This window comes from Polynucleobacter sp. UK-Kesae-W10 (genome assembly GCF_018881575.1).
Classification (GTDB): Bacteria; Pseudomonadota; Gammaproteobacteria; order Burkholderiales; family Burkholderiaceae; genus Polynucleobacter.
The window spans coordinates 48,986-162,351 of record NZ_JACVQB010000001.1; the positions used below are offsets into that span (position 1 = coordinate 48,986).

A 113,366-nucleotide genomic window follows, 5' to 3' on the forward strand; every position below is an offset into this window, starting at 1 on the left:
TCGCTCCTGCTGGGTATAACTTGAAAGCAACGATGCCTTCTGCTTTTGCTTTGCGCACCTCTTCTGCTGAAGTGTTATCGGTCAGATACAAAGTCATCAAGGGTGTAAAACTTGAAATACCCAATGAATGAAGATTCTGTTGAATACGTGCTTGATATGCTTTTGCCAAATCTACAGTAGTCACTGGAGGCTTCAAATTGGGCATGATGATGGCGCGCGCAAACTGACGTGCAGTATCTGCCAAGACATCCTTCATGACTTCGCCGTCACGAATATGGAGATGCCAATCGTCTGGCTGAATGAGTTCAATTTTAGTGAGGCTGTTGGACATATTATTTATTAAGCAAGATGATGCGGAAGTCATTTACATTCGTTAGTGTAGGGCCAGTTTCCACTAAAGCTCCTAATTCTGCAAAGAAGCCATAACAATCGTGTGCAGCCAAGAATGTTTGTGGCGCAAGCTTTTCGGATTGGCCAGCTTTGCGAATGACACCATCGAACCAAGCGCCCGCATTCTTTTCGCTGCCATCAATTCCATCAGTATCGGCAGCTAAAGCTGCCAGGTTTGGCATGTCTGCGCTAGCAGCTAGCAGCGACAGTAAATACTCACTACAACGACCACCACGCCCCTTGATGCCAGCGGGAATCGTAACGGTGCACTCACCCCCAGAAATCAAGGCCAAGGGCTTATCGGCCTTAGAAAAATGCTCGCGCGCCAATTGCGCATGTGCAATACCCACCTCTTGAGCCTCACCTGTGATTGTGTCGCCCAGAACTATTGGCTCATAACCCATAGCAAGTACATAGTTTGCAGCCGCTTCTAAGCTTTTATATGCCGTTGCAATGACATGATTAGAGACTTGTGCATCTACTAAATCAATATCTTTCAATGTCTCAGGCTTTTCGCCTGCCAAACCTTGCTTGAGATGGTTTAAAACGGAGGCAGGAATTACCTCCTGATTTAAACCATGGCTTTCTAAAATATTGAGCGCATCCAAGTAAGTTGAATAGTCAGCAGCACAAGGACCGCTAGCAATATCTGCTGGCGAATCTCCCGTCACATCTGAAATCAAGAGCGCTTCCACTCTTGCGCCACGAGCGCTTGCAACCCGCGCTAAATTACCCCCTAAGATTGCAGATAAATGCTTACGGACAACATTCATCTCTTCAATAGGGGCACCACTGCGCAGCAATGCTTCAGTGGTTTTGCGCATATCCTCAATCGAGATGCCTTCAACCGGCAAGGTGAGAAGGCTAGAGCCTCCGCCAGAGACCAAGGCAATGAGAACATCTCCTACTTGTAACTGCGTTGCCAGATTTAAGATCGCCTTAGCGCCATCCATACCGGCTTGATCTGGGACTGGGTGCCCGGCTTCCACAATCTGGATATGCGTAGTTGGAGAGCTGTGTCCATAGCGCGTTAGAACGACTCCCTCGATACTTGCTTGAGGCCAATGTGCTTTTGCATAGGTCTCGAGTGCGCTTGCCATGGAAGCGCTAGCTTTACCGGCACCTACTACCAAGCACTTTCCTTTGGGCTCTTGTCCAGCCGGAAATATCTTTGCTAAATATTGCGGAACAATGATTTGCGGATCCGCCACCGCTACAGCAGCCGCAAAGGCATTTTTAAGAATGTCTTCTATGGTAATGGATGGATTATTTAGCTGCGTCATCAAGTTATTCTAATCAAGTGCAGCACGCTCTTGCATTTGCCACATTTCTGAATATCTTCCTTTGGCTGCCAGTAGTTCAAGATGAGTACCGCGCTCAACAATCTGTCCATGCTCCATCACCAAAATTTGGTCAGCATGAACAATAGTGGAGAGTCGATGCGCAATGATGAGGGTTGTACGGTTTTTAGCCAAACTCAGCAACTCTTCCTGAAATGCCCTTTCGGTTTTCGAATCTAAAGCAGAGGTAGCCTCATCAAAAATCAACATAGCTGGCTTTTTGAGCAAGGTTCTGGCAATGGCAACACGCTGCTTCTCACCGCCCGATAATTTCAAGCCTCGCTCACCAACCTGAGTGTCATAACCCTCTGGCAAGCGCTTAATGAAGCCATCAATCTGTGCAGCCCTAGCGGCCTCTTGCACCTCTTCAATTGAGGCCGAAGGATTGCCGTAAGCAATGTTGTAGCCAATCGTGTCATTAAACAAAACGGTGTCTTGGGGAACAATGCCAATTGCTTTGCGCAAACTTGCCTGGGTCACATCTTGAATATTTTGACCATCAATCACAATTTTTCCTGACTGAACATCGTAGAAACGAAAGAGCAGCCTTGCCAAGGTACTCTTACCAGCACCACTTTGTCCTACCACTGCGGTAATCGTACCAGCAGGAATATTAAAGCTGATATCACGCAAAATTTCACGTTTAGCATCGTAATGAAAAGAGACATTCTCAAAACGAACATCAGGGCCATGACCATAATTGTCAATTTTTAGAGGGTGTGCATTGGGTGAGTCTGCAATCTCTTTATCAGTATTGAGTAAAGAGAACATGCGATCCATATCTGTTAATGATTGCTTAATCTCCCGATAGATCACACCCAAAAAGTTCAGTGGGATATACAACTGAATCATTAAGGTATTCACTAGAACCAAATCGCCCAGCGTCATCGTGCCATTAACCACGCCAAGCGTAGCGCGCCACAGAATCAACATCAAACCGATTGCAATAATGATTTGCTGACCAAGATTTAAGAAAGCCAAGGTCTTTTGCGACTTCACCGCAGCGGATTGATAACGCAATAGATTTTCATCATAGCGACTGGCCTCAAAGGCTTCGTTACCAAAATACTTCACTGTCTCAAAATTCAATAAAGAATCAATCGCTTTTTGGTTCGCCTTGGAATCCATATCATTCATGGTGCGGCGATAGTGGGTACGCCACTCTGTGACAACGATGGTAAAAATAATATAAAGGACTAACGCAACTAAAGTGATCGCAGCAAACCAAATATCGTAGGAGTACGCAAAGTAACCCAACACCAAACAGAATTCTATGAGTGTTGGGAGAATGCTATATAGCGAATATGAGATTAGCGATTGAATGCCGCGTGTACCACGTTCTATATCGCGACTTACTCCACCCGTTTGGCGGGCCAAATGAAAACTCAGGGCTAGGGAGTGTAGATGCTCAAACACTTGCAAGGCTACTTTACGCACTGCATTTTGGGTAACGCGTGCAAATAATGCTTCGCGCAATTCAGCAAACAAAGAGGCTGATATTCGTAACAAACCATACGCAATAATGATGCCCACAGGCACAACCAACAAAGCCTGGGGAGAGTCCGCTTTTACATCCAAAGAGTCAATTAACTCTTTCATTAAGATTGGAATACCTAAGTTCGCAAACTTCGCCGCAATGAGGCAGCTCAGCGCCAAAACTACCCGAATACGATATTCCAATAGGTAAGGCAGGAGATCGCGAATCACACGCCAATCACCCCGTTGAGGTGTTTTTGAATCTGCGTTACTACGATGGTGTCCCGATGAATGTCTCATCGTTCTATCTTATTCGCTTCTAGTGGAGTTCGCTGAGAACAATTTCAGAATCGCGTCACCATTGCTAGGCGAAAAACATTTCTTTGCAGCCTGCTCAAATGGCAACCACTCATAAGCTACATGCTCCCGGGGAGCTAGCTTAACGAGGGTATTGTCGGGAACCTGAAGTGCAAACCAATACTCAGTATTACGTGTCACACCGGGCGCATAGCGAAAGCGCCATTCTGGATAAATTTCATACTCGATGTGGTGATGCATATTACGCAGGGCACCAGCCGGCAATTGATCGACAGCAATACCTGTCTCCTCAAAAACCTCACGAGCAGCTGCGAATGCTAAATCTTCGTCAGGCGCATCTAAGCTACCGGTAACCGATTGCCAAAAATCTTTTCGATCTGCACGCTCTATCAATAAAACATCCCCATTCGATTTATAGATGACAACTAAAACCGAAATAGGGATTTTCAAGGTAGCTTGAGGCGCCGCTTAAATAGTTTTAAGCAGCTGGTGTTGCTTGACGCAAACGAATATGTAGCTCACGTAACTGACGCTCATCCACTGGACTAGGAGCTTGGGTCAGCAAGCACTGCGCGCGCTGTGTTTTAGGGAAAGCAATCACATCACGGATGGATTCAGCACCAGTCATCATCGTCACGATGCGATCTAAACCAAACGCAATACCACCGTGAGGAGGTGCACCGTACTGGAGAGCATCCAATAAGAATCCAAATTTTGCTTGCGCCTCTTCAGCGCCAATCTTCAGAGCACGGAATACTTGGCTTTGTACTGCCTCTTGGTGAATACGAACCGATCCGCCACCAATCTCGCTACCGTTAAGTACCATGTCATAGGCTTTCGCCAAGCACTTGCCTGGATCAGATTCCAGATATTGCATATGCTCATCCTTAGGACTGGTGAATGGATGATGGCAAGCAACCCAACGTGCTTCACCTTCATCGTAATCAAACATCGGGAAATCAACGACCCATAACGGCTTCCAGCCTTCAGTAAAGAGACCATGTGCTTTACCCCAAGCAGAATGGCCAATACGCAAACGTAAATTACCAATCGCGTCGTTGACTACCTTTTCTTTATCCGCACCAAAGAAAATAATATCGCCATCTTTAGCACCAGTGCGCTTCAAAATTCCTTCGATAGCAGCATCATGCAAATTCTTCACAATCGGTGATTGCAAACCATTGCGGCCTTCAGCAACCGAATTCACCTTGATCCACGCCAAACCTTTGGCGCCATAGATGCTGACAAACTGAGTGTAGTCATCGATCTCACTACGGCTAATCTCAGCACCACCTGGTACGCATAAGCCCACTACACGGCCGCCAACCTGATTTGCAGCGCCTGAGAACACCTTGAAATCCACGTCTTTCATTAAATCGGTTAATTCGGTGAATTCAAAGTTCACACGTAAATCTGGCTTATCGGAACCAAAGCGCGCCATACCCTCTGAGTAAGGCATGGTCGGGAATGGATTAGGCAATTCCACATTCATCGTTTTCTTGAAAATATGACGAATCATGTTTTCAAATAAATCACGGATTTCCAGTTCGCTCAAGAAAGCCGTTTCACAGTCAATCTGCGTAAATTCAGGCTGACGGTCTGCGCGCAAATCTTCATCGCGGAAGCATTTGGTAATTTGGTAGTAGCGATCAAAACCAGCAACCATCAACAACTGCTTAAACAACTGCGGCGATTGAGGTAACGCAAAGAAATGGCCGTCATGCACACGTGATGGAACCAAATAGTCACGAGCGCCTTCAGGTGTACTCTTAGTGAGCATTGGCGTTTCAATATCAATAAAACCCATATCATCCAAATAGCGACGGCACTCCATAGCGACGTTGTAACGTAAACGCAAATTCTTTTGCATTTGCGGACGACGCAAATCGAGCACACGATGCGTCAAGCGAGTCGTCTCCGATAAATTCTCATCATCCAATTGGAATGGAGGCGTAATAGAAGCATTGAGAATTGCCAAGCTATGGCAAAGAATCTCTACTTTTCCACTGACTAAATCTGTGTTTTCAGTACCGGCAGGACGCGCACGCACAAGGCCTTCAATCTGAATACAGAACTCATTACGCACTTGCTCAGCCAGCGCAAACATTTCTGGACGATCTGGATCGCAGACGACTTGCACAAATCCTTCACGGTCACGCAGGTCAATAAAAATCACGCCTCCATGGTCACGACGGCGATTAACCCATCCGGAGAGAGTAACCTCTTGACCAATCAGTGAATCGGTTACTTGGCCACAAGTATGACTACGCATTGACATAACAATTTCCTATAAATCAAAAATGGTGTGGCGTCTGGCTTGAAGCTAGGCCACTAGAATTATTTGGCGGAACAGAGCCCATTGAAACAATATGTTTCAGAGCCTCTTCTACACTCATCTCCAGCTCAATCGTTTGTGCACGAGGCACGATCATGAAAAAGCCAGAGGTCGGATTAGGGGTGGTTGGCAGAAATACATTCACGTATCCATCGCCTAACTTAGCGGTCACCTCTTTAGCAGGTGTACCCGTCTGAAATGCAATCACCCATGAGTCTGCATGAGGATAACGAATTAATAGCGCTTTACTAAACGCCTGACCACTGCCAGAAAATAAAGTAGAGGAAACTTGCTGAACGCTGGAATAAATAGAGCGAACTACGGGGATGCGATTGACAAATTTGTCCCACACCTTTAGCCACCATTGACCAGCAAAATTAATTGCCAATAATCCGGTTGCCAAAATAACCGCAACTACGATCAAAATGCCAACGCCCGGTAATTCGCGGAAATGCTGCAGGTCAGCAGCAAACTGATGCGGGAAAATGGCGATGATGGCTTGCATCACAGAACCAAAAACACCGTCGAGCAAACCTAAGCCCCAGGTAATCACCCAAATGGTGACCGCCATGGGAGCCCATACGAGAATGCCAGCGATAAAGTATTTTTTCATGTGTTCTGCCTAACCCGCTATTTTAGCGGTTTAGCAGCCAGTCAGCGAGAGACTAATAAATGCGTAGGCCGATGATCAAAATACCGGCCAAAAACCCACCCGCGAATAACAAAGAGCCTACCAAGAGGCGATGTGTGCGTCTTTCCTGCAATAAAAGGGCCTTTAAGACCTCTAATTCACCATTTTGGTCCTGAATTTGGTGTCGCCCTTGCGCCAGGCTATCGGCAATCAAACGCGGTAAAGTCGGCAGGATTTTGGCCCAGGTGGGAGCCTCCTCCTTGATGCCATCCAGTAAACCCCTCCAACCCAGCTGTTTACTGACCCATTTTTCTAGGATCGGCTTGGCGGTCTTCCATAAATCCAAATCGGGGTCTAGCTGACGGGCCAAACCCTCAACATTCAATAGGGTTTTTTGCAATAAGGTGAGTTGCGGCTGAATCTCCACCTTAAATCGACGAGAGGTCTGGAATAAGCGCATCAACACAATACCCAGCGAGATCTCTTTCAAGGGTCTATCAAAATAAGGCTCACAAACTGAACGGACTGCCCCTTCTAATTCTTCAACGCGCGTATTTGCCGGAACCCAACCCGATTCAATATGCAACTCTGCAACCCGGCGGTAATCGCGATTGAAAAATGCTAAAAAGTTCAACGCTAAATAATTTTTATCTAACTCACTCAGCGCACCCACAATACCAAAATCGAGTGAGATGAAGCGGCCAAAAGTTTCAGGCTCTAAGCTGATCATGATATTTCCTGGATGCATATCTGCATGGAAAAATCCATACTCAAACACCTGGGTAAAAAAGATCTCTACGCCATCTGCTGCTAATTTTTTAAAGTCCACACCCGCTGCGCGTAATTCCGCGGTGCGGCCAATCGATATGCCATGCATTCTCTCCATGACAATCACATTGGTATGGCATAAATCCCAATACATCTCTGGAATCATGAGCTTTTTGGAATCGACAAAATAGCGACGCAACTGGCTGGCATTTGCCGCCTCGCGCATCAGATCCAACTCATCATGCAAGTACGTATCGAATTCTGCGACATTCTCACGCGGTTTTAAGCGGCGTCCGTCTTCAGAACTCTTTTCGATGATTTTTGCCAAGTCATACATCAAGGCAAGATCACCCTCAATGACCGGCAAGATGCCAGGGCGCAAGACCTTGATTGCTACAGCTTTATCAGCCCACTCTGGATGTTTTTCGGTCGCCCGCAAGACTCCAAAATGCACTTGGGCAACCGAAGCACTGGCTACTGGTGTGGCATCAAAACTAATAAAGATCTCTTCAATTGACTGACCTAAGGCTTCTTCAATCAAACGACGGGATTCTGCATTTGAAAAAGGTGGGACCTGATCTTGCAACTTAGCCAACTCATTAGAAATATCTTCTGGCAGTAGGTCACGACGCGTTGAGAGCACCTGACCAAACTTCACAAAAATTGGGCCTAGTGCCTCGAGTGTTAAACGGATACGTTCGCCTCTAGGTAAGTTGGTACCTGGAGATGTCCAGCACACAACCGTTAAAAAGCTACGGCTAATTCCAGGCTTGAGTACATCGCGTAATAAGGGCAATAAGCCATAACGCCATGCGGTAAAAAAAATGAAAGACAGACGAGCAAGTCGACGCACGATTTATTTAGCCTTTTGCTCTAAAAATTGAATGCGCTTTTCCAAGCGATCCACAGAATCTCGTAATTCATTTAAAGCAGATTTACGAACCATAAAATCTCGTTTATTCAAAAGCACTTTCTTCTCTTCGCTGACATACTCAAGGACATTGTCCAGCAAGTCTGTTGCTGCAGATTTAGTAGCTGTGACAAAACGCTTACCCTGCTGGACAGCAAAATGCGCCGGCGCATCTCCAACCAAGCGTGCCAAGTCCTCTTCATACTCCCAGCGCAGCTGGCCAGCCAAACGTCCAATCAATTGTGCCAAGTCGGCATCGCCAGTAATTTTGACGGCCTTAAACGCCTGTTCTTTTAAATTGCCAGGACTAGCCATTAAATCACTCAGGGCTTTTGCAGACACCTCCAGCGCAAGTGATGGAGCTTCTAAGTCCTTTAGAACACCCAAGGATCCGCTCGGCTTAATTTCAAAGCATAGCTTACCAACTGGGATCTGGAGCAGCACTGTTTTGCCTTGATGCTTGGCTAACTCGGCACAAGCCCAAGGTTCATTCTTCAATACATGATTAATCCCCCGGCAAGCAGCGCTGGCAGCAATCGTATGGGAGGAAGACAAAGTGTTCATTAGTGTAAAAAACCCGCACGAAGGCGGGTTTTCCTGCGGAAAGTACCTAAAGCTTAAACCAACTGAGAGATACCCGCTAGTACCCAGCCTCCAGGGCCTTCTACCGGCTTGCTTAAATTCCAGATTTCCGAAAAGTCCGTTGCAGGAGCGCCTGGTTGTTCACAAATCACGCCGCTGAACTGAACGCTACAGAAATAATGCGCTTCACTTGTTTCAATACCCAATAAACGGGCATTAATCGTGATGACGTCTGTCTGGTTCACGCTATCAGAGCGTCCTGCCAAATCCTGACGAATGGTGGCAAACATCTCGGGCGTCGTGAATTCTTGTAATGAAGGAAGATCGCCCAAATCCCAGGCTTTTTGTAATGTCACAAAGTACTGCTTCGCATTTTCTAAAAAGGTGCGCTCGTCAAAGCCAGGGGGTAAGGTGGATTGAAAATCTTTTGGATCGGCACTCACGCCTGCAAAGGCATTGGCTGCCGGAGTAAATCCAGGCTCTTGTCTTGGCACTTGATCCAGATTTGCTCTTTGCATGCCTGAGCTTGGGATTTGGCCAGGCTGAACGGCACTAGACATTGCAGGCAACAATTTACGAATGAGAAACATGATTACAAAACCTACCAACATTGCAATCAGCAAGCCAGTAATCAGGGATGAAGCAGCCTCACCCAAACCAAAATGGGATAGGAGATAACCAATCCCCAAACCCGCAGCCAACCCGCCCAAAATTCCGCCCATACCGCCAAAGCGACTGGGTGGAGGTGTCTGTGGAACAGCTGGTGCCGGATTTGTAGCTTGTGCTGGCTGGGCCGGCTTTTGCACAGGTGCAGCCTGTTTTTGTATAGGGGCACTGGGTGCGCGACCAAAACTTCTACCGCCACCAAGACGCGCTGCATCGACTGAACTAATAGATGCAAATACTAGCGTTAAGCTTAAAAAAATTGCTTTGAAAAAATGTTTATTCATTTTTTGTAACCCCTCTGATAACTGCTGTACTTCTTTAGCTTTTAAGAGTTTAAAAACTATATGACTTTCAGTATTTAATACCAATATGTAAGGCAACGATACCCCCAGTCATTCTGTGGGTTTCAACTTCATTAAAGCCAACACCCAGCATCATGTCTTTTAAGGTTTCGGCATCCGGGTGCATCCGAATCGACTCCGCTAAATAGCGATAGCTTTCAGAGTCTTGTGCAATCTTCTCGCCAAGCCAAGGCAATACTTTGAATGAATAGGCGTCATACACAGGCTGCAAGAATGCATCGGGCTTGGAAAACTCTAAAACTAAAACTCGACCACCTGGTTTGATGACTCGACACATCTCACCCAAGGCAACATCTTTGTGAGTCATGTTACGCAAACCAAAGGCAACAGTGACGACGTCAAAATGATTATTCGGGAAAGGAATTTTTTCTGCATCAAACTGAACACAAGGCAAGGCCATGCCGCGATCGAGCAGACGATCACGCCCAACACCCAACATCGATGCATTGATATCACTAAGCCAAACCTGTGCTTCTGGGTTTTTTCCCCAGTCAGTCGCTTTTGCAAATGCAGCAGCCAAATCACCAGTACCGCCGGCAATATCTAACACTTTTTGACCAGGACGAACATTAGCCCTGGCAATCGTAATTTTTTTCCAAACACGGTGTAAACCAAAGGACATCAAGTCATTCATCACGTCATATTTACTAGCGACTGAGTGAAATACCTCGGCGACTTTTCCGGCCTTCTCAGCCTCATCAACGCTTTGATATCCGAAGTGGGTTTTACTCATTAGTGACTTCCACAAGAATGGCCATGTGTATGACCGGTCTGCGCCATTGGTGCATCTCGATCAAGACCTGCTGCTGCTAATTTAGCTAAATGCTCTTTCCATACCTGCTCTTGGTTTTCGCACAAGTAATGCAAGAACTCCCAGGAATACAAGCCTGAATCGTGCCCGTCAGAAAAAGTAGGCTTCAAGGCATAACGACCTACCGGCTCAAGGCTCGAAATCAATACGTCGCGCTTGCCAGTTTGCAGCGTTTCCTGACCGGGTCCATGCCCTTGCACTTCAGCAGAGGGTGAAACCACACGCAGCAACTCAAAAGGCAAGCGATAGGAAGCGCCCTCGTAAGAAAGCTCTAAAACCTTTGACTGTTGATGCACAACAATATTATTTGGAATCATTAGACCAAGACCCTTTCAATACCGCCTTGATTGGCTTTAGCAACATAGTCTTGCATCCAGTTTTCACCCAGAAGTTTCTGGGCCATTTCGACTACGATGTAATCGGCAGTGGTATCACTATCTGCATCAAAACGGGTTAAGCCTTGCAAGCAGGAAGGACAACTAGTGAGCACCTTAACATCGCCAGTGAAATTGTCCTTGCGCAAATCATTCGCGCCTTTTTCCATTTCAATCTGCTTACGGAAACGTACTTGAGTCGAAATATCAGGACGTGTCACGGCCAAGGTGCCAGACTCACCGCAGCAACGGTCATTCTTTCCAATGGCTTTGCCATCTTCTAACTGAATGAGTTCATTTACTGTCTTCAAAGGATCTTGCAACTTCATCGGGGAGTGGCAAGGATCGTGATACATATACTTCACACCAGTTACTCCAGAAAGCTTAACGCCCTTCTCGGCCAAGAATTCGTGGATGTCGATAATGCGGCACCCAGGGAATATTTGCTCAAACTGATAACCCGCTAGCTGGTCATAACAAGTGCCGCAAGAAACGACTACGGTTTTGATATCCAAATAGTTCAAGGTGTTAGCCACTCGGTGAAAAAGGACGCGGTTATCCGTAATCATCTTCTCCGCTTTATCAAAATCACCATTGCCACGCTGTGGATAGCCGCAACATAAGTAGCCAGGAGGCAGGACCGTTTGCACGCCGACATTCCACAACATCGCTTGAGTAGCCAAGCCCACTTGAGAGAACAAGCGCTCCGATCCACATCCAGGGAAATAGAAGACCGCCTCAGTATCGGCAGAAGTAGTCTTCGGATCGCGAATAATCGGTACGTAATTGGCATCCTCAATATCCAAGAGCGCACGGGCTGTTTTCTTCGGCAAATTACCCGGCATCTTCTTATTTACAAAGAAAATAACCTGCTCTTTAATGCTTGGCTTACCTACGGTTGCCGGAGGATGCGCAGTTTGTTTTTTTGCAAACTTACGTAATACGTCATTGCCTAAGCGCTGCAATTTATAGCCCCAGCCAATCATTGCCTTGCGCGCCAAATGAATAGTCTCAGGACTAGTGGCATTTAAGAAGAACATGGAAGCTGCAGTACCCGGATTGAAACGTTGCTGCCCCATCTTGCGCAAGAGATTGCGCATATTCATAGTGACATCACCAAAGTCAATTTTCACTGGACACGGGGTCAAGCACTTGTGGCAAACCGTGCAGTGAGCTGCAACGTCATCAAACATTTCCCAATGACGAATCGAAACGCCACGACGGGTTTGCTCTTCGTATAAAAATGCTTCGATCAACAAGGAAGTAGCCAAAATTTTGTCACGCGGGCTATACAGCAAGTTTGCACGTGGCACATGCGTTGAGCAAACTGGCTTGCACTTCCCGCAACGTAAACAATCTTTCACGCTATCAGCAATCGCGCCAATATCACTCTGCTGCATGATGATAGATTCATGTCCCATCAACCCAAAGCTAGGCGTATAGGCCATGCTGAGGTCAGCATGCGGCATCAACTTGCCTTTATTAAAGCGACCTTCAGGGTCAACGCGGTTCTTGTAACTGCGGAAGTCTTTTAATTCTGCTTCAGTCAAGTACTCCAACTTAGTAATACCAATGCCGTGTTCACCAGAAATCACGCCATCTAATGAGCGAGCCAACCTCATGATGCGGTCAACTGCGCGATGGGCATCTTGCAACATCTCATAGTCATCCGAGTTCACTGGAATATTGGTATGTACGTTTCCATCTCCTGCGTGCATATGCAATGCAACAAAGACACGTTTACGCAAAATATTTTTATGAATCGCCTCTAACTCGGCCAGGATTGGTTCAAAAGCCAAGCCGCCGAAAATGATACGCAACTCTGAACGAACTTCTTCTTTCCATGAAGCGCGCAAACTGTAATTCTGTAGTTGCGGAAAATAATGATCCATCTGCGTGAGCCAGTCAGCCCAGCGAGTACGTACCTTGGCTATGAGCTCTAAAGCCTGTTGAACGCGGTCACCTAAGATTTCCGCTGTTGGGATTTCATAGTCATCCTCACTCTTACCCAATGGCAAGGCGCTTTTTTTCAAAAAGGCTTCGAGGCCATCCAGAACTTGTAATTTGTTCTTTAGAGACAGTTCGATATTGATGCGATCGATGCCATCGGTGTATTCACCCATCCGCGGCAAAGGAATCACCACATCCTCATTGATCTTAAAGGCATTAGTGTGGCGTGCAATCGCTGCTGTGCGAGCACGATCCAACCAGAACTTCTTACGGGCCTCAGCACTAACTGCCACAAAACCTTCACCCACACGTAAGTTCGCCATGCGCACTACTTCACTGGTTGCAGCAGCAACAGCCTCTTCGTCATCACCAGCAATATCACCAATCAATACCATCTTCGGCAAGCTATTGCGCTTAGATTTAGTGGAATAACCCACCGCTCTCAAGTAGCGATCATCTAAGTGCTCAAGGCCAGCCAAAATAGGGCCGCCTTGCTTGCTTAAACCATCCAAGTAAGCCTTGATCTCCACAATACTTGGAATAGCTTCGCGCGCTTGACCAAAGAACTCTAAGCAAACAGTGCGCATAAATTTAGGCATGCGATGCAATACCCAAGTTGCGCTGGTGATCAAACCATCACAACCTTCTTTTTGTACGCCTGGTAAGCCAGACAAAAATTTGTCGGTAACGTCTTTACCCAAGCCTTCTTTGCGGAATCGTTTACCTTCAACTTCTAATATTTCAGTTTTCAAAATGCGTTGGCCAGGCTCACTATTGCCATCAGACCAAATCAATTCAAAACGAACTAACTCTGCATCATGAATCTTACCGAGGTTGTGATCAAGACGAATAACATCCAACCAATTACCTTCAGGATCCACCATGCGCCAGCTGGCTAAGTTATCCAGAGCAGTGCCCCAAAGAACAGCTTTCTTACCGCCCGCATTCATGGCGATATTGCCGCCGATGCAACTTGCATCAGCAGAAGTAGGATCAACCGCAAACACAAGGCCAGCATGCTCTGCAGCATCTGATACGCGACGCGTGACAACGCCAGCACCAGTAAAGATGGTGGAGACTGCGTGATCTACACCCGGTAGATGTTTACTCTTCACGCCATCGATTTGTTGCAGCTTCTCAGTGTTGATGACTGCAGACATTGCATACAAGGGGATCGCACCGCCTGTATATCCAGTGCCTCCTCCACGAGGAATAATCGTGAGACCCAAATCCACGCACGCTTTTACCAAGCCAGGAATTTCAGATTCGTAATCCGGCTTAAGTACGACTAGCGGAAACTCAACACGCCAGTCAGTTGCATCGGTTACGTGTGCAGCGCGTGATACGCCATCAAAACAAATATTGTCACTAGCGGTGTGACGACCGAGTTCTTTACGAGCACGCTTACGAATTTGCTCAACTTCTTTGAAGCCGTTCTCAAAACTCTCGATTGCGCGATAGGCAGCGCTTAATAAAATTTCGACCTGCTCTGCAGAGTCTCCGTTATTACGCTTCTTTACTTCGCCTAGGCGATGCCAGAGGGCATCGATCAATTGTTTACGACGCTCGGGGCTGTCTAGTAAATCATCTTGTAAGAATGGGTTGCGTTGAACCACCCAAATATCACCCAGAATTTCAAACAACATGCGAGCGGAGCGACCGGTGCGACGAACACCACGCAGCTCATTCAGAACGCGCCAAGACTCCTCGCCCAATAAGCGAATAACGATCTCTCGGTCAGAAAAAGAGGTGTAGTTGTAGGGAATTTCACGAAGACGGGGGGAACCTGCCTCAGCATCCAACAACTGGTTCAAAGCTAGTGGTGCGTTCATAGCGACATATTTGATAAATAAGCATTTTAATTGAGTGAACCTGATAGTGGCAGGAAACCAAGAAAGTTGCTGCCGGAATCCATAAACCCTTGCAAATCTAAGGGCTTAGGGGTCATCCGTGGTACGCTCATTGGATGGCAACGAACTATTTAAAGAAAATTTTATCGGCTCGCGTCTATGACGTGGCCAGGGAAACTGAGCTACAGCTCGCCCCAGAACTTACCAAGCGCTTAGGTAACAGGGTCTTACTCAAAAGAGAGGACAACCAGCCGGTTTTCTCCTTCAAACTGCGGGGCGCCTATAACAAAATGGCCCATTTACCCCCAGAAGCCTTAAAACGTGGGGTTATTGCTGCTTCTGCAGGTAATCACGCTCAGGGCGTGGCCCTCTCAGCAGCCAAAATGAAGTGCAAGGCCGTCATCGTGATGCCGGTAACAACTCCCAGCGTCAAAATTGATGCGGTCAAGGCTCGGGGTGGCTCTTGGACAGAAATCATCCTGCACGGGGAATCCTATAGCGATGCCTTCCAGCATTCCGAGGCAATTGCTAAAAAACGGGGTCTCACCTTTGTGCACCCATTTGATGATCCAGACGTCATCGCTGGGCAAGGCACTATCGCCCAAGAAATTTTTGCGCAACATCCAGAACCGATTGATGCCGTATTTGTCGCTATTGGGGGTGGTGGCCTGATTGCTGGTATTGGTGAGTATGTCAAGGCGGTTAGCCCAAAAACAAAAGTGATCGGGGTGCAAGCTTCCGACTCTGATGCTATGAATCAATCCCTCAAAGCAGGTAAGCGCATTGAGATGAAAGATGTCGGACTGTTTTCTGACGGTACGGCAGTTAAATTAGTTGGTAAAGAAACTTTTCGTATTTGCAAAAAAGTGGTTGATGAAATTATCACCGTCGACACTGATGAAATCTGTGCGGCTATTAACGATGTATTTACGGATACCCGCAGCATCCTTGAACCCGCTGGCGCTCTAGCCATTGCAGGCATGAAGAAGTATGTTGAGAAAAAGCGCATTCAGAAAAAAACTTTAGTGGCCGTGGCTTGCGGCGCCAATATGAACTTCAGCCGCCTGCGCTTTGTGGCAGAACGTGCAGACGTTGGTGAGTTCCGTGAAGCAGTATTCGCAGTAACGATTCCTGAAGAGCGCGGGTCTTTCAAACGATTCTGTGAATTACTTGGCAAACGTAATGTCACCGAATTTAACTATCGCATTGGCGATCAAAGTGAAGCGCATATTTTTGTCGGCATCAGTACGCAAAAGGCGGGTGATAGTGAGGCCATTGCAAAACATTTCCGTAAAGCAAAGTTTGCAACGATCGATCTTACGCACGATGAGTTGGCAAAATCGCATTTACGCCACATGGTCGGTGGGCACTCGGCACTTGCTAAAGATGAATTGCTCTATCGCTTTGAATTCCCAGAGCGCCCTGGTGCTTTAATGAAATTCCTCACTAGCATGGCGCCAAACTGGAACATCAGCCTATTCCACTACCGCAACCATGGCGCGGACTACGGCCGTATCTTGGTTGGCATACAGGTTCCCAAGAACGAGCAAAAGAAATTCCAAAAATTCTTAACTACTTTGGGCTACCCACATTGGGATGAAAGCAACAACCCAGCTTATCGCCTATTTCTGAAATAAGGCAAATCAACGATGTCATACACACTCACCGGAAAACTTGTCGTAGCGATCTCTTCGCGCGCCCTGTTCGACTTTGAAGAAGAAAATCGCATCTTCGAATCGACCGATGACAGTGCCTATATGAAATTACAGCTAGAGCGCCTGAGTGAAGCAGCTCAAAAAGGGGTGGCCTTCCCTTTAGTCAAAAAATTACTCGCTTTTAATGAAGAAGGTGAACAGCGAGTGGAAGTGGTTATTCTCTCGCGCAACGATCCCGTTAGTGGCTTGCGCGTCTTCCGCTCTGCCGAGCACCATGGCTTACATCTGGAGCGCGGCGTATTTACCAGAGGCAGACCTCCATACCATTACCTGCGCTCACTCCACGCAAACCTCTTCTTATCTGCAAATGAAGATGATGTGCGCGCAACTATTGATGCAGGCTTTCCAGCTGCACGGGTGTATCCAGAGTCGAGCAAAACGGCAGAGTCTCATCCCAATGAAATCCGCATCGCTTTTGACGGAGACGCAGTGCTCTTCTCTGATGAGGCTGAGCAAGTGTTTCAGAAAAAAGGGTTAGAGGCTTTTGTGGATCACGAAAGCAAGAAGGTCGATATTCCCTTGCCACCGGGACCCTTTAAGCCACTCTTAGAAGCGCTCCATAGACTACAGCGCTCTACCAGTGAGAATGGCATGCGCATTCGGACAGCTTTAGTGACTGCGCGCTCTGCACCTGCACATGAACGGGCAATCCGCACACTCATGGCCTGGGGTATTGATGTTGATGAAGCGATGTTCTTAGGCGGCCTTTCTAAGAGCGAGTTCTTAAGAGAGTTTGAGCCCGACTTTTTCTTTGATGATCAAACTGGGCATTGCCAATCAGCAGCCTCTGTTGCCCCGACAGGCCACGTTGTGTCCGGCGTCTCAAACAAACCTAAGCAGTAAGTAAGCAAAGTAAGTTATGGCAACCATTCCACTTGGACAATCAACCCAATATCCAGATCAATACGATCCAGGTCTGTTATTTCCGATTCCCAGAATGGAGAATCGCAAGAAACTGGGCTTGAGAGAGGGTCAAGCATTACCCTTTGTGGGAGTGGATATTTGGAATGCCTTTGAACTCAGTTGGCTCAATCCAAAAGGAAAGCCTCAAATTGCATTAGCAGAGTTTCAAATTCCAGCCGACTCTCCCAATATGATTGAGTCTAAATCTTTCAAACTCTTTCTCAATAGTCTCAATAGCGCACGCTTTGAAAATGAGAACGAAGTTAAGGCAAGGCTCATTACAGATTTATCGGCAGTGGCTGGTAGCAAAATCACTACACGTATACACTCAAGTGAAGCAGTCGCCAAAAAAGGGATGCAAGAAATGGGCGGCATCTTAATGGACAGACTTGATATTGAGATCGACCCCAGCTTGCCTGCCGATCCAAGCCTACTTAGCGTGAATGAGTCCTTTGGCCCCATCGAACAATGCTTGGTATCTCACTTACTGAAGTCCAACTGCCCCGTAACCGGTCAACCAGACTGGGCTAGCGTACAGATTCGTTATCAAGGCCGCCCTATTTTGGAAGAAGGCTTGTTGCGCTATCTGATTGGCTTTAGACAGCTCGGTGAATTTCATGAGCACTGCGTTGAAACGATCTTTACGGATATCAAACGTCAGTGCAAACCAGAAAAGCTTTCTGTGTATGCGCGATATACGCGCCGTGGCGGTTTAGATATCAACCCATTCCGCACCGATCACAATGCAGCATGGCCTGAAAATATCCGGCATGCACGCCAATAAATACTTTTAATGTAGGCAAATAAAAAACCCCTTGTAGGAAGTCCTAAAAGGGGTTTTTGCTATTACGGTAAGGACCGCACTAGTCGGCGTTACTTAAAACGGAATATCGTCATCCATTGCGCCAAGCGATGCCGCGTTCGATGAAGCTGGCGCAGACTGCTCAGCCGGCTTTGAGCGGCTATAACTTTCGCCACCATCACCACTGCCGCCTACTGGCTTGCCACCAAGCATTTGCATCGTTTCTGCAACGATCTCAGTGGAATACTTTTCTTGGCCACTGGCATCAGTCCATTTACGCGTGCGCAAACGACCTTCAACATAAACTTGCGAACCTTTTTTGAGGTACTGACCAGCGATTTCAGCAAGCTTGCCAAAGAATGCAACGCGATGCCATTCTGTGGTTTCTTTCATTTCGCCAGTTTGTTTGTCTTTGTAGCGATCAGATGTTGCTACTGAAATATTTGTAACGGCGTCGCCGCTTGGCATGTAACGCGTTTCTGGATCACGTCCTACGTTACCTACGATGATGACCTTATTTACCGAAGCCATGTTGTCTCCCGAAGAAAAATACTGCTGTTATTACTGCTAAAAATAAACTGCTCGCTTAAATTCAATTAATGAAGCTGCGGTTATGTCTTTGTGGCTACATCCTTGGATTCTGTTGCTCTCGTTGGCATTTCACCCATCGACCAGGCAATTATAAGCCAGCAAACTAAGAGCACCGCACCCATTACAAAGACCGATAACTGGCCATGGCTATCCATCAAGTAACCGCCCAAAGCAGCACCTGTAAACAGGCCAATTGACTGCGTCGTGTTGTATACGCCTAAGGCGGTGCCCTTGGATTCTTTTGCAAAACGCGAGACCAAAGATGGCTGCAAGGCTTCTAGTAAGTTAAAGCCTACGAAATAAACCAATAATGCAATTGCAATCGAGCTAATAGAAGCGGTATTCGTAAACAGAATTTCTGCAATCAATAACAACACAATTGCAAATAACAAAATAGAGCGTAACTGTTGCTTCTTCTCACCAAAAATCAAAATCGGTGCCATGAAAAAAAATGACAGTAAAACAACTGGCAAGTAAATTTCCCAATGTGAAGAAAGGGGTAAGCCAGCTTGAACGAGTAAACGGGGCACAACCAAAAACATCGCTACTTGGGTGGCATGCAAGACAAACACGCCAATATTCAGTCGGACCAATTCAGGGCGAAAAAACACTTCTTTCAAAGAAGCCTGCTGTACTTTTACTTCTGGCTTGTTTGATGGCAAAACGTAGTAAGTCACAAATATCGCCATCACACCCAAAATCGCGAGAACCATAAAAATGCCACTCAAACTAATGACGCGATAAATCGGCGCAGCAATCACTAAAGATAATGCAAATGACAAGGCAATACTGCCGCCAACCAGAGCCATTGCCCGCGTTCTCACCTGTTCTCGGGTAAGGTCGGCCACCCAAGCGGAGATAGCGGCTGAGACAGCGCCCGCGCCCATTACTCCACGCCCGATGGCGATCCAGAGCAAATCATCCTTGGCAGCGCAAATGAGGGCACCAGCCACAAACAAGGATAGGCCCCATAAAACAACGGGTTTGCGGCCGATCCGATCAGATAAGCGCCCCAAAGGGATGTAAAAGCAGGCCTGAACAATATTGAAAATCCCCAGCGTCAAACCAACCCAAAGGGCATGCTCGCCACCGGGCAAGCCCCGTGCATGAAGACTAAAGACGGGCAAAAGCAAAAACAGGCCCAGCATACGGAGCCCGAAGATGCCTGCTAAGGCCAGAGTGGAGCGAAGTTCAGAAGGATTCATGGGAAAGGGCTATATTAACAAGTTACGCTAAAAAATCATGAATAACGAAATCAAAATCCGCGGTGCCCGCACCCATAACCTCAAAAACATCAATCTAGACATTCCTAGAGAGAAATTAGTCGTCTTGACTGGCCTATCCGGTTCCGGCAAAAGCTCGCTTGCTTTTGACACCCTATATGCTGAAGGTCAACGTCGTTACGTCGAGTCTCTCTCTGCATATGCGCGCCAATTTTTGCAGCTCATGGAAAAGCCAGATGTCGATACGATTGAAGGGCTCTCTCCTGCCATCTCGATTGAGCAAAAAGCGACTAGCCATAACCCGCGCTCTACTGTCGGTACGGTTACTGAAATTCATGATTACCTGCGCCTCTTGTTTGCTCGTGCTGGTACCCCACATTGCCCAGAACATGATCTGCCGTTAGAAGCACAAAGCGTTTCACAAATGGTCGACACCGTGTTGTCCATGCCGGAAGATACGAAGCTCATGATTTTGGCTCCTGTGGTCAGTGAGCGCAAAGGTGAGTTTGTGGATCTCTTTCAGGACCTGCAGGCACAAGGCTTTGTGCGCTTTCGCGTGCGCTCTGGTGGCGGTACTGCCAATGTTGCTAAAGCAGAAATTTTTGAAGTAGATCAATTACCAGCATTGAAGAAGAATGATAAGCACTCCATTGAAGTGGTGGTAGATCGCATTAAAGTTCGCCCTGATATTCAACAACGTCTTGCTGAATCATTTGAAACAGCACTGCGTCTAGCGGATGGCAAGGCCATGATTGTGGATATGGATACGGGCAAAGAGATGATTTTCTCGAGCAAGTTTGCTTGTCCAGTATGTTCGTATTCCCTACAAGAACTTGAACCACGCCTGTTTTCATTTAACAATCCGATGGGCGCCTGCCCCTCCTGCGATGGTCTTGGCCATCAATCATTCTTTGATCCTAAGCGCATCGTGGCGCATCCTGATCTTTCTTTGGCCTCAGGAGCAATCAAAGGCTGGGATCGCCGTAATCAGTTTTATTTCAAATTGCTACAGACCCTGGCCAAGCATGGCGGTTTTGATGTCGAGAAGCCATTTGAATCACTTTCCAAGAAACAACAAGACCTGATTCTCTTGGGGTCCGGAGACATCACTATTCCATTTGAATACATTAATGAGCGCGGTAAAAATAGCATTCGCGAACATGCATTTGAAGGTATTGTTGCCAATTTTGAGCGTCGTTATCGAGAGACCGATTCCGTAACGGTGCGTGAAGAGCTTTCTCGCTATCAAAACGTCCAAACCTGCCCCGAATGTAATGGCAGTCGTTTGCGTAAGGAAGCACGCTTTGTTAAAGTCGGCGATAAAAAACAATCCCGCGCCATCTATGAGATCAGTGCACTGCCACTCAAAGAAGCAAAAGAATATTTTGAGTCCCTTGAACTCAAAGGGGCAAAGCGTGAAATCGCCGATAAGATCGTTAAAGAAATTAGTGCGCGTTTGCGCTTCTTAAATGACGTTGGCTTAGATTACCTCTCTCTAGAGCGCAGCGCCGACACCTTGTCTGGTGGCGAAGCCCAGCGTATCCGCCTTGCTAGTCAAATTGGTTCTGGCCTAACCGGAGTGATGTACGTATTAGATGAACCCTCCATTGGCCTTCATCAACGTGATAACGATCGACTGATTGGCACCCTAAAACATTTACGCGATCTTGGTAATAGCGTCTTAGTGGTTGAGCATGACGAGGATATGATCCGCGCATCTGACTGGGTGATTGATATTGGTCCAGGAGCTGGCGTACATGGCGGTGAGGTGGTAGCAGAAGGAACGCCTGCGGAAGTAGAAGCCAATCCAAAGTCTTTAACTGGTGCTTATCTTGCTGGACGTGAAGCCATTGCAGTTCCAGAAAAACGCATTCCAGTGAATGATCGCTTTTTAGAAATCATTGGAGCGCGCGGCAACAATTTGCAATCGGTACACGCCAAAATTCCAGTCGGCCTATTAACCTGCGTTACCGGCGTCTCCGGCTCTGGAAAATCAACCCTCATTAATGACACCTTGCATCATGCAGTGGCACAACACCTTTATGGCTCGAACGCTGAACCAGCAGCCCATGACGCCATTAAAGGCTTAGAGCATTTTGACAAAGTCATTAGCGTTGACCAATCTCCGATTGGCAGAACCCCACGCTCAAATCCCGCTACCTATACAGGCCTATTCACCCCGATTCGTGAACTCTTTGCTGGTGTACCAGCATCGCGTGAACGTGGTTATGAAGCCGGGCGCTTCTCTTTCAACGTAAAAGGTGGTCGTTGCGATGCATGCGAAGGTGATGGCGTTCTCAAAGTGGAAATGCACTTCTTGCCAGACGTCTATGTACCTTGTGATGTCTGTCACGGTAAACGTTACAACCGCGAAACCTTAGACATTCGCTACAAAGGTAAGAATATTCACGAAGTGCTCTCGATGACTATTGAGCAAGCCCATGAATTCTTTGAAGCAGTTCCAGTTGTAAAGCGTAAGCTCAAAACACTCTTGGATGTGGGCCTTGGATATGTGAAGCTGGGGCAAAGCGCTACCACCCTCTCTGGGGGCGAAGCCCAACGCGTCAAGCTTTCTCTTGAACTTTCTAAGCGTGACACGGGCAGAACCTTATATATCTTGGATGAGCCAACAACCGGCTTACATTTTCATGACATTCAGTTGTTATTGACTGTGATTCAAACATTGAAAAAGCAGGGCAATACGATTGTCATCATTGAGCACAACTTGGATGTCATTAAGACTGCCGACTGGATTATTGATCTAGGCCCTAAAGGGGGTGCTGGCGGCGGTCAGATTATTGCTACCGGTACGCCCGAGGATGTTGCTAAAAATGAAGTGAGTTTTACTGGTCACTATTTAGCGCCATTACTTACTCGCAAATCTGCTCCTGCCAAGAAAAAGAAATAACAAAAGCAGAGCTAGTGAAGCGTTTTTAGGATGATCTCAGAGTAATTTAGCTTCTGCCAAATCGGTTGCTTCTGAATTGCCTGAGATCACCAAAATATCGTTAGCCTCTAAAGTCAATTCTGGCGTCAACACCAACTTGACGTAATCTGCGTTACGGCCCTTGCGACGCACCGCCTGAACGCTAACGCCTTCATTCTCCAGATGGAGATCTCCAAGGGTTTTTCCAACGGCCTGTGAGTTAGGCAATAAGGTAATGGAATGTAGGCGCCAAGATTCATTGGAGCCAAAATCATCATCGCTTGCCCCGCGGAAGTATCCCCGCAATAAGCTATAGCGCTCCTCGCGCGCAGTTGTAATCCGTCGCACCACCTTACGCATGGGGATGCCCATGATTAATAAGACGTGCGAAGCGATCATCAAACTGCCCTCAATCAACTCGGGAACGACTTCTGTAGCGCCGGCCGCTTGTAACTTAGCTATATCGGCATCATCTCGGGTGCGAACCAATACTGTCATGCCTGGTCGCAAATGCTCAACCTGACGAAGTACACGCAAGCTCGCAACCGTATCGGCATAGGTGATGACAACCGTTTTCGCTCTGGATAAGCCAGCAGCTACTAAATAGTTCTCGCGACTCGCATCACCATAAACAACATTGTCTCCAGCAGCAGCCGCTTCTTTGACGCGATCAGGATCCAAGTCCAAAGCAATGTAGGGGATTTTTTCCTGATCTAGCATCCGCGCCAAGCTTTGGCCAGAGCGTCCGAAACCACAAATAATCACATGGTTTTCATTGCGCACACTCTTAGATGCAACGCGTGTCAATGCGAGTGATTGCAACAGCCATTCATTACTAGAAAAGCGCATCGCAATTCGATCGCTGTATTGAATCAGGAATGGCGCGCAGAACATAGACAGCAACATGGCAGCAAGTACTGCTTGGCTTAAGGCAGGATCAATTAAGTCCAAGCCATCAATTTGATTTAATAAAACGAAACCGAATTCACCAGCCTGCGCTAAGCACAAGCCCGTTCTGATGGAGATGCCCGTACTCGAACCAAAGGCCCGAGATAACAAAGCAATCAGACCAAATTTAAAAATGAGGGGGCCGATTAAGAGCAACACCACCAACATCCACTGCGCATAGATCACGTGGAAATCAAGCAGCATGCCGATCGTAATAAAAAACAGTCCCAACAACACATCACGAAACGGTTTGACATCCTCTTCGACCTGATGTCGATAAGGCGTTTCAGAAATCAACATGCCTGCCAGAAATGCACCGAGCGCAAGCGATAAGCCAAAGTGCTCAGTTAAACCAGCCATACCCAAGACAATCAACAACAAATTGAGCATGAACAACTCTTGTGAGCGAAGCTTGGCCACCAATCTAAACCAGCGACTCATGAGCGTTTGCCCAATAAAGAAAATCAGCGCCAGCGCGACTGTAATTTTGATTGAGGCAGTAGTAAGAGCCAAGAAAAGATCTTTAGGATTTTTTCCTAAAGAGGGAAGCAAAATTAATAGGAAGACAACCGCTAAATCTTGGAAGAGTAAGATACCGACTACATTGCGACCATGCTCTGTTTCCAACTCCGATCGATCAGAAATGAGTTTGGTCACAATCGCTGTTGAGGACATGGCTAAAGCACCCCCCAAAGCAATCGCAGCCTGCCACGAAATGGGATACACCCAATTCATCAATAAACTGACTGGGACCGCCAGCAACATGGTTAACACGACTTGGCTGCCACCTAGACCGAAAACAATCGTGCGCATAGAACGCAATTTATGAAGATTGAATTCCAGGCCAATGGAGAACATCAAGAAAACCACCCCAAATTCAGCCAAATACTTGACGGTGGCAGAGTCGTTCGCCAAACCCAGGGCATTAGGCCCAATCAAGACGCCAATGGCCAAATAGCCCAAAATAGGGGGTAAGCCAAAATAGCGGAAAATAACCACTCCGGCCACACCTGAAGCCAAGAGAATGAGGGTTAATTGAAGGACTGACGGCATATACTTACTCGATGATAGCTAAGACTCGTGAACGTACCCTAAAGCTTGCACGCGACACCCTCTCTATTGAGGCTGCTGCACTGCAAACCATGCGTGATCGCCTTGAGGGTGTTAATGCTGACGCCCTAGTACATGCAGTAGAGCTACTGCATGGCTGCAAAGGCAGGATTGTGGTCTCTGGAATAGGCAAATCTGGGCACATCGCCCGCAAAATTGCAGCCACCTTTGCCTCCACTGGATCGCCAGCCTTTTTTGTACACCCAGCCGAAGCCAGTCATGGTGACCTAGGTATGGTGACTCGGGATGATGTCTTTGTAGCTCTCTCCAACTCTGGCGAAACCGAAGAGTTGCTCACGATTGTTCCAATCGTAAAAAGAACTGGCGCAAAGTTGATTGCCTTAACAGGCGCTCCGACTTCATCGCTTGCCAAATTAGCAGATGCGCACTTAGATACCAGCGTCGAGAAAGAAGCATGCCCCCTCAATCTCGCGCCCACCACTAGCACTACCGCTGCACTCGCCATGGGTGATGCTTTAGCGGTTGCCTTATTAGATGCTCGTGGCTTTCAGGCGGAGGATTTCATTCGCTCTCACCCAGGCGGTCGTCTGGGTCGCAAACAACTCGCACACGTCAGTGAAGTCATGCGTAGTTTTGAGGACACTCCAAAAATCTCTATTACAGCCAATCTACAAGAGGCTCTGCTAGAGATGACTGCCAAGCGTATGGGTATGGTTGTCACGCTAGATGACAAACAAAAAGTCTTTGGAATATTGACAGATGGTGATTTGCGCCGCTTATTAGAAAAGAGTACTGATTTAAGTGGCATCACTTTACAAAATGCCACCACATCTAGTCCCCGCACTATTCCACCAGAGCTTTTAGCTGAAGAGGCGATTGAGATGATGGAAAAACATCGCATCAATCACCTAGTAGTTACTGATCCAGACGGTCGTTTACTCGGCGCCTTGAATTTGCATGACCTCTTTGCGGCAAAAGTCATTTAATCCTCCTCAATTGTTTGAAACACATGCCTAGCGCCTTTAACGCCCACAATACCAACCCGCTATCCCAGCACCCACAAGCCTGGGAGCGTGCAGGAAACATCAAGTTGCTCGTACTGGATGTCGACGGCGTACTAACCAACGGTCAGGTATGGATTGGTGCTGACGGCAAAGAATCTCTCAAGGCATTTGATATCCAAGACGGACTTGGTATCAAATTGCTAGAGCAATCTGGCATACCGACTGTCATCATCACAGGCAGAAATTCAAAAATGGTATTAGCGCGTTGTGAAGAATTAGGAATTCAACACGTGCATATGGGCGTTGAAAACAAAGCAATTGCTCTGGCTGAAGTTCTCAAAACCCTCAAACTCACATCGAGCGATTGCGCTGTGATGGGTGATGATTGGCCAGATCTTGCGATGATGAAAAATGCAGGTTTAAAAATTGCCCCCGCACAAGCACATGAAGCCGTTAAAGAATTTGCTCACTTTGTCACCACCAAAGCCGGCGGGAACAGTGCAGTGCGTGAAGTATGTGATTTGATTTTGAAGGCGCAAAATCTCTACGGCCCTTTGCTGGATAAAGCACGTAACTAAGCAATGGATTTAAACCCTCAACATATCAAGCTCAGTATTGGGCGCACGCTACTGCGACTCATGCCTTTGATATTGATGGGCAGCCTAACACTGGCAACCTTTTGGCTTGTTCAAAAAAATACTCCGCCAGAAAGCTCAATGCTAGAACGCGTTCGCCTGCATGAGCCTGACTACATCATTCATGACGGCGCTCTTTCTGCCCTGAATGAACTAGGATCAACCAAATATAGAATTTTGGGCAACAAAGTAACTCACTACGACGATGATGCTTCGATTGACATCGAGACCCCACGGATGCGCCTCTTTCAACCAGATAAAGCCCCGGTAACCGTGAAATCTAATACCGGCCATTTGGATGGTGACCTCACCGTTTTGGAATTATTTGATAACGCCTCTATCTTTCGTCCGGCACAAGCAGCCACTGCGACAGAACCTGCAACCCTTCGTATGTTGGCCTCTTCTAGCTATTTCAAGGTACTGATCAACGACGACATCATTGAAACTGATAGGCCCATTACCCTAGAGCAGGGGATTTCCATCATGAATTCAACTGAAGGTGGAATTTTTAATAACATCCAACAAAGCATGACACTCTCAGGACAAGTTAAGGGTCGCATCGAACGTGCCCCTAGAACTGCGCAATAAAATAATGCATATGAGCAACTCTCTCAAGCCATGGATTATTTTGTGCGCCCTCACGCTGAGTCATCTCACGTTTGCTGAAAAAGCAGATCAAGACAAACCGATCATCCTCGAAGCAGAAAAAGTTTCAGTGAATGATGTTCAACAAAGCTACGATTTAAACGGACAGGTACTGCTGATTAAGGGCAGCATCATTGTGACTGGTGAAGATGGCCATATTCAAGTTGATCCTGAAGGTTATGAATTTGTTGACGTCAAAGGTAGCCCTGATACCGCTGCCACCTTTAGACAGCGCAGAGAAGGTCCTGCAGATGAATACATGCATGGACGAGGCACCCAAGTCAGCTATAACGCCAAAACTGAAGTGCTCACCATTACCGGTGACGCTAGCCTCAAACGCTCTTTGAATATGCAAATGCTTGACCAGCTTCAGGGTTGGAAAATTGAGTACGACGACATCACAGAACGCTACCGAGTGACACCGCCTGCTAATACAAAGCCAGAAGACCTCCCCTTAGCTAGAGCCATCCTTTCACCCAGACGAAAAGCTACACTAGAGAAATGACAACGGATTCCACCAACAACACCGCCACGCTCAGTGCCCATAATTTACAAAAGCGCTATGGCTCAAGAACCGTTGTGCGGGATGTTTCCGTTCAAGTGAAATGCGGCGAAGTCGTTGGACTATTAGGTCCGAATGGTGCTGGCAAAACAACTTCTTTCTACATGATTGTTGGCCTGGTTCCACTCGATGGCGGTCGCATCATCCTAGATGGAACGGATATCACCCACTTGCCCATTCATGAGCGCGCCCGCATGGGCTTGTCATACTTACCTCAAGAAGCCTCTGTTTTTAGAAAACTGAATGTCGCTGAAAATATCCAAGCCGTACTTGAGCTTCAGGTTCAAGGCGGAAAGCCATTATCCAAAGGGGAAATCGCTGATCGCTTAGATGAGCTCTTAGGCGAACTCCAAATTAGTCATTTACGAAACAATCCAGCCTTATCGCTTTCTGGTGGCGAACGCCGTCGCGTTGAGATTGCCAGAGCACTAGCCTCTCAACCAAAATTCATCTTGTTGGACGAGCCATTTGCAGGCGTTGACCCTATTGCTGTTGGGGAGATTCAACGTATTGTTCGCTTTTTACGTGACCGTCAGATTGGCGTCCTCATTACCGACCATAACGTTCGGGAGACCTTGGGCATCTGTGATCACGCCTACATCATTAGCGAGGGAAGCGTGCTGGCAGAAGGTAAGCCTGATCAAATTATTCAAAACGATGCCGTACGCAGAGTCTATCTGGGCGAAAACTTCCGCATGTAAGCGGGATCAGGATTTGCCCGAATTTCATTAATAAAAATGCTTTCCCTCTTGGTTTTCGGCAAATTCGCTGATACGCTGGAGGCTCATGGTTCACTTTCCAAAAAAAACTGCTAAATCTTCATAGGGGCTAACTGCGCACCCCGGGTGTTCGCCTGCGCACGCTTTGATAAAAGGAGTTGCTAATGAATTTAAAAATTAATAGCCGTCATGTCGAAGTTACCCCAGCCATGCGTACGCACCTGGAGGCCGGCTTAGCTAAAATTCGTAAGCACTTCGACCACGTGATTGACGCTTCTGCCTTTTTGGTCGTCGACAATGCCAAGGAAAAGGATCTGCGTCAAAGCGCTGAGATCACCATTCACCTCAAAGGCAAGGAATTATTTGCCGAAGCCCACAACGCAGACCTATATCACGCCATGGATGCCGTGGTCGACAAACTGGAGCGTCAGGTTGTTAAACACAAAGAAAAAATCCAAGATCACCATCACGAAAAGCATTTTGAGTGATTACCCCCGTCAGGACACCTATAATCATTTGTAATGAATGCCCTGACCAATCTTTTTACTCCTGACTGCATTGCATTAGATAACCCAGCCAAAAACCGGGCTGATGCATTTGCAGCTGCAGGAGCACTCTTTGCCAAGAAAATCGGCATTGACTCAAACGCAGTTGTGGAATTCCTGAACGCGCGTGAAGATCTCGGCTCAACCGCACTAGGAGCGGGTGTTGCAATCCCTCACGGGCGGGTTAAAGGCTTAAAGCAACCTGCCGCTGCCTTTATGAAACTCAAGGATCCTATTGAATTTGCTGCGCCCGATGGCGAGCCTGTTTCTATCTTGATTTTTTTATTGGTCCCTGAAAAAGCCACGCAACAGCATCTAGAGATTCTTTCCTCTATTGCCCAACTCTTATCTGACTCAGATACGCGTAGTACCCTAACTTCTGCGCATGACCCAGAAAAGGTTTGTGAGCTACTTCAACAGTGGGGTCCAGCTAAGTGATGACGCAACCCCTCCTGCTAGATGGCGTAACCGCACAGCAGATTTTTGACGACAATGTTTCTGATCTAAAACTTTCTTGGATCGGCGGTCTTGAAGGTGCAGACCGAACCTTCCCGCCAGAAGCAGTCAAAGCAGCTGCAGCCAGTTCTGACCTAGTAGGTCACTTGAATTTGATTCACCCAAGCCGTATCCAAATTTTTGGCGAGCAAGAGGTTGACTATCATGCTGCGCTTGAGCCCAAGCAGAAACAAGAGCAAATTGCGAGCCTGATTTCTAAAACGCCGCCTTGCGTGATTGTGGCTGATGGTAAAGCTGCCGATCCAGATCTACAGCTTTTTTGCCAACGCTCTTCTACACCCCTCTTTACAACCGCGATCTCTGCTGCGGAAGTCATTGACCACCTACGCACTTACTTAACCAAAATTGGCGCCCCACAAATTACGATGCACGGGGTATTTATGGATATTTTGGGTTTAGGCGTTTTACTTACCGGTGAATCCGGCCTTGGTAAAAGTGAATTGGGTTTGGAATTAATTTCTCGTGGGCATGGCTTAGTAGCTGACGATGCGGTTGATTTTGCGCGCCTGGGGCCGGACTACATTGAAGGTCGTTGCCCAGTGATCTTGCGTAACCTTTTAGAGGTACGCGGGTTGGGCCTGCTCGATATCCGTACTATTTTTGGCGAGACTGCTGTCCGTCGCAAACTAAAGTTACGCCTGATTGTCCAACTGGTTCGCAGAACCGATGGTGAGTTTGAGCGCCTGCCATTAGAGGCACAACACATCGATGTACTTGGTATCCCTATTCGTACCGTCAAAATCCAAGTGGCTGCTGGCCGCAACTTGGCCGTTCTGGTAGAAGCTGCCGTCCGAAATACGATTTTGCAATTACGCGGCATTGATACGCTGAAAGAATTCATTGAGCGCCAGCGCGTTCAAATGAATGCAGAGGCCGACTCAATCAAGTCCCAAGGTCGTCTACTTTAAGTTATGCAAATTAATCTGATTACCGGAATCTCAGGCTCGGGTAAATCAGTTGCCCTGCGGGCTTTTGAGGATGCAGGTTATGACTGTGTTGATAACCTTCCGGTATCACTCTTAGAAAATCTCATTAGTACTCTTGCAAAAGAGAATAGCGAACGCGTAGCTGTTGCCATTGATGCGCGCCGGGGTCAGTCCATTGCCGACCTTCCCTCCATTTTGGAAAATCTACGCCGCAACCATCAGGTGCGAGTCGTTTTCCTCAATGCGGATACCAATACCTTGGTTCAGCGCTTTTCCGAAACACGGCGTAGACATCCCTTATCCAGCAACTCTAAAGAAACCCAATCGGCTACCCTGATTGAGGCAATTGATAAAGAACGTAATCTGCTTGAGCCCCTGCGCGCCCAAGCGCATAGCATTGATACCAGCAACCTGCCTGCGCATGCGCTGCGCTCGTGGATTCAAGATTTACTAAAAGATAAACCTGTTGGCTTAACGGTGATTTTTGAATCGTTTGGATTTAAAAAAGGGGTTCCAAGCGAGGCAGATTTAGTCTTTGATGTTCGCTGTCTACCAAACCCCCATTACGATAAAGTCTTAAGACCGCTCACAGGTAACGACAAGCCCGTAAAAGAGTTCCTGGAAAAAATTCCAGAGGTTGTCAGCATGGAGAGTGACATTACTCAATTTATCGATAAATGGCTGCCGCACTATATTGCTGATGGACGGAGTTATTTGACTGTTGCTATTGGTTGTACTGGTGGACAACATCGTTCTGTCTATCTTGTGAACCGAATTAGCGAACACTTCCGCGCGCAAAAAGAATTAATCTCGCTACAGATTAATTTTTTAGACCGTCACCGCGAACTAGACTCAATCCCTGCAACAAAACTTTAATCGGTTGTGGCAAGCCGTAACGGCCCAACTGGGCTAAAGGAATCCACTGAAAATCAGCCCCCAAGGGAGCAACAGGTTGATTCATTTCCACCACCCAAATATGCATCCACAAGCGCCGATGGGTAAAAACATGCTTCACATCAGCATGCCGCTCAAAGCGTTTACAGGCTTTCACCCAAGCCGAAGCCTTCTCTGTCGGCATCGTGATTTCCACTAACTCCTTTAGGTTGGGCGTATTGCGCTGACTCAGGTCGCTTTTAGGCTCCCAGGGAGTCTCAGGCAGCGACCATAAGCCGCCCCAAATGGCTTTGCTGGCACGCTTTTGCAACAGAATGGCATTCCCGGATCGAATCAGGAGCATTTCACAATCAAACTCGGGTGATTTTGCTTTGATGGTTTTGTGCGGCAGAGTAAGCACTTGATCACTTAAGTTAGCTTGGCATTCTTTTTCAAATGGGCATCTTTTCTCGCCACTTAAACAAACTGGCTTACGAGCAGTACACCAGGTAGCACCAAAGTCCATTAACGCTTGCGTATAGACCGGCATATCTTTTGGCTTACTCGGCAATAATTCATCAGCGATCTGCCATAAACGATCATTAACAGCCTTATCTTGGATGGCGCCCTCTACGGCGAAGAGGCGCGCCAAAATCCGTTTGACATTGGCATCGAGAATCGGTGCTCTTTTATGAAAAGCAAACGCGGCAATAGCACCAGCAGTAGAACGTCCAATGCCTTTTAGTTGCTCCAGTAACTTTGGATCACTCGGAAATACGCCTTCATAGTCACTCATTACCTGCTGCGCACAGGCATGTAAATTTCTCGCGCGTGAGTAATATCCCAAACCCGCCCACTCAGCTAACACCTCATCAATATTGGCTGCAGCTAATTTTTTAACATTCGGAAAACGTTTTATAAAGCGAGGGTATCGCTCAAGAACAGTCGCAACTTGGGTTTGCTGCAACATAATCTCAGACACCCAGACGGCATAGGGATCTCGATTCCCCTGCCAAGGCAAGCCTGATCGCCCACTCTGTCCATGCCAAGCAATCAGCTTTTGCGAGAAAGTACTCATCAGCGCTTTTGACACACTGGACAAAAATACGTAGAACGCTGCCCTTGCACAATTTGTTTGATGGGCGTTTTGCATACCTTGCAAGGTTGATCCTTGCGGTCATACACCTTGGTCTGCACCATGAAGTGCCCAGGATCGCCATCGCTATTCACAAAATCTTTTAAAGAGCTGCCGCCTGCATCGATGGCTTTTTTCAAAATCAATCTGACTGCAGCAGCTAAGCGTACGCATTGTGGTCGCGTGAGCTTGCCAGCAGCTTTTGCTGGATGAATGCCCGCCTCGAATAAGCTCTCAGAGCAGTAAATATTGCCCACACCCACTACCGCCTGTCCAGCCAATAAAAATTGCTTAACGGCAACGCTCCGCTTTCGAGAAGCGTCGTATAAAAGTTGTGCGCCTTGTTCGCTAGCAAAGCCAGGAGAGAAAGGTTCAATACCCAGTTTTTGCAACAGCGGATTTTGATCGATCGGCCCTTTGCTATGGGGGTGCCATAAAACGGCTCCAAATTTACGAGGATCGTGCAGACGTAAGCTCAACTTCGCAAACTCAAAGGTAACCCGATCGTGCAACTTCAAGGGTTCTGAGAGTGGCAATACTCGCAAGGTTCCAGTCATCCCCAAATGAATCAGCAAATGGCCTGTATCTAGCTCTATAAGCAAATACTTCCCACGCCGCTCAATAGAGTGGACTTTTTGCCCTGGCAAGAGTTTCGATAAATTGCTAGGGACGGGCCAACGCAGACGTCCATCCAGAATTTTGACCGCAGTAATGCTGCGCCCCAAAAGATGGGGGGCAATTCCTAATTTCGTGACCTCTACTTCTGGAAGTTCTGGCATGAAGCAATTGTAGATTCGCGGATTAGAATGTGCTTATGAGCAAATTCACACTTAAATCCTTTTTGCGGGGTTTATTCATCGGCACCCTCACCCTGGGGGCAGGCTTTTCTGGACAACTCTTTGCCCAGGCCAATGGGATGCAAACGGGAGAGGCGGTGTTTGAAGTGCTGGCTTCCGAAATCGCTTTGCAGCGCGGAGAGGCCGGCCTGGCGTACAGCACCTATATGGAAATGGCCCGCCAATACAAAGACCCCCGCCTTGCACAAAGGGCAATGGAGATCGGGATTGCGGGTGGCTCACCCAATTTGGCCCTCCAGGCCGCCCAAGAGTGGGACAGTCTTTCACCAGCCTCACAAACAAAACCAAAAGAAGTATTAATCACCTTGCTGGCCTTGAGTAATCGCTGGCCTGATACCGTTAAACCAGCGATCGCATTACTGAGCCAACAAACTCCAGCGCAACAAGAAAATACCTTGTTGCAGTTACAAACTTTGCTAGGCAAAGCAAAAGATGAGTCAGAAGCGCTCCGCTCCTTTTATGCCATTGCCTCCACTGTCAAAGTTTCTCCAAAGGATCCTGGTCTGCTATACACCTATGCCATGTCCGCTGAAAAAGTGGGACGCCTGGATGTGATGGAGAAATCCTTGCGAGAAATTTTGCGTAAAAATCCAAACGACGTAAATGCACTAAATGCACTCGGTTACTCCCTAGCAGATCGCAACCTGAAATTATCGGAAGCGTTTGCATTGATCAGCAAAGCCCATCAGCTTTCGCCAAAAGACGCTTTTATTTTGGATAGCTTAGGGTGGGTGAATTTTCGACTTGGTAAAAATGCATTGGCATTGGAACAATTGCAGCAAGCATTCAATCTGTCTCCACAAGCTGATATTGCTGCACACGAGGGCGAAGTGTTGTGGGCCATGAACCGCAAAACTGAGGCCGAAGAAATTTGGCGCCAAGGTCAAAAATTAGATGCAAATAACCCGACACTACAAGAAACACTGAAGCGTCTCAAGCCAGACTGGACCAGCTCTGAGCAAGCAAAGACGGGCTCATGGGACGGTCGCTTTGCGGTAAAAGTCATCGGCATCACAGATACCCAAAATCAGGGCGGATCGGGTGGCTTTACGTTGACGCAAGATCAGCTGAAGGACATCTTAGAGATTCGTAACCCGATGGGTGGATCCATTGCAAAAATTACGATCACTCCTGGTGAAGCTACATTAGAGCGTGATGGTCAAGTAGTTACTGCGGTTGATGCGGATACCTTAATTCAAAATACTTTGGGACTTCCATTGCCAGCGCGCGGCCTCTCTAATTGGCTCAGAGGAGAAGTCAGACCAGGTAGCGAAGCAAGCGTGGAACGCAATGCAAAAGGCCAAGTAAGCAAAATCATTCAAGATGGTTGGAGCCTGGCATACAGCTGGGGCAATAACAATCGTTTAGAGAAATTAACCATGACTCGATCTTCAAACATTGGATCGATCGATATCCGTCTTGTCTTTGATCAAGCGAATGAGTGAAGCGTATTTTCAGTCTCTGACACTTCGCTCACCAGCAAAGATCAATTTATTTCTGCACATTGTTGGGCAACGTGCAGATGGTTACCACTTGCTTCAATCTGTTTTTCAGCTCATCGATTGGTGTGACACCCTCACCCTCAAGGCGATTCCTGAAAATGAAATTCGCCGAATTGGGCCTATTGAAGGCGTTCCAGCAGAGCAGGATTTGGTAGTCAGGGCTGCAAAATTATTAAAAGATTTTTGCAAGCTTGATTGTGGGGTAGAGATTGGTCTGTATAAGGAAATTCCCATGGGCGCTGGACTGGGGGGAGGCTCATCTGATGCAGCAAGCACCCTAATCGGCCTAAACGCTCTCTGGAATCTACATCTGAGCAAAGAGATACTCTGCGAACTGGGCCTCAAGCTTGGGGCAGACGTGCCATTTTTCATTTTTGGGAAAAACGCATTTGTCGAAGGGATAGGGGAGAAAATCCAAGAAATTTCCCTAGAAAATCATGACTTTTTGGTGATCTTTCCCAATCAGGGCATCCCCACTGTACGAATTTTTCAAGACCCTCAATTGACCCGAGACCATGCTCCGATTACAATTGATGGCTTTCTTGCATCGTCGCCCTTAAATCAAACCAATGATTGTCAGGCGGTAGCGATGCGGATTTGTCCTGAAGTGAAGCAAGCTTTGGATTGGATTGGCCAAGCAGTACCGGGCTCCGTGCCTCGTATGTCTGGCTCCGGAAGTAGCGTTTTTGCCGTCTTAGAACCTAAGACCGACCTCGCAAAACTGGAAAATCTTCTACAAAATCTTCCTAAAGGGTGGATAGGTCGGGTTGTTCGGGGGCTAAATAAAAATCCCGCTTACAATTTGATTTCTTCAGATTGATCCGTAGGGGAATCGCCAAGCTGGTTAAGGCACTGGATTTTGATTCCAGCATGCGAAGGTTCGAATCCTTCTTCCCCTGCCAAACACTGTAGAAACGACAAAGATAACCTTTTGACCCTACAAAACCCTTAAGACCATGTCCTCCACAAACTCTGATTTATTGACTTTATTTACAGGTAACGCAAATCCGGTTTTGGCTGAGGCTGTAGCCAAAGAGCTCAAGCTGCCAATGGGCAAAGCTTTTGTAGGTCGTTTCTCAGACGGTGAAATCCAAGTAGAAATTCAAGAAAACGTTCGCGGCAAAAACGTCGTTGTCATCCAATCAACCTGTGCACCAACCAATGACAGCTTGATGGAGCTGATGATCATGATCGATGCCCTAAAGCGAGCATCTGCCAGCCGCATCACAGCAGTTATTCCTTACTTTGGTTATGCCCGTCAAGACCGTCGTCCACGCTCAGCGCGTGTTGCGATCTCAGCCCGCATTGTTGCAAATATGCTTCAATCCGTTGCCGGTATTGAGCGAGTCCTCACCATGGACCTTCACGCCGACCAAATCCAGGGCTTTTTTGATATCCCTGTAGACAATATTTATGCCTCACCAGTTTTACTGGCTGACTTACAAGCGCAAAAGACCCAAAAAGACCTCATTATTGTTTCCCCAGACATTGGTGGCGTAGTACGCGCCCGCGCAATGGCCAAGCAACTGGGTACTGATTTGGCGATTATTGATAAACGTCGTCCCAAGGCGAACGTTTCTGAAGTAATGCATCTGATTGGTGAAGTAGAAGGCCGTCACTGCGTCATCATGGATGACATCATTGATACCGGCGGAACCCTCTGTAAGGCCGCTGAGGCGCTTAAAGAGCGTGGCGCTAAGGGTGTTACTGCCTACTGCACTCACGCCGTGCTTTCAGGCGGTGCTGTAGCCCGTATTGCAGCCTCCCAATTGGATGAACTCGTCGTTACCGACACCATCCCATTGACTGCAGAAGCATCAAAAGTCAGCAAAATACGTCAATTGACCGTTGCTCCACTGCTGGCCGAGACCCTGTCGCGCATCAGCAAGGGCGATTCAGTCATGTCCATGTTCGCCGAATAAGCCAAAAAACACCGTTTTACCCCGTTTTTTGGCAGTTTTGAGGCGTTTGTAGGCAAAAACCTCCATTCCCACGATATAATCGAAGGCTTTTCTGTTTGGTCGCGAACGGAAATTAACCTTTAAAGGGAATTAAATATGAAAGTTGTAGCCTTTGAAAGAAGCGTACAGGGAACGGGTGCGAGCCGCCGTCTGCGCAATTCCGGAAAAACTCCGGGAATCGTTTACGGTAGTAAAGATCCAGCCTTGGTCATTGAGTTAGACCATAACGCCTTATTCCATGCTCTCCGTAAAGAAGCATTTCACTCATCCATTTTGGATTTGGAAATCAGTGGCAAAACACAAAAAGTGTTGTTGCGTGATTACCAAATGCATCCATTTAAACCATTAGTTTTGCACATCGACTTCCAGCGCGTTTCTGCGACTGAAAAAGTTCACATGCGCGTTCCACTGCACTTCACTAATGCTGAAACTTCAGCCGCTGTGAAATTGCAAGGTGCCGTCATCAGCCACATCGTCAATGACATCGAAGTATCTTGCTTACCAGCAGATTTGCCAGAGTTCATTGAAGTGGACTTGAGCAAAATTGAAGTGGGTCACTCTGTTCATGCCAAAGACCTCAACCTACCTAAAGGTGTTTCTTTGGTGTTGCACGTTGAGCAAGAGAACCCAGTGATTGCAAATGCTCGTGTTCCAGCTGTTAAAGCTGCTGAGACTGAAGAAGCGGCTCCTGCGGCAGCTCCAGCAGCCGCTCCTGCTGCCGAAGCAAAGGACAAGGCTTAATTTATTAAGTCAACTTGTTTGCGAAATAAAGCCCGCGCAAGCGGGCTTTATTTTTTCTCTTTTGTATAAATGCTTGTATATCTTTAAACTCTGGACATGACTAAATTAATTGTTGGCCTTGGCAACCCAGGAGATGAGCATGAGGAAGATCGGCACAACGCTGGCTTCTGGTTTGTCGACGCCTTGGCAAAACAATTGAATGCGCGCTTTGAATCCGAAAAACGCTTTCATGGAAAAGTAGCGAAAGGTAAATGGGAGGGGGAGGACCTCTTCCTACTCAAACCAAGCACGTATATGAATCTTAGCGGTCAAGCAGTAGGCGCTCTATGTCGCTTCCACAAAATCCTGCCTGCAGATATTTTGGTGGTTCAAGATGAGCTGGATCTGAAACCAGGCACCGCCCGTATTAAATTAGGCGGCGGTACCGGCGGCCACAATGGATTGAAAGATATCCAAGCCCACCTAGGAACGCCGAACTATTGGCGCCTTCGTTTAGGCATTGGTCATCCCCGAGATTTGGCGGGAGAGGGTCGCCCTATGGATGTTGCTGACTATGTTTTACGCAGACCCCAGTTGGGCGAACAAAAACAGATTGATGCGAGCATTGAAAATGGTTTGCAAATTCTGCCCCTATTTCTCAAGGGCGATACGCAAGCTGCCATGATGGAGCTGCACTCCAAAGGCTAAGTTAAATTAGTCTTTTTGCTGGCTGTTAACAGCTTGAATTTCACCATGAGCTGCTCTTGTGTCTCGGTATGTGCTGGATTAAATGGAATGCAGTCGACCGGACATACCTGACGGCACTGAGGAGCGTCATAATGCCCTACGCATTCGGTGCACTTGTCGGGATCAATCTCATAGATCTCTAAACCCATATAGATTGCATCGTTAGGGCATTCTGGCTCGCAGACATCACAGTTGATGCACTCATCGGTAATCATTAAAGCCATGTTTTAAGCAAGCACCTTACTTATTTGCCGCATTAGCAATGGCAATCTTTTGAACAAGCCATTTTTCCACTGATGGGAAAACAAACTTACTCACATCGCCACCCATTAAGGCGATTTCACGTACAAATGTTCCTGAAATAAATTGATACTGATCAGATGGGGTCAAGAATAATGTTTCGACATCCGGCAAAAGATAGCGGTTCATACCGGCCATCTGGAACTCATACTCAAAGTCAGAAACAGCGCGTAAGCCACGCACAATGACGCGCGCATTATGTTCACGGGCAAAGTCTTTTAATAGGCCATCAAAGCCAACAACCTTCACATTGGAGTAGTGCCCCAATACTTCCTTGGCAATGGCAATGCGCTCATCTAGCGTGAAAAAAGGATGCTTGCTGCGACTAGAAGCCACGCCCACAATCAGCTCGCTAAAAATACTGGATGCTCGACGCACCAAATCCTCGTGACCACGAGTCAGCGGGTCAAATGTTCCAGGGTAGACGGCAACAGTCATAAATCTCCTAAGGCTTTATCAGCTACAGGCAAGAGTTTAGCCCCTTCTACCCCGAAATAGACAAGCTTTTACCTGGCCAGCCTCTAAGTATTTTCCACAATGCCAGGAGGGTAAGAGCGCTTCAATCTCCTCTCGCTGCCGAGTCGCTGGAAATTCAACATAAATGCCGCCACCAGTAGCGTCATCACAGACCCTGCCAGCCTCAAGTACAGCCCGGTCTAGTAAAGAGGCGTCTTGAAAGGGTGGGTCAATAAAAATGAGATGACTTGATTGATCTGGGAGGCGCTTTAAAAACTCAATACTATCCCCATGAATCAGCTCGACCTTGCCAGGAACAGGAGAAGACTGCAACAAGGAAAAATTCCTTTGGAGGTTTGTGTGGGCTTTTTTATCTCGCTCAATGAGAACCACCTCACTTGCTCCACGAGAAGCGGCTTCAAAACCTAAGGCGCCAGTGCCAGCAAATAAGTCGAGGCACTTCAGACCTGTTAAGTCCTGCCCCAGCCAATTAAATAGCGTCTCCCGAACACGATCTGTGCTTGGTCGTAAACCCGGCAAATCTAATACCGACAAGAGACGACTTCTCCAAGCGCCCCCAATAATGCGCACTTTTTTGGGAGGCTCTGCCTTGAATAGCTTTGCGGGCTTATTTATTTTGAGCCCCTAAGACCACAATTTTCATGCGATCCATTGCTAAATATTTTTGGAATGCGGCACGCACTTGATCCAAGGTCACCGCATCTACTTGTTTGGTCCAAGTTTCCATAGTGTCTAGAGGCAAATCATTCCAGACAATTGCTGACACGTTATCTAATAATTTACGATTGTTATCAATGCGCAATGGATAGCCATTAATGAGATTTGCTTTCGCCGCAGTAAGCTCAGAAACCGTAGGTCCATCAGCGATAAATTTTTCAATTGTGCTACTCATCACCTCGAGAGCCAAAGCACTTTGATCACCCTTTGTTTGCAAACCGGCCTGAAAGATGCCATTGTCTTTGCCAGGTGCAAAATAACTAAAAACACTATAGGCTAGACCACGCTTCTCACGCACTTCGCTCATCAGGCGCGATACAAAACCACCTCCACCCAATACATAGTTGCCAACCAGCAAAGGGAAGTAATCTGGGTTATTGCGTGCCACCGCCGTCATGCCCATGGCAATGTGTGCCTGCTGAGAATCAAAGGGGATTTGCACCTCACGCTGCGCAAGCGGCTCAATCGGGGAGCGTTGCAGTTGAGGTAATGCTGGTATCGCCGGGCCCGAATCAGGTATCTTTTTTAAAAGCACTTGAACTATCTCATTGGCTTGCGCTTGATCTACATCACCCACAATACTGATTTGCATGCGATCGCCGCGATAAAACTGCTGATGAAATCGCATTAAATCAGCAACAGTAATCGAGCTGATTGATTTAGGGGAAGGAGTCTGTGCCAATGGATAGCTACCGTAAACCATTTTTTTGAAACGGCGCTCTAATACATATTCTGGTTTTGTTTCAGCCTCTAGCAAGCCCGTAATCGTTCTTTGCTTTTCACGTGCCACGATATTGGCGTCGTAAGTGGGGGCGCCTAACATCGTTGATGCCAATTGCACGGCCCTATCTCGCAAATCTTTTCTACTGAGAGTCCGTATACGCAAAATGGCACGCTCGCCACTAACAGAAAATCCAATGCTAGCTCCCAAATCAGCGATCTCATCGGCGATTTGCGCTTCATTCAATAAACCCTTATCGCTGCGCGCCCCATAGCTCATCAGGCCTGCAGTTAGATCTGCCAGACCGCTCTTACCCAGAGGGTCGTAGCGATCGCCAGCATCAATACTGACCTCAATATCGACCATCGGCAGGGCCTGGGTTTGAACCAAGTGGGCCTTGGCGCCTTTATAAGCCTCTAACTTTTCGATTGGCAGGATGGCTTGTGCATGAGTGCATATGCCCAGCGTAATAAAGCAGATAGCAATGATGCGATTGAAGGTGCTCATTATTTACCTTCCTTGCCTACCAAATTACGCGCCTGCGGATCTAACACTGCAATGGTCAAACCCTCATCCAATAAATATTTTTGTGCGACTGCTTGCACTTGCTCAGGAGTAATCGTTTGCATCTTTTCAAGCATATAGTCGATGTCTCTCCAAGAAAATCCTGCCATCTCAGTGCTACCAATTTCCATGGCCTGACCAAAAATAGAATCACGTTTGTAAATTTGCTCAGAAAGAATGCGCACTTTAATTCGTTTGAGCTCAGACTCCAAGATGCCTTTTTGTTTTAGTTCTTCGAGGGCTTTACGAATACTCGCTTGGGCTTGAGCCACTGATTTTCCCTTAGCCATCGTTGCGCTAATTTGAAATAATTCAGGTCCACGAGAAATCATGTCGTAACCAACGCCCACATCATTGACTACCTTTTCTTGCTTAACCAAGACTCGATTCAGGCGAGCGTTGTCATAGCCATCCAATACCGCCGTCAGTAATTCCAAGGCATAGGGCTCGGGGTTATCTAGCTTGCCAGGCTCAAGACGAGGCACTTTCCAGGCCATGGTAATTTGCGCACTATCGGCTGGCGCCTTTACCTGAACCTGTTTAATACCTTTTTGTGGTGGCTCAATCTGAGGCTTACGTACCGGCAACTCTTGTGCAGCATGCACGCCATAATATTTCTCCACACTGTCCAATACTTGCTTGGCATCCACATCACCGGTAATGACCACTATTGCATTATTGGGTTTATACCAACTGCGATACCAATCCCGCGCATCACTAGGCTTCATATTTTGTAAGTCATTCATCCAACCAACCACCGGATGTCGATATGGCGAGCTCATATACGCAGTTGCCATTAAAGACTCATTGAGCAGACTGTTAGGATTATCTTCAGTGCGCAAACGACGCTCTTCTATTACCACCTGAATTTCTTTGAAGAACTCAGCATCATCAAAATTTAAATTTGACATGCGGTCTGCCTCTAGCTTCATGACATCGTCCAATTTGGACTTTTCAATCTGCTGAAAATACGCGGTGTAATCGCGGGAAGTAAATGCATTTTCTCGTCCGCCTACTGCGGCGACCAAACGAGAAAACTCACCGGCCTTTACTTTTTCAGTCCCTTTGAACATCATGTGCTCAAGAACGTGGGCTACACCAGTACGTCCATTGGTTTCATCCATAGAGCCAGCGCGATACCAAACCATATGCGCCACTGTGGGAGCGCGATGGTCCTCCCGGACAATCAATTTCAGGCCGTTACTTAATAAAAATTCATGGGTATCCGCCTGATCTTTCGCCATAGCCCAAGGTGATTGGGCAAACAACAAAAATAGGAAGGAAATTCGGAGTAAATTGGAGCGCATCTGCTAAATCACCATATCCCAAGAATTAAATTGATAAGATGCAAGGATTAAATTGTATCGATTATGTTCGGCTTACGTAAAACCCTCGGATCCTTATTTAAATCAAGCAAGACGGACGAAGCTTGGTTTGATTCCTTAGAAGAATCACTGATTCAAAGTGATGTTGGCCTACCCACGACTGAACAATTGATTAGCAAGCTACGCAAAGCCGCTAAGTCTGAAAAGGCATCCAGTCCTGAAGAGCTCCAGACCCTCCTGATTCAAGAAGTGGCCACTTTGCTACAAGCGCTAGAGCCAAGCCCAAACCCTTTATTTGCAAGCCTCAAAGAGAATATTCCCGAAGTTTGGTTAGTTGTTGGCGTCAATGGCGCTGGCAAAACCACCACCATTGGAAAACTGTGTCGACTCTTTCAATCTCAGGGCAAGTCGGTACTCTTGGCAGCAGGAGACACCTTCCGAGCCGCAGCCCGCAACCAACTCCAGGAATGGGGCGGACGTAACCAGGTAGATGTCATTAGCCAAGAAGGCGGCGATGCGGCTGCCGTAGCGCATGATTCGATCCATTCCGCTATCTCACGCAAAAGCGATATTCTGATTATTGATACCGCGGGACGTCTTGCCACCCAAGACAATCTGATGGAAGAGCTCAAAAAGGTGAAGCGCGTCATTGGCAAGGCTTTACCAGGCGCGCCACACCACACACTTTTAGTGCTAGATGGCAATACCGGTCAAAATGGTTTGAGCCAAGTAAAAGCTTTCCATGCGGCTTTAGGGCTCACCGGGATCATCGTTACCAAGCTTGATGGCACGGCGAAAGGCGGCGTGATCTGCGCTCTAGCCCATACCTTGCAAGACGGTCCAAAACCAGCTGTCCTGGCCCTAGGAAAAGGTGAGGGAATTGAAGATTTAGCACCCTTCTCTGCCAGCCAATATTCAGCTGAATTATTCAACTAAATCAAATAGTTACAGATATATAAAAGGATTAGCACTCTCTTGACAAGAGTGCTAAAATAAACTTCTATAAACACCTAATATTTATTAAAAAAAATGGTTCAAAAGAAATCTGACAAACCGAATTTGCAAAGGCTGCCTGTAGCGCAGGCTGCAGCGGCGTCTGCATTTCCAATGCTGCCATCCCTTGGGGTCGGCACACTCGATTCTTACATTGCGTACGTGAATCGCGTACCAATGCTGAGCGCTGCAGAAGAGTTACATCTGGCGCAGGAATTTCGTCGCACTGAAAATGTTGAAGCCGCTAAAACTTTAGTGCTCTCGCATTTGCGTTTAGTGGTTTCCGTTGCACGCCAATACCTTGGCTATGGCATTCCACATGCTGACCTAATTCAAGAAGGCAATATTGGTCTCATGAAAGCAGTAAAGCGTTATGACCCAAACAACGGCGCTCGACTTGTATCCTATGCCATTCATTGGATCAAAGCTGAAATTCATGAGTACATTCTCAAGAACTGGCGCTTGGTCAAAATGGCAACGACTAAGGCGCAACGTAAGCTCTTCTTCAATTTACGCAGCAATAAACCAACCTTGAGCGCACTTACACCAGGTGAAGTAGATGCTCTCGCCAAGGCCCTGGATGTAAAGGGTTCTGACGTTAAAGAAATGGAAATGCGCCTCGCTGGTGGAGACATTGCATTAGAAGGTGATGATAGCGATGATGAGGCCGCTTATGCGCCGATTCAATGGCTTGCCGACAGCAGTCAAGAGCCAACAGAACGCATCGCCAGTACTGAAGCGGATGCGATGCAAGGTCCTAAGTTGGATCAAGCCTTAATGTCTTTGGATGAACGTAGTCGCAATATCGTTCAATCCCGGTGGCTCGCTATGGATGCTGATGGCAATGGCACTAAAACATTGCATGATTTAGCTGACGAATACGGCATCTCCGCTGAGCGCGTACGTCAAATTGAGACTGCAGCTCTCAAAAAAATGCGCGGCATGTTGCAAGCGGCTTAATCAGCCGCCTTGCCGACATACTCTTACTTCAGCAGTTCTTTCAAGTCATGCGCCAAGGTCTCTGGGCCTTGCGCATGCTTGATGTACAAACGAAGACGGCCTTCTGGATCAAACGCATAACTGCCAGCTGTGTGATCAATGGTGTATGAACCAGGACTGCTGCCAGGCACTTTCTTGTAATAAATCTTAAAGTCTTTAGTAACCTTCTCTAAGGCAGCTTCATCTGCTGGTCGTAAACCCAAAAAGCGTGGATCAAAGGATGGAACATACTGTTTCAAGATCACCGCTGTGTCGCGCTCAGGATCAACTGTTACAAACAGTACCTGCACCTTATCTGACTGAGGCCCCATGAGTGCCATGACCTGCTGCATTTCCGTCAAGGTAGTCGGACAAATATCGGGACACTGGGTATAGCCAAAAAACATGACCACCACTTTGCCCTTAAAGTCAGCCAAAGTTCTGATATTCCCATCTGGATCAAGCAGACTAAAGTCTTTGCCAAACGAGGTGCTACCGGTAATGTCGATGTTTTTAAATTCAGGCTTAGGGCTGCACGCAGCTAGCAATACCAACAGAAATGCAATAAACATGCTGCGGAATAAAGTCATCTTCATCTCAAAGAAAATAGTGGTCTAACAGCAGCGCTGCAAAGAGCAAGGACAAATAAGTGATTGAAAAACGAAATGTCTTTTTAGCTAAAGCATCGCTATAAGAAATAAATAGCGCGATTACATAGGCCAAGAACATCAAGCCTAAAACAATCGCAGAAATCAAATAGACCATACCGCTCATGCCGTAGATATAAGGCAACAATGTTGCTGCAATCAAAATCAAGGTATAGAGCAAAATATTGAGCAAGGTAAAGCGTTCACCATGGGTCACAGGGAGCATTGGAAGCCCTGATTGAACATAATCATCGCGACGATATAAAGCCAAGGCCCAGAAATGTGGGGGTGTCCAAACAAAAATAATAAGAACGAGCAGCCAAGCCTCTGCAGAGAGAGTATTGGTTACTGCCGCCCAACCCAGTGCTGGTGGCATTGCCCCTGAAAGACCGCCAATCACAATATTCTGTGGCGTAGCAGGCTTGAGGAGCCAAGTGTAAATCACTGCATAGCCTACAAAGGTGGCTAACGTTAACCACATGGTTAGGGGATTGCAAAAATTCCACAAAATAATCATCCCCAAAGATCCAAGAATGATTGAGAAAACAATAATGTGAAATGGTGTGACCTCACCTGTAGCGGAAGGGCGCCATGCTGTGCGCTTCATTTTGGCGTCTACTGCTTGCTCGATGAGACAGTTCACTGCAAATGCCGCACCCGCCAATAACCAGATCCCAACAATACCGCCAAAGAGAACGGGGTACGGGACCATGCCGGGAGTAGCCAAGAACATACCAATCACAGCGCAAAAAACGGCCAGCTGAGTCACTCTAGGTTTAGTGAGGACCCAGTACTGACGCCAGCGCGGTAGCGCTGCTGAAGGAGTGGATTGCGGTGTACTCATAGCTTTGCAGTCTGCATTCGAATTGGTGACTTCCAAGAGGCCCAATAACTCATTCTGACCAAACAGAATACTAAAGCAGCTGAACCAGCAGTATGTAATAAGGCTGCTGCTAGGGGCCACTGAAACACTACGTTTGAAATACCAGTGATGATTTGAAGTGTTAACAGGGAAAACAGAAGCTTGGCAAAACGCCCAAGCTCAGGCACTGCTGTATTGCTAGCACGCAAGGCTCTCACCCCGACCACCGAGAGGGTAATGAATAGCACTATGGCAAATAGGCGATGTGCCCAATGGATAGTCTGTAAAGCAACAGGGGAAATATATTCGCCTTGCGCATTCAAGCCCAGTTGACGCCACAGCGTAAAGCCTTCAGACCAATTTGTTTCTGGCCACGCAGCACCCAAGCAAGTTGGAAAATCAGGGCAGGCTAAGACAGCGTAATTGGTACTCACCCAAGCACCCAAAAATATTTGTATAAAGAGGGTGATAAAGGCCAACAATAATAACTTTGCAGGCAGAGGACGAATACGCATAACCCTGACGGCTGAGGATTTATCAATCCAAGCTTGCTGAGCGTAAGCTGTTAAGCAAGCCAACAAGACCAAGGCTAGCATCAAATGAATCGTCACAATGATAGGTTGCAATTTGAGAGTGACTGTCCAAGCACCAAATGCCCCTTGTATACAAACCAATAGCAATAAGGCCATACTGCCGAGTAAGGGGGATTTGCCCAAGGCTTTTACTTTGCTAAAGGCTAAAGCAAGCTGCACAATGATTAAGGTGCCCACTGTCATTGCTAGATAGCGGTGAATCATTTCAATCCAAGCCTTAATGACCGTTACAGGGCCGCTAGGTAAAGCCATCTCTGCTTGCTGAATGTCACCAAGGGCATGCAATGGATTTGAGGTGCCATAGCAACCAGGCCAGTCAGGGCAACCCAAGCCAGAATCCGTTAAGCGGGTAAATGCACCAAACACAATCAAATCAAAAGTCATAAAGACCAACACCCAATTGAGCTTCTGAAAAAAACTATAGCCCGGTCTTGATCCAACATAAGCTAAAGGTAGGCCTGCGAATACGATCGCAATTCCAGCTAACTCCAAGAACAAAATCAGATGGGGCATTACAGAGTCTCACCCTTATGATTGAGACGCAACAGTTTTTCTAGGTCTTTTTTAATTGCAGCAAATTCTTTAGGAGAATTGGTTACGGGGATCAGCATCATTTTTGCTGGGCTTGGATCAAGCAACTGAATTTGATCGCCAGCACCCTCACGATTGAGCCATCCCAAAAATTCTGCACGCTGTTTGGGATCGGTTGGTAGTGAAACCACCTTAAAGCCTGCAACCTGTTCATCATATGCTTTTGCCACCTCTGGATCGATGGACTTGCCATCTAAATTGACCCACATGAGCTGCACTCGACCACTTTCCCTACCCACCGCAACCTTTACCTGTCGCATTAGAAAGAGCGCTTCAATACATTTCTGATCCTGAATTTGACACTCTCCTGCAGGACGCGCAATCAACAGAGTCCACTTACCTTGCAGAGGAACACTGAACCATGTTGGATTAGCCTCTTGCGCTGGATGTACTAAGGTACCAAAGTTGGTTTTTCCACCCTCGGGCTTAATCACGTAATAAGCAAAATAAGATGCCAGGACCGGAGCAGCGCAGGCAAGCAGTAAGAGCAGCATTTGGATGCGCCCGCGACGAGTCTGTGCATTAATAGCGGAAGAATCCGCTTGTGATGCTGGTATCAACAATTCTTTATCACTCACCCTAAATCCCCATTCACTACATTTCCTGGCCTATATTGGCGTAGGCCACTCAGCAACCAAAATACAAAACCAGCAAAGGCCAAAGCAAACCACTGGAATGCATAAGCATAATGGCGATCGACTCCGCTTGTCAGGGGCGCCCACTCTCGCAGTAGGCCATCAGAAACTCCAGACTCTTCTAAACGCAAAATAAAGGGGGCTTGTACCCAACCATGCAGCAGAGACTCTCGTCTTAAGTCAAAGTTTTGCGCAATACGGGGTTTATTGGGATCTACATTGTCGCCTTCTGTGCCTAGGGCATAAACTTTGCCTGGATGAGCAAATACCAAGCCCTCAATATTCACTATGCCGGCCGGCGTCTCAATCGGCGGCAAAGATTCACGACGTTCATTGTTTCGCGGTGCCCAACCTCGATTAACCCATAGCACCTCATCCCTACCTTCCAATTGAAAGGGCATCATCAGATAAAAACCGGCTTGTGCTGTATTGCCTGCGCCACCCGCAGGGATTGGCCTAGGACGGTTATCTAGCCAGACGGCTGCCTCAGGGATATACCGACCACGAGCAATCATGCGACGCTCACCAGCCTCCTCTAAAGACCAGACAGCCGCATTCGCATTCAAGATAGGCATTTGTTGACGAGCTGCCAGGTTTTCCGCCAAAGCAATTTTGCCTTCGGCCCTGTTGAGCTGCCAAATTCCTGCCCCACAGCCTATGGCGATTACCAGCAAGGCTGATACAGTAGCAACTATGCGCTTTGCTATCAGTATGTCGAAGAGGCGATTAGAAGATTTCAAGATAAGGGTTTGAAATGAAGTGGATTATTCCAGTTGTACTGCTCATGATTGTGGCCAGCTTAGGCTCTGCTCTCTACTACATGATGAAAGACCGGGGCAATAGCTCAAGAATGGTTCGCTCTTTAATGCTACGCATCGGCTTGTCTCTTGCGCTCTTTATAGGCATCCTGATTGCCTACCGCTTTGGCTTGATTGAGGCGACAGGCATCAAAGTAGGCTACAACTAAATTGCTTTAAAAACCGTACAGCTAAAAACGAATCGGGGCTTACAGCCCCGATTTTTATTTCTTTACATCCAGTAAACAGCGATATACAGACCGAGCCAGACAACGTCAACGAAGTGCCAGTACCAGGCAGCGCCTTCAAACGCAAAGTGATGCTCGGCAGTGAAATCACCACGGATCATACGACGCAAAACAATCGCCAACATCGTGCCGCCCAGGAATACGTGGAAACCATGGAAGCCGGTCAACATAAAGAAGGTTGAGCCATAGATGCCAGATGTCAGCTTCAGGTTCAACTCATGGTAAGCGTGGTAGTACTCGAATGCTTGGAAGCATAAGAATACGAAACCTAATGCAACGGTGGCAGCCAAGAAGTTGATGGCTTTTTTAATGTGATTTTCAACTAATGCATGGTGTGCAATCGTGATCGTTACACCTGAGCTCAACAACAAGAAAGTATTGAGTGTTGGAATTGGCCAAGGACCCATCGTAGTGAACTTCTCCACCAAACCAGCAGGACCATCATTTGGCCAAACTGCTTGGAAATCAGGCCATAGCAATTTGCTCTCAACGTCACCCATCCAAGGCATTGCAATATTGCGCGCATAAAAGAGTGCGGCAAAGAATGCGCCAAAGAACATGATTTCTGAAAAGATGAACCAAGCCATTGACCAACGATAAGAAATATCAACGTTCACACCGTTTTTACCAGTATTGGATTCAGCAATCGTGTCGCCAAACCAATGGTAGAGCACAAATAGCACCCAGGCCACACCAGCAAGGGTCAGCGCACCGCCCCATGAAGTATGGTTGACCCAGCCAGTCATGCCGTAACCAAAGGCAACTAAGCCAGCCGCTGCCATGGCAGGATGCCTAGATAGTCCAGGGACGAAATAGTAAGGGGTTGAATTGGATGACATCTTATTCTCTCTATTCAATCAAAAAATAATCAATGGGACACAACTGCTTTCACTATCAAGAGCAGGATGGCCATAAAAATCAAGGCACCAACAACACCCGCAATGATAATGTGTACAAAACTTAATGTAGCTACATCTTCTTGCAAACCAGACTGCTTACGCACCCCTAAAAAACCCCACATCACGGCTTTCATAGACTGCAAAAAAGAACTTTTCTTTTTCTCCATCACACGCCTTTGGACTTGGGAGTCGTTGATCCAGCTGGTGGAACGCCAACACCTAATTCAAAGAAGGTATATGACAAAGTGATTGTTTTGACATCTTGCGGCAAGCCTGCATCGATCACAAAAACAACCGGCATTTTCTTCATTTCATGCGCAGCCAAAGTCTGCTGCTGAAAACAAAAACATTCTAATTTTGTAAAAAACTCTGTCGCGCTTTTCGGGGCATAGCTTGGTATCGCCTGCGCCTCAACTGAACGACCTAAATTATTGGTGACCTCATAAACAATCTCGGTCATCTCCCCAGGGTGAACTTCTAAAAAGTTTTTTACTGGCTTAAAAGTAAATGGGCCACGACTATTGGAGTCAAACTCAATGGTCACTTTGCGCGAGTAATCTACCTGAGTATTGCCAACCTTGTTTGGGCTAAATGCCCTCACACCGTAGTCGTTTTTACTAGTAACCACATTAATGCCAGTCACCTTGCACAAAGCTTGATACATCGGCACCAAGGCATAACCAAAACCAAACATCATTACCGAAGCGATTAAGAGCTTCAATAAGATTTGGCGGTTAGCAGAATGGTTGGCTGTCATGTTTACTGTTAGGTTTAACCTAAAACGCTCCACTTCATCACAATGCCAATAAAAAACACTACGGCAATGCTCAAAAGAATCAGCCCTAGGCGGCGATTATTCGCTGCCAGGGCTGCTTTAGAAGACGAATTAAATTCCTGCTTCACGCAACTGCTCCGCATTTGGAGGAGTTTCAAAAGTGTGATGTGGAGCTGGTGAAGGCACAGTCCACTCTAAACCTTTAGCACCATCCCAAGGCTTGGCTGGAGCTTTCTCACCATGACCACGATATGCAGGCAATGCTACACAGAACAAGAAGTAAACCTGAGCTAAACCAAAACCTAATGCGCCGATAGAAGCGATCATGTTGAAGTCAGCAAACTGCGTTGGGTAGTCAGCATAGCGACGTGGCATACCTGCAAGACCCAAGAAGTGCATTGGGAAGAAGGTGATGTTAAAGAAGATCATGGAAGCCCAGAAATGGATCTTGCCACGAGTTTCGCTAGCCATACGACCAGTCCACTTTGGACACCAGTAGTAGAAACCTGCAAACATGGCAAACAATGAACCGGCTACCAACACATAGTGGAAGTGGGCAACAACATAATAGGTATCTTGCAAGCCAATATCAATTGGCGCCATCGCCAAAATCAAACCAGTGAAGCCACCCATCGTAAATACGAAAATAAAACCAACAGCCCACAACATTGGTGTTTCAAAGGTCATAGACCCTTTCCACATTGTTGCAACCCAGTTAAAAATTTTCACACCAGTTGGAACAGCAATCAACATCGTTGCGTACATGAAGAACAGCTGACCAGTTACAGGCATACCAGTTGCAAACATGTGGTGCGCCCAAACGATGAATGACAAGATCGCGATAGACGATGTTGCATAAACCATGGAGCTGTAACCAAACAGAGTTTTTCTGGAGAAAGCTGGGACGATTTCACTCACAATTCCGAATGCAGGAAGAATCATGATGTAAACCTCTGGGTGACCAAAGAACCAGAAAATATGCTGGAACATGATTGGGTCACCGCCACCTACTGCAGAGAAGAATGAAGTACCGAAATGACGGTCAGTCAAGACCATAGTGATTGCGCCCGCCAATACAGGCATCACAGCAATCAACAAGTAGGCAGTAATCAACCAGGTCCAGCAGAACATTGGCATCTTCATCAATGTCATGCCAGGAGCGCGCATATTCAAAATGGTCACGATGATGTTGATCGAGCCCATGATGGATGAAGCACCCAACAAGTGGAGAGCAAAAATACCCATGTCCAAACCAGGACCCATTTGTGAGGTCAATGGTGCATAAATCGTCCAACCACCAGATGGAGCGCCGCCAGGAGCCAAGAAAGAGCTTAGCAATAAAGTAGCCGCTACAGGAAGAATCCAGAAGCTAAAGTTATTCATACGGGCAAAGGCCATATCGGATGCGCCGATTTGCAATGGAACCATCCAGTTTGCAAAACCAACGAAGGCCGGCATGATCGCGCCGAACACCATCACCAAACCGTGCATGGTGGTGAGCTGGTTAAAGAATTCTGGGCGGAAGAATTGCAAGCCAGGCTGGAACAATTCCAAACGAATTCCCAAGGCCATCGTTCCACCAGCTAATAAGCTGATAAACGAGAAGATCAAATACATCGTACCGATGTCTTTGTGGTTGGTTGCAAACAACCAACGACGCCAACCATGTGGCGTGTGATCATCATGCGCGTGATCGTGTGCGTGATCGTGGGTAGTAGAGACTGTGCTCATGAATTACTCCGGTTTCGTTTATCTGTTATTCGTTAATGGATTACTGGCCGCCACGTGCGGTAATAATTTCTTGGGTCTGAATCACTTCACCCGTCTTATTACCCCAGGAGTTACGGGTATAGGTAATGACTGCGGCAATGTCACCATCAGACAGTACGCCAGCCCATTTCGGCATTGCATTTTTACCGTTTAGCAAAATATTGAATTGGCCTGCTTTAGGACCATTCACTACTTTGCTGCCATCCAATGCTGGGAATGCGCCTGCACCTTTGCCGTTCGGCTGGTGACAAGCAGCGCAGTTAGCTGCATACACTTTTGCGCCACGTTCTTTTTGCTCTTCCAAGGTGTAAACCTTAGAAGGATCATCGCCGCCAGCGCCCATTTCTTTTTTCTTCTGAGCAACCCAAGCGGTGTAATCATCTTGTGAAACGACTTTCACAACAATCGGCATGAAAGCGTGTTCGGCTCCGCACAACTCAGAACACTGACCGCGGAATGTGCCAATAGTGTCAGCCTTAAACCAAGTGTCACGCACGAAGCCTGGAATCGCATCTTGCTTTACGCCGAAAGCAGGAATAGTCCAAGAGTGAATGACGTCGTTTGCTGTAGTGATCAAACGAATCTTTTTTCCAACCGGTACAACAAGCTCGTTATCCACTTCCATCAAATAGGTATTCGATTTTGGTTCCAAGTTATTGATAGCCTCACGAGAGGTTGCCAAGGTTGAAAGGAAGCTAATACCTTCTCCCTCACCTTTGATGTAGTCGTAACCCCATTTCCACTGGTAACCTGTAGTCTTAATGGTGATGTCTGAATTGGTGGTGTCTTTCATTGCCACTACTGTTTTCGTTGCAGGCAATGCCATGCCAATCACAATTAACAATGGAATCACAGTCCAAACGATTTCAACCAGAGTGCTCTCGTGGAATGAAGCCGACTTGTGTCCCAATGATTTGCGGTGCTTCAAAATGGAGTAGAACATCACACCAAAAACACCCACAAAAATAAATGCGCAAATCGCAAGCATCATCCAGTGCAACCAATGGATTTCCTGCATGATTTTGGTAGCTGGGGCTGCGAAATTCAGCTGATTTACAGCTGGGCCGCCAGGCATATTCTCTGTTGCGTGTGCCAAAGCTGTGCCAAAGGCTGCTACTAAGTAGAGCGATGCCCTAGTGACTTTTCCAAATAAATTCATCTTATTCTCTGTTTATTGTCGCGAGCACTGCAGCAAAAAGCGCCACAAAGTGCTCAAAAAGCGGTCTCAAGCCAATACATCCAGCGGTGATTATAGGGTTAATTAGACTCAAGAACAAACAGGGATAACCCAGCCTGGTCCAATCTTGGTCGAGGTTTAAATGATAGTAAGCACTTACACTTAAGCAGAATCTGACCTAGTCTTGCGTCCAATTTGATTTAGATCAATATAGGCAACCTGATCCTTGGCTTTTGCAAGGTGCTTTCCGATTGCCCATGCATGCCCATACACCACTTCCAGCGTCAATTTTTGGGGTAATTGGCTGATATCTGCGCTTAGATTTGGCAATGAATGGACCAATTTCAAAGCCTTGATATCGGCTAGCAATAAAGCCGACTTCTCGTAATCGAGGGTTAGATACTCCATATCCATGACGGGGTCAGAAAAACGCTCCGCCATCAAGGCATCACCCATATCGTGCATGTCCCAGGGGCTGACAAGATTTTTTAGCTGTAAAAGCCCAGTTTCGAGAGCGCGCAGCTCTTTACCGGTATCGGGACCGAGATAACTGAAAGCAATTAAGCCGCCCTCGCGCAAAACACGCCAACACTCACTTAAAAATTGCTTAGGGTCCGGCAAGTCTTGCAGCAAGAGATCGCTGATGACTAAATCAACAGAATTATCAGGGAGCATGAATTTACCGCTCATTTGATATTGAGTAATCTCACCTGATTTTCCAGAAGAAAAAATAGAGCGCCAATGGCATTTCGCTTTAGATCTCCATAGGGCAAATGAAGATGATGCATTCTCAGCAATGCTATGAATGCGTGCTTTGGGAAAGCGTTTTGCAAGGGCGTCATGATGTCTCCCAGGAAAATCTGGAATAAGTAACACATCACGTACTTCTAATTTGACGATGTCGAGCTTTTGCAGCATGCGTTCTGCAATTTCAGCTTGTAACCATCTGATTGGCTGGGTCATTGACTCAGTATACTCAGCGCCCCATGCGTTTTCTAGAGAAAATTTTTCGCGTACTCAGCACTGCACTTTTGCCAACGGAATGTATTGCCTGCAAAGCGTTTCAAGCGCATTCCGTCTGTGCAAATTGCCTAGCAACCATCCACTGCAATAGCCTCATGCAGTATGAGTGTTGTTATCAATGTGGCTTACCTCTCAATGCAAACGAGCTTAGCGAACATCAGTGCAGGCAATGCAAGGTGCAAGCACCCTACTTTGATGAAACCATTTGTCTTGATCGGTATCAGGGAATTTTGCAAGATGCCTTGCATCAATTTAAATATCAAAAGAGATTGTCTTATGCATCAGGATTGGCTGATGTCTGGAATCACCTATTGAGCACTTCATTAATCTCGACAGAGGCTCATTACTTAATGCCTGTACCGCTTAGCGTAAAAAAATTGCATACGCGCGGCTTTAATCAAAGTTGGGAGTTAGCCCGAAAACTAAGATGTAATGCAAACCTAGTGAAGCTACCATATGCCTTAAAACGTCACCATCATTCAGAACGCCAAGCAGGAAGCTCAAGAGATGAACGTTATCACTCGATTCAACAAATGTTCTATATTGATGAAAAGTATCGAGAGCGATTACAAAATAAAATTGTGATCGTATTTGATGATGTCATGACTAGCGGCGCCACCTTGAATGAGATTGCGCGTATTCTGAAGGACAATAAGGTCTCACGTGTCATTAACTGGGTATTACTCAGAGCAACTAAATCTCCCTAAAAAAACAAAGAATGCAGCATGTTTAATATCGTTCTATTTGAACCAGAAATACCGCCCAATACAGGCAATATCATTCGCTTATGTGCCAATACTGGCGCAAAGCTTCATTTGATTGAACCCTTGGGATTTCCCATGGAGGATGCTAAGTTAAGGCGCGCCGGTTTGGACTATCACGAGTTTGCGAGCATTAAAGTGCATGCAAGTTGGACCCAGTTTTTAGAGAACGAACATCCCGACCCCCAGCATCTTTATGCACTAACTACTAAAGGTAGTGGGAGCTTTCATGATGGCAAATATAAGCCGGGGGATTATTTTGTTTTTGGCTCGGAAACGAAAGGCATCACCGAAGAAGTGCGTCATTCGATTCCAACATCAAATCAAATGCGCTTGGCAATGCAAGATAACAGTCGCAGTCTGAACTTATCGAATACTGTTGCAATTGTGGTTTACGAAGCCTGGCGCCAAAATGGTCTTACAGGCGGTAAATAAGCTGTAGTTCTACGCTTCAATTTTGGGATCACGTCCCATCAGCTTCTTAACCGCTTCTTTTGGAGTCAACTTACTCGAGAGAACCTCGCCCATCATGGCGGTAATTGGCATATCCACGCCTAAACGCTTAGCGAGATCACTCACGGCAGCAGCGCATAAGACGCCTTCAGCCACATGACCTAAGCTGGCTAGGATTTCATTGAGAGACTTGCCCGCAGCCAATTCAAGCCCAACCCGGCGATTACGAGAAAGATCGCCAGTTGCCGTCAGAATTAAATCGCCTACACCCGTAAGACCCATACAGGTTTCTGATTTACCGCCAGCCGCTTTTACTAAGCGCATCATTTCTGCCAAGCCGCGAGTGAGAACTGCAGCACGTGCATTTAACCCAAGCTGTAGGCCATCGCCAATTCCTGCAGCAATTGCCAAAACATTCTTAACGGCACCACCTAATTCAACGCCGATCAAATCATCACTTGAGTAAACGCGCATATTGTCATGATGAAAAGCAGCTTGAACAATCTCGCAAAGCTGAGCTGACGCACTAGCAACCGTCAAAGCACATGGCATACCAGCGCCAACTTCGTGTGCAAAGCTTGGTCCAGACAATGCACCATAAGCATGAGTTAACCCACGGCCATGCAATTGATGTTCACGCTCAACCACTTGATGAGGCAATAGCGCAGTTGCTGGCTCTAAGCCCTTGCACAACCAAATAATATTGAGGGGGTGTTTAGCAACTTGAAGTACTTGCGTAATCGTTTCCGCAAGACCGGACATCGGTGTTGCAACCACCAATAGATCCTGCTCAGAAAGCCTATTAATAGCGGCAGAAAAGTCCGCTTCTAAATGTAGGTTTTTAGGAAGGTTAATGCCGGGTAAATAGGATTTATTTTCGCCACTCTGCGCAATCTCCTGAAGCTGATCAGCGCTGCGAGACCATAAGCAAACATCCCCATCCTGAAGATGACGCGCAGCTTGGGAGGCCATTGCGGTACCCCAAGCTCCAGCACCTAATAACGTCACCTTCATTGATCGTGACCTAGATGATGACTTTAGTTAGGAAGAATAATTTTGCTTTCATCTGCAGCGGCACCCGGTGCACCTGCAGCCGCCTGCTGAGCCTTCATCAAGCGATGCTCATACATTGCGTGGAAATTAATTTCATTCAAGTGAATAGGCTGGAAACCGGCACGACCAATAATGTCAGCCATATTCGAGCGCAAATAAGGGTACAGAATCGTTGGGCAAGAGATTCCCAACATGAGATCCATTTGCTCTGGAGGGATGTTGCTGAATTCAAAAATGCCAGACTGATTAGCCTCTACCAAAAAGAGTACTTTGCCCTCGACGCGTGCTGTCATCGTAGAGGTAAGGGATACTTCAAACAGTCCTTCGCTCAAACGCTTCACCGCAACATCAACCTCAACCTGTACTTGAGGCTCAGCAACGACCAAGAAAATTTCAGGGGCATTTGGTTGTTCTAAAGATAAATCTTTCAGGTAGATACGCTGAATTCGGAATCCAGGTTCATTTGATCCGGCAGCACCATCTTGAGGAGCAGAAGATTGTTCAGTCATCACAAGCTTTCTTTATTTATCTAATCTATCAAACTAGCAGAGGATCAAGCTTTCCAGCGCGATCCAAGGCCACTAAATCATCATATCCACCCACATGAGTCTCGCCAATATAAATTTGTGGGACAGTACGTCGACCAGTTCGGGTCATCATGATTTCACGTTGTGAGGGGTCGAGATCAATCAAAATCTTCTCTAAATTACTCACACCTTTTTTCAGCAATAGCTTTTCAGCCATCACGCAATATGGGCACACCTGGGTGCTGTACATCGTCACAGAAGGCATATTTGTTCTCTATTTAACCAATGGTAGGGCGGCCTGCTTCCAAGCTTGGACGCCACCATCTAAAACCCCGGCCTCTGCAAAGCCCAATTTCTGAACCTCGGCCAGCGCCTTACGAGACAATGCGCCGGTATCACAGACCAAGACTACTGGACGCTTTCGATCTAATTTCAGCGCTTCGATTGCGCCCACCAAGCCAGCTGCGCTGACCAATTTTGCTCCTGGCAAATGACCAGCCTTGAAGGCCTCCTCAGAGCGCAAATCCAAAACATGAGATTTACGGCGATTAATCCAGATGGTCGCCTCGGTAGGGGACAAGCCCTTTCCGCTAATAAGCGTAGATAATGTAGGAAGGAACAGCGCTACGCCTGAAACCACTAAAAGGGCGATAAGCGCTAAATTATCAATTTGCGTGAGAAAGTTCATCACCGGATTATAGAATGGCTCTATGAAACAACTTGTCCTTATTCGTCATGGCGAATCCGCCTGGAACCTTGAAAACCGCTTTACTGGATGGGCGGACGTTGACTTAACCCCAAAAGGTGCCGAACAAGCCCTAGCAGCAGGTGAAAACCTCAAAAAAGCTGGCTATGAATTCGATATCGCCTATACCTCTGTTTTGAGGCGTGCTATTCGCACCCTCTGGAATGTTCAAGACACCATGGATCTCATGTGGCTCCCAGTGGTTCATAGCTGGCGATTAAATGAACGTCACTATGGTGCGCTCACCGGACTGAACAAAGCAGAAACCGCTGAAAAATATGGTGATGAGCAAGTTCATATTTGGCGACGTTCTTATGATGTGCGTCCACCTTTGTTGGAAAATGAGGATGAGCGCAATCCCAAACATGATCCGCGCTACTCAAAACTCAACGCTTCTGATATCCCCTTGGGTGAATGTCTCAAAGATAACGTTGAGCGCGTCCTACCACTATGGAATGAATCGATTGCTCCAGCACTAAAAGCGGGCAAGCGCGTATTACTAGTTGCACATGGCAACAGTATTCGCTCTTTAATTAAGTATTTGGATCAAATGTCTGATGAGGCCATCATGGAAATCAATGTTCCTAATGGCGTTCCACTGGTATATGAGCTCGATGACAACCTGAAACCCATTCAACATTTCTATTTGGACTAAACCAAAAACATGCGTCAATTTCTGAAGAACTTTGCCCTCATTGCCATTGGTCTTGTTGCTGGTGTAGCTGCCACCATCCAGCTCTCCGCAACCGCCCAGCAAGGTTCCCAGCTGCCGCTGGATGAGCTACGCACACTCTCTAATGTGTTTGCGCAAATCAAACGGGAATATGTTGAACCAATTGAAGACAAGCAACTATTAACAGATGCTGTCAAAGGTATGGTAAGCAGTCTTGATCCGCACTCTACATTCTTAGATAAAAAAGATTTTGCTGAAATGCAAGAGCAAACTTCTGGCAAGTTTGCTGGTTTAGGTATTGAGATTACTTCTGAAGATGGAGTAGTAAAAGTACTCAACCCAATTGAAGACAGCCCTGCTGCACGCGCCGGTCTTCAAGCAGGTGATTTAATTACTCGCTTAGATGACAAGCCCGTACGTGGAATGTCACTCGACAAAGCAGTACGGACTATGCGCGGTACACCGGGAACAAAAATTACTTTAACGGTCTACCGTAAGAGTGAGGAACGTAGCTTTCCAGTTACGATCACGCGCGCCGAGATTAAAGTGCAGTCGGTAAAAGCCAAAATTTTGGATAACGATATTGCCTGGGTTCGCGTGACGAGCTTTCAAGAACGTACCGTACCGGATCTTGCAAAAAAACTAACTGATTTAGCCAATCAAGATCCAAAACTCAAGGGCATTATTTTGGATTTACGCAATAACGGTGGCGGCTTATTGCAAGGCGCTGTTGGAGTGGCAGCTGCTTTCTTACCCCCTGGCGCAGTCATTGTGTCCACAAAAGGTCAAGCACCAGACTCCCAGCAAGTATTTAATGCAACCCCGGCCATGTACCGCTTAAGCGAGCCAGGCGACCCATTAGCAGGCGTACCTGAGATCTTCAAGAAGCTCCCGATGGTGGTTCTAGTCAATGCTTACTCCGCATCTGCCTCTGAGATTGTTGCTGGCGCCCTGCAAGACTACAAGCGCGCAACCATCATTGGCAAGACCACTTTTGGCAAAGGCTCCGTACAAACAGTACGCCCCTTAACCAATGATTCCGCTTTGAAAATTACTACTGCTTACTACTACACCCCTAGCGGCAAATCGATTCAAGCATTTGGCATCAAACCGGATATCCCTGTAGACCAAAATAAAGATGGGGATCCTGATGACGTATTGATTACGCGTGAGATCGATAGCGAAAAGCATTTGCGCAATAAACAATCGGCAGAAGATAAGCTAATTAAAGATCGCGAACAACGTCGTCTCGAAGAAATGCAGCGCATCGAAGAGAAAAACGCCAAGAAGACGCCTGAAGAAAAAGAAAAAGAGAAGAACAAAAAACCGCCAGAACTTGGTAGTGCTGATGACTTCATGCTTTCTCAGGCTGTAGCCTTTATCAATGGTCAACCGGTGAAGCGCTCTTCATCTAAGCTTGAGTAATTCACTGTTCGGGCTAACCCATGAATGACGAGCAGTTACTGCGCTACTCAAGGCATTTATTGCTTGAGGATATTGATGTCGAAGGTCAAGAGAAGCTCTTAAATGCCCATGCACTGGTCGTTGGGGCGGGTGGTTTAGGCAGTGCTGTAGCACCCTATTTGGCTGCAGCAGGGGTGGGCTACATTACCTTAGTGGATCACGACGACGTTGATCTGACTAACTTGCAACGTCAAATCATGCATACCGAATCTATGGTTGGCAAAAGCAAAGTCACATCTGGCAAGCATTTTTTGCAACAGCTCAACTCCAGCATTCGAGTAGAAACGATTCAAGCTAAAGTCAGCGCCTCATTACTAGATGAATTGCTACCTAGCGTCTCTATTGTTTTAGATTGCACCGACAATTTTTTGACCCGGCACTTAATTAACAGCGCTTGTGTGACGCATCACACTCCACTGGTTTCTGGATCAGCACTTCGCTTTGATGGGCAGGTATCAGTATTTGATCCACGCAATAAAACCTCTCCCTGCTATGCCTGCATCTTTTCACCCGATGAAAGCTTTGAAGAGGTTAGCTGCTCCACCATGGGAGTCTTTTCCCCGCTAGTTGGCATCATTGGGTCTATCCAGGCAGCCCAAGCATTACAAGTCTTAATTGGATTTGGGGAGCCCCTAGTTGGACGGATGCTACTTTGGAATGCCCGTGCTACTCAGGTAGATCAAATTCAGATTGCCCGCAACCCCGACTGCTCAGTCTGCGGTAATCTACATTAAAAAATTACGCTAGCAAGCGTTCCAATGCCTTTGCTTGAGCTTCCGGCTCATACGCTTTCAATACTCTCGGAAAGCGCGCTCTCAGCATGCCTACGTTGGCCTTCAGAATCTCGCGCTTAACTAGTAACAACTGACTAAAGTGCATTGAGAAGTCTGTTAAACCCATGGCAAGCAGGAGTTTTGTTAGTGAAGGATCTCCAGCCATCTCTCCGCAGACAGCAACTGGAATATTGGCGCGCTTTGCCTGTTCAATAATATTGGCAATTAAATTCAAAATTGCCGGATGCAATGGATCGTACAGGTGGGCAACCGCATGATCTGCCCGATCAATTGCTAAGGTGTATTGAATTAAGTCGTTCGTACCAATGGATAAGAAATCAAAACGGCTTATAAAGAGCGGCAATACCAAAGCTGCTGCCGGAATTTCAATCATGGCACCCACTTGAATATTGGGATTAAATGCTTGGCCGCGTTGATGTAATTGTTGCTTTGCCTTTTCAATCAAGCGGAAGGTTTCATCGATTTCTTTGGCATGCGCCAACATCGGAATCATGATGCGCGCCTGTCCATGCGCTGAAGCCCGTAGAATTGCCCTGAGCTGTGTCAAGAAAATTTCAGGCTCAGTCAAAGACCAGCGAATTGCTCTCAGACCCAGTGGTGATGTGCCCGTTTGCGATACATCGGTGCCGCCAGCGCCCAATGCTTTATCAGCACCCACGTCAATCGTACGGATATTGACTGGTAGTCCATGCATTAAATCGACTACGCGACGGTACTCTTGATATTGCTGCTCCTCATCTGGAAGTGCTTGTTTGCGATCCATAAATAGAAACTCAGATCGAAACAGTCCAACTCCCACTGCGCCCAACTTCACTGCCTGAATTGCATCTTCTGGCAGTTCAATATTGGCAAGCAACTCAATATCCACGCGATCGAGAGTTTCCGTCTTCGCGTGCTTAAGCTGCTGAAGTTTGCGAGCCTCTTTTGCTGCCTGGCTTTGTAACTTGCGGTACTCCGCCAACAACTGCTCATCTGGAGAAACAACTACTAAACCTTGTTCGCCATCCAGAATTAACCAATCTCCATGGCGAATCATTTCGCTGGCATGACGTACTCCAACAACCGCTGGAATTTCCATGCTGCGCGCCACGATCGCGGTATGGGATGTTTTTCCACCCAAGTCGGTGACAAAGCCAGTGAATGCATGCTCTTTAAAACGCAACATATCGTGTGGCGCAATATCGTGGGCCACGATAATTGATTCGACGCCGATATCCGTGGCTGGCAAAAATTCAGAATCGTTTAGAACATCTTTCTTTTGCGCATTTAAAGCCTTGATCACGCGCTCTGCTACTTGGCGAATATCGTTTGCACGTTCTTTGAGATAGGGGTCCTCAATTTCGGCAAATTGCTCCAGCAAATCATTAAGCTCGGTAGTTAATGCCCAGGCAGCATTCAGTCGCTGAGTACGAATTAATTTGATGGGCTTTTCAGCCAAAGCAGGATCAGCCAAAATCATTCCATGCACATCCAAAAACGCCGCCATCTCTTGAGGCGCGTCTTTAGGCAAACCTTGGCGCAATTGCTCTAACTCAAGGCGAACCTGATCAAAAGCATCTAATAACTTCTGGGCTTCTGCATCTTCTTTGCCAGGCTCAACCAAATAATGGCTTACCTCTAAAGCTGCACGCGAAATCAGTACCGCTTTGCCAATGGCAATGCCTTTCGATACTGGAATTCCGTGCAAGGCAAATGTCATGCTTACTCACCCTCTCCAAAGCGATCATTAATGAGAGCGGTAATGGCCTGCATAGCTTCATCCGCCCTATCGCCAACAGTCTCTAAAGTTACTGTACTGCCAATACCGGCAGCGAGCATCATGACACCCATAATGCTCTTAGCATTAATTTGACGCCCATTGCGTGACAACAGTATTTCACAAGGAAATTGGGCTGCCAATTGCGACAGCTTTGCAGAAGCTCTTGCATGGAGCCCCAATTTATTAATGATCTCGATTTCAGCAACTGGCATAGTGCATCCCAACCTTTACTCTTGATCCATTTTTGCGCCAAGGCGCAAAATTCCATTTTGCCCACCAGCTAAAGCTTTTTTAGCCAACTCTTCCAGGCCTTCGCCACGATGGGAGACGCAGCGCATCAACATGGGAAGATTTAAACCTGCCAACACAATGACGGGAGCATTTAAGCCTGACAAGGGGCCGAGCGCCTCTAGTCTTGAGGCTACGTTTGCTGGCGTTGCCCCCATTACATCAGTCAATATCAGTACGCCATTGCCAGTGTTTACGCCATAAGCTGCTTTTAAAACACGATCAAAGCTAGCCTTGATATCTTCATGCGGAGGGATATCAACAGCCCTAACTCTTTCAGGCAAGGCGCCAAAGGTATGCTCCACAAAACCAAGCATTGCACTGGCTACAGGTGTATGTGCAACGATTACGATTCCAGCCATGTTATGACAATGCCCTTTCAAGCGCTTTTAACCAAAACTGCGGCACATCAAAATTACTTTGCTCGGTAATTTCGACAAAACAGGTTGGGCTAGTGACATTGATCTCGGTCAAATAGCCCCCGATTAAATCTAGACCAACTAAAAATAAACCACGCCCAAACAGTATTGGCGCGAGTTTTTCAGCCACACTTCTTTCATTCTCCGTCAGTGGCATTGCAACCCCTTTGCCACCAGCAGCCAAATTACCGCGAATCTCTTTACCTTGAGGAATGCGCGCTAACGCAAACGGAACAACTTCACCGCCAATCAGCAAGACCCGTTTATCGCCCTGAACAATTTCTGGTAAAAAACGTTGCACCATCAGGGTTCTAGCGCCATTTTCACCCAAGGTTTCCACAATGCTAGCTAAATTCAAACCATCAGAGCTCACTCGAAATACACCCATCCCACCCATACCATCCAAGGGCTTAATCACAATATCGCGGTGCGTTTGATGAAACTCTTCTACTGCGCTCAGCTCACGCGTTACTAAGGTAGGGGGAATTAACTCAGGGAATTCAGTAATCGATAGTTTTTCCGAATGATCACGCACAGCTGCGGGATCATTAAATACTTTTGCACCCTGTCGCTGCGCAGCTGAGAGCATCCAAGTTGTATTGAGATACTCAATATCAAACGGTGGATCCGTTCTCATTAATACTGCTGAGAAGGATTTCAGCGAACGTGACTCTAGGGCTCCAAGCTCAAACCAAGAGGTAGAGCTAGGCCTGATGAAAAGCGGCTGACAATCTGCGACAACAAAATTGTCTTTCCACAAAATATTGCGGCTCTGACAAAACCACAAACGATGCCCGGCTTCTTGAGCAACACGCATCATCGCTAAAGTGGAGTCTTTTTTAATCTTAAAAGATTCAAGCGGGTCAGCAATAAATAAAAGATCCATATTCTTTAGCAAGTCATTAATACTGCAATTTATGACACTTCCATATCTGGATCAGTTCTCTCAAGCTCTAGTGAGGCTGCCAGAAGTGCCAAACGCGCTACAACGCCATATAAATAGAAGCGGTTGGGGGCTGCGCTACCAGGCTTTGCTCCCAGGTCAGGCATCGAGTTCTGCTCAAAGGCAAGCGGCACAAAATGCATTCCGGGAGCATTTAAGTTCTCATCTGGACCGCGATCTGTATGGACGCGATAGAAACCGCCGATCACATACCGATCAATCATATAAACCACCGGTTCTGCCACTGCTTCATTGACTTTTTCAAAGGTATAAACGCCCTCTTGAATCAGCACATCGCTAACCTCAAGGCCCTCCTTCACCACACTCATTTTGTTGCGATCTTTACGATTCAAGCCTTTGAGCTGAGAAGGATCATTCACCACCATCACGCCCATGCCATAAGTACCTGCATCAGCTTTGACAACAACATATGGCTTTTCTTTAATTCCGTATTCACGGTATTTTTTAGCAGTCTTTTTTAAGACTTGCTCAACAGCCGCTTGTAGCTCATCTTCACCTTTGCGCTCATGAAAATTAATATCTGAGCAACTCGTGAAATAAGGATTAATCATCCATGGATCAATATCAACAACCTTGGCAAACTTCTTCGCTACTTCTTCATATGCCGCGAAATGATTAGATTTACGACGGACATGCCAGCCAGCATGGAGGCCGGGGAGCAGGTATTGCTCATGAATATTTTCTAAAATTGGGGGAATACCAGCAGATAGATCATTGTTTAATAAGATGGAGCAAGGATCAAAATCTTTTAAACCTAAGCGCTGCTTTTTCAAGCCAAGACGAGAAAGAGGTTCCATCAACAATCGATTGCCATCAGGCAACTCAATCCAGGTTGGCTTTTTAATTTCTTCTGAAAACGTACCCAAGCGAACATTAAGTCCAGCTTGGCGCAAGATGGATGACAGGCGTGCAATATTTTGCAGATAGAAAGTGTTACGTGTATGACGCTCTGGAATCAATAATAAATTTTTGGCTTCTGGGCAGATTTTCTCAATTGCAGCCATTGCAGCCTGAACTGCCAAAGGCAACATTTGCGGAGAAAGATTATTAAATCCACCAGGAAAGAGATTGGTATCAACCGGGGCCAACTTAAAACCGGAATTTCGTAAATCCACCGAACAATAGAAAGGCGGGGTATGTTCCTGCCATTCAAGCCTGAACCAGCGCTCAATAGTTGGGGTGGCTTCTAGCACCTTTGACTCTAATTCGAGCAAAGGGCCGCTAAGGGCAGTAATTAGATGTGGAACCATTCCACCATTGTAAGATTTTTAAAAGAAAGACGCGGGATCCTAGGATCCCGCGCTTAAAAACCGAGCAACCAACCAGAGGCTGCCCGGTGAGGGGTAAATCTACTAATTAAGACTCGTAAGCAGTCTCACCGTGTGAGCTGATATCCAAGCCTTCGCGCTCTTCTTCTTCCTTCACACGCAAACCGATCACAATATCGATCAATTTGAAGGCGATGAAAGAAACTACGCCAGACCAAATTACAGTAGTAATTACGCCTTGAGCTTGAACCCACAATTGGCTAGCAATTGAGTAATCAGGAGCAACAGCATTTGCTACATAATCCCAGATGCCTGTGCCGCCCAAAGCTGGATCAGCAAATACACCGGTCAACAAAGCACCAGTAATACCGCCAACGCCGTGAACTCCAAATACGTCCAAGCTGTCGTCTGAACCCAAAATCTTCTTGAGACCAGTAACACCCCAGAGGCAAACTACACCAGCAATTAAACCGATGATGATTGCACCCATTGGGCCCGCAAAACCAGCAGCAGGAGTAATAGCAACCAAACCAGCTACGCAACCAGAAGCCGCGCCCAACATAGAAGGCTTGCCTTTGAGAACCCACTCAGCTACAGACCAGCCCAATACAGCAGCAGCAGTTGCTAAATAAGTATTTACGAAAGCCAATGCAGCGCTACCGTTTGCTTCGAGTGCTGAACCAGCATTGAAACCAAACCAACCGAACCACAAGAGTGCAGCACCAGTCATTACATAAACGAGGTTATGTGGCTTCATTGCTTCTTTGCCGTAACCAATACGCTTGCCGATAACGAATGAGCCAACCAAACCAGCGATCGCAGCATTGATATGAACAACAGTACCGCCAGCAAAGTCGAGAACACCTTTTTGCCACAACCAACCAGCACGAGCAGTAATCGCCTCGAGTGACGCAGCATCTTTGATGTCATCAGGACCAGGCCAGAACCAAACCATGTGAGCGATTGGCAAGTAGCTGAATGTGAACCAAATGACCATGAATACCAAAATTGCAGAGAACTTAGCGCGCTCAGCGAAGGAACCAATGATCAAGCAGCAAGTGATGGTTGCGAACACTGCTTGGAAGGCCATGAATACATATTCAGGAATTACAACACCCTTACTAAAGGTTGCTGCTACTGAATCTGGATTCATACCACCCAAGAACAGACGATCGAGTCCACCAATAAACGCTCCGCCTTCTGTGAATGCAAAGCTGTAGCCATAGATCGCCCACAGCACTGTAATCAAAGAAAAGACCATGAAGCATTGCATGCAGATGGAGAGAATGTTCTTGCTACGTGTCAAACCGCCGTAGAACAAAGCCAAACCAGGAAGCGTCATCAACAACACGAGTGCTGTAGAAACTAACATCCAAGCGGTATCGCCCTTGTTGCACTTTTCAGAGCAAAGAACGGGCGCAGGTTCTGCAGCTGCTGGAGTTGCGGCAGGAGCAGTAACTGCTGGTTTTTTTACTTCATCAGCATGCGCTGGCGAAGTAACAATTACGCCAGTAGCGCCAATAGCCAAGGCCATTGCACCACCAGCTACGAGTCGTTTCATCCAAGTTAACATATTGAACCTCTCTTTAAAGTGCTGACGCGCCGGTTTCACCGGTACGAATACGAATGACGTGCTCAACTGGTGAGACAAAAATCTTGCCATCGCCAATCTTGCCAGTACGTGCAGATTTTTCAATTGCTTCAATCGCACGCTCCAAGATGCCATCTTCAACAGCAGCTTCAATTTTTACTTTAGGCAAAAAGTCGACAACATACTCAGCACCGCGATACAACTCGGTGTGACCTTTTTGACGACCAAAGCCTTTAACTTCAGTGACGGTAATACCCGAAACCCCCACTTCCGAGAGAGCTTCGCGCACTTCGTCAAGCTTGAAGGGCTTGATGATTGCGGTAATTAATTTCATATGTTTCTCCGTTCAGAGGTGGAAATTAGAAAGTTTTAGTAAGGGCTACAACTGCGTTGCCACGACCTTGGTTACCGCCGTTAGGTGTTGAATACACATAAGTGTTGCCCACTTTCTGCGCACTAGTACCAGTGTAGTAAGCAGTAGCAGACAAGCCGCCACCAAAGTCTTTAGTCAAACCAAGCTTCCAGTCGGCATAGCTCAAATTCCATGTACCGTTGTATGGGCTTGAACCAACCACAACGATGTTGTTCGGAACATATTGGTAACCAACGTGTGCATTTACTGTGAGGCCATAAAAACCAGTGTCATAGTTTGCAGTCAAATCTGGGTAGAAAGAGCCCTTAGAGTTTGCAATACCGAACAAGTTGCTTACAGCATAAGAAAACTTCAAGAAGCCAGTCGTTGCACCTGCAGTAAAGTTTTGCGCTGCATACAACTCTGTTGTGCTTGGGTTAACGCCAGAACTTTGACGAATTGTTGGAGTAGCGTTTACCAAGTTAGCAGACTGAATGCCAGGCAAACCAGACGTCGGGTAGTAGTACTGCAATACACCGAAATCACTAGCAAAACCTTCGCCGATCAATTCTTTCTTGATACCGGCATAAAAATCCATCTCTACCGGAGCGGAAACAGAATGCCCCCATGGAGAAGTACCGCCGTAGCTATCGCTGATCCAGCTGATTGAGCTGTTCCAGTTACCTACATAGAAACCGCTTTCATGGGCGTAATCAAAGCCGCCTTGAATTGCTGGTTTGTTATTCGATTGTGTCAAACCACGATAGATATAGCTGCTAGCTACTGTTACGTTAGCAGTGATTGGGCTTACTTCTGGGGCTGCCGCTTCTTCGGCGAATGCTGAAGAACACGCCAAGCCGGCCAGCAAAGCTGCTGCTGTTGCAGAGATTGCTGTTTTCTGTAAAGTTTTCATACTTAACTCCTTACTGGTTTGTAATAAAAAATGGGTTGAATGCTTATTGCATAGGGTGATATTGAAGGTCGGAGCAGATTTGAATTTGGGCGCATTCCCCTAATTAAGGCCTTCGCCCTGCTTTGGTGCTCAATAGTGCACCAATATAGTGAATATTCAGCATTTTTAGCCAGATTTGCCCATTTTCACCAGTTTTGAGCACTCAACTTAAAATATCAATGTGTATCTTTTATGCAACTTTAAATAGAACTGCGAAACCCCATCATGCAAAAACCAGGTGAAATCCTCGAGCAAATCCAACGCATTGCAAGTGATATGCAAAACAAAGTAGGTGATGCCATTCGTAATTCACCGGCGCAAGAAATTGAAAAGAATGTACGTGCGATGATGAACCAAGGTTTTCAGAAGATGGATCTAGTCACTCGCGAAGAGTTTGAGCTGCAGGGAAAAGTTCTGGCTAAGACAAGAGAAAAGCTTGAAGCGCTTGAAGCCAAAGTGGCTGCATTAGAAAAAACCCAATAAAAAACGAAAACAGATGCAGTGCGTTTTACTCTGGGTAAAACTCATTGAAAAAATTTGTATAGTCTTCTTGAGATAAAAAAGTTTTTGCATCTACCGCATCGCTGGCTGCATGCAAGATGGATATTTGATAAACCCAACTATTGCCTTTATCCACTAAACGCGTGATCCAACGAACGCGCATTGCTTGGGTAGCCTTCCCATTTGATGCAAACGTAATGAAATAATCTTTTGTGGGTAAGCCTTGACGCTGACCAGCACGATACAGGGCATCCTCCGTAACAACTATCCCACCAGCAGCTTTCGCCCTGTCTATCAAATTACTCTGAAGCAATGCAATGACTTGCTTAGCCGCAGCAGCCTGATTTTCTGGAATTTGGATTGCGCTAATTGAGTAAATGTCATCGTCAACTTTGGCTGCCTCCAAAGTTTGTAGAAAATCTTGATCTTGAACTGGAATGTGGCGCTCTAATTTGTCTGGCTTGGCAGGGAAAAGCGCGCTATACCCTTGCTCGGGTGACTGAACTGTACGCCAATTTAACTTAGGGCTACATGCTGACAAAAAAGCAAGGGCTGCAATAAAGATGCAAACCTTTAAAACATTTTTAGACAATGCCAGCCCCATGAGCTTGTTGATCCGCGTGATAACTTGAACGCACCATCGCGCCAACTGCTGCGTGTGAGAAGCCCATTTCATATGCCTTCTCTTCAAACATCTTAAAAACATCAGGATGCACGTAACGCTGAACTGGCAAGTGGTGACCTGAAGGTGCAAGATATTGGCCGATGGTCAACATATCAATATTGTGCTCACGCATATCCCGCATGACTTCTAGAATTTCTTCGTCTGTTTCTCCCAAACCAACCATGAGACCACTCTTAGTAGGAATATTAGGAAAACGCTCTTTAAAGTCTTTTAATAACTTCAAAGAATGGAGGTAATCAGCGCCTGGCCTTGCCTGTTTATACAAGCGAGGCACTGTTTCTAAATTGTGGTTCATGACATCTGGCAAGCCTTGCGGGGCATGCTCGGCAAAAATATCCAATGCCTTATCTAAGCGCCCACGAAAATCTGGAACCAATACTTCAATACGAGTGCTTGGTGAAAGTGTGCGTGATTGAGAAATGCAATCGACATAATGCATTGCACCGCCATCACGCAAGTCATCACGATCTACGCTGGTAATCACTACGTAATTGAGCTTTAGAGCGGCAATCGTACGGGCAAGGTTTGCAGGCTCTTTTTCATCTAGGGGGTCTGGTCGGCCATGGCCCACATCACAGAAGGGGCAACGACGGGTGCACTTATCGCCCATGATCATAAAAGTTGCCGTACCTTTACCAAAGCACTCCCCGATATTGGGGCAGCTTGCTTCTTCGCAGACCGTGACTAATTCATTCTCACGCAAAATTTTCTTAATTTCAGCGAATCGAGAATTTCCAGAGGCCGCCTTTACCCGAATCCAATCTGGTTTTTTGAGCACCTCTTCTAAAGGCACAATTTTGATTGGAATACGCGCAGTCTTTTCGCTCGACTTTTGTTTACGCGTAGCGTCATACTGAAGATCTTGACGCGCTTCTACAGACTGTTGGGTATCGGTTTTATTTGTGGTCATGTGGCATCAGTTGCTTTTGCAGGTGCTCCAAAAGCTTATTGCTAATAGTATCTATATTGTCCTTGATCCCAAGAGTTTGCATATCGACCGTCTTTAAGCCCTCATAACCACAAGGGTGGATTCGCCCAAAAGCCTCTAAATCGGTAGCTACATTCAAAGCCAGGCCATGATAAGAGCAGCTTTTAGAGACTTTAAGACCAAGAGCAGCAATCTTGGCCCCAAACCACTCAGTTGGCACCGATGCCTGCTCAGAAACGTAAATGCCCGGAGCGCCAGCATGCCTCTCAGCTTGAATTCCAAAATCGGCCAAGGTGTCAATAACGGCCTGCTCAATACGAGAAACCAGTTCTTTTACAAAAATTCCAAGACGCTTTAAATCCAGCAAGAGGTAGACCACTATCTGACCGGGCCCATGATATGTAATTTCACCACCCCGATCCACTTGCACCATGGGTATTTGATTGCTTGGGGAATGGAGGTTGCTAGCATCACCAGCTAAGCCCAAAGTAAAAACGGGTGGGTGCTCTAAAACCCAAATTTCATCTGGTGTAGTGCCATTGCGCTCTTGAGTAAAAGCACGCATCGCTTCATACGTCGTTGCGTAATCCGCTAGGCCAAGATGCTTTACTAAAGCTGACATACAGCCGTTTAAAGAACGATGCTAACTAAAGGGTGTGTCGATAGAGTGCGATACAACTCATCGAGCTGCTCACGACTCGTCGCAGTAATCGGCAAAGTAATGCCTAGATAATTTCCATCTTTAGATGGTCGCTGCTCCACTTTGCTCTCATCAAACGTTGGATCAAATTGCTTGGCAATATGAAGAATTGCTGGCAAATACTCTGGATTGCTTTTCCCCATCACCTTGATAGGAAACAGTGAAGGGTATTCAATTAATGATTTTTCTTCAGTCATAATTTTTTAAACATCTCTCTTAATAATTGCGATGATCTGGCATGCCTAACCAGGCGCCAGTAATGATGTTGCGTATGCAATGTAGCCTGCGATGAAAAAAGTGGTCCGCACCAGGAACTACTTGAACCGTTAACTCCTGAGGGCGCGCCCAATCTAATACATCAATCAGGGGGATAGTTTCATCTAGCTCGCCATGAATCAAAATGGTGTCGGCCGGCACTTGAGCCAATACCCATTTACCCGCAGCACTACCTACCATCACCAAACGCTCTGCTGGGCGACCCAAATCAGCCAACCTCTGCACCAGATGACTGCCAACAAAACTACCAAAGGAGAAACCCGAAACCACTAATGGCAAAGTATTAGCTGACGAGGTCCAGGATTGATTGGCGGTCGCCTCAAATTGTGACCAACTAGAAGGCGTCTGCATCCATTCTGTTACATGCAGTAAGTCTTCTAACTCACCGACGCCATCATCATGCACGCCTTCGGTACCACCAACACCGCGAAAATTCGGGCGTACACTGATATAACCTAATTGATTGAATGCGCGCGCCATAGTTTGCGCAACTTTATTATCCATCGTGCCGCCCATCAGCGGGTGTGGATGTGCAACCAAGGCCAAGCCACGGACCGCAAATAAAGGGTTGCTTTTTAATTCATCCGGTAGATCAATTGACATTTCAATTGATCCCACAATGCCATTAATCTGAATGAGTTTTGTACGACTATTCATCTAAAAAACTTTCAACAATAACTTAAGAAAATTATGCTAACTGCAAGCGTGCTACTGGAGTGCCACCTATTAAATGCGACTGAATGATTTCCTCTACATCTTCATGATCTACCAAGGTATACCAAACCCCCTGAGGATAGACCACCATCACCGGTCCATCAGCACAGCGGTCCAAGCAACCTGCTTTATTCACCCGAATCTTGCCTGGGCCAGCCAGACCAAGCTCTTTAACACGGTTTTTGGCATATTCAAATAGGGCGAATGCATTATGACGATCGCAACAATCCTCGCCATTACTACGTTGATTCAAGCAAAAAAATAAGTGGTGTGAAAAGCTCATATCAAAATTATCTTTATTAATATTTAGAGTGTGTATCTTTAGTATTGCGCATCGTCCAGATAAATGCCAATGGCAACCATATCACTGATACCCATTGCATCAACTCATTGAAATGCAATAAACGTCCTTGATGCCAATGCCGCAGTGTAAGGATGAAATAAGGATTATCAGGTAGAACATTAATCGCTATTGTGGCTACCACCAAACAAAAAATTGCTAAGAGGTATTTAGTTTTAGATGGCAATCGCAAGGCCCATCTTAAGACCACTGTCGCTATTAACATCCCCCAGAATGCACCTGCGGTAAGCCATATCAAACCAAACTCACCGCCAAATTGCAAAGCAGTGAACAAACATTTCAAGAGCACCGTTACACCCAATAAACCATTGAGAATTTGCCACTGAGGCGCTTTGGCACGCATCCCAACAGATAGTAATAAAGCTACGCCAACCCAGCATAGTCCTGTGATCAAGGTTTCTTGAGCGACTTGATTAATAACCATCGTCCCCCAATCAATCGAACCAAATACCACATGGCCCCAAACACCAACCCCAAGCCAAGAACTTTGTGGGTAAATTTGTGACCAAGGAAACAACAAGAATAGTGCGCATATGGCCCAATTCAAACCAAACCACTGATCAAAGCGACGACGGATTGCGCTACCTGACAACCATTCGGGACCCAAGGGAATTGCCAGCAATCCACCCAATAACCCTCCAAATACATTAGCCCACCAGTCCATCAAACTAGGGACGCGAGTCGGCACCCAAGACTGCAAGGTTTCTACGCTCAGAGCAATCAGCGCACTTAAACAGATGGCAAGAGCTAATGCGACAAAATTTCTCCAGCGAGGGTATGCCGCAAAGACCACCAAAAATCCAAAGGGGATATAAGCCAGGATATTCACCGAAACATCGAAGAGCGTAATAAATCGTGGCAGAGGGGCTTCGAGCCACGCCCAGGGTGCAATACCAATCTGAAAATCAAAATCAAACGGATTTAAGCTCACGTAGATGATCAACAGGGCGTAAACTAAGACCATAGCCCTGGCTAGCGGCATCGCCTGGAGAGGCCAAACTAACTGACGGGGACGTGAATCTTTCTGTTGCATCCCACAATTCTAGGTCAGACCTTTCTACAATGTCGAAATGACTGCTAATTGCATCCTTGAGCGTATTGCCCAAACCGAGTCCACCAACAATGATCTTTTAGAGCGCTGGAGAGCTGGCACCCTGCTTGATCCCGTGGCACGTATCGCTCATGAACAAACTGCCGGCAAAGGCAGGGCTGGCCGTGTCTGGTTAGCAAATCCTGCAGATTCGATGTGTTTTTCTTATGCGCACCCATTTAATAAAAATCCTGCGCAACTTACAGGCTTGAGTTTGGTAGTAGGCATGGCAGTCCTCACAGGGATTGCCCAGGCGTGCAAAATCGACTTGCCCGACCTTTACCAAGCAGGATTACGCCTTAAGTGGCCAAATGATTTACTACTCAATGGCGCTAAATTCGGCGGCATCCTCATTGAGGGTGGTCAAGCTAAAGCGGGCGACCCGAGCTGGATGATTGTCGGAATAGGCCTGAATTTAAAAAATGCCAAAGCGATTAAAGCGAGTCTCGATCAAGCCGGCGTTAAGGTAGGATCAATAGAGCAATTACTATCTAATACCTCACTACCAGACACAGATTACCTGTGGTTAACCTTGCTCGAATCACTACAAACACATTTTCAGAAGTTCGAAAAAGAGGGCTTCCCCGCTTTTCAAGCAGAGTGGCTTCAATGGGATGCCTATGCCAATCAGAGCGTTTGTATTTCGGGTGCAGGTCAAGAACCCATCTACGGCATTGCACAGGGGGTTGATAGTCATGGTGCTCTCTTGCTAAAGCAAGCTGATAAAACCACCACTATTTATGCGGGCGATGTTTCACTAAGGATGCAAGCATGAGTTTGTATTTAATTTTTGACGTGGGCAATACACGCCTTAAGTGGGCGGCTGTGGAATCTACCCAAAATCCATCTGACCAACAAAAAAAGTTATGGGCTTACTCTGGGTCCGTGAGCAGTAAATCATTGCAATCGCCAGAGCATCGAGTAGAACTTGCTGACTATATTTCTAAAACCTTACCAAGACCTGATGCCATTGGATTTACTTGTGTAGCAGGGACTGAGGCAATCTCCAATCTCCAATCTCTATTTCCACAGTGGCATGACTTGGAGTGGCAACAGTTAAAGGGTGATAGTACTTTTGATGGTATCCGCAGCTTATATCAAGATCCGAGTAAGTTAGGCGCTGACCGTTGGGCAGCAATCATCGGAGCGCGCGTCCTATCGAAAACCAATGCACTGGTGATCAGCGCCGGCACCGCCACCACCATCGATTTGCTGGGCTCTAACGGTGTGCACCATGGCGGCTGGATCCTGCCAGGCTTAGGCTTAATGCAGCAAAGTTTAGAAGCAAACACCGCAAACCTTCCACTAGCAATTCGGGAAGATGGCCAGCGACATTTTGGCATCTCAACCAATCAAGCCATTATTGGGGGATGTGATGCTGCACAACTTGGCGCCATTTTGTATGCAATTGAAACTGCACAAGAGATGCATCAACCGATTGAAAAAATTTGGCTAGATGGTGGCAATGCGAAAATTCTTGAAAAAGAAATGCGCAGGCTAGAAAAATTGAAGTCCTTCAACATTGAACATAGCGAAGGTTTAGTGCTGCGCGGTGTATGGGCATGGCTCTTAGGTAATGCCTAAAACTCAAGCGCTAAAAATTAAGAGCGAATTTTTCCCAAAAGAGTGGTGGTGGAGCGCTCATATAAAAAAGGAATGGCAATTGCTTTTCCACCCCAAGTCTTGACCAGATTTGTTTCTGCCAATGTATCAATCTCATAGTCTCCACCCTTGACATAAATATCAGGGCGAATTTTTTCAATGAGATTTACTGGTGTTTGCTCTGTGAACAAAACGACCATATCAACACTGGCCAGAGCAGCCAACAACGCTTGACGATCAGCTTCTGTATTAATCGGTCTATCGTCACCTTTGCCTAGCATTTTGACTGATGCATCTGAATTTACCCCGACCACCAAACTCGCTCCCAATGCACGGGCTTGATCTAAATAGCTAGCGTGGCCTCGATGCAAGATATCAAACACACCATTAGTAAACACGAGGGGTCTAGGTAATGTAGCAATGCGAGCCTCAAGCTGCTCAAGTGGGCAAACTTTAGACTCAAATGAAGGTGGGGGTAAAGAGCTCATATCGCAATCTTAATGGCATTGAATGACATTCTGCGATATTACCGAGAATGTCTTAGACTGGAGCACTCATCAGCAAAACAATCAAGAGACAATATGAACCGCATGGCAATCAACACAGCGCTGGGATGGATTTTTGGCTTTTTTACTCTAATTCTCGCGAACCAGACGGTAAATGCTGCGCCGAGCTGTAGCCCACTGCTATCCCATAGCTTTCCTCGCCTACAGGATGAGGCGCCACAAAACCTCTGCCAATATCAGGGCAAAGTGATCTTGGTGGTCAATACAGCCAGTTTTTGCGGCTTTACTAGCCAATATGAGGGCTTAGAAAAAATCTATGCCAAATACAAGGACGAGGGTTTTGTAGTGCTTGGTTTTCCATCAAATGATTTTGGCCAACAAGAGCCTGGAAGTAATAAAGAAATTGCCGATTTCTGCAAGAACACTTACGACGTGAAGTTTCCGATGTTTGCAAAATCGGTGGTTTCTGGAAGCAATCCCAATCCTCTTTTTAAAATGCTGATTGCAAAAACGGGAACAACACCTAAATGGAATTTTTACAAATACCTCATCAACCGCAATGGTGAGGTAATTGATTCTTATGGCAGCGTTACTAAACCCACCAGTACCTCTATTACCAATGAAATTGAAAAGCTCTTGAAGGAAAAAGCGCAGTGAGTAAAAAAAGAATTGCCATTATTGGTGCAGGTATTTCGGGTTTAGGGTGCGCATATGCTTTAAGACAAAATCCCCATGTTGAGCTCACGCTTTATGAGGGCGGAGACCATATCGGCGGTCATAGCAATACCGTAGACTTCACCTGCAAAATTGATGGCGCCGAAATTACTCACGGTATTGATACTGGCTTTTTGGTTTTTAACCGCAAAACTTACCCGCGCTTAGTGAGGCTTTTTGAGGAAATTGAGGCGCCAGTCGCCCCATCCGAGATGTCCTTCTCAGTCTCTATAGAGAGCTCTGAAAAAAATTCAAGTCGTCCCAAAATTGAATGGGCTGGTAACGATCTTAATTCCTTTTTTGGCCAACGATTAAACCTACTCTCTCCCGCATTTTGGAGAATGGCGCGCGATATTCTGCGCTTTAACCGCCTGGCTACCGAACTTGCTCATCAGCAGATTGCTGCTGGACATCAACATACCGAGCCAGATGAAACCATTGCCAATTTTTTAGACCGCAACCGTTTCAGCGCAAGCTTTAGAGAGAATTATTTTCTACCCATGATTGGCGCCATCTGGTCTTGCTCGGTGGAGCAAATGTTGGAATTTCCCATTCGGACCATGATTCGCTTTTGCCATAACCATGGTCTATTGCAAATTCAGAACCGTCCCCAGTGGCTCACCATTCGTGGTGGCTCAAGAGAATATGTGAAGCGGATTGTGAACGCCTTAGAACAGCATCAAGTTGTCATTCGACGCGAGTCTGTTTTGCGTGTCAACGCTCGCCGAAGCGAAGGGGCGCAAGTTGAGGTGATTAGTCCTTCAGGCTCAGAATGGTTTGATGAAGTTGTGATGGCTTGCCACAGTGATCAAACTTTAGACTTAGTACACGGCATTGATCAGCAAGCCCGAAACATTTTGGCCGCTATTCCCTATCAAAAGAATCGCGCCATTCTTCACACTGATACTCGCTTTTTGCCTGAAACAAAGCGATGCTGGGCCGCATGGAACTATACGGCGAAATCAGGCTCAAACCCTTCGTCAAAACAGCATGTCAGCGTCAATTACCTGATTAATCGCTTGCAGCCACTTCCCGAGCAGCTAAAAAACACACAGATTATTGTGAGCCTGAACCCCTCATCAGAGCCCAATCCAAAATTAGTGCATCAAGAAATTCACTACTCGCATCCCGTGTTTGATATGAGCGCAATCCAAGCACAAAAAGAGCTGCCCCTCATTCAAGGCGCAGCCTCGATTTGGTACTGCGGTGCATGGACAGGGTTTGGCTTCCACGAAGATGGACTTCGCTCTGGAGAATTAGTTGCTGAAGCGTTGATTGAAAGCATCCGCTCGCCTCTCCAGATGAATCCAAAGCAAGATGCCCAATAAATGAATCAGCCAAAGATTAACTTTGGAGTTGTTAAGCATCGACGTTTACGTCCAGCACACAATCAATTTGGCTATGGCGTATTTACGGTATCCATTCCGATGCGGGCGCGCAAGCTTCACCCGCAAATCTTGGTGCAGCACGGCCTAAAGGACAACTCCTCCGGCCTATTCTCATTCTTTGATCAAGATCACGGACAAGGTGACTCAGACAGCCTTGCTTGGATTGAGAATCTCTTACAGGAAAATCAAGTACATCATCCTGATGGTGAAATTTGGCTACAGACTTTTCCAAGAGTGTTGGCTTATGTGTTTAATCCAGTGAGCTTTTGGATATGCGTCAGCCCTGAAGGCAAAGTCAGAGCAGTTCTCGCCGAAGTAAACAATACTTTTGGTGAGCGGCACTGCTATCTGCTGCATAAAAAATCTGGAGATTACTTGCTCTCCGGCGAGACACTTACAAGTGCCAAGGTATTTCATGTTTCGCCATTTTGCGAAGTGCGTGGAGAGTACCAGTTTCGCTTTTTATTCTCTCAAGACAGCACCAGTCAGCGCGACTCCGTAGCCCGTATTGAGCTTCATGAAGATGGCTCGCCGCTGATTTACACCAGCATCAGCGGTACTAGCGAGATTTTAAGTAGGTCAGCATTATTTCGTGCGTTTTTACGCTACCCCCTGATGAGCTTAGGTGTGATTTTCCGTATTCATTGGCAGGCATTGAAATTATGGCTAAAAGGTGTACCCTTTCACTCAAAACCAAAACCACCGGAATTTGAAGTTAGCAGATGAACCGTCCTGGACAAACCCTTCTCTCCCGTCTGAATTTTTCAAACACGCCATCTCATGGTGTTCGTAAGCCAACCAAAGACTGGAGCGCCAAAACACTCTTGGGTCTGCTATCGCAACTCAAGAGCGGCCACCTACAAATCACATTGCCCAATGGTGAGCTCAGAGAATTTGGCAATCCTACCGACCCATTTAAAGCGGATATTCAAATTCTGGATTGGTCTGTTTTCAAACAAGTGATGTCGCATGGGGATATTGGTTTTGCCGAGAGCTTTATTCGCGGGCAATGGAATACCTCAGACTTGAAAGCCGTTCTCGAGCTTGCTATTCGTAATCGCAATATTCTAGAAAAAGCAATTTATGGCAACTGGCTTGGATCAGCACTCTATCGCCTGAAGCACTGGCTGCGTGATAACAGCAAAGCGGGTAGTCGCAAGAACATTCATGCCCATTACGATTTAGGTAATGCTTTTTACAGTCTCTGGCTCGACCCTACTATGAGCTACTCTAGCGCCTGGTTTTCTGAAGGCGATAAACAGTCTTTAGCAGAGGCACAAAGAGCGAAAATCAAACGCATCTTGCTTGCCCTAAACACCCAACCTGGAGAGCGTATTCTGGAGATTGGTTGTGGTTGGGGAGGCGTAATGGAGGAGGCACTCAGAAACGGCATCTCCATTACCGGACTTACGCTCAGTACCGAACAAAAAGCCTATGCAGAAGAGCGCCTTGCCAAATGTAATGCCACAATAAGCACGCCGAGCACTTTTGATGTTCGACTACAAGACTATCGAGATTGCCAGGATCAATTTGATGGAATTGCATCTGTTGAAATGTTTGAGGCGGTTGGCGAAAAACATTGGCCTGAATACTTCCAAACGATTGCAAATTGCCTGAAGGTAGGCGGCAAGGCCTGTGTACAAACTATTGTGATCGCTGAAGAGTTATTTGAGCGCTATCGCCACAATACTGACTTCATTCAACAGTATGTATTTCCAGGTGGCATGCTGCCCTCTAGGGCCAGCTTTAAAGCGAGTGCTGCGAAAGCCGGTTTAAAAATTGAGGAGGAGTTTGCATTTGGTGCTGACTACGCCAAGACGCTGTGCTTATGGCGTGATAGCTTTAATCAGAAGCTGCAAGAAGTTCGTCAACTTGGCTTTGATGAGGCGTTTATACGCCTCTGGAACTTTTACCTCATGTACTGCGCTGCTGGCTTTGCTGAGCGCAATATCGACGTAGTGCAATTTACCCTCACTCACGAGACTCCAATGCCGTCACCGAATGCGCTTAAAGTATGAAGCAACAGGGAATCAGTAATTTCTCTGGTAAACGTGTCTGGGTTATTGGGGCATCAAGCGGTATTGGCGAGGCATGCGCCAAGGCTTTACTAAAAGAAGGCGCTCTACTTGCGCTCTCGAGCAGAAGAATTGAGCGTCTTAATGCGATTGCAGAACAAGCAGCCCCGAACCAGGCAATGGTGCTACCTCTAGATGTTACTAATCACGCCGCACTACAACATGCTTACAAGATGATCTTGGACAACTGGGGCAAGATAGATCTATTGTTATTTGTTTCCGGGATGTATATCCCTTTGCGGGCTGAACATTTTGAAATAGAAGCAGCTGAGCAAACCATTGAAGCCAATCTTCTAGGGCCGATGAGGGCGGTCGCACTGGTATTGCCAGAAATGCTTAAGGCACATGCCGGACATATTGCGATTGTTGGTAGTGTTGCGGGCTATAGCGGGCTTCCTAAGGCCTTAGCTTATGGTCCTAGCAAGGCTGGCATTATTAACTTCTGCGAAACGCTGTATTACGACTTACTCCCAGAAGGCATCAGCGTCCATATGATCTCTCCGGGATTTGTGGCGACTGAAGCGACCGCTCAGAATGATTTTGAAATGCCGGCATTAATTACCGCGGATGAAGCCGCAAAAGAGATTTTAGAGGGCATACATCGTGGGGAGTTTGATATTCACTTCCCCAAACGGTTCTCTAGATTCTTGAAGTTCCTCAGAATCCTGCCCTACCCACTGTATTTTTGGATAGTGCGCCGCTTCGTCAAAATTTAAGGCTTACAGCTGAGCAAAGACAAATTAACGGTATTTGTCTTTACGAATCTTGTCCTCAAGATAATCCATCACCGCAAGAGCTTTGGCCTTAGTGCCTGCAATAGATGGTGAGGTGACATACTTGCCTTGCATCACAATTGTTGGGACACCATCAATACGATAGGCTTCAGTGAGCTGTCTTGCAGCTCTGGCCTTTGAGACCACCGCAAAAGAACGGTAGGTTGCCAAAAAGGTATTGCGATCAACACCCTGCGATGCAACCCAATCCGCAATTTCTGTCTCGGTTAAGAGGTGCTTATTTTCCTTATGCATGGCATACATCACCTTTTCATTCAGAGCATCCCCTTTGCCCATTGCTTCAAGCGCGTAGTACAGCTGACTATGCGGCAGAAAGTCATCACGAAAAGCTACAGGCACTCTACGAAAAACCACATCTTTTGGTTGACGCTTAACCCAAGCGCTTAATTCAGGCTCAAAGTCATAGCAATGTGGGCAGCCGTACCAAAAGAACTCAATTACCTCAACCTTACCCTTAGTCTCTACTGGCTGTGGAACGGGCAGTACGCGGTAATCAAAACCCTCTTCAATTTTTTGACCTTGCGCGCAAGCAAGACTACTTAACAACACGAAGGTTAGTACAGTAAATGCTCTTTTGCTAAATGAAATCATGGTGTTCAACTTTATTTGCTAGCTTTGATTAGCGTGGGCTTAATACCCATGCCACTTAATTTATCGCGGGCGGGATTGCTTTCCTCAACACTGTTGTAAGGACCAGAGCGGACGCGCCACAGTGTATTGCCATCACTCGTGACTTCACTTAACTGTGTCTGAATACCCTGAATCGCTAACGCCGCTTTTTGTGCATCCGCATCAGCGCGTTTAGTAAATGCGCCTACCTGAAGAAAATAAATGGCCTCGCCCTTAGGGGCAGCTGTAGGCGCGACTTCGGCAGACTTCTTGCCATTCACTAGATCGCCAATGGGATCTGAGGATGGTGGTGTAGATGATTTGCCTTGCAGGGGCTTATTTAAATCCAACGGTTCAGCTGGAGCGGCAGCTTCGCCTTCCGCAGGAGTCGTCGGCTTAATCGTCAAAGGCAAATTAGGTGCACGAACACCGGGTCTTTCTTGGGGGGTGTTTTTAGAAAGGTAGAAGGCAATTACAAAGGCAATGCCTAGACCCACGCCTAAACCGATCACAAATCCCAAGATCGTGCCGCCATATTGGGCATGATGCATTGGGATGTTTTTGTCCTGCTTCATGAAGCCAGTTTGTTGATTCGGTTTGCTCATCATTTCCTCATCTTACATTTTCACTTCATACATTGCTACTACATCTTAGCTGGAGCAGATACCCCTAAAACCTTTAATCCATTCTGGAGCACTTGGCGAGTAGCAGATAGCAGGGCCAGACGAGCTAACTTTAATGCTGGATCATCCACTAAAACCCGATCTGCGTTGTAGAAAGTATGGAAGTCACCAGCCAAATCACGCAAATAAAATGCGAGGGCATGTGGAGCTAACTCGGCTGCAGCATCTGTCAATACCTCAGGATACTCAGCCAAACGTCTTAATAAATGATCGGATGCCTTGCTTTGCAATAGCGATAAATCAGCGTTTTCCAAATCAGCAACTTGGCCGCCCCACTGTTGCAAGATAGAGCTTATACGTGCATGTGCATATTGCACATAGAACACAGGATTTTCATCGTTCTGCTGTAAAGCTAAATCAATATCAAAAACAAACTCAGTATCTGCTTTACGAGAAATCAAGAAGAAGCGCACGGCATCACGGCCACGTTGGAGTGCCAGCTCCCTTTCTGCAGGACTCATTTCTGGAGTCACGCCGCCAGACCACTCTACCAAATCACGCACTGTGACATAGGAGCCTGCACGTTTAGAAATTTTGACCTCTTCGCCATGACGCATGACAGTCACCATCTTATGCAGAACATACTCTGGGTAGGTCTTAGGAATATTCCATCCCCGCTTTTGGGCTACGCCCTGTAGGCCTGAGCGAACGCGGGCAATCGTACCGTGGTGATCACTGCCTTGTACATTAATGACCTTTTGAAAGCCACGATTCCATTTGCTGGTGTGATAGGCCACATCAGGGACAAAATAGGTAAAGCTTCCATCTGATTTGCGCATGACGCGATCTTTATCGTCACCATCATCTGTACTCTTTAACCACAGCGCACCTTCAGCTTCATACGTTTTACCAATGCTTTGTAGATCTTGCACAATTTGAGCAACACTACCGTCGGTATATAGAGAAGACTCTAAGTAGTAACAATCAAACTTCACGCCAAATGTTTTTAAATCAATGTCTTGCTCATTGCGCAGATAAGCAACAGCAAACTGACGAATGGCCTCTATTTCATCACGATACTGGTCAGAGTCTTTGAATGCTGATGCAATTTCAGCAATGTATTCACCGTTATAGGCCTGCTCTGGCCACTGAGCATCACCCGGCTTTAATCCATGAAGGCGTGCTTGAACTGATAAAGCCAAGTTAGCGATTTGGACTCCAGCATCGTTGTAATAAAACTCACGATGCACCTGAATTCCTTGAGTGGCCAGCAGATTGGCCAGCGCATCACCTAGCGCAGCCTGTCTACCATGACCGACATGTAATGGGCCGGTTGGGTTTGCAGATACAAACTCAATCATGGCGCTTGGCACTTCAGCGCTACCGGGAGGCAGCTCTCCGAAATGGGTACCAGCAGAGAGAATTTCGCTAACGACCGCTGTTTTAGCTGCGTTACTTAAACGGAAGTTAATAAATCCTGGGCCAGCGATTTCACAGGATGCAATCAGATCCCGATAACCAGTCTGCCGTTCTAGGCGCTCTACTAAGGCCTGGGCCAATTCACGTGGATTTAGCTTCCAGGGCTTCGATAGCTGCAAAGCAATATTGCAGGCCACGTCGCCATGATCTGCCGCCTTGGGGCGCTCCAAACGTGGACTTGGCGCCTCAGTGAAGCCCCGCTCTTGAGCTAAGCCCTGGAGGGCTCCGCTGAGCATTTCAATTAAACGATTTTTATTAGTCAGCAACATAGATAAGTGAGTTTATCAGGTGGTAAGCTATCGAAATGATCTATCAATTCCGCTCAAAAGCCGGTCCAGATGTCATCATGCTGGCCGATCTGACCAAGCGCATCTTTGATATTTTAGGGAGGCCACTTGAGCCTAGGGGCATTCTGACTGAAGAACAGTTGCCCGCCTTGATTACTGCCCTAGAAACTGCGATCTTGGCAGACCTCGAAGAGCGCTCCAAGGCGAAGACGGATGCAGAGGATGCAAAAGAAACACCTAAACTCGCTGACCGCCTTGGACAAAGAGCCTACCCGTTTTTAGAGCTTATGAAACTGGCCAAAGCTAAAAATGAACCCGTAATGTGGGGCGTTTAATCCAATAAGCTTGCTAGTTGACGGCGCACGTCCTCAACAGACTGGCCACGACGTTTTGCCAAGTCCTCAACCTGATCATCAGATAACTTGCCCACATTGAAGTAGCGCGCCTCAGGATGGGCCATATAAAAGCCACTCACACTTGAAGCTGGATTCATGGCCATAGACTCTGTCAAGGTCATACCAATATCCTCAGAGCCGATCACCCTGAGTAAATCTTCTTTAACTTCATGTGCGGGGCAAGCAGGGTAACCAGGAGCAGGACGAATACCGCGGTACTCCTCGTTAATCATTTGATCATTTGTCAATACTTCGTCGGTTGCATAGCCCCATAAATCGGTGCGAACACGATGGTGCATCAGCTCTGCAAATGCCTCAGCTAAGCGATCGGCCAACGCCTTCAACATAATCGCGCTGTAGTCATCATGCTTAGCTTGGAATTCTGCAACCTTCTTTTCAACGCCATGCCCTGTGGTCACCGCAAAGCAACCCATGTAGTCAGCTACACCCGAATCCTTTGGCGCGACATAATCTGCCAAACAACGATTTGGCCTGCGAACACCATCTACCACTGGACGTTCTGATTGCTGACGTAGGTTATGCCAAACGAATAATGGGTGTTCACGCGCTTCATCGCTATATAAAACAATATCGTCACCAACGGTATTGGCAGGATAAAAAGCCACTACTGCATCAGCCTGAAGCCATTGGCCCTTAACTAACTTATCCAGCATCGCCTGGGCGTCTGCGAACACTTTGCGCGCCTCAACACCAACCACTTCATCATCCAAAATTGCTGGGAACTTACCAGCTAAATCCCAAGTTTGGAAGAAAGGTGTCCAGTCGATATATTTTGCAATATCGCTCAGTGCAAAGTTCTTAAAGAGACGACGGCCGATAAATTTTGGCTTCTCAGGCACGTAAGCAGCCCAATCAATCATTTCGCGGTTCTTGCGTGCAGCTTCTAAAGAAATTGTTGGAGTAGCTTTTTTATTTGCATGTTGCTCACGAATACGTACGTAATCATCACGCAAATCTTGAATGAATTTCTTAGCACTCTCATCTGACAACAGGCTAGATGCAACCGAGACAGAACGAGATGCATCGGGAACGTACACCACTGGGCCATCGTAATGTGGGGCAATTTTGACTGCAGTGTGGACTCGCGAAGTAGTAGCACCGCCAATCATCAATGGAATTTGACGCTCACGGAAATAATCATCACGTTGCATCTCCTGAGCAACGTAAGTCATCTCTTCGAGTGATGGCGTAATCAAACCAGATAATCCGACAATATCTGCCTTTTCTTCCTTGGCGCGTTTCAAAATCTCTGCACAAGGAACCATTACACCCATATTGGCAACTTCAAAGTTATTGCATTGCAAAACAACGGTAACAATATTTTTCCCAATGTCGTGCACATCGCCCTTAACCGTGGCCATGACAATTTTGCCCTTAGCCTTGGCTTCACCGCCAGCAGCAATATGCTGGCGCTTTTCTTCTTCGATATAAGGGATGAGGATAGCAACTGCTTGCTTCATTACGCGCGCACTCTTGACTACTTGAGGCAAGAACATTTTTCCAGCACCAAATAAATCGCCGACGACATTCATACCATCCATCAATGGGCCTTCAATGACCTCGATTGGTCGGCCACCCGCACCCATAATTTCGGCACGTAGTTCTTCTGTATCGCCTTCAATAAATGTCGTAATGCCATGAACTAAGGCATGGGTCAAACGTTCACGCACGGGTGCATCACGCCAAACCAAGTTTTCTACTTGCTTGGTGCCATCGCCCTTAAATTGATCGGCGATTTCTAATAAACGCTCTGTGGGCGTTTTACCGTCTTTCTCTTTAAAGCGATTTAAAACAACATCTTCAACTCGCTCTCGCAACTCTGGATCTAAATCGGCATAAACACCTAACTGACCAGCATTCACAATACCCATATCCATACCAGCCTGAATGGCGTGGTACAGAAAGACAGTGTGAATTGCTTCACGAACACGCTCATTACCCCGGAAAGAAAAGCTGACATTGGATACGCCACCACTAACCTTAGCTCCCGGTAAATTCTCTTTTATCCAGCGAGTAGCATTAATGAAATCGACTGCGTAGTTATCGTGTTCTTCAATGCCGGTTGCGATCGCAAAAATATTGGGATCAAAAATAATGTCTTCTGCAGGAAAGCCGATTTCATTGACCAGAATCTCATAGCAACGCTGACAAATTTCAGTTTTACGCTGGAAGGTGTCGGCCTGACCAACTTCGTCAAACGCCATCACCACACTCGCTGCTCCATAGCGACGAATGAGTTGAGCCTGCTTTCTGAAAGGCTCTTCGCCTTCTTTCAGAGAAATCGAATTCACGATAGGCTTACCTTGAATACACTTCAAGCCTGCCTCAATGACACTCCACTTGGAGGAGTCAATCATGATAGGAACGCGCGCAATATCTGGCTCAGACGCAATGAGGTTTAAGAAGCGGGTCATTGCCGCCTCCGAATCCAACATGGCTTCATCCATATTGATATCAATAATCTGCGCGCCATTTTCAACCTGTTGACGCGCTACAGCAAGCGCCTCATCAAACTGATTATTCAAAATCATGCGAGCAAATGCTTTCGAGCCCGTGACATTAGTGCGCTCACCGATGTTCACAAAGCCAACTGCGCCAGTCACATTAAATGGCTCAAGACCAGAGAGCTTCATCGCGGGCATCACTTTTTTCTCTATCTTGCTCATGCTGCAAGCTCCGAATTTTCGCGATAAAAAGCACGTGGCTTGCGCTGAGCAACTGCTTTTGCAATTGCACGAATATGGTCTGGCGTAGTGCCGCAGCAACCACCAACTAAATTGACCAAGCCGTCTTTGGCAAAGCCATCTACCAGGCCCGATGTAATGTCTGGAGTCTCATCAAATCCAGTGTCACTCATTGGATTGGGGAGGCCAGCATTGGGGTAGCAAGAAACGGCGGTATCACAGATACGCGCCAACTCGGCAATATAAGGGCGCATTAAAGCGGCGCCCAAAGCACAATTTAAACCAAACGTTAGCGGCTTAATATGGCGTAAGCTATTCCAAAATGCCTCAACCGTTTGGCCTGACAAAATACGGCCCGAGGCATCGGTGACCGTGCCTGAAATCATGACCGGCAAACGCTCACCAGTCTCTTCAAAAAATTCATCGAGCGCAAATAATGCTGCCTTTGCATTCAAGGTATCAAAAATAGTTTCAACTAAAAATAAATCTACGCCGCCAGCAAACAATCCTTCAATCTGCTCACGATAAGACGCACGCAACGCATCAAAAGTGACATTACGCGCACCGGGATCATTCACATCAGGAGAAATGCTAGCGGTCTTAGGAGTTGGCCCAATCGCACCAGCAGCAAAACGTGGCTTATCTGGCGTGCTGTATTTTTCACAAGCTGCGCGGGCTAACCTTGCCGATACCTCATTCATCTCGCGAGCTAAGCTAGCCATTTTGTAATCTTCTTGCGCTACTGACGTTGCACCAAAAGTATTGGTTTCGATAATGTCGGCGCCTGCATCTAAATACTGCTCATGAATCTTGGTGATGATGTGTGGCTGCGTTAGAACTAAAAGCTCGTTATTGCCTTTAATATCGCCCGGATGGTCGACAAAGCGGGTATTTGTTGGCAGGCCACGATAGTCGGCCTCTGTCAGCTTGTATTGCTGAATCATGGTACCCATAGCGCCATCCAATACAAGAATGCGCTTTTTTAACAACTCAGGGAGGGCCTGACCACGGGTGTAAGGCTGGGATAAACCATTAAATTGCATTGCTGAACCGGGATTAATCTCTAGAATCCCTTATTCTATTGGAAAAGCCACTTTTCATTTACCCCGGAGCCCTTATGTTTGGAACCATTCCAGAATTCAATCAAAGCTTAGAGATGTTTAAAACTATGTGGGGACAAGGTGCTGCTGGGCAGGCTGGGCAATTCCCGTTTACTACAGATGCCTCTAAGGCCGCTGGTGGCTTTGGCGCCGCTTTCCCAGGCCTAGACATCGAAGAGCTTGAGAAACGCATCAAGGACCTGAAAAGCGTTGAGAACTGGCTAAATTTAAACCTTAATATCCTCAAATCCACCATTCAGGGCTTAGAAGTACAACATGCAACCATGATGGCCCTCAAGTCCTTCGGTGACGCAGTATCAGCAGCTGGCGCGGCAGCTAGCGCACCTCAGGAGCAAGCCAGCCCAAAAACAAGTAGCGTTAAAGCGAAGCCACGGAAAAGCGCAGCACGCCGTCCTCGCAAAGCCGGCGATCCAACTTTCCTCGACGAAGTAGGTAATTCAGATGAGCAATAGCCTCACCCATGGCGAAAGTAAGTTGGTGAATATCTAATTCACGCTTAAACAAGACCGGCACTATCTCACGAGCAGTTGCCGGTTTTTTACATGCATTAAGGGCTTCTGCCAAGCGCTCATCATGATGCGCATTGAGTTGTGCAATACGAGGCTTCATCCCTGTAAAAGGCTTGCCATGTGAAGGTAGTACCAGTGTGTTGTCAGGTAAAGGTAAATATTTTTCGAGTGATTGCAAATATAAGCCCAATGGATCTGCATCCGGATCTGCGTCATAGACACTCACATTGGTAGAGATGCGGGGCAACAACATATCCCCTGAAATTAATACGCCCAAATCTTTGCAATACAAAGATGCATGTTCAGGCGCATGACCAAAACCCATGATGACAGTCCAGGCATACCCCCCAATAAAAATATTTTCGCCGTCCAAAATGCGACGATATTGACGAGGTACTCCTGGCACCATATTGCTGTAGTAGTTTGAGCGCGCCCGTATCTTTTCTAAATCTTCTGGCGCAGTAAGGCCATGTTTTTGAAAGTGGTCTGCAGAGCCTCCGCCACCAGCGCGTGCCCCGACAGCAGCGCCACCCTCTTTGCAACTTAACCATTGCGCCGTCAAATAATCTGTCATGGAAATCCACAGGGACACATTCCATTTCTCACAAATCCATTGAGCTAAGCCCACATGGTCTGGATGCATATGGGTAACGATCACCCTCAATACGGGCAAGCCTTCCAGCTGACTCGCAAATATCTGCTCCCAAGATGCTTTGGTCTCATCGTTTGCTATGCCGCAGTCGACAATAGTCCAACCGGCAACACCCTCTAACTCATCGCGCATTAACCAAAGATTAATATGATCTAAGGCAAATGGAAGCCGCATTCGCAACCAACGCACGCCAGGCGCTACTTCGATAGTCTCGCCAATCTGCGGTAAGGTCTCGCCTAGGGGATAATGAATTGCGCTTTGGTCTGCAGCTTGATTTTGAGTGCTCATGGTTTAAGTTTATATTGCGTTTATTTTGATTGCGACTAGGTTTACATTGACTACAGTTCCATCGCCCTGCATTAATTGGTGTGACATTAACCCTGAAAATGGTTATTGCCGGGGATGCTATCGCACGCTAAATGAAATTGCTGATTGGTCTGAGCTATCCAACATGGAGAAGCTTGAGATTTGGAAACTGCTAAAGACTCGCAAACCCCAAACTTGTCAGTAATACGTTTCAAACGAATTACTTATTCACGTCAACAATTAAACGACCGCGCACATTTCCCGCCATCAGCTCTTGGGCATACTTCAAAGACTCTTCCAAAGTAATTTCATGGGAGATTTCATCTAGGGTTTTTAAATCAACCAATTTACTCAGTTGTTCGTAAGCAGCAATCCGTTTTTCCCGAGGCACAGTAACGCTGTTGACGCCATATAAAGTCACGCCGCGCAAAATGAATGGCGCAACACTCGATGGAAAGTCCATGCCTTGTGCAAGACCACACGCAGCAACGGCACCATTGCTCTTGGTTTGTGCGCACGCATTAGCAAGCGTGTGACTACCAACACTATCTAGGACTGCAGCCCAGCGCTCTTTAGCGAGAGGCTTGCCGGGGGCTGATAGCGTAGCACGATCGATCACTTCGGCTGCACCCAGTTTCTTCAGGTAATCGGCTTCAGCCATACGTCCAGTACTCGCTACCACTGTAAAACCCAGCTTGCTCAGCAAGGTAATTGCAAAACTGCCAACACCACCTGCAGCACCAGTGACCAACACTTCGCCATCGCTTGGTTTAAGGCCATGCTTTTGCAAAGCCATGACACACAGCATGGCGGTATAGCCAGCCGTACCAATCGCTAAGGCCTGTTTAGCTGTAAAACCTGTTGGCAAGGGTATAAGCCAATCAGCCTTCACTCTAGCTTGTTGAGCTAGGCCACCCCAATGGCCCTCACCAACCCCCCAACCATTTAACAGAACCATGTCTCCAGCCTTAAAGTCTGGGCTTGAGCTCTCAATCACCTCACCCGCAAAATCAATGCCAGGAACCATTGGGAAGCTCCGAACTACAGGGCTTTTGCCTGTAATAGCCAAACCATCCTTGTAATTGAGGGTGGAATACAGCACCTTTACCCTGACATCACCCTCTGGAAGGCTTGCCTCATCGGCCTGACCTAATTCCGCGCGATAGCCCTGGTCGTCTTTATTGATCAAGATTGCTTTAAACATGTCTCTTCCTCTTTCTTCTAGGTGGGGGTATTTTCCCCGCAACAATTGCTTAATAGGTTTATCCTAACGAGCATTGTTGATTATGGAGGTTTCCATGAAAAAAATTCTACTATTAACTGCAGCTTCTGGCTTATTGCTCGCTGGCTGCTATTCGACCGAAGTAAACATGTCTATGGGCAATATGCGTTTGATTCGCTCCAGCGCAGCACCCCAAGATGTTATGGACTTTGCCACCAAGACTTGTAAGAATGATTTTTACGAAGGTGCTAGCTTCCTATCGAAAGCAGGTACGGAATATCGCTTTAAATGCGTAAAAGCGGAAGAAAACGAAGTGTTGACTCCAATTCCTGGTACCTCAATCGATCCCACAGCAACACCTGCAGCAAAGTAAGCAAGCCAATGGCCCCATTTACTTCGCAAGAACTACGCAAAGGCTTTGCCTCTTTTGCAACCGGGGTCACTGTCATTACCTGTCTTGACGAAGAACGCAATGCTCATGGCATCACGATCAGTTCTTTTAATACCGTTTCGCTTGAGCCGCCATTAATTTTATGGAGCCTCAAAAAGCACTCTCGTCTGATGCCTTGGGTTGAGGTTGGCAAAAAGCATTTGATCCATGTCCTAGAGCGATCTCAGGAAAGCCTGGCGATGCACTTTGCCACCGTCAAGCAAGATCAATTCATCAATATCCCCCATCAGCTAGCAGCCAGCGGCCTCACTCAAATCGCGCACTGTGTTGCTTACTATGAATGTGAAACTGTTTCGGTGCATGTGGGCGGTGATCACAACATCATTGTTGCTAAAGTCATCAATCTTAAAAATCACCCAGAAAAAGAACCGCTCATATTTGCACGCAGCAAATTTCTTGGTCTAGATTTCACAGAAAACCAACCTAACTAATATTTTGCAGGGAAATGCCATGATGCGTTTATGGGGTCGCAAAAGTTCCATCAATGTTCAGAAAGTATTGTGGTGCTTAGCAGAGCTAGGCCTTGAAGAAGGCAAAGACTTTGAGCGCATCGACGCTGGTCTTCACTTTGGGAAAAACAATACGCCTGAGTTTCTCAAAATGAATCCTAATGGACTTGTGCCACTCTTAGAAGATGGCGATCTCGTCCTCTGGGAATCAAACACCATCATGCGCTACCTCGTTTCTCAGCACGATAAAAATGGGCGCTTTCCAAAAGGCGTTACGGCCCAATACAGCTCAGAAAAAATGATGGATTGGCAACTAGCAACGCTATGGCCTCCATTGCGTGCGAGCTTTCTAGGTCTCACGAGAACACCAGAAAAAGATCGTGATTACGATGCAATTTATAAAGGCTATCAAGCAACTAACCAAACCCTTGGTTTGCTCGATAGCATCCTCGCCTCACAAGATTACTGCTCAGGCAATCAATTCAATCTCGGAGATATTGTGGTGGCCTTAGGGGTTCATCGCTGGGTCTTATTGCACGATACTTTCCCAGAAAAAACCGGCTCACGCGCTCAGCTAGACAATGTTGAGCGCTGGTTAAAACAGCTGAAAGCAGAAACTTGTTTTGGTGCGTTTGCTGATAAAGAACTAAACATCGTTAAATAAACGATGTTTAGCAGCTAACTTATTCTTGTTTGAACTTTTTCTGATGATGATCAGCACCCATGAAGAGGTACATGGCAGGCACCACGAATAAAGTAAATAAAGTACCAATCGATAGTCCCGTAAAGATCACGATACCCATAGACTGACGGCCAGCAGCACCTGCGCCTGAAGCAATCACCAGAGGCAATACCCCCAAAACCATCGCTGCCGTAGTCATTAAGATTGGTCTTAAGCGAACGCTGGCAGCTTCCACAATGGCATCAAGCTTACTGCGACCCGCCTCTTGTAATTCATTAGCGAATTCCACAATCAAAATACCGTGTTTACTAATCAGGCCCATGAGCGTGACAAGACCTACCTGTGTATACACATTCAAGGTTGTAAAGCCTAAGTTAATGAAGATCAGTGCCCCAAAGAGTGCGAGCGGTACAGATACCAAAATCACAATCGGATCACGGAAGCTTTCAAACTGAGCAGCCAATACCAAGAACACAATCAATATCGCAAAGAACATTGTTACTAAGAAGCCACCAGATTCAGCCATGAACTGACGTGAAGGTCCGGCGTAATCCATGGTGTAGCCATTGGGCGCAACCTCTTTTAGGGTCTGACGCATGTACTCCAGCAAATCAGCCTGTGAAATAAATGGCGTGCTCACTCCAGAGATCGTCGCCGAATTCAATTGCTGAAAGTGATTAATCGATTGTGGAACTACTTTTTGCTTAATGCTAGCAATCGTACGCGCCTGAATCATGGCACCACTTGGAGTACGAATGTAGTAGTCCAAAATTTGATCGGGGTTTAAGCGATCCACCTGCTTCACCTGTGGAATCACTTTATATGAGCGTCCAGCGACCGAGAAGTAATTTACATAACCGCCGCCCAAGGCTGCAGAAAGCGCAGCGCCTACTTGTTGCTGTGTCATACCTAAGGCCGCTACTTTTTCGCGATCGATCACGAGGACATCTTGCGGCTTATCGATTTTTAAATCGGAGTCGACAAAGAAAAAATTACCGCTACGACGGGCCTTATCCAATACAGCCTGAGAAACCTCATTGAGCTGCTCATAAGGCTCTGTTGTGTTAATGACCACCTGAACAGGAAGTCCTTGAGCACCTGGAAGCGCTGGGAACTGGAAGGCAGCAACTCGAGCGCCAGCAATCGTATTCCACTTTTGCTGCATATCTTCTTGAAACTTAGTCGCATTACGACTGCGTGAGCTCCAATCTTTTAACAGAATGCCGCCAAAACTCGATGTCGGGCTGGTAATTTGGAATGCTTGTTCGTATTCGGGCTCAGCAGCTGCAATCGCATAGATCTGATCAGCATAGGTTTGCATTTGATTGACCGTGCTGTTGGGCGGCCCCGAAGCCTGCATCAAAACAATGCCCTGGTCTTCCGTTGGCGCAAGTTCAGCACGCGCTGTGGCATAGAGATAGGCAACGCCACCTAACAAAATAGCGCCCATCACAATAATTACTTGCCAAGTACTTAATAAATCTCGCAAAGTGGTTTGATAACTATGATGAACCTTGTCAAAAATTTGATCGATCTTTTGAACAAATGATGAGGCCTCTTGTTCTTCGGTAAAAATACGCGAGCACATCATCGGCGATAGTGTCAGCGCAATTAAACCGGAAACCGCTACGGCGCTAGCTAAGGTAAATGCAAATTCGGTAAACAAAGCACCGGTTAAGCCACCCTGAAATCCGATCGGAATGTATACCGCAATCAAAACCACAGTCATCGCTAGAATTGGGCTTCCTAGTTCACGCGCAGCAATCAAAGAAGCCTCCAGCGGAGACTTGCCTTCTTTCATATGCCTATCAACGTTCTCCACCACAATAATTGCGTCGTCTACCACCAATCCAATGGCCAAAACTAGAGCCAATAAGGTGAGCAAGTTAATGGAGTAGCCCAAAATCTGCATCAGGAAGAAGGTCCCAATCAGAGACAGAGGCATTGCAATTACCGGCACGGCGACTGCACGAACGCTACCCAAAAACAGATAAATCACGACCGTCACAATGACCAAGGCCTCTAGCAAAGTAGAGACAACTTCATCAATAGAGCTCGTGATGAACTCAGTCGAGTCGTAAACAATCTTGCCATTCATACCAATTGGCAATTGCTTTTGAATATCAGGCACAGCGTCTCTGACGCGCTGCGCAACATCTAATAAGTTTGCTTGTGGAGCAACCTTGATGCCAATAAAGACAGACTGCTTGCCGCTAAATGCGACATTCGTGTTGTAGTCCTCAGAGCCCAAGGAAACATTGGCAACTTGATCTAAATAAACAATATTGACGCCATCTTTTTTAACAACGAGCTTACGGAACTCATCAAGCGTGTGCAAATCCGTACCGGCTACCAGGTCAACTGAAACCATGTCACCCTTGGTGCTACCTACTGCTGATAAGTAATTATTGGCTGACATCGCGCTATACACATCATCTGCGCCAATACCCAATCCAGCCATCTTTTCTCTATCCAGCCAAGCACGCAAGGCAAATTTTCTGCCGCCAATGATTTCTGCGTTCTGGACACCTTCTACTGAGTCTAGCTTTGGCTTAACGACGCGTAACAGGTAATCTGTAATGGCGTTATTGGGTAACTGGTCGCTGTAAAAGCCCATATACATAGCTGCAGTCGACTGGCCAACCTGAACAGTCAGCACTGGTTGTTGAGCCTGTGGGGGGAGTTGGTTCTTAACTGCACTAATTTGCGTTTGAATCTGGGTCAACGCAGCATTGGAGTCATAGTTCAACTTCAGGGTAGCAATGATGGTGGAGACACCACTAACGCTCGTAGAAGACAAATAATCAATCCCTTGAGCTTGCGCTACAGAAGCCTCTAAAGGCTGCGTAATAAAGCCAGCAATCGTTTCTGGATCGGCACCATAGTAGGCAGTCGTAATCGTAACGATCGCATTTTGGGTTTGTGGATATTGGTTCACCGGCAAAGAGCCGATTGCCTTCAAACCAAATACCAGCACAAGCGCACTAACTACCAGCGAGAGCACTGGCCTGCGGATGAATATGTCGGTCCAATTCATCTGCTACTTATTCCTGTGGCTTAGGATCAGGTGAGTTTGCTGGAAGCACCTTGTTATTGATAATGAGCGGCGTTCCGTTTTTCAGTTTTAGCTGACCACTTGTCACAACCGTAGCACCCTCATCAATACCTTTGAGAATTGCAACTTGATCACCACGTGTTGCACCAGTAGTCACGAATACCTGCTGGGCTTCAAGCGCTGGATTGCCTTGCTTATCCTTCTTGCCAGTAGGCTTAGCAATAAAAACTGTAGACCCATATGGGTTGTAAGTCACCGCCGTCTGCGGCAAGGTTAATAACTTCACTTGATCGCCAAGCTTAATATTCACATTAGCAAACATGCCAGGAAGAATTTTCTTATCCGGATTGGCAATTTGTGCTTCCACTTGGATATTGCGTGTATTGGTATCAACCTTAGGACTTACCGCAGTAATCTTGCCAGTAAAACTCGCATCCTTAAATGCATCGGTAGTCACAACTACATCCTGTCCAACGACAATCTGCTCGGCATTGCTTTGTGGCAAATTGAAGTCCACAAAAATAGGATCTAAAGTTTGCAAGGTAAGCAACTTATCCCCAGGATTGACAAACTGACCAGGGTTAATAGAAACAATACCTACGCGACCACTAAAAGGTGCCTTCAGATTTTTCTTGGCTACTAGCGCAATCTGGGATTCCACTTGTGCCTGCTTTGATTTGGCATCTGCTTTACTGGTATCAAAGACGTTTTTACTGATAGCCTGAATCGCCAATTGCTGCCTATCCCGTTCATTAATTACCTTAGCAAGATCTGCCATGGCTTTTAAAGAATTTAATTGGGCAACATCAGAAGCATCGTTCAATTTAATGAGTAGATCGCCTTCTTTAACATCCTGACCCGACTTCACTGGCACCGTTTGTACTAAGCCACCGATTTCAGTGCTCAGATCAACCCCTCTAAAGGCACGCACATTACCTACGCTAGTTAATTTTGGCTGCCAATCTGTTGCTTCAACCACCATCGTTGATACAGTCGCTGGCGGTAAACCCATGCCAGAAATGAAATGCTTAATCATGAAAGTCTTGAATTGATTAAACGCAAAAATCAGTCCAAGTAATAAAAACACTCCGCACAACATGATGGTCATGCGACGCTGCAAAGGTTCCATCGCCATGAGCTTGGCATATGCTTTAGTACCGCGCCACTTGGCACCCATGCGCGCGTAAAACGCTTTGGCTTTTTCCCAAAGGGAAATCGCTTTATCACGTAATTTCCATTGCTCAGCTTTTAACTTAGACCACGCCCACAGGGCTAGGACAGCAGCAATCAGCTTGCTCTTAATTGTTTCCAGAAGTTTCATTTTGATCTTTATTCGCTATGTCTTTTGGTTTAAAGGCAGGGCCTTCACGGTTCCACCAGCCACCGCCTAATGCTGCAAATAATGCTGCCGTGTCTGAGAAGCGGGTAGCTTGCGCTGCTACAGACTTTACTTTTGCCTGTTGATACTGGTTTTGGTAGTACAGCACTGCTAGATAACTAGCTGTACCTAATTTGTATTGCTGCTGAACCAGGTCTAATGTTTCGTAGGCATAACGCTCAGCATCAGATGCTGCCTTTAAAGCCTGTGCACCTGTCTCAAGCGCTCTTAATGCATTAGCAACTTCTTGAAAAGCATTTAAGACCGTTGCTTGATACTGAAAAGCTGCTTGCTCATAATTCGCAATTGCACCGCGACGTTGCGCCAACAATTGTCCGCCCTGAAACAGGGGTTGCAAAATTCCACCGCCAAGCGACCATAGAGAAGAGTTTGGGCCAAACAAAGCTGCCGATGTTAAGGCTGCCGAACCAATCGCGCCAGTGATATTGAATTGTGGCAAGAGATTAGCTGTTGCAACACCCACAAAAGCGTTCTGGGCTTTGAGCTGAGCCTCTGCAGCACGTACATCAGGGCGTTGACGAACCAAGCTAGAGGGGACTGAGAGCGGAAGCTTCTCTGGTAAATGTAAATTGGCTAAATCAAACTTTGCAATATTGGCATTGCTAGGCAATTCACCAACCAACACTGCTAATTGATTGCGAGCAAATGCGAGGTTTCGCTCGTAGTTAAATAAATCAACCTGCGAATTCGAAACCAAGGTTCGCTGTGAAGTGACATCTACTTTAGAGACTGTACCAATCACCAATTGCTTCTCAGTAACCTCAGCAAGATTGGTTTGCGCCTTCAAAATTTCTTCGGTTGCCTGCATTTGCGCACGCAAGGCTGCCTCTTTGACGGCGCTCGTAACTACGTTTGCAGTCAATGATAGATATGCACCCTCTAATTGAAACTGTGCCACTTCTGCTTGCGCCCTTGCGCCCTCTACAGCTCGGCGAGCTCCGCCAAACACATCGAGCTTATAAGTGACGTTTACAGAGGTGTTGTACAGGTTGTATGTATCAGAGCCATATGGCAATCCATAAAGAGCTGATGGCTGAAGTTGCCGAGTTACACCAGCACCAACATTTACCGCCGGAAAATATTGACCACCAATTTGTGCATTCACATTCTCTTGCGCGGCACGCAAGGCTGCATCTGCAGCGCCTAAATTTGGATTTTGTTCTAAAGCCTTTTTAATTAAAGCATCTAACTCAGGAGATTTATAAAGCTCCCACCAAGCAGCCTCGATATCTGCTCCCTCAATAATTTCTTGTTCCGTACCACCCGGAACACCTGGAGCTGTAGCTAATTGCTTCGATAAAGGGCCTTCGGTATACGAGGAAGTTTTTGGCGCTTCTGGCTGTTTAAAGTCTGGGCCTACCGCGCATGCAGAAAGCACTCCTGCGCAAATTGGCAGAAGCAAATACATACGACGCGGATGAAAGGCTTTTGACGAAAACATAACTTGCAGCAAATATCCTCTTGAACAAGGCTTATTTGAACACAAAAATGCAATCAGGGCCTCGTAAAGCCCTGATTTAATTACTGAATTTTGTTCACAACTTTAGATGAAAGTCAAATTCGAAAAATTATTCGACCGTAACGCTTTTTGCCAAGTTACGAGGCTTATCCACATCAGTGCCGCGAGCACAAGCGGTGTGGTACGCCAATAATTGGAGCGGAACTACGTGCAATATTGGGGATAAATTACCGTAGTGCTCTGGCAATCGAATGACATTAATACCTTCACTACTCACAATTTCAGTATCTTGGTCTGCGAAGACATATAGCTTGCCTCCCCGCGCCTTCACCTCTTGCATATTTGATTTCAGTTTTTCCAGCAACACGTCATTGGGCGCAACTGTAACCACAGGCATCTTATCTGTTACCAGGGCCAATGGTCCGTGCTTTAACTCGCCAGCCGGATAGGCTTCTGCATGGATATAAGAAATCTCTTTTAACTTAAGCGCACCCTCAAGTGCGATTGGGTAATGCAGGCCACGCCCCAAAAACAACGCGTTCTCACATTTTGCAAATGCCTCACTCCATGCAATGATCTGTGGCTCAAGTGCAAGTACAGAATGAATCGCTTTGGGTAAATGGCGCAACTCGCGCAGAATTTCTTTTTCTTTTTCAGCAGAAATTCTGCCAGCGCGTTTCGCAAGTGAAACCGCTAACAAATAGAGTGCCAATAGTTGGGTTGTAAATGCTTTGGTAGATGCCACGCCAATCTCAGCACCTGCCTTAGTTAAGAAGTGCCAATCTGTCTCGCGCACCATGGCGCTGCTAGCCACATTGCAAATTGCTAGGGTATGGCGATGTCCCAATGACTTGGCGTGACGCAATGCAGCCAAGGTGTCTGCAGTTTCACCAGATTGGGAAACCACCACAATCAAAGCTCTAGGATTTGGCACAGTAGTGCGGTAACGATACTCGCTCGCAATCTCCACTTGTGTAGGAATGCCAGCAATATCCTCCAACCAATACTTAGCAACGCATGCGGAGTAATAGCTTGTGCCACATGCCAAAATCAGAATTTGATCAAAAGCATTCCACTCTTTTTCATTGGCACCAAATAACTCAGGGCCAAAAGAAGCGATATTGGCGAGCGTGTCACCAATTGCACCAGGCTGCTCAAAAATCTCTTTTTGCATGTAGTGCTGATAAGGGCCTAGATCAACAGAGTCTGCCTGCGCAGGCATTGGCTTGCGATCGCGCTGTACAGAGTTGCCAGCCTGATCAATTAACTCAACGCTATCTGCTTTTAAAACAGCAACGTCACCCTCATCCAAATACATCATTGAATGTGCGCGGCCTGCTAACGCGAGTGCATCTGAAGCCAAGAAATTTTCATTCTCACCAAGAGCGACGACCAATGGAGAACCAACTCGCGCGCCAACCAAAATATTGGGCTGATCTTGCGCAATAACACCAATGGCATAAGCGCCAAATAATCGCGGCAATACCGCTCTTACTGATTGAGCAATATCCTTTTGTCCGCTAGCAACATACTGTTGATGAATTAAATGTGCAATCACTTCTGTATCCGTGTCAGAAGTAAATATATAACCAGCACCCTTAAGCTCTGTACGTAACACTTCGTAATTCTCAATAATGCCGTTATGGACAACCGCAATCAAATCATTTGAAGTATGTGGGTGGGCATTTTGGGTGTCAGGCTTACCATGGGTTGCCCAGCGGGTATGCGCAATACCTAATGTGCCAAAAAAATCTTTACCTTGCTCGGCTAACTCCGAAACACGGGCTGTTGTACGGGCCCTCTCAATAGGGTGAGCAGCATCATCAGCATTAATTACCGCGAAACCACAAGAGTCATAACCACGATACTCCAGGCGACGTAAGCCCTCAACCAAAACATCAACGATGTTTTTATGGGACGCAGCGCCAACAATACCGCACATTATTTTTTACCCTTTAAAGTTTTTTTGACTGCTTTCTTAACTACTTTTTTGCTTGCCTGCTTGGTAGCTTTCTTGGCAACAGTTTTTTTAGCGCTTGCTTTTTTTGCCGCTGCTTTTTCTTTTTTCACTGGCCTTTGCCATTGCAGAGAAATTTGTTTTGCTCTTGATACCGTAAGTTGATTTGCTGGCGCATCTTTAGTGAGCGTTGTTCCAGCACCTAATGTAGCTCCACGTCCAACACGTACTGGAGCAACCAACTGAGTATCTGAACCAATGAAGACATCATCTTCAATAATAGTTTGATGTTTGTTCACACCATCATAGTTGCAGGTGATGGTTCCTGCACCAATATTCACACGTGATCCGACAACAGAGTCGCCAACATAAGCCAAATGATTCGCTTTGCTATTGGCAGCGATCTTGCTGTTCTTTACTTCCACAAAATTGCCGATGTGAACGTCATTCGCTAAATCTGCACCAGGACGCAATCTTGCGTATGGGCCAATCACCGATTGATTGCCTACCTTTGCGCCATCCAAATGACTGTAGGCATGAATAGCGACGCCCTTACCGACTACGCTATTGCGAATGATGCAGTAAGGGCCAACCTTAGTTCCTGCAGCCAAAGTAACGCAACCCTCAAACACACAACCCACATCAATAAAGACATCGGTTCCGCACTCTAAAGTACCGCGTACATCAATACGCACAGGATCGGCAAGCGAAACGCCGTTATCCATTAGCTGATTAGCGATATTGAGTTGATGAACGCGCTCGAGGCTTGCTAATTGGTCGCGACTATTAACGCCAATCGTTTCAAATTCTGCATCCGCTTGAGTGGTACGAATCGGCACATTGTCTTTGACAGCCATCGCAATCACATCGGTTAAATAGTATTCACCCTGAGCATTGCTGGCACTTAATGACTTGAGCCATTTCTTCAGAGAGGCCGTTGGCAGCACCATGATGCCAGTATTAATTTCTTGAATTGCTTTTTGTGCGGGCGATGCATCTTTTTCTTCAACAATCGCTTCGACCGAGCCATCGTTGCCGCGCACAATACGGCCATATCCAGTTGGATTGCTGAGGTCTTGCGTCAACAAAGCCAGAGCAGAATCTTGACCACGAACACCATCGGCTAATTTAGCCAACTTTGCCAATGTTTTTTGTGTTGTGAGCGGAACATCGCCATATAAAACCAAGGTAGGTACTTGGATATCTAATTTAGGCAATGCCTGAAGCAATGCATGACCAGTACCTTTTTGTTCAGCCTGAAGCGCTGTAACGACTTTGGTAAAGTGCGCATCTTCTTTGGCGGCAGAAGTTAAGAATTCTTTTACGTCCGCAGCGCCATGACCAACTACAACTACTGGGCCCGTTTTAGCGGATTTAGCTTGTAGCGATAAAGCGGTATTCAGGACATGCTGAAGAAGAGGTTTTCCTGCCAAGGTTTGCAGGACCTTGGGCAATGCGGACTTCATCCGCTTTCCTTGCCCAGCAGCCAATATGACGATATTCATAAAGGGGGATTATAAGTCCCCTGAATCATGGTTCCACAAGCCAATTCATCTAAATCAGCCTCATCAATTGCCTTATCGCCGGCCGATCTAGCGGCAATGCCAGTCAGCTCAGTCGAAATCTCTAAATTTTGGAAATCAAAGGCTTCCGCATCCATTAAATGGGAGGGCACGATGTGATGCATAGCGCGGAATAAGTTTTCTACACGCCCAGGATGCTTTTTCTCCCAATCTCGCAACATTTCCTTCATTACCTGTCTTTGGAGATTTGGCTGACTACCGCATAAATCGCAAGGAATAATCGGGAAATTCATATCAGCGGCATACCGCTCTAATAATTTTTCAGGAACGTAGGCCAAAGGTCGAATGACGATGTGCTTGCCATCATCAGAACGCAACTTTGGCGGCATCCCTTTTAATTTGCCGGCATAAAACATATTGAGCATGAGTGTCTCAAGAATGTCATCTCGATGATGGCCTAAGGCAATTTTGGTGGCACCCAATTCATCTGCAACGCGATACAAAATTCCACGGCGTAAACGCGAACACAGGCCACAGGTTGTCTTACCCTCAGGGATAACGCGCTTCACAATGCTGTAAGTATCTTGCTCTTCAATGTGGTACCGAATTCCCAAGCCTTTTAAATAATTTGGCAAGATTTCTGCAGGAAAGTTAGGTTGCTTTTGATCTAAATTAACGGCAATAATTTCAAAATTAATTGGCGCACGTTCACGCAGCTTCATCAAAATATCTAGCATGGCATAGCTATCTTTACCGCCAGACACGCAAACCATGACTTTGTCACCGTCTTCAATCATGCCAAAGTCGCCAATAGCCTGACCCACTAAGCGACAGAGTTTTTTCTCTAGCTTATTTTCTTCAAAGATCACTTTACGAATATCGCCCATAACAATCTTGCTCTTTTCTAAGCTCTAATATCTCAAGAAGTTTTGATGCGAAATACTTCAACACCCACTGAATGGCAGTCAGGATATACGTCCGGCTTAGCAGTGCTCACACGAGCCGCTAGTACCTTTGGGTGTTGCAACATCGCGCTGACGATGTCGTCACAAAAAGTTTCTTGCAGATGAATATGGCCCTTAGATGCCCTGTCTTTAATGGTTTCGCGCATAAAGTCATAATCAACCACCTCATCAAGCTGATCATGGGTAGGCGTATTCATTGCTAGGGGAATATATAAATCCACGTTCAGAATAACGCGCTGCTCTGCTTTTTTCTCAAAGTCATGAACGCCAATATTGATATAGATTTCATAGTCACGCAAAAACAAACGGCGACAGTCAATCAAAGCGGGATGAGAAAGAATTGCATGCATAAATAGGTGCTTTGTAAAAATACTTAATGAGTTTTGAACATCACGTCGCGTGATGAAGGTAGTAAATGTTGTCCGCCATCAACATACAGTGTTGTTCCGGTAATCGCGTTAGAGTCCGCCAAAAATACTGCGGCCTTCGCAATGTCAGTTGGTGTTGATGATTTTCCAAGCGGCGTCATTTGATGCGCCTTGTTAAAGCCAGCCTCTGTTTGATCTCCCGAAGGCAAAGAAATGCCAGGGGCTAATCCAACCACCCTTAAGTGTGGGGCAAAATCCATTGCCAACAACTCAACCGAGCATGCAAGGGCTGCTTTAGATAAGGTGTAAGACAAATAATCTGGATTGAGGTTAATGAGTTTTTGATCTAGCAATTGAATGACTGAGGGAAGAACACCCACGGTGTCACCTTTCGCTTTTTGATATTCAAACATCAGCTGAGATAACAAGATAGGGGCTGCGAGATTGACCTCCATGTGCTCTTGCAAGCCTTTGGCACTCAGTGGCGTAATGGAATTGGCGCGGTCATATTCAAATATAGAGGCGCTATTGACCAAGCATTGCAAGTTTGGAAATTCCTGACGAACCGCCAGAAAAAGGTTTTCAGCGTCTTGTGCCATGGCTAAATTGGCTTGAAAGGCCTTCGCCTTCACGCCAAGACCCTCAATTTGGGCAACGGTTTCAAGAGCCTCCTGCTTGGATCGCCCATAATGAATGGCCACATCCCACCCTTGGCGCGCAAACTCCAAAGCAATTTCACGACCTAGGCGCTTGGCAGCGCCGGTCACTAAAACGGCTTTTCGTTCTGAAGGTGGGTTGGTTGAACTCGGGTTCAATTAAATTCTCTTAGACTAGCGAGCTATGGATATTACCTTGACCAGCCTCGAAGCGGGGCACAGTGAGCTTCTGAAGGCCAAAATAGCCTCTCAGATCGACTCAGAGGGCGGTTGGATACCCTTTTCCAGATATATGGAAATGGCGCTCTATGAGCCCGGTATGGGCTATTACAGTGCAGGAGCCCATAAATTAGGGGCAGGCGGAGATTTCACAACCGCCCCAGAGCTCACCCCCTTATTTGGGGCGGCAATTTGCTCTACCCTCATTCCAGTACTTGAGGGCCTAAAAAAGCAGGGCTTACCTACGCAAATTTTAGAGTTTGGTGCTGGAACCGGCAAATTAGCTACCTCTATCTTGAGCCGCCTACACGATTTGGAGTTCATATTAGACCGCTACGACATTGTGGAAATCTCACCTGATCTCGCACAACGTCAACAAGAGCGTATTAAAAAAACGATTGCGGAACTGGGCAACAAAACACAATGTCATTGGCTTGGCCAATTACCGCAAGATTTCAAAGGCATCATTTTGGCAAATGAAGTCATTGATGCCATACCTTGTGATGCCATCATTTATCAAAATGGATTTTGGTATTGGCGTGGTGTCTCTTTTGAAGGCAATCAATTTATTTGGAAAGTGGGTGCGCCAGTTGAACAAGAGCTCCTTCCTGAAAGCCTTTTAAGTGGAAACTTTTCGGAAGGCTATGTCACCGAACTGCACACCCCCGCAAATGCTTGGATGCATCAGCTTACTCAGCATATGCATAGCGGCCTGTTTCTCACCTTTGATTACGGATTCCCAGAGAGCGAGTATTACCATCCACAAAGACTAGAGGGCACTTTGATGGCCCATCACCGTCACCATGCTATTCAAGATCCTTTTTATTTGCCAGGCCTGTGCGACCTGACTACTCACGTAGATTGGTCACAAATTGCACGCAGCGCTCTCACAGAAAATGTCGATGATGTTTATCTCACCAACCAGGCTGCATACCTATTGGATGCGGGCATCGGCGATATTGCTCTAGAGATTGGGGACCCAGGGAATCCGGAAACTTTTTTACCGATCTCCAATTCGCTTCAAAAGCTCCTATCCGAAGCAGAGATGGGCGAATTATTTAAAGCATTCGCTTTTTCTAAAAACTTACAGAAAATTCTGCCGGGCTACACCTTAGAAGATCTGCCTGGACTACGCGGCAGAAATAGGCTGTAAAAATTACTACTGTAGCGCCGTAGTAATTGCCGCCAATCGCGCAGCTTCAAATGCGCTACCAATACGCTCACCGTTTGAGCGATCTTGCGCAGCTACACCCGCAATAATTTCTGCAGTGTTAATTGACTGTGCATTACGCATTGCTTTAATGAGCGGGGAAACTGATAAACCTAACTTTTCGGCAAGGCTGAGTAGTGCCTGACTACGATCTGGCTTGCGCCAGACATCGGCACGATTAAACCAAGCCAAAACACCAGACGCTTGATAACTATCTTGACTCTGATTTACAAAGGCGAATAGCTCACTGAAAATTTCACAAAAGTCACGCACTTCAATTGGCATGCGCACGCAATCTGCCCATGAACGGATCTCGCTTGCGGGTAACTGCATGAGGGTGATGGCACAACGTTCTTCTAGGCTGTTACCAGCCGCATCAAAATAGGCAATTAATGATTCCCGAAAAGTTTCATCAGCCAACCTAGCAGTCAATGTGGTCGGAAGGATTGTTTTAGCTGCATCGCTATCTAAAAGCACCTGAAACAGATGCATAGGCTTACTAGCCACCAAGCCTCTTGCCAGCTCTTGCCAAATGCGTTCAGCAGAAAGTGCGTTGAGCTCACCAGCTCGCACAATCTCCTGCAAAGCTGCCATCGTTTCTCTTGCAACGTTAAATTGTGGAAAGCGTGCAGCAAAACGAGCAATCCGCAACAAGCGAAGGGGATCCTCCGCAAATGCATCAGACACATGACGAAATACTTTTGCCGCCAAATCTTCTTGGCCGTTATAAGGGTCCAGAATTGGTCCTATCCACTTACCATCGGGACCTACTTCTTGTGCCATGGCATTGATGGTTAAATCTCGGCGCTGTAAATCTTGCTCAAGAGTGACAGAGGGATCGGCGTAAAAATGAAAACCTTTATAGCCCTGACCTGTTTTGCGCTCCGTGCGCGCTAAAGCATATTCAGCCTGAGTCTTTGGATGCAGAAACACTGGGAAATCTTTGCCAACGGGACGAAAGCCCTTAGCAATCATTTCTTCAACGCTTGAACCCACCACCACGTAATCAATATCGTGGACTGGCAACCCCATCAAAGTATCTCGAATTGCACCGCCTACGGCATAAACCTTCATTACTGCATGCCCTCTAAGCTACGCCGACTAATTTTGAATACTTCCATCAAGGCATCCTTGCCATTGGGTGGCAATGTATTTGGTAAGCGCATGGATGCAATGTTATCGCGTGACATCAAGGTTGGGCCTGGTAAGAGCTCAAAAGCCAAGGCCTGGAGATATCCAACAAATGCTGGCACCGGAATGATTGCGCAAGATGTCTTCGCCTTACGCGCAGAAAACTCCACGATCTCTTTCATAGAGTAGACCTTTGGCCCGACTAAGTCATAAGACTGATGAATAGTTTGTGGCATCGTGAGCGACTTTACAAATGCAGTTGCCACATCATCTACGCTCACCGGCTGAAACTGGGCCTGGTGATTTGCTAAAGGCATAGCAGGAAATAATTTGGTTAACTTGCTAAATAAATTAATAAACTGATCTTGGGCACCAAAAATGACTGAGGGTCTAAAAATGGTCCAATCTAAATCACTTGCCTTTACAGCCGCTTCGCCATCACCCTTACTACGCTGATACATCGATGGCCCATTGGAATCTGCGCCAAGGGCACTCATATGCAAATATCGCTTGAGGCCATGTAACTGCATTGCCGTAATAATATTTTTTGGCAAGTCAACATGTGCTGCTTTAAACACATTTCCATAGGGAGCGGCCGGTTTGTCATGTAAAACACCGACTAAGTTAATCACAGCGCCATTTGGCTTAATTCGAGAACACAGCGCTTGTAGTTCATCAAACTCATGTACATCGGCATCCTCAAGATGCACCTTGGGTAACATTCGCAATTCACGTCCAGCGGTAACGTGACTTGTGGGGATCAACACCGAATAATTGGCCGCTTGTAATTGCGCAGCTATTACACGGCCTACAAAACCATTACCGCCAATTAATAAAATGTCATATTGCATGCGGAGCCTTTTTTAGCACTTCAGTTAAGGCAGCTCAGATTGTGTTGCTGCCTTTGGTGTAATTACACCCAAGCGTTGCTTCAAAGATTGATACTGGCCATTCATCACTGATGAATAATAGTTTGCATTCGACAAAACATTCTTTACGTAGGTGCGCGTTTCATTAAATGGAATGGTTTCAGCAAAAATAGCACCCTCAGTAGGTCCGGTTAATTTTTCACGCCAAGCCTTCGAACGCGAAGGGCCTGCGTTATAGGCCGCAGAAGCCAATACCCACGAGCCATCCAGATCAATCAACACCATATTCAGATAATTACTACCTAAGGTGAGGTTGGTATTGGTATCACTCAATTTGTCATTGGTGTAATTCGTCATACCAATCTTTTTAGCAACATACTTGGCCGTATTAGGCATCACCTGCATCAGCCCTGATGCTCCAACTGAGGAGGAAGCATTCATAATGAAGCGCGACTCTTGGCGAATCAATCCATATGCCCAGGCCAAATTCAAATCAATCTGTCTGGCTATAGGAGACAACTCCTCGCGATACGGTGTGGGGTAACGCAAGCTAAAGTCGTGCTCTTGTTTAGTTCGGTCAGCAGTGTTGACCACGCGGTCATATAAATTAATACGCTTAGCGTATTCAGCAGCGGCAAGCAATTGCTTGTCCGTCATATTGCGCAATTCCCAATTCCACTCACGATTGCCTTCAAAGCGCAGATTCATGGCATACAAGCGCTCGCCACGAATAAATCCTTTACGACTTGCCATGGCATCAATTTCTTGCTCACTGACTTTTGTGCGGGCTGGCGCATGATTCGATTTACCCAACTCTTCACGAGCTAGCTGACCATAAAAGTTATATTGATCAGCGATCAATTCATAACTCTCACGAGCTTTAGCATCCTGCCCCTCAGCCTTTAATGCACGGCCATACCAATAAGTCCAAGCAGGGTCCTTGCTGCGTACGGCAGGATTCATGCCGTCTATCGCATTCTTTACCAAGACCCAATCTTTGGCGCGCAAACCTGCACGCACTTTCCACTCTTGTGATTCAACTGAAAGTAATTCGTTATAGCCAAGCTCTTGTTGCAAGCGGTAAGCATCATCTGCATTGGGATCTAATTTCTTTGCTAGAAATTGGCCAATCACACCATAGGCAACCGCTTGATTCTCTTTGCTATAGCGTGATGCATTTTGTGAAAAGTCGCGATAAGCCTTTGCAGGATCTGCTTTTGCAGCTTTCACTACATCGGCAATAGGATCTTCTCCACCAAGTCGGCGAGCCATGGTGTCATAACCCTTCTCACTTGCAGCGCGACCAATCGCCTTTGCTTCACTAGGTGACATACCGCCAGCAGCTACTAAGGAAGGCACTAACTCCTGACAGGCTTGGCCAAAATAGCTCGGATCCAACAATACCGAACGCGAATCTATTGCAAGTTTGGTTGGGTTCTCACCCTGAGATAACTTCGATAAAAGGGAATAACACTTCACTTGAGTATCGTCATCTAAAACAAACTTGGCGTACTCTGCATCAAAGCGTGACCAGTCTTTGCGTTTACCGAGCACCAATAACCAATCATTACGCATACGATCCGCTAGTGCAGTACCTTGGTATTGATTTAAAAAGGCAACTACTTGGGCATCAGCGGCATAGTCATTTCGAGCTCCGCCAGCACTATCAAATAGCTGAGGCTTGATACGGAAATATGCAACATAATCATCGAATGGATAATTTGCCAAATTAGAGGCTAGTTGCTGAGTGCGGAATACATCATTCTTCTTGGCCGCCTCACGTAAATCAATAAACATGCGATCGGTGTCGGTAATTTCTGCAGGGGCAGCCTTGCTTTCGTAAGACTTAGGCAAAGTGGGTTTTTTCAGTTTTTCAGCATATCCCTGGGATGCACTAAAGGTGAGGCCCAAAACAAGAACCTTTATCCACTGCTGACAAATGCGCGTTTTCAACTTCGTTTTCACCATCTAACCCTGTATCGATAAATTAGGCATTTCATTTGCGCTAACTTGATTACTATATCTTCTAATTTTCGCCTGATAATGGTTCATATGCACGAGAATTCACCAAAAACTCTTCGCCAAAACTTACTCCAAGAGCGAGCTGCATTTGCAGCTAAGCAAGATTACGCTCAGATTCAAGCTGACCTAATAGATCACTTAAATCAATTGCTGGCGGAACAGGGCAGCTCTTGGCAATCTATTGCCCTATATTGGCCAATTCAGGATGAAGTCGATTTACGCTCTACCTTACTGGCCTGGGTCAAAAAGGCCCCCAGCCGAACGCTTACGTTACCTTTTGCTCGCCCAGATAAACATCTCGACTTCTATCAATGGTGCCAAGGCGACAAATTAATACCTAGCAAGCATGGCGTACCAGAACCCGATCCGAACAATGCCACAAGACCGCTCCTCAACCCAGACTGCATTCTCATTCCTTGTGTAGGCTGGTCTAGCTCGGTTGTCGACGGAAAGACACATTACTGGAGACTAGGTTACGGCGGCGGCTACTTTGATCGTACCTTGGCAGAACTCAGAAAGAAAAACCCCAAGCTTGTTTGCATTGGGGTTGGTTTTGATTGGCAAAAATTAGATGATGCACAATGGTCGGCCCAGACACATGATGAACCGCTAGATATGCTGCTTACCGAATCAGGTTTACTACGGTAATGACTAGCTAGGCTTATTTCGTGAGATCTAAGTTATCAGCAATCGCTAAAACGGCATCAGCCTGATTGAGTGAATAGAAATGTAAACCTGGAGCGCCTGCAGTGAGTAGCTGGTCGCACAAATCTGTCACTACCTCTTCGCCAAACGCACGGATTGAAGCAATATCATCACCATAAGACTGCAGACGCAAACGAATCCAGCGCGGAATTTCTGCGCCACAAGCATCTGAGAAACGCAATAACTGCGTGCTATTGGTAATCGGCATGATGCCCGCAATAATCGGTTGAGTGACCCCTAAATCATAGGCCTCATCCACAAAGCGGAAATACGCATCACTGTTATAAAAATACTGAGTCACAGCAGAGTTCGCGCCCGCCTTCATCTTCTGCACAAAGAAATCTACATCACTTGCAGGTGACTTTGCTTGTGGATGTGTTTCTGGATAGGCTGCCACGTCAATATGAAACCAATCGCCCGTTTCAGCGCGAATAAATTCCACCAGTTCATTAGCATGGTGAAACTCACCATACTGACCCATGCCAGAAGGTAGATCTCCACGAAGTGCAACAATCCGCTTCACGCCTAAAGCCTGATACTGCTTAAGCATTTCTCTGACGCTCTCACGCGAGCTGCCAACACAAGATAAGTGGGGAGCTACCGCAGCACCAGCAGCATGAATATCGCTTACCACTTTTAATGTACCAGACTGTGTCGAACCACCGGCACCAAAAGTTACGGAATAAAACGAGGGCTTCAGCGTTTCGCTGAAACGCTCACGCACGAGATGTAGCTTGCTCTCACCTTCAGGTGTTTTTGGAGGAAAGAATTCAACGCTTAATTCCATAATTTTGTGCCTAGGTATCTTTAAAAAATTGGATTAATAACGATAGTGGTCAGCCTTGTATGGGCCTTCCTTCGTTACACCAATGTATGCAGCCTGTTGGTCGCTCAATACAGTCAACTGAGCATTGAGCTTCTTGAGCTGTAAACGTGCAACCTTCTCATCCAAATGCTTAGGCAATGTGTAAACACCGATTGGGTATTTATTTGTACCAACTGCATTCCATAATTCGATTTGAGCAATCACTTGGTTTGCAAATGAAGAGCTCATCACGTATGAAGGATGTCCTGTACCACAGCCAAGATTAACCAAACGGCCTTTAGCCAAGATGATGATGCGCTTTTCGGGCTGACCATTGGCGGCTGGGAAAATGACGTGATCTACTTGTGGCTTGATTTCTTCCCACTTGTATTTCTCGATACCAGCAACATCGATCTCGTTATCAAAGTGGCCAATATTACAAACGATGGCTTGATCTTTCATCTTCGCCATGTGGTCATGGGTAATGACATGGTAGTTACCAGTTGCAGAAACGAAGATATCAGCTTTATCAGCAGCGTAATCCATCGTCACAACACGATAGCCTTCCATCGCTGCTTGCAATGCACAGATAGGGTCAACTTCAGTTACCCATACTTGAGCAGATAAAGCGCGCAATGCTTGAGCTGAACCCTTGCCTACGTCGCCATAACCACAAACAACAGCAACCTTACCGGCAATCATCACATCAGTAGCACGCTTGATTGCGTCCACCAAAGACTCACGGCAACCATAGAGGTTATCGAACTTGCTCTTAGTGACAGAGTCGTTGACGTTGATTGCTGGGAATTTGAGTTCACCCTTAGCAAACATTTGATACAAGCGATGTACGCCAGTAGTAGTCTCTTCGGTAACGCCTTTAACTTTTTCTAAGCGTGTTGAATACCAAGTTGGATCTTGCGCCAATTTTTTCTTGATCGCTGCAAATAAGATAGTTTCTTCTTCGCTAGTTGGGTGGCTCAAGCAAGCTTGATCTTTTTCAGCGCGTGCACCGAGGTGCAACAACAAGGTAGCGTCGCCACCGTCATCCAAAATCATGTTGGTGTAGCCACCATCAGCCCACTCAAAAATGCGGTGCGTAAAGTCCCAATATTGCTCGAGTGTTTCACCCTTGATCGCAAACACTGGAGTGCCATTAGCAGCAATTGCTGCAGCAGCGTGATCCTGTGTTGAGAAAATATTGCATGAAGCCCATTGCACTTCTGCACCGAGTGCCTCAAGGGTCTCGATCAATACTGCAGTTTGAATGGTCATATGCAGTGAACCAGTAATGCGTGCACCACGCAATGGCTGTTGTGCAGCAAACTCATCGCGAATAGCGATTAAGCCTGGCATTTCAGTTTCAGCAATGGCAATTTCTTTGCGGCCAAAGTCAGCCAAAGAAATATCAGCAATTGCGCAACGAGTTGCAACAAAGTTATCTAAATCAGAAACGGTATTCATTAATGCTCCAGCTAAATACGATCCAATGCTGGAGTAGAAACTCGCTAGCCATTGAATCATGGGTTAGCGAGCGCGGTTGCAATTAGCAAACTCTGGGGGTTACCTTAGAGCCCACTCCCTTCAAGCCTGGGGAAGTGCTGGGTATCAGCATTCCTTGCAACGCTCCTTGAAGGTATGCCGTAATTGTAAACAATTACGGCATATTTCGCCTCAATACAGCTACAAACTACGTATTTCCTACTTACAGACCTGCTGCGGCACGTAATGCAGCCGCTTTATCTGTTTGCTCCCAAGTAAATTCTGGCTCTTCACGACCAAAGTGGCCATAAGCAGCAGTCTTCTTATAAATTGGTCGCAAGAGATTCAACATCTTCACGATGCCTTTAGGGCGCAAGTCAAAATGCTCAGACACCAATTGAGCGATCTTCTCATCTGAAATCTTGCCTGTACCGAAAGTGCTCACCATCACTGAAGTTGGTTTTGCAACACCAATCGCATAAGAAATTTGGATCAAGCATTTGCTTGCCAAGCCTGCCGCAACTACGTTCTTAGCAACATAACGGCCAGCGTAGGCAGCAGAGCGGTCAACCTTAGATGGGTCTTTACCAGAGAATGCGCCGCCGCCGTGAGGGGCTGCACCGCCATAGGTGTCCACAATAATTTTGCGTCCAGTTAAGCCGCAGTCACCTTGAGGGCCGCCGATAACAAAGCGACCTGTTGGATTCACCAAGAAGTTAATCGCACCTTTGATCAAATGCTTAGGCAATACTGGTTTGATGATTTCTTCGATAACCGCTTCACGCAATTTCTCGAGAGAAATATCTTCATCGTGTTGGGTTGATAAAACAACTGTATCGATTGAGTCAGGCTTGCCATCTACATAACGTAATGTCACTTGTGACTTAGCGTCAGGGCGTAACCAGTTCAGGCGGCCATCACGGCGCAATTGAGACTGACGCTCTACCAAGCGATGTGACAAATGAATTGGTAATGGCATGAGCTCAGATGTTTCATCACAAGCATAGCCAAACATCAAACCTTGGTCGCCAGCGCCTTGATCTAAGCCGTCATCATGGGCTTTATCAACACCTTGAGCGATATCTGGACTTTGCTTATCGTATGCAACCAATACTGCACAACCTTTGTAGTCGATACCGTAGGCAGTGTTGTCATAACCAATTTCACGCAAGGTATTGCGCGCCACTTGGATGTAGTCAACGTTTGCATTAGTAGTAATTTCACCTGCGAGGACTACTAAGCCGGTGTTACATAAAGTTTCTGCTGCAACGCGTGC

Annotated in this window: 116 protein-coding genes, 1 tRNA gene, 1 pseudogene and 1 riboswitch (1 of these 119 cut by a window edge); of the genes and pseudogenes, 43 read left to right on the forward strand and 75 right to left on the reverse strand. The window is 46.7% G+C overall.

What is annotated here, in order from left to right:
- The 12 genes and pseudogenes from ICN24_RS10310 to ICN24_RS00325 all read right to left on the reverse strand — a co-directional run.
- A pseudogene (locus ICN24_RS10310) lies at positions 1–331 on the reverse strand (amidohydrolase family protein); the annotation flags it as partial.
- 1 nt (position 332) lies between these two features.
- A complete protein-coding gene (locus ICN24_RS00275) occupies positions 333–1,673 on the reverse strand; it encodes a glycerate kinase (protein ID WP_216220586.1) in 1,341 nt (446 codons plus the stop codon).
- Positions 1,674–1,682: 9 nt separating this feature from the next.
- Entirely contained in the window at positions 1,683–3,506 is a 1,824-nt protein-coding gene (locus tag ICN24_RS00280) for an ABC transporter ATP-binding protein/permease (protein WP_216220588.1), read from the reverse strand.
- Between the two features lie 9 nt (positions 3,507–3,515).
- Positions 3,516–3,974 carry a dihydroneopterin triphosphate diphosphatase gene (gene nudB, locus ICN24_RS00285; RefSeq protein WP_216220591.1) on the reverse strand — a complete coding sequence of 153 codons (459 nt, stop codon included), beginning with the start codon at positions 3,972–3,974 and terminating at the stop codon, positions 3,516–3,518.
- A gap of 28 nt (positions 3,975–4,002) precedes the next feature.
- Complete coding sequence (gene aspS / locus ICN24_RS00290) at positions 4,003–5,802, reverse strand: aspartate--tRNA ligase (RefSeq protein WP_216220592.1); 1,800 nt, start codon at positions 5,800–5,802, stop codon at positions 4,003–4,005.
- Positions 5,803–5,818: 16 nt separating this feature from the next.
- Positions 5,819–6,472: a DUF502 domain-containing protein gene (locus ICN24_RS00295; RefSeq protein ID WP_216220594.1), complete on the reverse strand. Its 654-nt coding sequence runs from the start codon at positions 6,470–6,472 to the stop codon at positions 5,819–5,821.
- Between the two features lie 52 nt (positions 6,473–6,524).
- Positions 6,525–8,111 carry a ubiquinone biosynthesis regulatory protein kinase UbiB gene (ubiB, locus tag ICN24_RS00300; RefSeq protein ID WP_216220596.1) on the reverse strand — a complete coding sequence of 529 codons (1,587 nt, stop codon included), beginning with the start codon at positions 8,109–8,111 and terminating at the stop codon, positions 6,525–6,527.
- Positions 8,112–8,114: 3 nt separating this feature from the next.
- The gene (locus tag ICN24_RS00305; RefSeq protein ID WP_216220598.1) at positions 8,115–8,732 is read right to left on the reverse strand and encodes an SCP2 domain-containing protein; all 618 of its coding nucleotides are present in this window, start codon (positions 8,730–8,732) and stop codon (positions 8,115–8,117) included.
- A gap of 53 nt (positions 8,733–8,785) precedes the next feature.
- Complete coding sequence (locus tag ICN24_RS00310) at positions 8,786–9,700, reverse strand: Tim44 domain-containing protein (protein ID WP_216220600.1); 915 nt, start codon at positions 9,698–9,700, stop codon at positions 8,786–8,788.
- 67 nt (positions 9,701–9,767) lie between these two features.
- Entirely contained in the window at positions 9,768–10,511 is a 744-nt protein-coding gene (gene ubiE / locus ICN24_RS00315) for a bifunctional demethylmenaquinone methyltransferase/2-methoxy-6-polyprenyl-1,4-benzoquinol methylase UbiE (protein ID WP_216220602.1), read from the reverse strand.
- Entirely contained in the window at positions 10,511–10,906 is a 396-nt protein-coding gene (locus ICN24_RS00320; protein WP_216220603.1) for a gamma-butyrobetaine hydroxylase-like domain-containing protein, read from the reverse strand. Before ICN24_RS00320 ends, ubiE begins: the two co-directional genes overlap by 1 nt.
- Positions 10,906–14,745 (reverse strand): FAD/FMN-binding oxidoreductase, encoded by a 3,840-nt coding sequence (locus ICN24_RS00325; RefSeq protein WP_216220604.1) that lies wholly within the window; start codon positions 14,743–14,745, stop codon positions 10,906–10,908. The genes ICN24_RS00320 and ICN24_RS00325 overlap by 1 nt, the downstream gene beginning before the upstream one ends.
- 134 nt (positions 14,746–14,879) lie before the next feature.
- Here ICN24_RS00325 and ilvA point away from each other — a divergent pair, with 134 nt between their 5' ends.
- From ilvA to queF, 3 genes are read left to right on the forward strand one after another with little or no spacing between them, the layout of a single operon-like run.
- A complete protein-coding gene (gene ilvA / locus ICN24_RS00330; protein ID WP_216220606.1) occupies positions 14,880–16,400 on the forward strand; it encodes a threonine ammonia-lyase, biosynthetic in 1,521 nt (506 codons plus the stop codon).
- A gap of 12 nt (positions 16,401–16,412) precedes the next feature.
- Complete coding sequence (locus ICN24_RS00335; protein WP_216220607.1) at positions 16,413–17,321, forward strand: 5'-nucleotidase; 909 nt, start codon at positions 16,413–16,415, stop codon at positions 17,319–17,321.
- 16 nt (positions 17,322–17,337) lie between these two features.
- The gene (gene queF, locus ICN24_RS00340) at positions 17,338–18,165 is read left to right on the forward strand and encodes an NADPH-dependent 7-cyano-7-deazaguanine reductase QueF (protein WP_216220608.1); all 828 of its coding nucleotides are present in this window, start codon (positions 17,338–17,340) and stop codon (positions 18,163–18,165) included.
- Between the two features lie 93 nt (positions 18,166–18,258).
- On the opposite strand, the gene ssb is transcribed toward queF, so the two are convergent.
- Both ssb and ICN24_RS00350 read right to left on the reverse strand, forming a co-directional pair.
- On the reverse strand, positions 18,259–18,714 hold the full coding sequence (ssb, locus tag ICN24_RS00345; RefSeq protein ID WP_215357521.1) for a single-stranded DNA-binding protein: 456 nt from the start codon (positions 18,712–18,714) through the stop codon (positions 18,259–18,261).
- An 80-nt stretch (positions 18,715–18,794) separates the two neighbouring features.
- On the reverse strand, positions 18,795–19,979 hold the full coding sequence (locus tag ICN24_RS00350) for an MFS transporter (protein WP_216220609.1): 1,185 nt from the start codon (positions 19,977–19,979) through the stop codon (positions 18,795–18,797).
- A gap of 37 nt (positions 19,980–20,016) precedes the next feature.
- Here ICN24_RS00350 and uvrA point away from each other — a divergent pair, with 37 nt between their 5' ends.
- The gene (uvrA, locus tag ICN24_RS00355) at positions 20,017–22,905 is read left to right on the forward strand and encodes an excinuclease ABC subunit UvrA (protein ID WP_216220610.1); all 2,889 of its coding nucleotides are present in this window, start codon (positions 20,017–20,019) and stop codon (positions 22,903–22,905) included.
- 36 nt (positions 22,906–22,941) lie between these two features.
- Here uvrA and ICN24_RS00360 read toward each other — a convergent pair whose 3' ends face one another.
- Positions 22,942–24,924 carry a monovalent cation:proton antiporter family protein gene (locus tag ICN24_RS00360; RefSeq protein WP_216220611.1) on the reverse strand — a complete coding sequence of 661 codons (1,983 nt, stop codon included), beginning with the start codon at positions 24,922–24,924 and terminating at the stop codon, positions 22,942–22,944.
- An 11-nt stretch (positions 24,925–24,935) separates the two neighbouring features.
- Here ICN24_RS00360 and ICN24_RS00365 point away from each other — a divergent pair, with 11 nt between their 5' ends.
- The 9 genes from ICN24_RS00365 to rapZ all read left to right on the forward strand — a co-directional run bounded on the left by ICN24_RS00365 (position 24,936) and on the right by rapZ (position 31,370).
- The gene (locus ICN24_RS00365) at positions 24,936–25,928 is read left to right on the forward strand and encodes an SIS domain-containing protein (RefSeq protein WP_216220613.1); all 993 of its coding nucleotides are present in this window, start codon (positions 24,936–24,938) and stop codon (positions 25,926–25,928) included.
- A gap of 23 nt (positions 25,929–25,951) precedes the next feature.
- Positions 25,952–26,524 (forward strand): HAD family hydrolase, encoded by a 573-nt coding sequence (locus ICN24_RS00370; protein WP_216220615.1) that lies wholly within the window; start codon positions 25,952–25,954, stop codon positions 26,522–26,524.
- A 3-nt stretch (positions 26,525–26,527) separates the two neighbouring features.
- Complete coding sequence (gene lptC / locus ICN24_RS00375) at positions 26,528–27,169, forward strand: LPS export ABC transporter periplasmic protein LptC (RefSeq protein ID WP_216220616.1); 642 nt, start codon at positions 26,528–26,530, stop codon at positions 27,167–27,169.
- Positions 27,170–27,179: 10 nt separating this feature from the next.
- On the forward strand, positions 27,180–27,731 hold the full coding sequence (locus tag ICN24_RS00380; protein ID WP_255532510.1) for an LptA/OstA family protein: 552 nt from the start codon (positions 27,180–27,182) through the stop codon (positions 27,729–27,731).
- Entirely contained in the window at positions 27,728–28,489 is a 762-nt protein-coding gene (lptB, locus tag ICN24_RS00385; RefSeq protein ID WP_216220617.1) for an LPS export ABC transporter ATP-binding protein, read from the forward strand. Before ICN24_RS00380 ends, lptB begins: the two co-directional genes overlap by 4 nt.
- 182 nt (positions 28,490–28,671) lie before the next feature.
- Entirely contained in the window at positions 28,672–28,995 is a 324-nt protein-coding gene (gene hpf, locus ICN24_RS00390; protein WP_215380707.1) for a ribosome hibernation-promoting factor, HPF/YfiA family, read from the forward strand.
- A 33-nt stretch (positions 28,996–29,028) separates the two neighbouring features.
- Entirely contained in the window at positions 29,029–29,490 is a 462-nt protein-coding gene (locus tag ICN24_RS00395; RefSeq protein ID WP_216220618.1) for a PTS sugar transporter subunit IIA, read from the forward strand.
- Positions 29,490–30,476 (forward strand): HPr(Ser) kinase/phosphatase, encoded by a 987-nt coding sequence (gene hprK / locus ICN24_RS00400; protein WP_216220619.1) that lies wholly within the window; start codon positions 29,490–29,492, stop codon positions 30,474–30,476. Before ICN24_RS00395 ends, hprK begins: the two co-directional genes overlap by 1 nt.
- A 3-nt stretch (positions 30,477–30,479) precedes the next feature.
- Positions 30,480–31,370 carry an RNase adapter RapZ gene (gene rapZ, locus ICN24_RS00405; RefSeq protein ID WP_216220620.1) on the forward strand — a complete coding sequence of 297 codons (891 nt, stop codon included), beginning with the start codon at positions 30,480–30,482 and terminating at the stop codon, positions 31,368–31,370.
- On the opposite strand, the gene mutY is transcribed toward rapZ, so the two are convergent.
- Together mutY and mutM are read right to left on the reverse strand one after the other, a co-directional pair.
- On the reverse strand, positions 31,315–32,445 hold the full coding sequence (gene mutY / locus ICN24_RS00410) for an A/G-specific adenine glycosylase (RefSeq protein ID WP_216859871.1): 1,131 nt from the start codon (positions 32,443–32,445) through the stop codon (positions 31,315–31,317). The two genes, rapZ and mutY, sit on opposite strands and share 56 nt — an antisense overlap.
- Positions 32,445–33,281, reverse strand: coding sequence for a bifunctional DNA-formamidopyrimidine glycosylase/DNA-(apurinic or apyrimidinic site) lyase (gene mutM, locus ICN24_RS00415; protein WP_216220622.1), 837 nt, complete (start codon positions 33,279–33,281; stop codon positions 32,445–32,447). Before mutM ends, mutY begins: the two co-directional genes overlap by 1 nt.
- Before the next feature lie 35 nt (positions 33,282–33,316).
- On the opposite strand from mutM, the gene ICN24_RS00420 reads away from it, so the two are divergent.
- From ICN24_RS00420 to pth, 6 genes are all read left to right on the forward strand, one after another.
- A complete protein-coding gene (locus tag ICN24_RS00420; RefSeq protein ID WP_216220624.1) occupies positions 33,317–34,804 on the forward strand; it encodes an outer membrane lipoprotein LolB in 1,488 nt (495 codons plus the stop codon).
- Entirely contained in the window at positions 34,797–35,681 is an 885-nt protein-coding gene (gene ispE / locus ICN24_RS00425) for a 4-(cytidine 5'-diphospho)-2-C-methyl-D-erythritol kinase (protein ID WP_216220626.1), read from the forward strand. The genes ICN24_RS00420 and ispE overlap by 8 nt, the downstream gene beginning before the upstream one ends.
- A gap of 5 nt (positions 35,682–35,686) precedes the next feature.
- Positions 35,687–35,763: transfer RNA gene (locus ICN24_RS00430), tRNA-Gln, on the forward strand.
- 54 nt (positions 35,764–35,817) lie between these two features.
- On the forward strand, positions 35,818–36,783 hold the full coding sequence (locus ICN24_RS00435) for a ribose-phosphate pyrophosphokinase (protein WP_216220628.1): 966 nt from the start codon (positions 35,818–35,820) through the stop codon (positions 36,781–36,783).
- A 135-nt stretch (positions 36,784–36,918) separates the two neighbouring features.
- Positions 36,919–37,563, forward strand: a complete 645-nt coding sequence (locus tag ICN24_RS00440; protein ID WP_216220630.1) for a 50S ribosomal protein L25/general stress protein Ctc — start codon at positions 36,919–36,921, stop codon at positions 37,561–37,563.
- Positions 37,564–37,659: 96 nt separating this feature from the next.
- Complete coding sequence (gene pth, locus ICN24_RS00445; RefSeq protein WP_216220632.1) at positions 37,660–38,250, forward strand: aminoacyl-tRNA hydrolase; 591 nt, start codon at positions 37,660–37,662, stop codon at positions 38,248–38,250.
- On the opposite strand, the gene ICN24_RS00450 is transcribed toward pth, so the two are convergent.
- Genes ICN24_RS00450 through ICN24_RS00470 form a run of 5 tightly spaced genes read right to left on the reverse strand, consistent with a single transcriptional unit; the run spans position 38,247 to position 42,375 of the window.
- Complete coding sequence (locus tag ICN24_RS00450) at positions 38,247–38,513, reverse strand: YfhL family 4Fe-4S dicluster ferredoxin (RefSeq protein WP_216220634.1); 267 nt, start codon at positions 38,511–38,513, stop codon at positions 38,247–38,249. The genes pth and ICN24_RS00450 overlap by 4 nt on opposite strands.
- Before the next feature lie 16 nt (positions 38,514–38,529).
- The gene (gene coaD / locus ICN24_RS00455; protein ID WP_216220635.1) at positions 38,530–39,027 is read right to left on the reverse strand and encodes a pantetheine-phosphate adenylyltransferase; all 498 of its coding nucleotides are present in this window, start codon (positions 39,025–39,027) and stop codon (positions 38,530–38,532) included.
- A 36-nt stretch (positions 39,028–39,063) separates the two neighbouring features.
- On the reverse strand, positions 39,064–39,681 hold the full coding sequence (gene rsmD, locus ICN24_RS00460) for a 16S rRNA (guanine(966)-N(2))-methyltransferase RsmD (RefSeq protein WP_216222136.1): 618 nt from the start codon (positions 39,679–39,681) through the stop codon (positions 39,064–39,066).
- On the reverse strand, positions 39,674–41,011 hold the full coding sequence (locus ICN24_RS00465; RefSeq protein WP_216220637.1) for a pitrilysin family protein: 1,338 nt from the start codon (positions 41,009–41,011) through the stop codon (positions 39,674–39,676). Before ICN24_RS00465 ends, rsmD begins: the two co-directional genes overlap by 8 nt.
- Positions 41,011–42,375 (reverse strand): pitrilysin family protein, encoded by a 1,365-nt coding sequence (locus tag ICN24_RS00470; RefSeq protein ID WP_216220639.1) that lies wholly within the window; start codon positions 42,373–42,375, stop codon positions 41,011–41,013. Before ICN24_RS00470 ends, ICN24_RS00465 begins: the two co-directional genes overlap by 1 nt.
- Before the next feature lie 63 nt (positions 42,376–42,438).
- Between ICN24_RS00470 and ftsY the strand changes: the two genes are divergently transcribed.
- Entirely contained in the window at positions 42,439–43,329 is an 891-nt protein-coding gene (ftsY, locus tag ICN24_RS00475) for a signal recognition particle-docking protein FtsY (RefSeq protein WP_216220641.1), read from the forward strand.
- Between the two features lie 93 nt (positions 43,330–43,422).
- Positions 43,423–44,346, forward strand: a complete 924-nt coding sequence (gene rpoH / locus ICN24_RS00480) for an RNA polymerase sigma factor RpoH (RefSeq protein WP_216220643.1) — start codon at positions 43,423–43,425, stop codon at positions 44,344–44,346.
- Between the two features lie 23 nt (positions 44,347–44,369).
- On the opposite strand, the gene ICN24_RS00485 is transcribed toward rpoH, so the two are convergent.
- Genes ICN24_RS00485 through ICN24_RS00505 form a run of 5 tightly spaced genes read right to left on the reverse strand, consistent with a single transcriptional unit; the run spans position 44,370 to position 48,432 of the window.
- Positions 44,370–44,954 carry an SCO family protein gene (locus ICN24_RS00485; RefSeq protein WP_216222138.1) on the reverse strand — a complete coding sequence of 195 codons (585 nt, stop codon included), beginning with the start codon at positions 44,952–44,954 and terminating at the stop codon, positions 44,370–44,372.
- Between the two features lie 7 nt (positions 44,955–44,961).
- Positions 44,962–45,855 carry a heme o synthase gene (gene cyoE, locus ICN24_RS00490; protein ID WP_216220645.1) on the reverse strand — a complete coding sequence of 298 codons (894 nt, stop codon included), beginning with the start codon at positions 45,853–45,855 and terminating at the stop codon, positions 44,962–44,964.
- Positions 45,852–46,979 carry a heme A synthase gene (locus tag ICN24_RS00495; protein ID WP_255532513.1) on the reverse strand — a complete coding sequence of 376 codons (1,128 nt, stop codon included), beginning with the start codon at positions 46,977–46,979 and terminating at the stop codon, positions 45,852–45,854. The genes cyoE and ICN24_RS00495 overlap by 4 nt, the downstream gene beginning before the upstream one ends.
- A complete protein-coding gene (locus ICN24_RS00500; protein WP_216220647.1) occupies positions 46,979–47,635 on the reverse strand; it encodes a hypothetical protein in 657 nt (218 codons plus the stop codon). The genes ICN24_RS00495 and ICN24_RS00500 overlap by 1 nt, the downstream gene beginning before the upstream one ends.
- A complete protein-coding gene (locus tag ICN24_RS00505) occupies positions 47,632–48,432 on the reverse strand; it encodes an SURF1 family protein (RefSeq protein ID WP_255532514.1) in 801 nt (266 codons plus the stop codon). Before ICN24_RS00505 ends, ICN24_RS00500 begins: the two co-directional genes overlap by 4 nt.
- Positions 48,433–48,446: 14 nt before the next feature.
- Here ICN24_RS00505 and ICN24_RS00510 point away from each other — a divergent pair, with 14 nt between their 5' ends.
- Positions 48,447–48,659 (forward strand): twin transmembrane helix small protein, encoded by a 213-nt coding sequence (locus ICN24_RS00510; RefSeq protein WP_216220648.1) that lies wholly within the window; start codon positions 48,447–48,449, stop codon positions 48,657–48,659.
- Positions 48,660–48,721: 62 nt separating this feature from the next.
- Here ICN24_RS00510 and ICN24_RS00515 read toward each other — a convergent pair whose 3' ends face one another.
- The 7 genes from ICN24_RS00515 to ICN24_RS00545 all read right to left on the reverse strand — a co-directional run bounded on the left by ICN24_RS00515 (position 48,722) and on the right by ICN24_RS00545 (position 54,321).
- Complete coding sequence (locus tag ICN24_RS00515; RefSeq protein ID WP_216220649.1) at positions 48,722–49,576, reverse strand: cytochrome c oxidase subunit 3; 855 nt, start codon at positions 49,574–49,576, stop codon at positions 48,722–48,724.
- A 29-nt stretch (positions 49,577–49,605) separates the two neighbouring features.
- On the reverse strand, positions 49,606–49,803 hold the full coding sequence (locus tag ICN24_RS00520) for a DUF2970 domain-containing protein (protein WP_216220650.1): 198 nt from the start codon (positions 49,801–49,803) through the stop codon (positions 49,606–49,608).
- Positions 49,803–50,393, reverse strand: a complete 591-nt coding sequence (locus ICN24_RS00525; RefSeq protein ID WP_216220651.1) for a cytochrome c oxidase assembly protein — start codon at positions 50,391–50,393, stop codon at positions 49,803–49,805. Before ICN24_RS00525 ends, ICN24_RS00520 begins: the two co-directional genes overlap by 1 nt.
- A 14-nt stretch (positions 50,394–50,407) precedes the next feature.
- Positions 50,408–50,539 (reverse strand): cytochrome oxidase small assembly protein, encoded by a 132-nt coding sequence (locus tag ICN24_RS00530; RefSeq protein WP_370623083.1) that lies wholly within the window; start codon positions 50,537–50,539, stop codon positions 50,408–50,410.
- Entirely contained in the window at positions 50,523–52,142 is a 1,620-nt protein-coding gene (ctaD, locus tag ICN24_RS00535; RefSeq protein WP_216220653.1) for a cytochrome c oxidase subunit I, read from the reverse strand. The genes ICN24_RS00530 and ctaD overlap by 17 nt, the downstream gene beginning before the upstream one ends.
- A 40-nt stretch (positions 52,143–52,182) precedes the next feature.
- Positions 52,183–53,340 carry a cytochrome c oxidase subunit II gene (gene coxB / locus ICN24_RS00540; protein ID WP_216220654.1) on the reverse strand — a complete coding sequence of 386 codons (1,158 nt, stop codon included), beginning with the start codon at positions 53,338–53,340 and terminating at the stop codon, positions 52,183–52,185.
- 180 nt (positions 53,341–53,520) lie between these two features.
- Positions 53,521–54,321, reverse strand: a complete 801-nt coding sequence (locus ICN24_RS00545; protein ID WP_255532515.1) for a methyltransferase domain-containing protein — start codon at positions 54,319–54,321, stop codon at positions 53,521–53,523.
- Between the two features lie 23 nt (positions 54,322–54,344).
- Between ICN24_RS00545 and ICN24_RS00550 the strand changes: the two genes are divergently transcribed.
- Positions 54,345–55,088, forward strand: coding sequence for a ComF family protein (locus ICN24_RS00550; protein WP_216220655.1), 744 nt, complete (start codon positions 54,345–54,347; stop codon positions 55,086–55,088).
- Positions 55,089–55,106: 18 nt separating this feature from the next.
- Positions 55,107–55,577, forward strand: a complete 471-nt coding sequence (gene trmL, locus ICN24_RS00555) for a tRNA (uridine(34)/cytosine(34)/5-carboxymethylaminomethyluridine(34)-2'-O)-methyltransferase TrmL (protein ID WP_216220656.1) — start codon at positions 55,107–55,109, stop codon at positions 55,575–55,577.
- A gap of 9 nt (positions 55,578–55,586) precedes the next feature.
- On the opposite strand, the gene ICN24_RS00560 is transcribed toward trmL, so the two are convergent.
- Genes ICN24_RS00560 through ICN24_RS00575 form a run of 4 tightly spaced genes read right to left on the reverse strand, consistent with a single transcriptional unit; the run spans position 55,587 to position 57,863 of the window.
- Positions 55,587–56,609 (reverse strand): NAD(P)H-dependent glycerol-3-phosphate dehydrogenase, encoded by a 1,023-nt coding sequence (locus ICN24_RS00560; RefSeq protein ID WP_216220657.1) that lies wholly within the window; start codon positions 56,607–56,609, stop codon positions 55,587–55,589.
- A gap of 23 nt (positions 56,610–56,632) precedes the next feature.
- A complete protein-coding gene (gene secB / locus ICN24_RS00565) occupies positions 56,633–57,157 on the reverse strand; it encodes a protein-export chaperone SecB (protein WP_216220658.1) in 525 nt (174 codons plus the stop codon).
- 28 nt (positions 57,158–57,185) lie between these two features.
- Positions 57,186–57,440, reverse strand: a complete 255-nt coding sequence (gene grxC / locus ICN24_RS00570; RefSeq protein WP_216220659.1) for a glutaredoxin 3 — start codon at positions 57,438–57,440, stop codon at positions 57,186–57,188.
- Between the two features lie 9 nt (positions 57,441–57,449).
- Positions 57,450–57,863 (reverse strand): rhodanese-like domain-containing protein, encoded by a 414-nt coding sequence (locus tag ICN24_RS00575; protein WP_216220661.1) that lies wholly within the window; start codon positions 57,861–57,863, stop codon positions 57,450–57,452.
- A 22-nt stretch (positions 57,864–57,885) separates the two neighbouring features.
- On the opposite strand from ICN24_RS00575, the gene gpmA reads away from it, so the two are divergent.
- From gpmA to ICN24_RS00590, 3 genes are read left to right on the forward strand one after another with little or no spacing between them, the layout of a single operon-like run.
- Positions 57,886–58,575 carry a 2,3-diphosphoglycerate-dependent phosphoglycerate mutase gene (gene gpmA, locus ICN24_RS00580; protein WP_216220663.1) on the forward strand — a complete coding sequence of 230 codons (690 nt, stop codon included), beginning with the start codon at positions 57,886–57,888 and terminating at the stop codon, positions 58,573–58,575.
- Between the two features lie 9 nt (positions 58,576–58,584).
- On the forward strand, positions 58,585–60,018 hold the full coding sequence (locus tag ICN24_RS00585) for a S41 family peptidase (RefSeq protein WP_216220666.1): 1,434 nt from the start codon (positions 58,585–58,587) through the stop codon (positions 60,016–60,018).
- 20 nt (positions 60,019–60,038) lie between these two features.
- Positions 60,039–60,791 (forward strand): HesA/MoeB/ThiF family protein, encoded by a 753-nt coding sequence (locus ICN24_RS00590; protein ID WP_216220668.1) that lies wholly within the window; start codon positions 60,039–60,041, stop codon positions 60,789–60,791.
- A 4-nt stretch (positions 60,792–60,795) separates the two neighbouring features.
- On the opposite strand, the gene ptsP is transcribed toward ICN24_RS00590, so the two are convergent.
- The 8 genes from ptsP to ICN24_RS00630 all read right to left on the reverse strand — a co-directional run bounded on the left by ptsP (position 60,796) and on the right by ICN24_RS00630 (position 68,405).
- On the reverse strand, positions 60,796–62,550 hold the full coding sequence (gene ptsP / locus ICN24_RS00595; protein ID WP_216220670.1) for a phosphoenolpyruvate--protein phosphotransferase: 1,755 nt from the start codon (positions 62,548–62,550) through the stop codon (positions 60,796–60,798).
- A gap of 2 nt (positions 62,551–62,552) precedes the next feature.
- Entirely contained in the window at positions 62,553–62,822 is a 270-nt protein-coding gene (locus tag ICN24_RS00600; protein ID WP_216220672.1) for an HPr family phosphocarrier protein, read from the reverse strand.
- A gap of 15 nt (positions 62,823–62,837) precedes the next feature.
- Positions 62,838–63,260 (reverse strand): PTS sugar transporter subunit IIA, encoded by a 423-nt coding sequence (locus ICN24_RS00605; RefSeq protein WP_216220673.1) that lies wholly within the window; start codon positions 63,258–63,260, stop codon positions 62,838–62,840.
- Between the two features lies 1 nt (position 63,261).
- Positions 63,262–64,203: a glutathione synthase gene (gene gshB / locus ICN24_RS00610; RefSeq protein ID WP_216220674.1), complete on the reverse strand. Its 942-nt coding sequence runs from the start codon at positions 64,201–64,203 to the stop codon at positions 63,262–63,264.
- A 29-nt stretch (positions 64,204–64,232) separates the two neighbouring features.
- Positions 64,233–65,531 carry a glutamate--cysteine ligase gene (gene gshA / locus ICN24_RS00615; RefSeq protein WP_216220675.1) on the reverse strand — a complete coding sequence of 433 codons (1,299 nt, stop codon included), beginning with the start codon at positions 65,529–65,531 and terminating at the stop codon, positions 64,233–64,235.
- 106 nt (positions 65,532–65,637) lie between these two features.
- Complete coding sequence (locus ICN24_RS00620) at positions 65,638–67,122, reverse strand: ammonium transporter (RefSeq protein ID WP_216220676.1); 1,485 nt, start codon at positions 67,120–67,122, stop codon at positions 65,638–65,640.
- 13 nt (positions 67,123–67,135) lie between these two features.
- The gene (locus ICN24_RS00625; RefSeq protein WP_011903792.1) at positions 67,136–67,474 is read right to left on the reverse strand and encodes a P-II family nitrogen regulator; all 339 of its coding nucleotides are present in this window, start codon (positions 67,472–67,474) and stop codon (positions 67,136–67,138) included.
- Positions 67,475–67,499: 25 nt separating this feature from the next.
- Positions 67,500–68,405 carry a TorF family putative porin gene (locus ICN24_RS00630; protein ID WP_216220677.1) on the reverse strand — a complete coding sequence of 302 codons (906 nt, stop codon included), beginning with the start codon at positions 68,403–68,405 and terminating at the stop codon, positions 67,500–67,502.
- A 264-nt stretch (positions 68,406–68,669) separates the two neighbouring features.
- Between ICN24_RS00630 and ICN24_RS00635 the strand changes: the two genes are divergently transcribed.
- Positions 68,670–68,927, forward strand: a complete 258-nt coding sequence (locus ICN24_RS00635; RefSeq protein WP_216220678.1) for an accessory factor UbiK family protein — start codon at positions 68,670–68,672, stop codon at positions 68,925–68,927.
- 25 nt (positions 68,928–68,952) lie between these two features.
- Here the strand turns inward: ICN24_RS00635 and ICN24_RS00640 are convergent, their stop codons facing one another.
- Genes ICN24_RS00640 through ICN24_RS00670 form a run of 7 tightly spaced genes read right to left on the reverse strand, consistent with a single transcriptional unit; the run spans position 68,953 to position 73,642 of the window.
- Positions 68,953–69,537, reverse strand: a complete 585-nt coding sequence (locus ICN24_RS00640) for a hypothetical protein (protein ID WP_216220679.1) — start codon at positions 69,535–69,537, stop codon at positions 68,953–68,955.
- Positions 69,530–70,540, reverse strand: a complete 1,011-nt coding sequence (gene lipA / locus ICN24_RS00645) for a lipoyl synthase (RefSeq protein ID WP_216220681.1) — start codon at positions 70,538–70,540, stop codon at positions 69,530–69,532. The genes ICN24_RS00640 and lipA overlap by 8 nt, the downstream gene beginning before the upstream one ends.
- The gene (lipB, locus tag ICN24_RS00650) at positions 70,527–71,180 is read right to left on the reverse strand and encodes a lipoyl(octanoyl) transferase LipB (protein ID WP_216220683.1); all 654 of its coding nucleotides are present in this window, start codon (positions 71,178–71,180) and stop codon (positions 70,527–70,529) included. The genes lipA and lipB overlap by 14 nt, the downstream gene beginning before the upstream one ends.
- An 8-nt stretch (positions 71,181–71,188) precedes the next feature.
- On the reverse strand, positions 71,189–71,455 hold the full coding sequence (locus ICN24_RS00655; protein ID WP_216220685.1) for a YbeD family protein: 267 nt from the start codon (positions 71,453–71,455) through the stop codon (positions 71,189–71,191).
- A gap of 19 nt (positions 71,456–71,474) precedes the next feature.
- The gene (locus ICN24_RS00660) at positions 71,475–72,191 is read right to left on the reverse strand and encodes an alpha/beta hydrolase (RefSeq protein ID WP_216220687.1); all 717 of its coding nucleotides are present in this window, start codon (positions 72,189–72,191) and stop codon (positions 71,475–71,477) included.
- Positions 72,192–72,222: 31 nt separating this feature from the next.
- Entirely contained in the window at positions 72,223–72,531 is a 309-nt protein-coding gene (locus tag ICN24_RS00665; protein WP_216220689.1) for a ferredoxin, read from the reverse strand.
- 16 nt (positions 72,532–72,547) lie between these two features.
- The gene (locus ICN24_RS00670) at positions 72,548–73,642 is read right to left on the reverse strand and encodes a VanZ family protein (protein ID WP_216220690.1); all 1,095 of its coding nucleotides are present in this window, start codon (positions 73,640–73,642) and stop codon (positions 72,548–72,550) included.
- Between the two features lie 37 nt (positions 73,643–73,679).
- Here ICN24_RS00670 and ICN24_RS00675 point away from each other — a divergent pair, with 37 nt between their 5' ends.
- Both ICN24_RS00675 and ICN24_RS00680 read left to right on the forward strand, forming a co-directional pair.
- Positions 73,680–74,474, forward strand: a complete 795-nt coding sequence (locus tag ICN24_RS00675) for a biotin--[acetyl-CoA-carboxylase] ligase (RefSeq protein ID WP_216220692.1) — start codon at positions 73,680–73,682, stop codon at positions 74,472–74,474.
- Complete coding sequence (locus ICN24_RS00680; RefSeq protein WP_216220693.1) at positions 74,471–75,283, forward strand: type III pantothenate kinase; 813 nt, start codon at positions 74,471–74,473, stop codon at positions 75,281–75,283. Before ICN24_RS00675 ends, ICN24_RS00680 begins: the two co-directional genes overlap by 4 nt.
- Positions 75,284–75,300: 17 nt before the next feature.
- On the opposite strand, the gene rfaE2 is transcribed toward ICN24_RS00680, so the two are convergent.
- Positions 75,301–75,789: a D-glycero-beta-D-manno-heptose 1-phosphate adenylyltransferase gene (gene rfaE2, locus ICN24_RS00685; RefSeq protein WP_216220694.1), complete on the reverse strand. Its 489-nt coding sequence runs from the start codon at positions 75,787–75,789 to the stop codon at positions 75,301–75,303.
- A 102-nt stretch (positions 75,790–75,891) separates the two neighbouring features.
- Here rfaE2 and ICN24_RS00690 point away from each other — a divergent pair, with 102 nt between their 5' ends.
- The 5 genes from ICN24_RS00690 to ICN24_RS00710 are packed head-to-tail and all read left to right on the forward strand — an operon-like array spanning position 75,892 to position 80,700.
- Positions 75,892–76,464, forward strand: a complete 573-nt coding sequence (locus ICN24_RS00690) for a glutathione peroxidase (RefSeq protein ID WP_370623105.1) — start codon at positions 75,892–75,894, stop codon at positions 76,462–76,464.
- Entirely contained in the window at positions 76,461–77,849 is a 1,389-nt protein-coding gene (locus ICN24_RS00695) for an FAD-dependent oxidoreductase (RefSeq protein ID WP_216220695.1), read from the forward strand. Before ICN24_RS00690 ends, ICN24_RS00695 begins: the two co-directional genes overlap by 4 nt.
- Positions 77,850–78,635 (forward strand): DUF1365 domain-containing protein, encoded by a 786-nt coding sequence (locus ICN24_RS00700; RefSeq protein WP_216220696.1) that lies wholly within the window; start codon positions 77,850–77,852, stop codon positions 78,633–78,635.
- Complete coding sequence (locus tag ICN24_RS00705; protein WP_216220697.1) at positions 78,632–79,927, forward strand: cyclopropane-fatty-acyl-phospholipid synthase family protein; 1,296 nt, start codon at positions 78,632–78,634, stop codon at positions 79,925–79,927. The genes ICN24_RS00700 and ICN24_RS00705 overlap by 4 nt, the downstream gene beginning before the upstream one ends.
- Positions 79,924–80,700: an SDR family oxidoreductase gene (locus tag ICN24_RS00710; protein ID WP_216220700.1), complete on the forward strand. Its 777-nt coding sequence runs from the start codon at positions 79,924–79,926 to the stop codon at positions 80,698–80,700. Before ICN24_RS00705 ends, ICN24_RS00710 begins: the two co-directional genes overlap by 4 nt.
- Before the next feature lie 24 nt (positions 80,701–80,724).
- On the opposite strand, the gene ICN24_RS00715 is transcribed toward ICN24_RS00710, so the two are convergent.
- From ICN24_RS00715 to argS, 3 genes are read right to left on the reverse strand one after another with little or no spacing between them, the layout of a single operon-like run.
- Complete coding sequence (locus ICN24_RS00715) at positions 80,725–81,369, reverse strand: thiol:disulfide interchange protein DsbA/DsbL (RefSeq protein ID WP_216220702.1); 645 nt, start codon at positions 81,367–81,369, stop codon at positions 80,725–80,727.
- A gap of 11 nt (positions 81,370–81,380) precedes the next feature.
- Entirely contained in the window at positions 81,381–81,992 is a 612-nt protein-coding gene (locus ICN24_RS00720; RefSeq protein WP_255532516.1) for an SPOR domain-containing protein, read from the reverse strand.
- A 38-nt stretch (positions 81,993–82,030) separates the two neighbouring features.
- Positions 82,031–83,758, reverse strand: a complete 1,728-nt coding sequence (gene argS, locus ICN24_RS00725) for an arginine--tRNA ligase (RefSeq protein WP_216220704.1) — start codon at positions 83,756–83,758, stop codon at positions 82,031–82,033.
- A gap of 35 nt (positions 83,759–83,793) precedes the next feature.
- Between argS and ICN24_RS00730 the strand changes: the two genes are divergently transcribed.
- Positions 83,794–84,111 carry a DUF1840 domain-containing protein gene (locus ICN24_RS00730; protein WP_216220705.1) on the forward strand — a complete coding sequence of 106 codons (318 nt, stop codon included), beginning with the start codon at positions 83,794–83,796 and terminating at the stop codon, positions 84,109–84,111.
- Here the strand turns inward: ICN24_RS00730 and metH are convergent.
- Together metH and ICN24_RS00740 are read right to left on the reverse strand one after the other, a co-directional pair.
- Entirely contained in the window at positions 84,108–86,858 is a 2,751-nt protein-coding gene (gene metH, locus ICN24_RS00735; RefSeq protein WP_216220712.1) for a methionine synthase, read from the reverse strand. The genes ICN24_RS00730 and metH overlap by 4 nt on opposite strands.
- Complete coding sequence (locus ICN24_RS00740; RefSeq protein WP_216220714.1) at positions 86,855–87,919, reverse strand: homocysteine S-methyltransferase family protein; 1,065 nt, start codon at positions 87,917–87,919, stop codon at positions 86,855–86,857. The genes metH and ICN24_RS00740 overlap by 4 nt, the downstream gene beginning before the upstream one ends.
- Positions 87,920–87,993: 74 nt before the next feature.
- Here ICN24_RS00740 and ICN24_RS00745 point away from each other — a divergent pair, with 74 nt between their 5' ends.
- Positions 87,994–88,449 carry a PhaM family polyhydroxyalkanoate granule multifunctional regulatory protein gene (locus ICN24_RS00745; protein ID WP_216220715.1) on the forward strand — a complete coding sequence of 152 codons (456 nt, stop codon included), beginning with the start codon at positions 87,994–87,996 and terminating at the stop codon, positions 88,447–88,449.
- Here the strand turns inward: ICN24_RS00745 and ICN24_RS00750 are convergent.
- The gene (locus tag ICN24_RS00750; RefSeq protein ID WP_216220716.1) at positions 88,355–89,446 is read right to left on the reverse strand and encodes an MBL fold metallo-hydrolase; all 1,092 of its coding nucleotides are present in this window, start codon (positions 89,444–89,446) and stop codon (positions 88,355–88,357) included. The two genes, ICN24_RS00745 and ICN24_RS00750, sit on opposite strands and share 95 nt — an antisense overlap.
- A gap of 46 nt (positions 89,447–89,492) precedes the next feature.
- On the opposite strand from ICN24_RS00750, the gene ICN24_RS00755 reads away from it, so the two are divergent.
- Positions 89,493–89,669 carry a DUF1289 domain-containing protein gene (locus tag ICN24_RS00755; RefSeq protein ID WP_216220717.1) on the forward strand — a complete coding sequence of 59 codons (177 nt, stop codon included), beginning with the start codon at positions 89,493–89,495 and terminating at the stop codon, positions 89,667–89,669.
- A 15-nt stretch (positions 89,670–89,684) separates the two neighbouring features.
- Here the strand turns inward: ICN24_RS00755 and ICN24_RS00760 are convergent, their stop codons facing one another.
- The gene (locus ICN24_RS00760; RefSeq protein ID WP_216220718.1) at positions 89,685–90,668 is read right to left on the reverse strand and encodes an MDR family oxidoreductase; all 984 of its coding nucleotides are present in this window, start codon (positions 90,666–90,668) and stop codon (positions 89,685–89,687) included.
- A gap of 94 nt (positions 90,669–90,762) precedes the next feature.
- Between ICN24_RS00760 and ICN24_RS00765 the strand changes: the two genes are divergently transcribed.
- From ICN24_RS00765 to ICN24_RS00775, 3 genes are read left to right on the forward strand one after another with little or no spacing between them, the layout of a single operon-like run.
- On the forward strand, positions 90,763–91,059 hold the full coding sequence (locus ICN24_RS00765; protein ID WP_216220720.1) for a hypothetical protein: 297 nt from the start codon (positions 90,763–90,765) through the stop codon (positions 91,057–91,059).
- A gap of 8 nt (positions 91,060–91,067) precedes the next feature.
- Positions 91,068–91,568, forward strand: a complete 501-nt coding sequence (locus tag ICN24_RS00770) for a flavin reductase family protein (protein WP_216220721.1) — start codon at positions 91,068–91,070, stop codon at positions 91,566–91,568.
- 19 nt (positions 91,569–91,587) lie between these two features.
- Positions 91,588–92,250 (forward strand): glutathione S-transferase family protein, encoded by a 663-nt coding sequence (locus tag ICN24_RS00775; RefSeq protein ID WP_216220723.1) that lies wholly within the window; start codon positions 91,588–91,590, stop codon positions 92,248–92,250.
- Positions 92,251–92,269: 19 nt separating this feature from the next.
- Here ICN24_RS00775 and ICN24_RS00780 read toward each other — a convergent pair whose 3' ends face one another.
- The 8 genes from ICN24_RS00780 to ICN24_RS00815 form a co-directional block, all read right to left on the reverse strand.
- Positions 92,270–95,305: an efflux RND transporter permease subunit gene (locus tag ICN24_RS00780; RefSeq protein ID WP_216220725.1), complete on the reverse strand. Its 3,036-nt coding sequence runs from the start codon at positions 95,303–95,305 to the stop codon at positions 92,270–92,272.
- Positions 95,306–95,312: 7 nt separating this feature from the next.
- A complete protein-coding gene (locus ICN24_RS00785) occupies positions 95,313–96,452 on the reverse strand; it encodes an efflux RND transporter periplasmic adaptor subunit (RefSeq protein ID WP_216222143.1) in 1,140 nt (379 codons plus the stop codon).
- 169 nt (positions 96,453–96,621) lie between these two features.
- Positions 96,622–98,163 carry an efflux transporter outer membrane subunit gene (locus ICN24_RS00790; RefSeq protein WP_216220727.1) on the reverse strand — a complete coding sequence of 514 codons (1,542 nt, stop codon included), beginning with the start codon at positions 98,161–98,163 and terminating at the stop codon, positions 96,622–96,624.
- 127 nt (positions 98,164–98,290) lie between these two features.
- On the reverse strand, positions 98,291–100,123 hold the full coding sequence (gene glmS / locus ICN24_RS00795) for a glutamine--fructose-6-phosphate transaminase (isomerizing) (RefSeq protein ID WP_216220729.1): 1,833 nt from the start codon (positions 100,121–100,123) through the stop codon (positions 98,291–98,293).
- Complete coding sequence (gene glmU, locus ICN24_RS00800) at positions 100,123–101,643, reverse strand: bifunctional UDP-N-acetylglucosamine diphosphorylase/glucosamine-1-phosphate N-acetyltransferase GlmU (protein ID WP_216220731.1); 1,521 nt, start codon at positions 101,641–101,643, stop codon at positions 100,123–100,125. Before glmU ends, glmS begins: the two co-directional genes overlap by 1 nt.
- Positions 101,640–102,548 carry a tRNA 2-thiocytidine(32) synthetase TtcA gene (gene ttcA, locus ICN24_RS00805; protein WP_216220733.1) on the reverse strand — a complete coding sequence of 303 codons (909 nt, stop codon included), beginning with the start codon at positions 102,546–102,548 and terminating at the stop codon, positions 101,640–101,642. The genes glmU and ttcA overlap by 4 nt, the downstream gene beginning before the upstream one ends.
- 32 nt (positions 102,549–102,580) lie before the next feature.
- Positions 102,581–102,976 carry a dihydroneopterin aldolase gene (locus tag ICN24_RS00810; RefSeq protein WP_216220734.1) on the reverse strand — a complete coding sequence of 132 codons (396 nt, stop codon included), beginning with the start codon at positions 102,974–102,976 and terminating at the stop codon, positions 102,581–102,583.
- Between the two features lie 23 nt (positions 102,977–102,999).
- On the reverse strand, positions 103,000–103,809 hold the full coding sequence (locus tag ICN24_RS00815) for an SDR family oxidoreductase (protein ID WP_216220735.1): 810 nt from the start codon (positions 103,807–103,809) through the stop codon (positions 103,000–103,002).
- 25 nt (positions 103,810–103,834) lie between these two features.
- On the opposite strand from ICN24_RS00815, the gene ICN24_RS00820 reads away from it, so the two are divergent.
- The gene (locus ICN24_RS00820; protein WP_216220736.1) at positions 103,835–105,022 is read left to right on the forward strand and encodes a class I SAM-dependent methyltransferase; all 1,188 of its coding nucleotides are present in this window, start codon (positions 103,835–103,837) and stop codon (positions 105,020–105,022) included.
- Between the two features lie 6 nt (positions 105,023–105,028).
- Here ICN24_RS00820 and ICN24_RS00825 read toward each other — a convergent pair whose 3' ends face one another.
- Genes ICN24_RS00825 through ICN24_RS00835 form a run of 3 tightly spaced genes read right to left on the reverse strand, consistent with a single transcriptional unit; the run spans position 105,029 to position 109,044 of the window.
- Entirely contained in the window at positions 105,029–106,153 is a 1,125-nt protein-coding gene (locus tag ICN24_RS00825) for a polynucleotide adenylyltransferase (RefSeq protein ID WP_216220737.1), read from the reverse strand.
- The gene (locus ICN24_RS00830) at positions 106,153–107,061 is read right to left on the reverse strand and encodes a complex I NDUFA9 subunit family protein (RefSeq protein WP_216220738.1); all 909 of its coding nucleotides are present in this window, start codon (positions 107,059–107,061) and stop codon (positions 106,153–106,155) included. Before ICN24_RS00830 ends, ICN24_RS00825 begins: the two co-directional genes overlap by 1 nt.
- Before the next feature lie 24 nt (positions 107,062–107,085).
- Positions 107,086–109,044: a transglycosylase SLT domain-containing protein gene (locus tag ICN24_RS00835; RefSeq protein WP_370623084.1), complete on the reverse strand. Its 1,959-nt coding sequence runs from the start codon at positions 109,042–109,044 to the stop codon at positions 107,086–107,088.
- A gap of 87 nt (positions 109,045–109,131) precedes the next feature.
- Between ICN24_RS00835 and ICN24_RS00840 the strand changes: the two genes are divergently transcribed.
- Entirely contained in the window at positions 109,132–109,749 is a 618-nt protein-coding gene (locus tag ICN24_RS00840; RefSeq protein ID WP_255532520.1) for a 5-formyltetrahydrofolate cyclo-ligase, read from the forward strand.
- A 13-nt stretch (positions 109,750–109,762) separates the two neighbouring features.
- On the opposite strand, the gene metF is transcribed toward ICN24_RS00840, so the two are convergent.
- The 3 genes from metF to metK all read right to left on the reverse strand — a co-directional run.
- The gene (gene metF / locus ICN24_RS00845; protein ID WP_370623106.1) at positions 109,763–110,611 is read right to left on the reverse strand and encodes a methylenetetrahydrofolate reductase [NAD(P)H]; all 849 of its coding nucleotides are present in this window, start codon (positions 110,609–110,611) and stop codon (positions 109,763–109,765) included.
- Between the two features lie 15 nt (positions 110,612–110,626).
- A complete protein-coding gene (gene ahcY / locus ICN24_RS00850; protein WP_216222145.1) occupies positions 110,627–112,072 on the reverse strand; it encodes an adenosylhomocysteinase in 1,446 nt (481 codons plus the stop codon).
- A 61-nt stretch (positions 112,073–112,133) separates the two neighbouring features.
- Positions 112,134–112,246, reverse strand: a riboswitch (S-adenosyl-L-homocysteine riboswitch).
- A 67-nt stretch (positions 112,247–112,313) separates the two neighbouring features.
- Positions 112,314–113,366 carry the 3' portion of a methionine adenosyltransferase gene (gene metK, locus ICN24_RS00855; protein WP_216220741.1) on the reverse strand. The gene runs 114 nt beyond the window's last position, so only the last 1,053 of its 1,167 coding nucleotides appear in the window; its start codon lies off the right edge, out of view; it ends in the stop codon at positions 112,314–112,316.

What these genes read in the sequence shown, in the direction of transcription:
- lptC (WP_216220616.1), top strand. Translation starts at nt 26,528, where the DNA reads ATGGATTTAAACCCTCAACATATCAAGCTCAGTATTGGGCGCACGCTA.
- rapZ (WP_216220620.1), top strand. Translation starts at nt 30,480, where the DNA reads ATGCAAATTAATCTGATTACCGGAATCTCAGGCTCGGGTAAATCAGTT.
- ICN24_RS00660 (WP_216220687.1), bottom strand. Translation starts at nt 72,191, where the DNA reads ATGAATAGTCGTACAAAACTCATTCAGATTAATGGCATTGTGGGATCA.
- ICN24_RS00310 (WP_216220600.1), bottom strand. Translation starts at nt 9,700, where the DNA reads ATGAATAAACATTTTTTCAAAGCAATTTTTTTAAGCTTAACGCTAGTA.
- ICN24_RS00665 (WP_216220689.1), bottom strand. Translation starts at nt 72,531, where the DNA reads ATGAGCTTTTCACACCACTTATTTTTTTGCTTGAATCAACGTAGTAAT.
- mutM (WP_216220622.1), bottom strand. Translation starts at nt 33,281, where the DNA reads ATGCCAGAACTTCCAGAAGTAGAGGTCACGAAATTAGGAATTGCCCCC.
- ICN24_RS00560 (WP_216220657.1), bottom strand. Translation starts at nt 56,609, where the DNA reads ATGAAGGTGACGTTATTAGGTGCTGGAGCTTGGGGTACCGCAATGGCC.
- gshA (WP_216220675.1), bottom strand. Translation starts at nt 65,531, where the DNA reads ATGGTTCCACATCTAATTACTGCCCTTAGCGGCCCTTTGCTCGAATTA.
- ICN24_RS00395 (WP_216220618.1), top strand. Translation starts at nt 29,029, where the DNA reads ATGAATGCCCTGACCAATCTTTTTACTCCTGACTGCATTGCATTAGAT.
- ICN24_RS00680 (WP_216220693.1), top strand. Translation starts at nt 74,471, where the DNA reads ATGAGTTTGTATTTAATTTTTGACGTGGGCAATACACGCCTTAAGTGG.
- ICN24_RS00635 (WP_216220678.1), top strand. Translation starts at nt 68,670, where the DNA reads ATGCAAAAACCAGGTGAAATCCTCGAGCAAATCCAACGCATTGCAAGT.
- ICN24_RS00605 (WP_216220673.1), bottom strand. Translation starts at nt 63,260, where the DNA reads ATGGCTGGAATCGTAATCGTTGCACATACACCTGTAGCCAGTGCAATG.
- ICN24_RS00655 (WP_216220685.1), bottom strand. Translation starts at nt 71,455, where the DNA reads ATGACTGAAGAAAAATCATTAATTGAATACCCTTCACTGTTTCCTATC.
- lipA (WP_216220681.1), bottom strand. Translation starts at nt 70,540, where the DNA reads ATGACCACAAATAAAACCGATACCCAACAGTCTGTAGAAGCGCGTCAA.
- ilvA (WP_216220606.1), top strand. Translation starts at nt 14,880, where the DNA reads ATGGCAACGAACTATTTAAAGAAAATTTTATCGGCTCGCGTCTATGAC.
- ICN24_RS00450 (WP_216220634.1), bottom strand. Translation starts at nt 38,513, where the DNA reads ATGGCTTTAATGATTACCGATGAGTGCATCAACTGTGATGTCTGCGAG.
- ICN24_RS00295 (WP_216220594.1), bottom strand. Translation starts at nt 6,472, where the DNA reads ATGAAAAAATACTTTATCGCTGGCATTCTCGTATGGGCTCCCATGGCG.
- ubiE (WP_216220602.1), bottom strand. Translation starts at nt 10,511, where the DNA reads ATGAGTAAAACCCACTTCGGATATCAAAGCGTTGATGAGGCTGAGAAG.
- uvrA (WP_216220610.1), top strand. Translation starts at nt 20,017, where the DNA reads ATGAATAACGAAATCAAAATCCGCGGTGCCCGCACCCATAACCTCAAA.
- ptsP (WP_216220670.1), bottom strand. Translation starts at nt 62,550, where the DNA reads ATGACATTTGCCTTGCACGGAATTCCAGTATCGAAAGGCATTGCCATT.
- trmL (WP_216220656.1), top strand. Translation starts at nt 55,107, where the DNA reads ATGTTTAATATCGTTCTATTTGAACCAGAAATACCGCCCAATACAGGC.
- ICN24_RS00825 (WP_216220737.1), bottom strand. Translation starts at nt 106,153, where the DNA reads ATGAAGGTTTATGCCGTAGGCGGTGCAATTCGAGATACTTTGATGGGG.
- ICN24_RS00360 (WP_216220611.1), bottom strand. Translation starts at nt 24,924, where the DNA reads ATGCCGTCAGTCCTTCAATTAACCCTCATTCTCTTGGCTTCAGGTGTG.
- lptB (WP_216220617.1), top strand. Translation starts at nt 27,728, where the DNA reads ATGACAACGGATTCCACCAACAACACCGCCACGCTCAGTGCCCATAAT.
- ICN24_RS00630 (WP_216220677.1), bottom strand. Translation starts at nt 68,405, where the DNA reads ATGAAAACTTTACAGAAAACAGCAATCTCTGCAACAGCAGCAGCTTTG.
- ICN24_RS00720 (WP_255532516.1), bottom strand. Translation starts at nt 81,992, where the DNA reads ATGAGCAAACCGAATCAACAAACTGGCTTCATGAAGCAGGACAAAAAC.
- ICN24_RS00705 (WP_216220697.1), top strand. Translation starts at nt 78,632, where the DNA reads ATGAACCGTCCTGGACAAACCCTTCTCTCCCGTCTGAATTTTTCAAAC.
- rfaE2 (WP_216220694.1), bottom strand. Translation starts at nt 75,789, where the DNA reads ATGAGCTCTTTACCCCCACCTTCATTTGAGTCTAAAGTTTGCCCACTT.
- glmU (WP_216220731.1), bottom strand. Translation starts at nt 101,643, where the DNA reads ATGAATATCGTCATATTGGCTGCTGGGCAAGGAAAGCGGATGAAGTCC.
- ICN24_RS00305 (WP_216220598.1), bottom strand. Translation starts at nt 8,732, where the DNA reads ATGAACACTTTGTCTTCCTCCCATACGATTGCTGCCAGCGCTGCTTGC.
- ICN24_RS00495 (WP_255532513.1), bottom strand. Translation starts at nt 46,979, where the DNA reads ATGCCCCATCTGATTTTGTTCTTGGAGTTAGCTGGAATTGCGATCGTA.
- rpoH (WP_216220643.1), top strand. Translation starts at nt 43,423, where the DNA reads ATGGTTCAAAAGAAATCTGACAAACCGAATTTGCAAAGGCTGCCTGTA.
- gpmA (WP_216220663.1), top strand. Translation starts at nt 57,886, where the DNA reads ATGAAACAACTTGTCCTTATTCGTCATGGCGAATCCGCCTGGAACCTT.
- ICN24_RS00485 (WP_216222138.1), bottom strand. Translation starts at nt 44,954, where the DNA reads ATGACTTTATTCCGCAGCATGTTTATTGCATTTCTGTTGGTATTGCTA.
- ICN24_RS00575 (WP_216220661.1), bottom strand. Translation starts at nt 57,863, where the DNA reads ATGAACTTTCTCACGCAAATTGATAATTTAGCGCTTATCGCCCTTTTA.
- ICN24_RS00335 (WP_216220607.1), top strand. Translation starts at nt 16,413, where the DNA reads ATGTCATACACACTCACCGGAAAACTTGTCGTAGCGATCTCTTCGCGC.
- ICN24_RS00275 (WP_216220586.1), bottom strand. Translation starts at nt 1,673, where the DNA reads ATGACGCAGCTAAATAATCCATCCATTACCATAGAAGACATTCTTAAA.
- coaD (WP_216220635.1), bottom strand. Translation starts at nt 39,027, where the DNA reads ATGACTGTTGCCGTCTACCCTGGAACATTTGACCCGCTGACTCGTGGT.
- ahcY (WP_216222145.1), bottom strand. Translation starts at nt 112,072, where the DNA reads ATGAATACCGTTTCTGATTTAGATAACTTTGTTGCAACTCGTTGCGCA.
- ICN24_RS00750 (WP_216220716.1), bottom strand. Translation starts at nt 89,446, where the DNA reads ATGAGCACTCAAAATCAAGCTGCAGACCAAAGCGCAATTCATTATCCC.
- pth (WP_216220632.1), top strand. Translation starts at nt 37,660, where the DNA reads ATGACTAAATTAATTGTTGGCCTTGGCAACCCAGGAGATGAGCATGAG.
- ICN24_RS00745 (WP_216220715.1), top strand. Translation starts at nt 87,994, where the DNA reads ATGTTTGGAACCATTCCAGAATTCAATCAAAGCTTAGAGATGTTTAAA.
- ICN24_RS00370 (WP_216220615.1), top strand. Translation starts at nt 25,952, where the DNA reads ATGCCTAGCGCCTTTAACGCCCACAATACCAACCCGCTATCCCAGCAC.
- ICN24_RS00515 (WP_216220649.1), bottom strand. Translation starts at nt 49,576, where the DNA reads ATGTCATCCAATTCAACCCCTTACTATTTCGTCCCTGGACTATCTAGG.
- ICN24_RS00700 (WP_216220696.1), top strand. Translation starts at nt 77,850, where the DNA reads ATGAATCAGCCAAAGATTAACTTTGGAGTTGTTAAGCATCGACGTTTA.
- ICN24_RS00775 (WP_216220723.1), top strand. Translation starts at nt 91,588, where the DNA reads ATGATGCGTTTATGGGGTCGCAAAAGTTCCATCAATGTTCAGAAAGTA.
- ICN24_RS00620 (WP_216220676.1), bottom strand. Translation starts at nt 67,122, where the DNA reads ATGTTAACTTGGATGAAACGACTCGTAGCTGGTGGTGCAATGGCCTTG.
- ICN24_RS00840 (WP_255532520.1), top strand. Translation starts at nt 109,132, where the DNA reads ATGCACGAGAATTCACCAAAAACTCTTCGCCAAAACTTACTCCAAGAG.
- ICN24_RS00320 (WP_216220603.1), bottom strand. Translation starts at nt 10,906, where the DNA reads ATGATTCCAAATAATATTGTTGTGCATCAACAGTCAAAGGTTTTAGAG.
- ICN24_RS00765 (WP_216220720.1), top strand. Translation starts at nt 90,763, where the DNA reads ATGAAAAAAATTCTACTATTAACTGCAGCTTCTGGCTTATTGCTCGCT.
- ICN24_RS00440 (WP_216220630.1), top strand. Translation starts at nt 36,919, where the DNA reads ATGAAAGTTGTAGCCTTTGAAAGAAGCGTACAGGGAACGGGTGCGAGC.
- ICN24_RS00525 (WP_216220651.1), bottom strand. Translation starts at nt 50,393, where the DNA reads ATGACAGCCAACCATTCTGCTAACCGCCAAATCTTATTGAAGCTCTTA.
- cyoE (WP_216220645.1), bottom strand. Translation starts at nt 45,855, where the DNA reads ATGAGTACACCGCAATCCACTCCTTCAGCAGCGCTACCGCGCTGGCGT.
- hpf (WP_215380707.1), top strand. Translation starts at nt 28,672, where the DNA reads ATGAATTTAAAAATTAATAGCCGTCATGTCGAAGTTACCCCAGCCATG.
- ICN24_RS00810 (WP_216220734.1), bottom strand. Translation starts at nt 102,976, where the DNA reads ATGCATGCAATTCTTTCTCATCCCGCTTTGATTGACTGTCGCCGTTTG.
- ICN24_RS00350 (WP_216220609.1), bottom strand. Translation starts at nt 19,979, where the DNA reads ATGAATCCTTCTGAACTTCGCTCCACTCTGGCCTTAGCAGGCATCTTC.
- ICN24_RS00730 (WP_216220705.1), top strand. Translation starts at nt 83,794, where the DNA reads ATGATCTATCAATTCCGCTCAAAAGCCGGTCCAGATGTCATCATGCTG.
- ctaD (WP_216220653.1), bottom strand. Translation starts at nt 52,142, where the DNA reads ATGAGCACAGTCTCTACTACCCACGATCACGCACACGATCACGCGCAT.
- ICN24_RS00670 (WP_216220690.1), bottom strand. Translation starts at nt 73,642, where the DNA reads ATGCAACAGAAAGATTCACGTCCCCGTCAGTTAGTTTGGCCTCTCCAG.
- ICN24_RS00435 (WP_216220628.1), top strand. Translation starts at nt 35,818, where the DNA reads ATGTCCTCCACAAACTCTGATTTATTGACTTTATTTACAGGTAACGCA.
- ICN24_RS00790 (WP_216220727.1), bottom strand. Translation starts at nt 98,163, where the DNA reads ATGTTTTCGTCAAAAGCCTTTCATCCGCGTCGTATGTATTTGCTTCTG.
- ICN24_RS00690 (WP_370623105.1), top strand. Translation starts at nt 75,892, where the DNA reads ATGGCAATCAACACAGCGCTGGGATGGATTTTTGGCTTTTTTACTCTA.
- secB (WP_216220658.1), bottom strand. Translation starts at nt 57,157, where the DNA reads ATGACTGAACAATCTTCTGCTCCTCAAGATGGTGCTGCCGGATCAAAT.
- ICN24_RS00365 (WP_216220613.1), top strand. Translation starts at nt 24,936, where the DNA reads ATGATAGCTAAGACTCGTGAACGTACCCTAAAGCTTGCACGCGACACC.
- glmS (WP_216220729.1), bottom strand. Translation starts at nt 100,123, where the DNA reads ATGTGCGGTATTGTTGGCGCTGCGTCCCATAAAAACATCGTTGATGTT.
- metH (WP_216220712.1), bottom strand. Translation starts at nt 86,858, where the DNA reads ATGAGCAAGATAGAGAAAAAAGTGATGCCCGCGATGAAGCTCTCTGGT.
- aspS (WP_216220592.1), bottom strand. Translation starts at nt 5,802, where the DNA reads ATGTCAATGCGTAGTCATACTTGTGGCCAAGTAACCGATTCACTGATT.
- ftsY (WP_216220641.1), top strand. Translation starts at nt 42,439, where the DNA reads ATGTTCGGCTTACGTAAAACCCTCGGATCCTTATTTAAATCAAGCAAG.
- queF (WP_216220608.1), top strand. Translation starts at nt 17,338, where the DNA reads ATGGCAACCATTCCACTTGGACAATCAACCCAATATCCAGATCAATAC.
- argS (WP_216220704.1), bottom strand. Translation starts at nt 83,758, where the DNA reads ATGTTGCTGACTAATAAAAATCGTTTAATTGAAATGCTCAGCGGAGCC.
- ICN24_RS00420 (WP_216220624.1), top strand. Translation starts at nt 33,317, where the DNA reads ATGAGCAAATTCACACTTAAATCCTTTTTGCGGGGTTTATTCATCGGC.
- grxC (WP_216220659.1), bottom strand. Translation starts at nt 57,440, where the DNA reads ATGCCTTCTGTGACGATGTACAGCACCCAGGTGTGCCCATATTGCGTG.
- ICN24_RS00770 (WP_216220721.1), top strand. Translation starts at nt 91,068, where the DNA reads ATGGCCCCATTTACTTCGCAAGAACTACGCAAAGGCTTTGCCTCTTTT.
- ICN24_RS00325 (WP_216220604.1), bottom strand. Translation starts at nt 14,745, where the DNA reads ATGAACGCACCACTAGCTTTGAACCAGTTGTTGGATGCTGAGGCAGGT.
- ICN24_RS00780 (WP_216220725.1), bottom strand. Translation starts at nt 95,305, where the DNA reads ATGAATTGGACCGACATATTCATCCGCAGGCCAGTGCTCTCGCTGGTA.
- ICN24_RS00675 (WP_216220692.1), top strand. Translation starts at nt 73,680, where the DNA reads ATGACTGCTAATTGCATCCTTGAGCGTATTGCCCAAACCGAGTCCACC.
- mutY (WP_216859871.1), bottom strand. Translation starts at nt 32,445, where the DNA reads ATGAGTACTTTCTCGCAAAAGCTGATTGCTTGGCATGGACAGAGTGGG.
- coxB (WP_216220654.1), bottom strand. Translation starts at nt 53,340, where the DNA reads ATGAATTTATTTGGAAAAGTCACTAGGGCATCGCTCTACTTAGTAGCA.
- ICN24_RS00760 (WP_216220718.1), bottom strand. Translation starts at nt 90,668, where the DNA reads ATGTTTAAAGCAATCTTGATCAATAAAGACGACCAGGGCTATCGCGCG.
- ICN24_RS00740 (WP_216220714.1), bottom strand. Translation starts at nt 87,919, where the DNA reads ATGCAATTTAATGGTTTATCCCAGCCTTACACCCGTGGTCAGGCCCTC.
- ICN24_RS00785 (WP_216222143.1), bottom strand. Translation starts at nt 96,452, where the DNA reads ATGGAACCTTTGCAGCGTCGCATGACCATCATGTTGTGCGGAGTGTTT.
- ICN24_RS00380 (WP_255532510.1), top strand. Translation starts at nt 27,180, where the DNA reads ATGAGCAACTCTCTCAAGCCATGGATTATTTTGTGCGCCCTCACGCTG.
- ICN24_RS00590 (WP_216220668.1), top strand. Translation starts at nt 60,039, where the DNA reads ATGAATGACGAGCAGTTACTGCGCTACTCAAGGCATTTATTGCTTGAG.
- ICN24_RS00280 (WP_216220588.1), bottom strand. Translation starts at nt 3,506, where the DNA reads ATGAGACATTCATCGGGACACCATCGTAGTAACGCAGATTCAAAAACA.
- ICN24_RS00550 (WP_216220655.1), top strand. Translation starts at nt 54,345, where the DNA reads ATGCGTTTTCTAGAGAAAATTTTTCGCGTACTCAGCACTGCACTTTTG.
- ICN24_RS00820 (WP_216220736.1), top strand. Translation starts at nt 103,835, where the DNA reads ATGGATATTACCTTGACCAGCCTCGAAGCGGGGCACAGTGAGCTTCTG.
- ssb (WP_215357521.1), bottom strand. Translation starts at nt 18,714, where the DNA reads ATGGCTTCGGTAAATAAGGTCATCATCGTAGGTAACGTAGGACGTGAT.
- ICN24_RS00470 (WP_216220639.1), bottom strand. Translation starts at nt 42,375, where the DNA reads ATGCGCTCCAATTTACTCCGAATTTCCTTCCTATTTTTGTTGTTTGCC.
- ispE (WP_216220626.1), top strand. Translation starts at nt 34,797, where the DNA reads ATGAGTGAAGCGTATTTTCAGTCTCTGACACTTCGCTCACCAGCAAAG.
- ICN24_RS00600 (WP_216220672.1), bottom strand. Translation starts at nt 62,822, where the DNA reads ATGCCAGTTGCTGAAATCGAGATCATTAATAAATTGGGGCTCCATGCA.
- ICN24_RS00625 (WP_011903792.1), bottom strand. Translation starts at nt 67,474, where the DNA reads ATGAAATTAATTACCGCAATCATCAAGCCCTTCAAGCTTGACGAAGTG.
- ICN24_RS00510 (WP_216220648.1), top strand. Translation starts at nt 48,447, where the DNA reads ATGAAGTGGATTATTCCAGTTGTACTGCTCATGATTGTGGCCAGCTTA.
- ICN24_RS00715 (WP_216220702.1), bottom strand. Translation starts at nt 81,369, where the DNA reads ATGATTTCATTTAGCAAAAGAGCATTTACTGTACTAACCTTCGTGTTG.
- ICN24_RS00585 (WP_216220666.1), top strand. Translation starts at nt 58,585, where the DNA reads ATGCGTCAATTTCTGAAGAACTTTGCCCTCATTGCCATTGGTCTTGTT.
- ICN24_RS00545 (WP_255532515.1), bottom strand. Translation starts at nt 54,321, where the DNA reads ATGACCCAGCCAATCAGATGGTTACAAGCTGAAATTGCAGAACGCATG.
- gshB (WP_216220674.1), bottom strand. Translation starts at nt 64,203, where the DNA reads ATGGATCTTTTATTTATTGCTGACCCGCTTGAATCTTTTAAGATTAAA.
- ICN24_RS00465 (WP_216220637.1), bottom strand. Translation starts at nt 41,011, where the DNA reads ATGAGCACCTTCAATCGCATCATTGCTATCTGCTTTATTACGCTGGGC.
- lipB (WP_216220683.1), bottom strand. Translation starts at nt 71,180, where the DNA reads ATGTCAGCTTTAGTAAAGCATCTTGGCCTAGCGGATTACGCAACGACG.
- ICN24_RS00710 (WP_216220700.1), top strand. Translation starts at nt 79,924, where the DNA reads ATGAAGCAACAGGGAATCAGTAATTTCTCTGGTAAACGTGTCTGGGTT.
- hprK (WP_216220619.1), top strand. Translation starts at nt 29,490, where the DNA reads ATGACGCAACCCCTCCTGCTAGATGGCGTAACCGCACAGCAGATTTTT.
- ttcA (WP_216220733.1), bottom strand. Translation starts at nt 102,548, where the DNA reads ATGGGCGATATTCGTAAAGTGATCTTTGAAGAAAATAAGCTAGAGAAA.
- ICN24_RS00520 (WP_216220650.1), bottom strand. Translation starts at nt 49,803, where the DNA reads ATGGAGAAAAAGAAAAGTTCTTTTTTGCAGTCTATGAAAGCCGTGATG.
- ICN24_RS00830 (WP_216220738.1), bottom strand. Translation starts at nt 107,061, where the DNA reads ATGCAATATGACATTTTATTAATTGGCGGTAATGGTTTTGTAGGCCGT.